Genomic DNA, 115,343 nt, shown 5'->3' on the forward strand with positions numbered 1-115,343 from the left:
CCTGGATGTGGACCATGCTTTGGGGCACATCAAGGGCTACTATCAAAAGATGATGTAGCCATATCTTCAACAAATAGAAATTTCCCAGGAAGAATGGGACATAAGGAAGCAAAGATTTATTTAGCTTCTCCTAGAACAGTTGCAGAAAGTGCTATAAGAGGATGTATTACATGTCCTGGCACAGTAATTCCATTGGAGGGGTAGTTAGAATGGACAAGATAAAAGGAAAAGCATTTATGCTTGATGAAAATGTCGATACAGATCAAATACTTCCTGGATATGCCATGAGCTATCCAGTAGAAGAATTGAAAAAGGTCACACTAAAAGGAAGTATAATTCCAGATTTCCCAGAGAGAGTTAAACCAGGGGACATAATAATAGCTGATCATAACTTTGGATGTGGTTCTAGCAGAGAACAGGCACCTGTAGCACTAAAAAGCTCTGGAGTAGGAATAATCATAGCTAAATCATTTGCAAGAATCTTTAGGAGGAATGCGATAAATATCGGACTTCCAGTAGTGACTTGTGAGTATATAAGGGAAATTAGAAAAGAAGCAAAAGAAAATGATGAGTTTGAAGTAGATTTAATTAAAGGCACAATAACTAACTTGAGAACACAAAATCAGTACAAATTAAATCAACTCTCTGAAACCACACTTGAAACACTAAAAGCAGGTGGACTGATTAATAAAGTTAGACAAAAACTTATGAAAAGGGGTGCTATCTAATGGCTAAATTGAGACCAAATACAGAAAGAATTATTAGAGAAGACATAGATAGAATAAAGGCGTACGAAAAAGCTTTCGGTGTTAAGATGCCATATATAGATGAAAACGGAGAAATACAGGGACTACCTGATGCTTATCCAAGAGAGGTTAATGGTGTAGTTCGCAGTGGTTACAGATTAACAGAACTTGGTAGACAAGCTGTTAAAACAGGCAACCCTGTATTAAACCCTATACTTGGAAGAAATAGCTCTGAGGAAACATACAAAGAATCACAACACATGTATGATATGGCTGAAAAGCTTGGCGTTACAATATTTCAGTTTGTACATTCTGAGGCAACAAGGCATATTGATCCCCTTGATGGAATAGAGCTAATAGAACAATCTAGAGGTAAAGGTGGAATCACACCAGCTGGAGAAAGAGAATTCGTTCAAATGGGCGGAGGTTCGAAACACCCAATAAGAATAAATGCTACTGGTGATACTACTCACTTAAATGTGTTAAATGCATTAATAGCTGGATTTGATGGTACAGATTTAGGTCCAGTTATACACGTTCACTTTGGTGGGAGAGGAATCCATGACTTTAGAACAAAGGTAGTAAATGGATTCAAGGCAATCCAAATATGTGCAGAAAACAACATATTTGTTCAGCTTGATACACATAAGCATATTAACAATATAATGGGTACAGATGGAATGGCTTTAGCGATGGTTCTATTATCTGAGGGACTAGCAGTAAAAGCAGGATTGGATAGAGCCTTAAGTGCTATTCAAATGAATGTAGGTGGGATTAACTTACTTGCAGATTTGGCTTTAGTAAAGGCATTTAGAGAGACTATCTGGAGTGAATTTATTATAGCAGTACCAGAAACCTTCCAAAACCCACCAGCAGATCTTATTGCAGAACAAGCTCATTTTGCTAGAATGGCAGTCTCAGCTAAATTAGCAGGAGCAAACTTCTATAGACCAAAGGCTGCAGAAAATGTAGGTATTCCAACTGGTGAATCAATGGCTAAGGCAATGTGGGCTACACAAAATGTATTTGAGGGAACATATAAAGTGGATATTCAGGATCCATTTATAGACCAAAGAAAAGAAGAAATAAAGGCTGAAGCAATGGCGGTATTAACAGCTGCATTAAAAAGAGATAAAATGCTAAGACCAGAAGAGGTAAATGCAGAATTCTGGGCTCAATATGATGAACATGAGCTTATTGACCTAATAGTAGAGGCTGGTAGAAGTGGTATATTAGATACCCCAAGAGCAGGAGGTTGGGATCTAAAGAGATTTGTTAAGACAAATAGAGACAAAGATGGTATCAGAAGGTATATAGCAGGCTATACTCCACTAGGAGTAGATGAAAAGTATATGCCTATTACTAAAGAAAATGTAGAAGTTCAAAAAGAAACTCCAATAACAAAAAAAGAAAAAGTAGTTTTAGCAACTGTAGGTGCAGATGCCCACGTAGTTGGAATCAATATGGTAAAAGAGGCAATACAAAAAGCAGGATACGAAGTAATATTCCTAAGGGGAATGAATCTACCAGAAACAGTAGCTGAAGTTGCAGCTGAAACTAAGGCAAGTGTTGTTGGAGTAAGTAACTTATTAGGACTTGGAATAACCTTATTCCCTAGAGTAGCTAAAAGACTTGAAGAACTTGGGCTAAGAGATGATGTAGTACTTCTAGCTGGCGGTAGAATTGCAGAAAAAGAAGAAGAACATGCTATGTATGAGAAAAAAATCAAAGAAGAGGGAACAGGTTTCCTTGGAGTTGATAACTTCTTTGGACCAGGAACAGACCTTGATGAATGTGTTAAATGGATAGAAGAACAGTTAAATAAAAAGAAAGGTAAATAAATTTTTAGCAGTGAGGAGGCACAAATATGGAACAGATTAAAACACCTGTTGTTATTATGAGAGCTGGTACAAGTAAGGGAATCTTTATTAAAGAAGAAAATTTACCTAAAGACCCAAAAGAAAGAGATGAACTTATATTAAAAATATTTGGAAGCCCAGACATCAGGCAAATTGATGGCTTAGGTGGGGCAGATCCATTAACTAGCAAACTAGCTATTATAGGACCATCTACAAGAGAAGATGCAGATGTTGACTACACATTTGGACAAGTATCTTATGTAGCACCAAAAATAGATTATTCAGGAAATTGTGGAAATATCTCTGCAGGCGTTGGACCATTTGCAGTAGATGAAGGGCTTGTAAAGGTTGAGGAACCTTTCACAACTGTAAGAGTACACAATACCAATACAGGTAAATTAATAATTGAAAGAGTTGAAGTTGTAAATGGTAAGGCTAAAGTAACAGGAGACTATAGCATAGCTGGAGTTCCTGGAACAGGCTCAGAGATAGTAATTGACTTTTCAGATACAGCTGGGGCAGCAACTGGAAAGCTTCTGCCTACAGGCAATGTAATAGATAAAATAGATGTAACAGGATATGGTGAGATAGAAGCTTCTTTAGTAGATGCAGCAAATCCTGTTGTATTTGTGAGAGCAAAAGATTTGGGCTTAACAGGTATTGAGACACCATCACAAATAGATGAAAATAAAGCGATGTTAGCTACCCTTGAGGAAATAAGAGGAAAGGCTGCTGTTATGATGGGATTAGTAAAGGATTGGAAAAATGCAGTTAAAGAAGCTCCTGCATTTCCAATGATAGCATTTATTTCTCCAGCCCAAGACTATGTTGATTTTACAAAAGGTAAAGAAATAAGCGAAAATGATGTGGACTTTGTTTCAAGACTTATGTTTATGCAAGTTGTTCACAAAACTTATGCTGGCACAGCAACTATCTGTACTGGAGCAGCTGCGAGAATAGAAGGTACAATAGTAAACGAAGCAATGAATGCAAAGGGCAAAGGCAAGAATGAAATTCTTAGAATAGGTCATCCAGCTGGAGTAATAACAATAGAAGTTGCTGCTAGCAAAGTGGATAATTGCTGGAAACTTGAAAAAGCTGCAATAAACAGAACTGCAAGGAGAATCATGGATGGCAACTGTTATACAGTAAAATAAGGGATGGAATGAAAATGCAAAAGTACGATTATTTAATTATAGACATAGGAAGTACTTACACAAAGCAAAGGCTGTTTAAAGACTTTGAATTAGTGGCGACTGTTCAGTCGCCTACTACAGTGGAAAATGTTTATAAAGGAATAAAAGCTGGACAGGACATTATAAAGACAACATTAAGTGAGAGTAAAATAGAATCGGAACATGTTTTAGCTTCTAGTAGTGCAGCAGGTGGACTAAGAATGGTAGCCATGGGATATATGACTAGAGTTACTGCAAAGGCAGCAAAAGAGGTAGCTATGAACTCAGGTTCTAAAATACTGGAGATAGTCTCTAATGAAAATCTACCAGAATACAGAATACAGATTTTAAAGGAAATAAATCCAGATATCATACTTTTAGCTGGTGGAACTGATTTTGGAGATGAATCTTCACTTATAGAAAATGCACATTTAATAGTAGAAAGTAAAGTCAAAGGTGTAGTAATTATAGCTGGTAATATAAGTGCCCAGGCTGAGGCTGCTCAAATATTAAAGGCTGGAAATGTGGCTCATTTAAGAGTTCCAAATATAATGCCCACTATTCATAAGCTAAGAGTAAAGGAAGCTAGAGAAGCCATTCATAAAGAATTCATTAAACAAATTACTAAAGCACAGGGGTTGAGTATATTACAAGAAGAGATTACTAATGATAAAATCATACCTACTCCTGGAGCAGTTTTAATGGCATCTGAGTTACTAGCTAAAGGAACTTATTTAGAAAAAGGAATAGGTGAAATAATCGTAGTTGATTTAGGAGGAGCAACTACTGATATTCACTCAGTAATACCTGGCTATGCTAATCTAGAGGATGAAGAAATCGGTCTTATTGTAAGCAATGAAAAACAGATATCCTATAGAACCGTTGAAGGTAATTTAGGTATGCGTATTAGTGCTATGGGGGTTATAGATGTAGTAAGTCCTAAAGCTATCTTCCACAAAAGAGGAATTAAAGATGAGAAGTTACTAGAAGAGTTTATTCAGTATTGTATGGAGGTAGAAAGGACGCCTAGGCATATAGCGCAGAACGAAAAGGAATATATGTTTGACACACTTATTGCAGAAACAGCCGTTGAAGTAGCTTTGAAAAGGCATGCAGGATTTATCTCTACAGTTGCCGACCCCATAACGGGTCTTATGCCAGGAATGCCAGTGGGTAGAGATTTGAGAAATGTGAACACTATAATCGGCGTTGGAGGGATTTTTTCCCATAGGGATGTTTCAGAAGGAAAAGAGATAATAAGAAATGCATTAAAAGATAAAGGCATTTCGCTCTTACCAAATGATCCGAAAATAATAATTGATGAAAACTATATATTATATACTGGCGGGCTTATATCTCAGATTGATGAAGATTATGCATTTAAGGTACTAAAGAATAGTTTTAAATTATAATACTTGGAGGTAACAGCATGAAAAAAACTACAATATTAAGACAATTACTAAATTCTAAGGAAATACTAGTAGCTCCAGGAGCACATGATGCATTAACAGCAAGAGTTATAGAAAAATCAGGATTCAAAGCAATATACATGACAGGATATGGACAAGCAGCTAGCGTGTTAGGTAAGCCAGACATTGGCTTATTAAGTATGACTGAAATGTTAGATAGAGCTAGAAAATTTGCAAGTGCAGTAAATATACCGGTTATAGCAGATGGAGATACTGGATTTGGTAATGCCATAACAGTAATGAGAACTGTAGAAGAATATGAAGCAGCAGGGGTTGCAGCTATTCAACTTGAAGATCAGGTTGCACCTAAAAGATGTGGACATATGCTTGGAAGAAAAGTAGTAAGCCTAGATGAAATGGTTGGTAAAATAAAAGCAGCTGTAGCAGCTAGAAAAGATCCAGATTTCGTCATAATAGCTCGTACAGATGCACGTACTATTCATGGAATTGACGAAGCAATAAGAAGAGCGAAGGCTTACGAAGAAGCTGGTGCTGATGTAATATTTGTAGAATCAGTTGAAAGTATAGAGGAAATGAAAAGAGTAAATGAAGAAATCAAGGTTCCTACATTAGCTAACATGGTTGAAGGTGGTAGAACTCCACTTTTATTAAATAAGGAGCTAGAAGATATAGGGTATAGTCTAGTTATTTACCCAACAGCATCAACATACGTAACTGCAAAAGCTATGTTTGATCTAATGGAAGCACTAAAATTAAATGGAACTACTGCAAAAAGTATTGACAAGATGATAACATTCTCAGATTTTAATGATTTAGTAGGATTGGGAAATTATGCAGAGCTTGAAGACAAATATGTAAGGGAATAGCAATAGATTCTTTAGTTATTAACCTGAGCTTAGTTCAGTAGAGCATTATGATCTTGCCCTCACTGGATTTTAGTTAAAATAAAGGGAGGTAGTTATAATGTCAAGATTAGGTATTAAAAATATTGGAATTTTAGTGACAGGAGATGTAAAAAATCCTATTTCAAATGCAACCACAATTATAGTAGAAGATGGTAAAATTCTAAAAATAGGAGATGAAAGACTCTTAGATGAATTTAGATGTGACAAAATAGTAGATGCGAAAGGAACAACTGTAGCACCTGGCTTTATTGATTCACATGTTCATCCTGTATTAGGAGACTTTACACCTAGACAAAGTACAATTGGGTTTATAAATAGCTCTTTACATGGTGGAGTAACTACAATGATTTCAGCAGGAGAAGCTCATACTCCTGGTAGACCAAAGGACCCAGCAGGAACTAAGGCGTTAGCTATATTAGGACATAAAAGCTCAAAAAATGCAAGACCAGGAGGAGTAAAGCTTCATGGTGGGGCCTTAATTCTTGAAAAAGGATTAGTTGAAAAAGACTTTGAAGAACTTGCAAAAGAAGGTGTTTGGTTAGTAGGAGAAGTAGGTCTTGGCTCAGTGAATAGTCCTGATTTAGCAGCACCAATGGTAAAGTGGGCTAAGAAAAATGGCTTTAAAGTTATGATGCACACAGGTGGAACTTCAATTCCTGGAAGTAGCACTATAACAGCAGATGATGTTATAAAAACAGACCCAGACGTGGTTTCACATATAAATGGTGGGCCTACTGCAATAGCACCAGAAGAAGTTGACAAAATAATTGAAAACACTAATATGGCTTTAGAACTTGTACAATGTGGAAACTATAAGGTAATGAAACATACTGTTAATATGGTGAAAGCAAGAGGTCAATTAGAGAGACTTATTGTTGGAAACGACTCTCCATCAGGTTCAGGTATAATACCTCTAGGCATTTTAAGAACTATGTCATATGTAGCTTCAGAAACAGATGCCACAGCTGCAGAAGCTATTTGCTTTGCAACAGGTAATACAGCTAAGGTTTATGGATTAAATGTTGGATTTATAGAAGAAGGAAGAGAAGCAGATTTTGTAATCATGGATGCACCATTAGGTTCAATAGGTGAAGATTCCTTAAAGGCTTTAGAAGCAGGAGACATTCCAGGAGTATCAATGGTAATAATAGATGGAGAAGTAATGTTTATAAAGAGCAAAAATACACCACCTGCAACTCATAGTGCAGTTATCTGTTAAGCAAGAAAGGAGAAAAATAGTCTATGATTGAAGTCATACTGGATAAATGTAAAGGATGTAGCATATGTGTTAAAAACTGTCCATTAGATGCTATAGAAGTAAAGGAGAAAAAGGCTTATACAAATGAAAACTGTGTTTCTTGTGGTATTTGTACCAGAGTATGTCCTTTTAAAGCAATTGTAAGAACAGATGAACAAAAACCAGAGACTATAAGGTGTACTCATTGTCCTGTTGGATGTACAATACCAGTAGGCAAAACAGGTGCATGTAAGAGATACACAAATGTTAGTGGAGAAATTATAAGAAATAGAAAGCTAGTTGTTGATGCAATAACAACTATTCCTAAAACAGAAAGTTTGCCTTATAAGCCTATTGTAACAGCGGTAGGTAGCGGGACAAGCTATCCATGCTGTCGTCCTGCGCCATTTATCGTTCAAGATAATGTAGAAGGTGTGGATGTTGTAACTGTTGTAACAGAAGCACCTCTTAGTTATAGTGGTGTGAAAGTTAAGATAGATACTAATATGCACATTGGAGAAGAAGGAGCAAAGGTTAAAAGAGATGGCAAGGTTGTTGGAATGGTAACAACTGAAGAGTATGGTGCAAAAATGCTTACAATAGGTGGTGCTAATCTTCTTAGCAATGGTAATGATGGATTTATTGTCGCTAGGACTATTGTAGACCTTGCAAATGGTAGAAAGGTTACATTAAAAGTAGAAAATGGAAGCACACTAGAACTACAGCAAGGTGAAGCGCCTATTATAGATGGTTTAAAGGAAAAGCTTATGAGGGTAGGCTGTGGTAGTGCAACCGTAGGGCTATTTGCAAGATACTTAAGTAAGGTAGTAGATGAAGCAATAATCTTAGACTACCATGTTATTGGGCTTCTTTCAGAACATCTTGCTGGTGAAGAAGTAGGAATGAAATATAGTGGAGTAATTCCTTATGGAGTTAAAAGTACAAGAGGAAGATACTTTGGAAATCATGGACATGGTTGGGGTGGAACTGAAATAGTAGACCCAATTAATGCAGTAGTATCTGTTAATATGGATATTGCTAAGCCAGGATACAAGATTTTAGTAACTGAAACTACTGGGCAAAAAGCTGCTTTACTAGAAGTCCAAGCAAATGGAACAGTAAAAGAAATACCAATGACAGAGGAAGTATTGAATGCAGTTAAGTTAATATCAGACACCTGTGAAGAGTCACGAGTTTCAGTAATTTACACTGGAGGAACTGGTGGAAGTGCAAGAGGAGGAGTGACTAATCTCCCAAGAAAATTAACTGATGCTATACATGGCGAAGAAGTTAGAATGACTGTAGCTGGTGCTCCTGTATTTATTCTTCCTGGAGGAGGAATAAACTTTATGGTAGATGTGGCAAAGATGATTCCAGAGGCTACAACTTGGGTTCCAACTCCTGCTACTGTAGCCCCAGTTGAGTACACTATGACTAGGGACAAATATGAAGCTCTTGGAGGTCATACAGAGCACATAATCACTAAAGATGAGCTATTAAAAATGCTAGGAAAAGGGGAATAATTATGCTCAAAAAGCTTCAAGATGAAAGGATATTTATACACCATGGGCCTATACAAATGGTAATAGACGTATCAATAAAAGGACAAAGAAATTCAGAAATAGGTGCTGAAGTAGGTAAGCATGTATTAGAACAATTTGATAAGCTAATACAATACATCCCCCAACTAAAAAAAATGCGAACCTATAGAAGAACCAGTAACGAATTTCCTGAAGTCCTAAATAAAATGATCGTTGCTGTTGAAAAGAGTGGATATGAAGAACTTAATACTCTTGGAGCTGTGGCAGGTTCCTTTTCTGATATAGCTCTTCAAAAAGCGATGGAGCTAGGTGGAACTAGAATTATTATAAATAATGGTGGAGATATAGCATTAAAGGATTTAGAAGGAAAACCAATTAAGGTTGGGATTCCATATACAAATGATAAAGAAAGGGCTCAACTAATTTTAACAATTACTGAAAAACAAGATATTCACGGTATTTGTACTAGTGGTATTGGCGGAAGAAGTTTTACGAAAGGTATAGCTACTGCTGCAGTTGCTTTAGCATCTGATGCAGCTACAGCAGATGCTTGTGCCACCTATTTAGGTAACATGACTAATATAGAAGACGATAATATCATTCGATGTCTCGCTGAAGAAATAGATTCAGAGACTGATATCAAAGGGCAAATGATTACGCTAAAAGTAGGCGAGATTAGTGAAGAAAAAAAGTATAGGGCACTATTAAATGGACTTAACGTAGCAGAGGATTTGCATAATAAAAAAGTAATAAAAGGTGCCATAATCTTGATAGGAAATACAATAGTAAAATACCCAGATAGCTTAACTGTTGAATCTATTTAAATATAATATTTGTGAGAATTAAGGAGGCTTTACAAATGGATATTAAAATCAGAAAATACTATACTTTTGTAGAAGAAATTAAAGCTGATGGCGGAAAAGAAGTAGAGGGAAGCCATAAAAGAGTATCAATAGCAGTAGTGTTTGAGAATCCATATGCTGGTAAATATGTAGAGGATCTCTCTCCCTTATCTGATTGGGCTGCTTCAGTAACACCAGATTTAGTAGATAGAGCACTAAAAGCAGCAGGTATTGAAGTAAATGAAGCTGAAAGCTACGGGAAAGCTGCTATAGTAGGTGGAAATGGAGAGCTTGAGCATGCGGCAGCACTACTCCATCCAACATTAGGAAAACCATTTAGAGATGGATTAGGTGGAGGAAAGGCAATAATCCCTTCAGCAAAAAAAATGGGTTATCCAGGCTGTGCAATAGATGTTCCACTACATTTTAAAGATGCAGCATTCGTAAGAACACACTTTGATGCAATGGAAGTAAGAGTACCTGATGCTCCAAGAGACAATGAACTAGTGTTGATATTATCAGTAACAAATTGTGGAAGACCTCATCCAAGAGTTGGTGGACTACAAAAAGAAGAAGCTAAATGTGAAGATGGTTTAAGATAACGATTTTATAGTGAAATAAAAATCATAAGATAACATAAAAAAATAATAAAAACTGTATACAACATTCCCTTAATGGTCACGGAGGTATCCGTGACCATTTTAAATAGTACAAATGCACAAAGCCCATTTACTTTTAGCTAAAAGTATGAAATAATAAAAAATTGAAATAGTATTTGCATTAAAATACTTTTATGATAATTTTAGCACTTATGATTAAAATAAATTTGATAGAAAATGTAGGGTGAGGTGTTAAATGTGAAAATAGGGTTTGATAATAAGAAGTACTTAGAGGAACAGTCGAAGTATATCTTAGAAAGGGTAAATAATTACGATAAATTGTATCTTGAATTTGGTGGAAAGTTGATGTTTGACTTACATGCCAAAAGAGTCTTACCCGGATATGATGAAAATGTCAAAATAGAACTCCTTCGAGAGTTAAAGGAAAAGGTTGAAGTAATTGTATGTGTTTATGCAGGAGCTATTGAAAGAAACAAGATAAGAGGGGATTTTGGCATTACTTACGATATGGATGCTTTAAGGCTTATAGACGACCTAAGAGCAAATGGATTAGACGTAAATAGTGTAGTGATTACTAGATATGAAGGTCAACCAGCTGCTACTGTGTTCATAAACAAGCTACAGAATAGAGGAATAAAAGTATATAGACATGGACCTACTAAAGGCTACCCTATAGATGTAGATACAATCGTAAGCGATGAAGGTTACGGAAAAAATCCTTATATAGAGACAACAAAGCCAATTGTAGTAGTCACAGGACCTGGGCCAGGAAGTGGTAAATTAGCAACATGCTTAAATCAGCTTTATCATGAGTACAAGCGTGGCAAAGTGGCAGGTTATTCTAAATTTGAAACATTTCCTGTATGGAATGTGCCTTTGAAGCACCCTCTAAATATTGCCTATGAGGCTGCAACAGTAGATTTAAAAGATGTTAACTTAATAGATTCATTCCATTTCGATGCATATAATGAGATTGCAGTAAACTATAATCGTGATATAGAGTCATTCCCATTACTAAAAAGAATAATCGAAAAAATCACCAAAGAAGAATCAATATACAAGTCACCAACAGATATGGGAGTTAATAGAGTAGGCTTTGGGATAGTAGATGATGAGGTGGTTCAAGAAGCTTCTAAACAAGAAGTAATAAGAAGATATTTTAAAACAAAGTGTGAATATAAAAAGGGATACGTAGACGAGGAGACTCTCCAACGTGCAAAACTCATTATGGAGGAATTAGAGCTAAAGGAAGAAGACAGAAGAGTAGTAACTCCTGCTAGAGAGTATTCAGCTAAACTAAAGAAAGAGTCTGGTAGAAATGAAATTTATCCAGTTGTTGCCATAGAGCTTAAAGATGGCACGGTATTAACTGGCAGAAGCTCAGAACTAATGGATTCAACAGCGGCGGTAATTCTAAATGCAATTAAATATTATGCAAATATATCAGATGAAATTCATCTCATTTCTCCAGTTATACTTGAGCCTATTTTAAACTTACAGAAAAATGTATTCCATAACAAGAGAGCAGCTTTAAGCTGTGAAGTGGTATTAATAGCCCTTAGTATATGTGCTGCCACAAATCCAATTGCACAAGTAGCACTTGACAAGCTTTCTGAACTAAAAGGATGTCAGGCTCATTCAACTACTATTTTGACTAGAAGCGATGAACAGACCTTTGGAAAGCTAGGAATAGATATAACCTGTGATCCTGAATATCCTTCAGAAAGTCTTTACTATAATATATAAATATATAAATGAAAAATTTGTGGATATAGTAGGTACTACTTATAATATAAGAACTTTTCGTTAATAAGTTTAAAGAAAAGCTTCCTTAATTGCTATATTATAATGGAAGCTTTTCTTTTTTATAACGAATAAGAAAATTTTACTTTATAATTCTTATAATCAAGAACTTACCTTATGAGTGTTAAGAAAAACTTCCTTGATTTTAATTTTCGATAGATTCTAATTGCGTAATTTCATTAGTATATAATTTACTATAAAAATAGCCATGAACTATAAAGCATTGAGAGAAAAATTTAGTGTGATTTTTTGACTAAATAATAGTATAATGGATATATTTAGTTAAGAAGGAAACCGCATTGAAAGGATGGTGAAATTATATGAGATATAGCATTACCGAGGGAGATAATAAAGTAATTATAAAAAATATTAAAGACTTCGAGCCTAAGCATATATTCGAATGTGGGCAATGTTTTAGATGGGACAAAGAAGATGATGGCAGCTATACAGGCGTAGCTTATGGAAAGATATTAAATGTCAAGAAGGAAGGCGAAGACATTATTTTTTCAAATACAAATCTGAGTGATTTTAAGTTAATATGGGAAGATTATTTTGATTTAAAAACAGACTATGATGAAATAAAAAATAAGCTGTCTAAGGAACCAATATTAAAGGAAGCAATTAATTTTGGGTATGGAATAAGAATATTAAATCAAGATGAGTGGGAAATGCTCATATCTTTTATACTATCAGCAAGAAATAGTATTCCTATGATTAAGAAATCTATAAGCATGCTAAGCGAAAGATATGGAAAGTACATAGGAGAATATAATGGGAAAAAGTATTATAGTTTTCCTGAGGCTAATGCATTAGACAAATTATCTATTGAAGAGCTAAAGGATTGCAAAACCTCTTTTAGGGCTAAATACATAATAAGTGCTGCTACCATAGTTTCTAGGGGAGAGACAGATATATATAGAATCAAGAATCTCTCAACAGAGGATGCTAGAAAAGAGCTCATGAGATTTACAGGTGTAGGACCAAAGGTATCTGATTGTATTATGCTATTTTCAATGAAAAAACACGATGCATTCCCTATAGATGTTTGGGTGAAAAGAGTTATGGAATATTTTTATTTAAAGAAAGACACTAGTTTAAAGGATATTCAAGAATATGGGCAGGGGAAGTTTGGAGAATATGCAGGATATGCCCAGCAATATTTGTTTTATTATGCAAGAGAACTAGGGATTGGGAAGGGTAAGTAAAATTTAAAATTAAAAAAGTATTCATGTTTAACGATAGTTTGACAGTAGTTTAGATGTAGTTTAACCATTGTTTAAGTATTGCCAACCATTATTTTACTATTACGCTGACATTTTTAATATATTCTATGAAAAATGAAGATATTAAGAGATATCAAGTGAAACATAAACAAATATAAGCGTAACCTCAAATATTAGCGTAATAGAGCTAAATATCGATAAAATAGACATTTGATTATGTAAAATGCTTTAGATAACATATAAGTTGTAAGAATTAGCACTCAACGATAGAGAGTGCTAATAATTAAAAAAGAAAAGACAAAATTAAAATAAACAGGGAGGGTAAAACATGAATATTAAGCCATTAGGAGACAGAGTTGTTATTAAAAAGGTAGAGGTTGAAGAAAAAACTAAAAGCGGTATAGTACTTCCAGGTTCAGCTAAAGAGCAACCACAAATCGCTGAAGTTATTGCAGTAGGTGCTGGAATAACAGGAGATGAAAAGAAAAAAGATGAAATAAAAGTTGGAGACAGAGTAATATTCTCTAAATATTCAGGAACTGAAGTTAAAGTAGATGATGTAGAGTATACTATAGTTAAATTAGCTGATATATTAGCTGTAGTTGAGTAGATTGGCCTAAGGATTCTAACATGTTTTACAAATGTTCACTAGTTTTTGAATTGATTTAATTGTTGAATGACAAAAAATTTAAGGAGTGTGAATGTAATGGCTAAAGATATTAGATTTAGTGAAGAAGCACGTCGTGCTATGGAAAAGGGTATAAACAAATTAGCAGATACAGTTAAGGTTACTTTAGGACCAAAGGGAAGAAACGTTGTTTTAGATAAAAAATTTGGATCACCACTAATTACAAACGACGGGGTTACCATAGCTCGTGAAATAGAGCTTGAAGATAAATATGAAAACATGGGAGCTCAATTAGTTAAGGAAGTAGCTACAAAAACTAATGATGTTGCTGGAGATGGTACTACTACAGCTACAATATTAGCTCAAGCAATTATTAGAGAAGGATTAAAAAACGTTGCTGCTGGTGCTAACCCAATGATAGTTAAGAGAGGTATACATAAGGCAGTTGATCTAGCAGTAGAAGAAATTAAATCATTATCTAAGACAATTGAAAGTAAAGAGTCTATAGCTCAAGTTGCATCTATATCAGCTGGCGACGATGAAATAGGAAGCTTAATTGCAGAAGCTATGGATAAGGTTGGCAAAGAAGGCGTTATTACAGTTGAAGAATCAAAATCAATGGGAACTACTCTTGATGTAGTTGAAGGTATGCAATTTGATAGAGGATATTTATCTGCATATATGGTAACAGATACAGAAAAAATGGAAGCAGTTTTAGAAAATCCATACATCTTAATTACTGATAAGAAAATAACTAATATTCAAGAAATTCTTCCAATATTAGAGCAAATAGTTCAACAAGGAAAACAATTATTAATTATTGCTGAAGATGTTGAAGGCGAAGCACTAGCTACATTAGTAGTTAATAAGCTAAGAGGAACATTTACATGTGTAGCTGTTAAGGCACCTGGATTTGGAGATAGAAGAAAAGATATGCTAAGAGATATAGCTATTCTTACAGGTGGAGAAGTTATATCAGAAGAATTAGGATATGACTTAAAAGAAGCTACATTAGATATGCTTGGAAAGGCTCAAACAGTAAAAGTTGACAAAGAAAACACTACAATAGTAAATGGTGCAGGAGAAGCCCAAGCTATTCAAGATAGAGTTAGACAATTAAAAGCTCAAATAGAAGAGACAACTTCAGAATTTGACAAAGAAAAACTACAAGAAAGACTTGCTAAGTTATCTGGTGGAGTTGCAGTTATCCAAGTTGGAGCAGCAACAGAAACTGAATTAAAAGAAAAGAAACTTAGAATTGAAGACGCTTTAGCTGCTACTAGAGCTGCAGTAGAAGAAGGTATAGTATCAGGTGGTGGAGTTGCATTAGTAAATGTAATCCCAGCAGTTGAAGCATTATTAGATACAACTTCTGGAGATGAAAAGACAGGAGTTAGCATAATCTTAAGAGCTTTAGAGGAGCCAGTTAGACAAATCGCTGCAAATGCAGGATTAGAAGGCTCAATCATAGTAGAAAAAGTAAAAGCTAGTGAAAAAGGCGTTGGATTCGACGCATTAAATGAGAGATATGTTAACATGATTGAATCAGGTATAGTTGACCCAGCAAAAGTAACAAGATCAGCTCTTCAAAATGCTGCATCAATAGCTGCTATGATTCTTACTACAGAAGCTGTAGTAACTGACTTACCAGAAGAAAATGAACCAGCTATGCCAGGAATGGGTGGCATGGGCGGCATGGGCGGAATGATGTAATATCTGTCCAGCAAAATTGAAAGGATATAGATTTAGACTAGTTGATATAAATAAATCTTAAACAATTTGTGAACAATAAGTAATTAAGGGACTTTTCATAAGTAGATTTAACTTATGGAAAGTCTCTTTTTCAATTAATAACAAATCATAGTTAAAACCCCATTGTCTGTTGAGTAATTTTATAATATGAGGTATTGAATGACTGCTAATATTTTGCTGATCAATAATAGAGCTAATGTTAATTAGAAGTCAAGAAGTCCTTAGGGGCAAAAATGATTTTAATACCTTTTCTCATATTATATAAATACTTCTGAATTATGGTATAATGTATCTAAATAATTGTAAAGGTGATATTTGTGAATAATAAAATCCTTTCATATCTAAAATTATATAAGAATAAAACAATATCCTTATTTGAGCTGGAAAGAATATTTGAAGGAAATACTAATTATGAAGATTTTGCAAAGGAAATTAAAATCCTTGAAGAAAAAGATATATTAAGGCCAGTTAAATCACATCATACAAATGGCAAAGCCATACCTTTATATAATTCTTATCGAATTAATAAATCAGTTTTCAAAGAAGAACTATCAGACAGAATACAAAAATTCAAGCTAATATCAAATCCCGATATTGACTTACAAAAATACTTTGAACTCAGTGAGAAGGAATGGGAGAAGGACTTTCCATATATAGAGATAGTAAATAATTATATAGAGAAACATGGATTTCCTATTGACGAAGCTACTTCACCAGAACGTTCATATCAGATAATGGGCGATGAGAAATGGATTGATGAAAAGGGTGGAAGGAAGCTGCTAGAGAGATTAGATGTATGGGAGAAATTTAAAATTTCATATAAAAATGACCCTTTGATGCTAGGAGTAAATCCTAAAGAGATGAATAAAGAGCTGCATTTTCATATGATAGTAGAAAATAAAGCTACCTTTCACGTTATGTTAGATATTTTACATGATACAATATTTACTTCTTTAGTATATGGAGCAGGCTGGAAAATAGTATCCAATGTTGTAATGCTAGAAAAGCAATTAGGTCTAGAGGGACATAATCATAAACTATTTTATTTTGGAGATATGGATTATGAAGGGATTTCAATTTGGAATGCTCTTAATAGCAAGAAACCTACTATTTTAGCTAGTAAGTTTTATAAAGTTTTGCTTAAAAAGCCTTACTCTAAAGGAAAAGACAATCAGAAAGCAAACCAAATAGCAATTAAGAACTTCTTAGAGAGCTTTAACGTAGAGGAGAGAAATCAAATATTAGAGATGTTCAATAATGGTGGATATTATCCTCAAGAAAGCTTAAAAAATGAAGAGATTAGCCACATATGGAGGAATATGCTTTATGGAGCCAATTATTAAAGGTATCACAGAAAATTATAAAGATAGGGTTCAAAAAATAGCCTTATTTGATGTGTTATATAACCTTGAAAATAAGAAGACTAAAGATAATAGTGGGAAATATATAGACTTTTTTAGTCTTGGTCTATTAACCCTGCTTTTTTTCTTTGAAAATATGCTCATAAGAAACAAAAAAACCGGAGTAAAAGAATTAACAGAGCTTCTAATTAAAATTAATAAAGAAGAAATAAACCTGGACTATAAAGGTTTTGAAAATATTGCAAGAACCATAATCGAAACTTTCAGACCGCCAAGTGGGAAAAGGAATTTTAGAAAGTTTTATAACTGGGAGAGTAGAAGAGAGGAAGTTATAGAGTATTCAATACTCAAAGCATCTAAGTCTGATATTAAAGCAAATACTCAGTATTATACCTTAGATGAACAGGGCTTAGAGCTTATTTTTGCAACTAAAGAGTATTTTAGTGAATTTCAGTTGTCTATCAATCAGCTCTTGTTAAGAAAACAGCTTGAAAAAGGAGAATTTGTAGGTGCACTACGTCAGATAGATGAAATGAGAATAGACGTAGAAACTATTGAAGAAAGAATGAAAAAAATTAAATATGAGGTTCAGCGAAACATACTATCTGAAAAGACATATGAAAGATATAAGACTTTACTAGAAGATATAAACCTAAGATTAACACGAGAAAATGAGGAGTTTGATGAACTGCAGAGCTTTGTAAATGAGACTAGGGAAAAGCTATCCTATGAAGTAAAAAATGAGAAGGATATTAAAGCCTATGAGTATATAATTAAAATCCATAAAGAATTAGGAGAAGTTCATAGAGAGCACAGACAGTTGTTAGAAAAAAGCATAGAACTAAAAACCGCAACACTCCAATCTGCACAAGAATCTTTATATTATATAAGCATAGATTCTTTTAATTTTAAAAATGAAATTACTTCAAGATTGTTCTCTTCTCCATTGCCATTAGTTTCATCAAGACAGTTGCTTGAGCCTTTTTTATCCCTTGAAAAAAGAAAGGCCTGGTCTCCATTAACAGTTTTTTCTCCTCAAAGAATAGAAAATAAAGATTATAAAGAAACGACAAATGATTTTTTAGAAATGACATGTAATGAGAAAATAGGAAGAGACTTAGAAGTTCAGCAAAGAAACTTTAAGTTTATAATGGAAATTATTTTAGCGGCTTTAGATAGTAACTTTGAGACTAACATACAAAATGTAGTTGATTATATGAAAAATAAGAATCTTGATTATATATTAAACGATATTTTATTTTACCACTTTTTTATTATATTGCATCAAAAGTCACCCATTAAAATTAGTATGGAAAAGGATGATAAGGAACTGCTTTTACAAGATGTGATAGAGCTTTTATATGATAAATATTCAACATTATATGTTATAGAAAGCAATGGAATAGTAAAAGGCAATGATAAGTATAGTATCAGAAATATGCTGATAAAATTGGAGGAGAAAAGCAATGTATTATGAGCGTGAGCAAGTTAAAAAAGCTTTTAAAATATATTCTAGACTATCAATTTTTGGATGTATTGAGAAAGATGAATTAAGGCTATATCTTGCAGATGATGTAGTAAGAGGATTAGTAGATGACTTTGCAAATGATGTAGATTGTGTAATATTTGTAGCAGGTGATTATGTTTACATGGTTCCAAAATCTATGAACTCAGTATTCCATATATCTAACGAAAGTATAAAAAATGTATATCTTCCATCAAGAGCTGTAAATGCAGATATATATACTATGTATATTGCAATCATAATACTTTTTGGAGAGTTTTATGATAGCTATCAAAGTACAAATCCTACAAGAGATTTTTTGTCAATGGAAGAATGGTTGGAAAATGTCAATGACAGAATACTTTCCCTCAAGGACTATAATATTGATGAATTAAAAGAGCTAGAAAAAGAATATGAATACAATTGGATAGATATTATTGAAAGATGGGAGCCTATAGATGATTTAAAGGAGAATGTCAAGAAGCAAGATGCTAGAACTGTAAGTCGCTTAAGTTTTTTAAATACAGTAAAGAAGTTTTTAGAAGACCAGGATTTAATTAATGATATTGGCAATGATGAAATAGAGCTAACAGAAAAAGCAAAAACAATTGTTCAGAGGTATTATATGGAACATGAGTTCAATAGGGGGATATTGGATTTTATGTACCAGTTAGATGAAAAGAGGGAGGGGGAAAAAGATGCCAGCCATATCTAAGATACGCTTTACAAATGTAATATATGAAAATGGTTTAAAAAGATATAACGATGACATATTTGATTTTGACGGATATAATGGAGCTATTTTGTTAGAAAATGGTGGGGGAAAAACTGTGTTTATTCAAACAGCTATTCAAGCCATACTTCCTCATTCTGATATGGGTGAAAGAAAAATAAGAGAAACTCTATCCTTAGAAGGCTCACCATGCCATATAGCTATTGAATGGATACTAAATGATAGACCGAGAAGATATGCATTGACAGCAGTTACATTGTTTCTCAACAATAACAAGCTAGATTCATATAAATATGTCTATGAATATATGTATAATGACGAACACAGGATCGAAAATCTTCCTTTTGTAAAGATAAGTGGAGATGGAAGAAAAAGGCCGTCAGATAAGGGAGAAATAAATGAATACTATCAATATATGAAACAGAATTACATGATGGCAGAAACATTCAAAACAATAGCTGAATTTCACAAATATATTGAAGAAAATTTCAAGATTATACCATCAGAATGGAAAAACATTGCATCTATAAATGCTACTGAAGGTGGAGTAGAGGGATTTTTTGAAGGATGCTCTACTACTAGGCAGTTAGTTGACAAGCTCTTGATTCCAGTAGTTGAGGAAGCTGTTTCTGAAAAGGGAACGCAGGATTTTGTAAATACTTTTGAAAAGCATAGGGAACATTTTAAAAAACATAAGCAATTACGAGAAAGAATAGATGAGAGTAAACAAATAGAAGTTCAAATAAATAAGTATGTGAGCGAATATTATAAATACTACAATGCAAAAGAAGAATTTGCTAAAAAGAAATCTTATACAAAAGCATTGTATTTGCTAGCTAAAGATGAGGAAAAAAATATTTTAGAAAAGATAAATGAAAATAAAATAGAAAGGGAAGAAATAACATCAGGATTATATGAGTTAGAAAAAAAGAAGGATTCCTATGACCTAGCTGTATTAAAGAAGAATTTAGATGAATCCAAGATAAAATATATAAATACAAAGGAAGAATATGACAGCTTTCAAAATCAGTACAAGGATAGAGAAAGGAAGCTTGTTAATCTTAATATAGCTAAAGCAAAAAGTGAAATAAATGAAGTAGAAGGTAATATTAAAGTTAATGAAAAAGCGATTAAAAGGTTAATAGAAGAGCTAAATTTAGAAGAAGTAGAAGAAGAATTACAAAAAAACTCTTCAAAAATAAGGGGATATTTTTTAAACGAAGAGAGTGCCATAGTTAAAGAGAAAGAGCTACTAGAAGGGCAAAAGGAGTCATTTGAAAAGCAACTGAAAGATAAAGAAACAGGTGAAAAAGAACTGTTTAGCAACAGAGATAAAATTAAAGCTGACATAAATACTAATAATGGGAAAATTGAAATGCTTGAAAAAGAGCTAAAGTCCATTGGAAGTAAATTACCTGATAATAGGGATAAGGGAAATATAAGAGAAAGCAGGCTTAAATGGAGTGAAAGAATAGCTCAGCTGGAAAAAAACATAGTAAATTATAGTAATGAAATAAACCTTCTAGAAAACGAAAGAATGACGATAAATGATAGTATAAAATCAAATAGAACAGAGTTAGATGAATTGAAAAATCAGCAAATAATAATATCTGAGCGATTAGCTGCTATAGATGACAAACAAAGTAACTTGCTAATGAGAGTAAAACCTATAAATGATAGTTGGGGATACATTAACTCTCTTTATATGAGACAAGATTCAATAATTAATTATATTGAAAGTACAATTGAGGGATTAGTTAGTGAAAAAGAAAAAATTCTTCTAAATGAACGTGTATCCAGAAGATTTGCAGATGATTATTATGAAAATAAGTATTTTACAGCTGAACCTTTGCTAGAAAATTGGATTGAGGAGTGGAAAAAAGATTTTTCATTTATAGAAGCAGGTACTAGATATATTCAGAGGGCAGCAGAAGTACTTGGAAAATCTGAGGATAGCTATTATAAGGACTATCCTTATTGGCCTATCTCACTAGTTGTATCTGATAGTGAAATAGAAAAATTAAAGAAAAATTTTGATAGAGTCAGTGATAAAGTTACTTATCCTATAGTTATATTAGCTGATAGTGAGGCAAGAAGCATATTAGATAATGGGAAGGCTATTGATCAATGTGTAATATTTCCGAAGTATTGGCAGGACAATCTTAAGGAAGCAAGCTTTGCTAAATGGAAAGAAGATTTGAAGGCCAAGTCTGAAGAAATAACTAAGCTTAGAAAATCAAAGGAGTCAGAGATAAATAATTTAAGTAGATTACTGTCTGATATAAGAGATTTTTTTAGCCAATATAGCTATGAATACTACCAACAATTAATATCGGGAAAAAGAGACTTAGAGGAGAAAATATATTCTAAAACCATGTTCATTAATAATATGGAGATGAGATTAAATGAAATCAATAATTCTATTTCACAACTAAACAAAAAAAGAGACGAAGCAAAAGATGAAAGCAATACTCTAAATAACTGGGTACAGTTAGCACAAGACTATTTGAATAAAGAGAAAGATAAAGAAGCTTTAGAAATTCATATATATCAGTTAAAAGAGCAATTGAACAATATGGACATAAAGATAGAAGCTTTGAGTAAAGAAATTAATAGAATTAAATCTATATGTCAAGAATTAGATAAAGATATTTTCGAGTTTGCTAATAGAGTACACTTATTAAAATCAGAAGAGCTATATACAGAGGTCATGTATTCAGAGCCTATATTTTCCCATGAGAGTAGAAGTACCTTGGAAACAGAAAGAAAAAGATTGAAGGAGTTATTAAATTCCCAACAGGGCGATATTAAAAAACTAAGAGATGATATTGATAGTTATAATGCTTCTTTAATTAAACTAAAGAATGACTTAGAGAGAAAAAGAAAGCAAAGTGATTATATTATTGATGAGGAAATGGTATTTCCATCCTACGGAGAAGAGGAAATAGAAAAACTAATTGAAGACTTAAATAGTTTAAAACCAAGTAAGAAGATTTTAGAAAAAAATCTAAAGAGGGATGAAGATAAATATAAAGAACTAGAAACGAAATATAATCTTCGGAAAAATGATTATTTTAAGAAGCATACTGACCTATTAGAGTTTAACAAGTCACTATATGAAGTAAAGATAAACATAGAACGTGAATATGAGGAACTAACTAAAAGACAAGATAAAAATAATGAAATAGAGATTTCACTGAATAAAGAGAAAGAAAGCATAGATGAGGTATTGAAGATTTTAAACACTAAGCATGAAAGATTTAGATATTTGGCTGAAGATATCAAAGCATGTGAGCTGAATGCAGACATTATAAGAGATTTTCCTTATGTTCGTAGAAATCTAGTTCTTAATTCTATAGATACACTGGAAGACTTAGAGAATAAGTCAATTGAAGCAACAAAAGATTTAGAGAATCAGAAAAATTGGTTTGAAAGATTTTGTAGTGACAATATTAAAGATATTAGATTAAAGCAAAGAACTATTGAAGGCATTAGATACAAAGATAACTATGCTGATGTTTTAGAGTGGCAAAATAAAATGCAGGATAATTTGGCTAGAATAATTAAAGTAGCTGAAGATGATATGAGAGAACATGATAAACAGTTAGAGCATTTTATTGAGCATCTAAGTAAATATTTAGCTACCTTGACACAAGAACTAAAAGTAATTCCAAAGAATACTAGAATAAAAGTAGAAGATAAATGGAAGGAAATATTTAAGTTTGATGTTCCGGAATGGAATGAACAAGAAGGAAAGCAGGAGCTAAGAAAACACGTTGACTGGATGATAAAGCAGCTTGAAAATCCTAGCTTTAAAAATGATGATGGAACTGATAAAGACACAGAAATAAGAAAAGAAATAGAGAAGTGGCTCGATTCAAAGCAGCTTTTAGGAATAGTTATGAAAAATAATGATATAAAAGTAAGCTGCAGAAAGGTTACAAATGATGGGAAGATAAGCAGTACTCCTACAACTTGGGAAAGCTCTAACAAATGGTCTGGAGGAGAAAAATGGAGTAAGAATATGACTTTGTTTTTAGGTATATCAAGATATCTAGCGGAAAAAAGACAGAGCATAGTAACAAGTCAAAAGACTAATAGAACTGTAATTGTCGATAATCCATTTGGAAAGGCTTCAAGTGATCATGTACTGGATCCTGTATTTTTTATAGCAGATAAGCTAGGATTTCAGATAATAGCTTTAACTGCCCATGTTGAAGGTAAATTTGTTAGAAACTATTTTCCAGTAGTTTATAGCTGTAAATTAAGAGAAGCTGTTAATTCAAGTAATCAAATTATTGATAAAGAAAAGGAAATAAATTATGCTTTTTTCAAAGATAATGATCCTAGAGCACTAATAAGATTAGGAGAAGAAAGGCAGTTAGATTTTTTTTAATTAATTTATTTCCAATATTCATAATCTACTTATAAATGATATAATATATTCAAGAATGTTAACGGGAGTGATGGTTTATGGAAAGCAAAGAATTGCTAGTAGCCATTAGGGAGATAGTGAGAGAAGAGCTAGGACCAGTGAAGCAAGATATCTCAATACTAAAGCAGGATGTTGCTGGATTAAAGCAAGATGTGACTGTACTAAAGCAGGATGTTGCTGTACTAAAGCAGGATGTTGCTGGATTAAAGCAAGATGTGACTGTACTAAAGCAGGATGTTGCTGGATTAAAGCAAGATGTGACTGGACTAAAGCAGGATGTTGCTGGATTAAAGCAAGATGTGACTGTACTAAAGCAGGATGTTGCTGAATTAAAGCAAGATGTGACTGGACTAAAACAAGATGTAGACGGTATAAAAGTAACATTAAAAGAGCAAGGCCAATTATTATCTGCTTTGGAACATAAGTTAGATATAGTGAAGGCTGAACAGGAAAACATGAAGTATGATATTAATAAGATAACAGGTAAAATAGAATCTATGGAAAAAAACATGAATTTAGTAGAGGCTGCAACTGCACACAATTGGGGAGAAATAGTTAAGCTGAGATCTGGCATATAAATGGCGGTTAGAAACCGTACCTTTGGCTAGGTACGGTTTTATTTTTTCAAAGGATATTATTCCTCTACCTTTGGAGTAGGTATAATGTCAACCATAAGCTTCCCCTCTTGTTCATAAGCTAGGATGGTAACTGCTTTGTTGTTTTTTTCAACTACTAAACCATTGGGCTTAAAATCTCTAGCAGTTGTCCAACCATTCTCATTTAAGTTTTTTTCGTATTCGAATAAGAATGAGTTTAGTGAGCCATTTTCTACTACATAAATAGAAACTTCAACGCTTGTATCCTCAACTGAACTTTCGTAATTTGATTCTAAAACCATATCCTCTCTTATAGGAAAATTTAAAGATTCCACAGATTGCATATTTGATGAACTACACCCAACTAATATTATTATTAGAGAAAATAAGAAAAATAGAAGATAATATTTTTTCAACAACAACACCTCATTATTATATTTTGGTAATATTATTTTCATTAGTGGGGAGATTTATGTAGAAATAGGAATGATGTAATAAAACCATAAGCCCTTCGCAATCTACGAGTTTTAAAGGATTGACGGATAAAAGTATCAGGAGAAATTCTTGTGTTAGAATTCTCCTGTCTTTAAAACTTCAACAAAATTTATCTAAACTTGGTAGCTAAATGTTCTATTTCTTTTTCACTAATTAATTTACCATTGCTCCAATTTCTGATTTCAGCTGCATCAAGGATAGTAGATTGTATTTGTCTGATATTTGACTGGCATTTTAATAGCATTTGTCTAAGTTCTAAACATGAAGATTCCATTATAGTGTTATCATAGGAATGTGATATTTGCCTTTCAGAGTAAATAAGATCAGTCAATAAATCTTTTTCAGTAAGGTGCTTATCTATGTACAAGATAATCCTCTCCTTATTTTTATAACGAATAGGAAAGTTCTGCTTTATAATACTTATAGTCTAGAACTTTCTGTTAATGAGTTTTAATAAAAGTTTCCTTAGCTGATAATGTTTCGATGGAAACTTCTATTTTTTTGCTAAATAATCTTGCATTTTAAGATGTTCTAGTCAAGAACTTAAATAAGATAGTAGCAACCTATAATTATCTTCATGCATCTTTCCTGCATTGTAGCAAATATTTTTTAATTCACTATCAAATATTGTATTGCTGTAGGAAGAGCATTTTTTGGATAAAAGCAACTCTTGATTTAAGAGCTCCTCTAAAAGATGAAGTGTTTTGCAATCAACATCCTTTCCTAATATATTTTTTTCCAATATAACACCTCCACACCTTGATAGCTTAAATTATAGTATAATTATTATGTCAGTTTATTAAAAATATATAGCTTGTAAAATATGTGACTAAAAACAAAAAAATGACTATTGCCAAATATTATATTAAGAAATGTTAATAATATTATGGTACAGATTTTTCTTGACAAGCATGTAATTTTTTGTTAAGTTAAAAGGAAAAACATATATGAAAACTCATATATACCCTAGAATATGGCTAGGGAGTCTCTACCGGATTACCGTAAATTATCCGACTATGAGTGGAATATAATAGCTAGAATAATAGCAAATTCTAGTGATTATTTGACTTTCAAAAAAATGACTGACATAAAATCATGAACTTTTGCTATTGGCTTGTGCTTTTAAGTACACATTTCCACTCTTAAGGAACTGTGTACTTTTATTTTTATTTAATTTTGGCTTTATTTCTTATTTTTTCATAACCTTGTCTCTAATTTTAAATTTTAATTACAATATTAAGTAGGAGGAAATATAATGGAAAAGTTTTTAGGAGAAGGATTAACATTTGATGATGTGCTATTGGTTCCGGCAAAATCAGAAGTGCTTCCTAAGGATGTGCGCACAAGGACAAACCTTACAAAAAGGATTAAACTAAACATACCAATTATGAGTGCAGGGATGGATACAGTAACTGATTCAAGGATGGCAATAGCAATGGCTAGAGAAGGCGGCATAGGAATCATTCATAAAAATATGTCCATAGAAAAGCAGGCATTGGAAGTCGATAGAGTAAAGAGATCAGAGCATGGAGTAATAACAGACCCGTTTTATTTATCACCAGATCATATATTAGCAGATGCACTTGAGCTAATGGAAAGGTATAGAATATCTGGAGTACCAATTGTAGATACAAATATGAAGCTAGTAGGCATAATAACCAATAGGGATATAAGATTTGAAACTGATGCCTCAAAAAAAATATATGATGTAATGACAAAAGATAATCTGATTGTTGCAGAGCCTGACATAACTTTAGAAGAAGCACAAGAAAGGTTGAAGGCACACAAAATAGAAAAGCTTCCTTTAGTAGATGCCAATAATATCCTAGTAGGGCTTATTACTATAAAGGATATCGAAAAGAAAATAGAATTTCCTAATTCTGCGACAGATAAAACTGGTAGACTTTTAGCGGGCGCAGCAGTAGGGGTTACAGGAGATGTACTAGATAGGGTAGCAGCATTAGTAAAGGCTAAGGTTGACGTAGTAGTCGTAGATACAGCTCATGGACATTCAAAGGGAGTTATAGAAACAGTTACCAAGATAAAAAGAGAGTATCCAGATTTACAGATAATTGCAGGAAATGTGGCTACAGGAGAAGCAACAGAAGACCTCATAAAAGCAGGAGCAGATGCAATAAAGGTAGGAATAGGTCCTGGTTCTATATGTACTACAAGAGTAGTTGCAGGGGTTGGAGTACCACAAATTACAGCTATATATAACTGTGCACAGGTTGCAAAAAAATATGGTATACCTATAATAGGAGATGGAGGAATAAAGTATTCAGGAGATATAGTAAAAGCAATAGCAGCAGGTGCTGACGTAGTCATGATTGGTTCAATGATTGCAGGTACGGATGAAAGCCCAGGAGAAATGGAACTTTATGAAGGCAGAAGATTTAAAGTCTATAGAGGTATGGGTTCTCTTGGAGCAATGGCTGCTGGCAGTAAAGATAGATACTTTCAAGAGAATAGTAAAAAGCTTGTACCAGAAGGAATTGAAGGAAGAGTTCCTTATAGAGGGCCACTTAGTGATGTGACTTATCAATTAATAGGGGGACTAAAGGCTGGCATGGGATATTGTGGTGCTGCAACTATTGAAGATTTAAAAGAGAAGGGGCAATTTATTAAAATAACTAATGCCGGATTACTTGAAAGCCACCCGCATGATGTTCAAATCACTAAAGAAGCTCCAAACTATAGTAAGGTTTACTAATAAATATAATTGGAGGAATAAAAATGAATAATAGGATACCAGAAAATTTTGTAGAAGAGTCTATTCAAGAAATAAAGAAGCAAATAGGAGAAAAAAAAGCAATATGTGCATTATCAGGTGGAGTTGATTCATCAGTATGTGCTGTGCTAGTGCATAGGGCTATTGGGAAAAATCTTACCTGTATATTTGTAGATCATGGGCTATTAAGAAAAAATGAAGCAGATCAAGTAGAAGAATTATTTAGAAATAAATTCGATATGAATCTTATAAGAGTAAATGCTCAGGAACGATTTCTAAATAAGCTAAAGGGTGTAACAGATCCTGAGACAAAGAGGAAAATCATAGGAGAAGAATTTATAAGAGTGTTTGAAGAGGAGAAGCAAAAGCTAGGTCAAATTGATTTTCTTGTACAAGGCACTATATATCCGGATATAGTAGAAAGCGGTACTGAAGGAACAGCTGTAGTGAAAAGTCATCATAATGTTGGGGGGCTTCCAGAGGATGTTGACTTTGAGCTAGTAGAGCCTTTAAAAATGCTTTATAAAGAGGGAGTAAGAGAGGTAGGAAGACGCTTAGGCATCCCTGAGGAAGTAGTAAATAGACAACCATTCCCCGGACCTGGATTAGGAGTAAGAGTACTTGGAGAAATAACAGAGGAAAAGCTAAGAATTGTAAGAGAGGCGGACTGGATATTTAGAGAGGAAATCAAAAATGCAGGACTTGAAAATAAAATATGGCAGTATTTTGCAGCCCTACCTAATATAAAAAGTGTAGGCGTAGTAAACGGAGGGAGAACATATTTCCATACAATTGCTTTAAGAGCTGTACATTCAACTGATGGAATGACTTCTGACTGGGCAAGAATACCTTATGAAGTACTTGAAAAGGTATCTAGAAGAATAACTAGCGAAGTGGAAGGAGTAAATAGAGTAGTATATGATATCACTAGCAAACCACCTGCTACGATTGAGTGGGAATAGACGTCAAAATGCCTCTGAACCCAGTAAAATAAAGGGTTTCAGAGGCTTGATTTTATGGCAGTTTAGAAAGTGGGATATGCAGTAGGCGCATGATCTCCTTCTCCGACTCAAGAACTCGTTCTGCAATAAAGTCCATAAAAGGTTGATCATCTTCATGAGCCCGCTCCAGCAAGCTAATATACTCATGTCGCAAGACTGGTGGAATTATGGCCAGCATATAACCGTCCTGAATAAGCGCTGTATTCATAAGCAACCTGGCAACTCTCCCGTTCCCATCTATGAAAGGATGAATAAATACAAACCGCTTATGCAGCTGGGCGGCAAATTCAACCGGATGGTACTTATTACGCTCAGAGCATGCCCACTGGAATAACTTTGTCATTTCCTCTTCTATCTGCTCTACTGAGCATACTTCATATTTTGAGCCGGTTATAAAGACCGGGCGATCGCGGTATTTTCCCGCTGCCCCGACATCAATACCTGTATAAAACATTCGGTGCATTGTAAGGGCGTCTTCTTCGGTTATTTGGTAGCTATTAAGCAATGAAAACATGAAATCATAAGCCTTTGCATGCCCCAGGGCTTCGAATGTATCTCGAAGAGGCTTTCCTCCGACAGTCAGTCCGTCTTCCAGGAGGATCTTTGTTTCACTTAATGTGAGGGTGTTCCCTTCAAGAGCATTGCTGGACCATGTAAGGCCTATCCGGTAGTAGTTTTTAATTTCATGAAGTAAATGGCCTTCAAAGGGACGCTTTTCATCAATGGCCAGCTTGTAGAGGTCGATTTTTTCATATAAAGTCATTGATTAACACCGTCCTCCGTAATTACTTTCCGTGTAGTAATAATGCCGCTTGTTACCTTGCTGCCATTTTCAGCACCACACCAGGGACAATTTATGCTTTCTCGATCTTTTACGCCGGGATATCCTGCGTTTGATATGGTTACAGAGAAGCTTTTTCCACAGGCTGTGCACTTGAATATATCATTATTTGACAATTTGAGAACCTCCTTTTTTAGTATGTGACCTTCTCGCCAGATGGCAGTATAAAAGAGCCTTCGTATTTACAACTGGCAGCTTCGGCAATTTTCTTTAATTCGTCTACAGTGAAAGTTTCCCGCTTCATCTTTTGATTAAATGCCTGTGGACTCCTACCGGACATCCTTCCGAGTTCGGAGACACTTATTCCAAGCTTCACACATAGAATTTTCAGCTGTTCAGACACTGACATATAACCACTCCTTTCAATATTCTCATTATAAACGAATTTATTTAATAAATCAACGATAATATTTCTCTTTTATCGAGAAACGTTAAATAAATTATTGACGCCATAAACAATATCATTTATATTATAAACATAAACGATTAACTCAAAGCCTGCAGCCAGGAGAAAGAGAACTGGCTCAGTAAGGCGATCCAACCACAAACGGCACCTTAACAGGGTGCCATGCCCGCAGAGCCTGCACAATAGACGCTTTATCGTGCGATACAGCGTAAACGGTAGCAATTACATTCAGGTAAACAACTTTAAGAAATACGGGAACCTGCAGCTTTACAGAAGATGCAGTCAAATCCCAGCGCCAGAGTTTCAATAGGTATTTTAATCAGATGTCTGATGTAGTATAATAGCAGAATACAGGGCACTAAGAGAGCACCAGAAATGCACCGGAAAAGCACAGTAATAGCATAGTGCCGGCACGGTGCAAAGTGCTTATTTTCAGGAAAGATTAAAGAGGAGACCGAGAAGGGATTTGCCTTCATATCTGAAGGATACATGCCGGGAGAATGGAAGTTCAAGGTGCTAACAATCGAAGAGTTCAAGCGCAAATATTACAAGCTGGTCGAAGGTGGTCAGGCGCTGGCGAACAAGATAAAAACCACAGAGGACCTCTACCAATGGTATCGGAGGGAGTTCATTATTTAAACTGTAACTAGGCATAAATCGTGGTAGCAAAATGGCAGCAAAAAAATTATAAACTATAAAAATGGCAATAATTTTGATAATATGAATAATAGGAATAACAGAAAACAATAGGAATAACGACGAATAAAACTTTAACAATCGAATGGGAGTAGAGATATAAATTTAAAAGTATTCATATAGCTCATAGAAGCATTATCTCACTTTGACCCCTTAAGAGATTTGCTTCTGTGATGCTAGGGTTAGGCTGTTGATATTAGCTTTGTCAGCAGCCTAACTTTGTATTAAGAATGTATCCTATGTTCAGAATTTAAATAGATTATATTGACATAACACAAAAGTTAATATATTATTAAAATAGGTGGTACGTACCAGTTATAAAATATCTTCGAAGGTGATGGTCATGAAAGTCATAAATAAAGAAAGTAGAATACCATTATATTATCAGCTAATGGATATAATTATCGAAATGATAGAAGAAGGATATTTATCTGAAAATGATCAGTTGCCTTCAGAAAGAGAGCTATGTGAAACTTATAGTGTTAGTAGATCTACAGTGAGACAAGCTATACAAGAACTAGAAAAAGAAGGATATATATACAGGGAGCATGGGAAGGGAACCTTTGTTTCTCCTGAAAAATTTAAGCAAGACTTACTAAGCTTTTATAGCTTTACTGATGAGATGAAAAAGATTGGAAAAACACCTTCTTCTCAGGTTCTTGACTTCAAGGTAATAAAGTGTAGTGACGAACTAGCAAAAAAAATGAACCTAGCTTCAGGTGACGAAGTATACATGTTTACAAGGCTAAGGCTTGCTGATAATGAACCAATGATGCTTGAAACAAGTTATGTGCCTTGTGACAGATTTCCAGGCTTGACAAAGGAACAATTAGAACAAAATGCCATGTATGAAATATTTACTAAAAAATACAATGCAGTCTTTACCTGTGCAGAAGAAATATTTCAATCAGTATTGACTAGAGAAGATGAAGCTGTACTACTTTTATATCGTACTGGATTACCTGCAATGATGATAGAAAGAATAACACATGAAAATGACATGATAATCGAATATACAAAGGGAATTGCAAGAGGAGATAGGTTCAAATATCATGTATTACTAAAGAAATAATTTTTTAACATAACTGGTAATGACAACATGACAACTGTATATCATAATGAGTTGAAGAAGGGTGATTATATGTTTGGACTAAGTGAAGAAAAATGGAAAGCTTTAAATGGGCTAAATACTGCTAGTGAAATATACCAGCAGCCTAAGCTTTGGTTAGAAACCTTGAAAATAATTGAAAGTAATAAGGACAATATAAGCAGATTTATTAATGAAAGATTAGAAAAAGAAAAGATTAGGGTTATATTTACAGGTGCTGGTACATCGGCATATGTAGGAGAAATAGTGGTTCCTTACTTAAATAAAAAAGAAGGTAATACATATGAGTCTATTCCTACGACAGATATAGTTACTAATCCTAAGTCATATTTTAAAAAAGATATTCCCACATTACTAATATCATTTGCTCGCTCTGGAAACAGTCCTGAAAGCGTTGCAGCATATGAATTAGCAAACAAGCTAGTTGACGATATAAGTCATATATTTATTACATGCAATGCAGATGGTAAATTAGCTCAAATATCTAGAGAAAAAGAAAACGTATTCTTACTGCTAATGCCAGATAAATCTAATGATTTAGGATTTGCAATGACTAGTAGTTTTTCTTGTATGACTTTAGCCGCTTCATTAATTTTTGACATGGAGAACTTTGAAGCGAATAAAAAGCAAGTATTAGAAATAGGGTCAATAGCTGAATACATACTAGATAATAAGTATGAAGATTTGAATAAGATACTAGACTATGACAATAAAAGGGTTGTATATCTAGGTTCAGGTAGCTTTTATGGAATAGCAAAAGAAAGTGCATTGAAGTTATTAGAACTAACAAGGGGACAGATTGTTTCACATAATGAAAGTGTTCTAGGTTTTAGACATGGTCCTAAGTCAATAGTAGATGATAATACCTTAATACTGTTATATTGCTCCTTAGATGAATACGCAAAAAAATATGATATAGACTTACTAAATGAAATCTATAATGATGTGGGAGACCACAAGATAATATCAATTTCAAGGGATTATGACGAAAAGATTAAAGAAATATCAGATTACCAGCTATATCTAAGCAAAGATTCTATAGAAATAAACAATGAAGTTTTTATATCATTACTTTATGTATTATATGCGCAGGTTTTTGCTTTACTATACTCAGTAAAAACAGGAGTAGAGCCTGATAATCCTAATCCAAGTGGATTGGTTAATAGGGTTGTAAAGGGCGTAACAATCTATGATTATATAATGTAAAATCAAACAAAAAAACTAAAATTATCTATTAAGGAGGATGTTTTATGAAAAGTAAAAAAATGCTAAGTATTTTCCTATGTGCGATTATGTTAAGCATAACACTTGTTGGATGCGGTAGTGGAACAAGTGACAAAACATCAGCTAATAGTGACAATGTGACTTTAACTTTTGGATTGTGGGACAAGAATCAAGAACCGGTATTAAGACAAATAGCTGACACATTTGAAGCACAAAGCCCAAATATTAAAATTGACATTCAATTAACACCATATGGGCAATATTGGACAAAGTTAGAAGCAGCTGCTACTGGTGAGGTTCTCCCAGATATTTTCTGGATAAATGGACCAAACATAGTTAAGTATGCATCTAATGGCATATTGATGCCTATTGATGACAAGGTAAAAGAAGATAATATAGACTTAAGTCTATATCCTCAAGGATTGATTGATCTCTATACAGTAGATGGAAAACTATATGGGATACCAAAAGACTGGGATTTAACAGCACTTTGGTATAATAAAAAGATATTTGATGAAAAAGGTGTAGAATATCCAAATGAGAGTTGGACATTTGATGATATGGTAGAAGCTGCAAGAAAACTAACTGATAAAGAAAAAGGAATATACGGTATCGCTGCAAGACCTGATACACAGGAAGGACTGTACAATACTATACCACAAGCAGGTGGATTTATAATTTCAGATGATAGGACAAAATCAGGATATGATTCTCCTGAAGCAGTAGCGGGAACACAAATCTGGGTAGACCTTATTAAAGAAGGTGTATCACCTACTCTAGAAGAAATGGCAGATACATATGAAATTGACATGTTTTGTGCTGAAAGATTAGCTATGGTTTATGCAGCTTCATGGAATGTACCTACATTTATGAGTAATGAAACAATAAAAGACCACGTTGATTTAACAGTTATGCCTTTGATTAAAGAACGAGCTGCAATAATACACGGATTAACTAATGCCATCTCTGCCAATACAAAACATCCTAAAGAAGCTTGGGAATTTGTAAAGTATCTTGCTGGTAAAGAAGCAAATGAAATATGGGCTAAGTCAGGAGTTGTTATACCAGCACGTACGGATGTTTTAGATACATGGAAAGAAGCTTATCCTAACCTAAATCTACAAGCTTATATTGATGAATTAGATTATTCAATAATGTATCCGGTATCAAAGAATACACCAAAATGGAATGATGTTGAGATTAAATATATTAAGCAAATATTGTTTTTTTTGCCAGCTATAACTATGCCAGCTGCAATTGCTACTATGTGGAAATGGCTCTATAACGGACAATACGGTCTAATTAATCAGCTTTTAAACAAACTTGGTCTAGAAGGACATGCTTGGATAGCAGATCCCAAATATGCAATGGCAGCATTGATAATAGTTGGTATATGGAGTTCTCTTGGTATGAAAATTATCTACTTTTTAGCGGGTCTTCAAGGTATTTCAAAGTCCTATTATGAAGCTTCTACTATTGATGGTGCTGGCCCTATTAGGCAGTTTTTTACAATAACTTTACCACTATTATCACCAACAATATTTTTTGTTTCAATTACTTCACTAATTAGTGCTTTTCAAATGTTTGATATTATATTCATGATGATTAGTAAGACAGGGCTTGCAATAAATAGTACTATGTCCATTGTATATCTATTTTATAAGAATGCATTTGAATACCTAGATAAAGGCTATGCATCAGCCATATCCATATTGTTATTTGTAATAATACTCATTATTACAATAATTCAACTTAAATTACAGAAGAAGTTTACTGATTATTAATGGACAGGTTAGGAGAGTTGAAAATGAATGAATTAGGTTTAAAAAAAGACAAAAAAATACTAATCCATTTAGTTTTAATAATAGGAGTAATTACAACTGTGATTCCATTTATTTGGATGATACTCACATCACTTAAAACATTAGGAGAATCAACACAGATTCCTCCTGAAATTTTTCCATCTGTACCTCAGTGGGGTAATTACAAAGAAGCAATAGATACGTTACCCTATGCTAAATTCTATTATAACACTATAGTATATACTCTAGTCACTACTATAGGACAACTAGTATTTTGCTCTATGGCAGGATATGCCTTTGCCAGAATAGATTTTCCAGGGAAAAACTTTATATTTGTTCTTATTCTATCTGTACTTATGGTACCAGGTCAAATATTTATTATTCCTCAATTTATGATAATTAAAAAACTTGGATTACTAAATACAATATCTGCCCTGATACTTCCTAGTTTATTTAGTGCTTTTGGTACTTATTTAATGAGGCAGTTTTTCATAAGTATTCCAAAAGAACTAGAAGAAGCAGCAGTATTAGATGGATATAATCGTTTTCAAATATTGTGGAAGGTAATGATTCCCCTAGTTAAACCTGCTTTAACTGCATTGGCAATAAGCACAATTTTATACTGTTGGAATTCATTAATGTGGCCTTTAATTGTAAACACATCTATAGATAAGATGACCCTATCAGCAGGTCTTGCTTCATTACAGGGGCAGCACTCTACAAATTATCCTGTAATGATGGCTGGAACAGTACTAGCTATATGGCCAATGATAGTTGTATTCTTAATATTCCAAAAACAGTTCGTAGAAGGAATGGCCTTTACTGGAACAAAGGGTTAATATATTTTTATTGATTTAGGAGGATGAAAAATGTCAAAAATAAAAGTTGGATTAATCGGAGCTGGACAGCGTGGTAAAGATGTATATGGTAACTATGCACTTATTCACCCTGAACATATAGAATTTGTAGCAGTAGCAGAACCAAATGAAATAAAGAGAAAAGAGTTTTCAGAAAAACATAATATAAAACCAGAATATCAATTTGAATCATGGGAAGAATTTTTTGAAAAAGAAAAGTTCTGTGATGCAGTAATCATAGCTACTCCAGATAGAGTTCACTTCGAACCTGCCAAGCTTGCATTAGAAAAAAATTATCACATTCTTTTAGAAAAACCTATGTCAAATGATCCAAAAGAGGTAATGGAACTAGGAAAGCTAGCAGAAAAGAATGATAAAGTCTTTATGATATGCCATGTACTTAGATATACGCCTTTCTTTAGTACTATTAAGTCTATAATTGATAGTGGAGAAATTGGAGATATAATGTCTATACAACATAATGAAAACATAGGATACTTCCACTTTGGTCATAGTTTTGTAAGAGGGAATTGGAGAAATTCAGATTTATCAAGTCCCCTAATGCTACAAAAATCCTGTCATGATATGGATATACTATTATGGTTAGTAGGTGCTGACTGCACCAAAATTGCTTCATTTGGCGAACTAAGCTATTTCAAAAAAGAAAGTAAGCCTGAAAATGCTGGAGATAGGTGTGTAAACTGTCAAATAGAAAACCAATGTCCTTACTCAGCAGTTCAATTATATTATAACAATGTTGGGAGATGGCCAACTACTGCAATATGTGAGATACAAACTATTGAAGAAGTGAAAAAAGCAGTAGCAGAAGGACCTTACGGTAGATGTGTCTATGAATGTGATAATAATGTAGTAGACCATCAAAGCACTATTTTAGAATTTGCTAACAATGTAACAGCTACTTTTAACTTATCTGCATTTACAAATAAGGTTATGGGAAAACTTCTTGGACATGCTGTAAAGCCTACCTGCCATTACAAACAAACATCTTTAGACAAATTTGAACAAGTAATAAGTGAAGGAATAGAAGAAGTCTGTAGGCAGTCAAGGATATCAATATCTGAAATAGACTTTTCTGTTATAGGAATTCCAGGATATGGAGAGATAGAAAAGGATGTTCATATTATCGATGAGACGGTTAAAAGGATTTTAGGAAAGAACACATTTAGATGTGTAAATGATGCTGTAGTAGCCTGGGCTGGGTCTCTAGGATGTAAAGCTGGAATAAATATTGTGGCTGGTACAGGTGCTATAGGATATGGGATTGATCCTAAGGGAAATATGGCTAGGTCAAGTGGATGGGGTCCCTTCTGTGGTGATGAGGGTTCTGCATACTGGTTAGGAAAAAAAGTAATAGAGACATTTTCTAAACAATCCGATGGAAGGTTAAAGAAAACACCCTTATATGACATTGTCTCATCAGAATTCAATATAAAAAGTGATTTTGACCTATTAGATATTGTTGTCAATAAAATGGAAATGAAAAGAGATAAGGTTGCACAGCTTGCCAAGTTATTATATAGGGCAGCCAAAGTTAATGATGAATTTGCATTAGAGGCTTATATACAAGCAGCTTATGAACATTATTCGACTATACACTCCTTAATTGAAAAGCTAGATTTTAAAAATGAAGAAAGGATACTAGTGTCCTACTCTGGAGGAGTGTTCAATGCGGGAAAATATATATTAGATTCATTAAAAATTTTACTGAAAAAAGAAAGCAAACCCATTGAGTTAATCACTCCTATATTGAAGCCAGTGTTTGGAGCTGCATTATATGCCTTAACTATAAAATTAGGAAAACAAAATGCTGATATCATTGAAAATCTCATAACAGAACAAGCAAAATAAGGAATCAACTAATCATTGAATGAGTTAAAATAAACTCATATATGAAGGGAGAATCTTGATGGCTGGTTTAGTATTTAAGAATATATATAAGATATATCAAGGTGACGTTATTGCTGTAAAGGATTTTAATTTAGAAATTAAGGATAAGGAATTTATAGTTCTAGTAGGCCCCTCTGGCTGTGGGAAATCAACTACACTAAGGATGGTAGCAGGTTTAGAGGATATTTCAAAAGGTGAGCTATATATAGATGATGAGCTAGTAAATGATGTACATCCTAAGGATAGGGATATAGCTATGGTTTTTCAGAACTATGCCCTTTACCCTCATATGACTGTATATGACAATATGGCTTTTGGACTTAAAGTTAGAAAGTACAAAAAGGAAGAAATAGATGTAAAGGTTAAGGAAGCAGCAAAAATATTAGGACTAGAAGAATTTCTTCATAGAAAACCAAAAGCTCTTTCTGGAGGTCAAAAACAAAGAGTTGCTCTAGGTAGAGCTATAGTAAGAAATCCAAAGGTATTCCTAATGGATGAGCCATTATCAAATCTAGATGCCAAGCTAAGAGTGCAGACTAGAGCAGAAATAACTAAACTACATAAGAAGCTACAAACTACCTTTATTTATGTTACCCATGACCAGACTGAAGCCATGACTATGGGCGATAGAATTGTAATTATGAAGGACGGTGTAGTTCAGCAGGTAGATACGCCACAAAATGTCTACTCAAAACCTGCAAATGTCTTTGTAGCTGGATTTATAGGAAGCCCAAAGATGAACTTTTTAGATGCTTTAGTCATTAAGGGAGGAGAAGAAGTTTTACTAAAGCTATCAAATGGGACAATTAAATTATCAAAGGAGAAAGCTGATAGGTTGCTAGAGGGCGGATATTTAGGTAAAGAAATCTTGTTGGGAATTAGACCAGAACATATGTATTATAAGGAAAATATAACTGATATTCACCTAGATGGTGTAGTAGACTTTTTAGAAATGCTTGGTTCAGAAAAATATTTATACCTTGCTACAGAAGGTGAGCCTATAATAGCTAGAATAAATTCAGACCACCATGTGGAAAAAGGGGACAAGGTGAGACTATATCTAAGTGATGAAAAATTGTACCTATTTGATAAAGATAGTGAATTAGCTATATAATGTTTCAAAGGAGAAATAAATGATTAATATAAAAGATTTAGGCAAAATTGCTGTTCTAGTGGATTTTGACGGAACTATTACAAGACAGGATACTAACGATTTATTAATTGAGAGATATGGCAATGAAAAAACCAGAAGCATAGAAAAAAAGTACGAAAATAGAAAACTGAACTCTCTAGACTTTTTTAAAAAGATTTTCTTTGAAATAAACATGACTGAAAAAGAATATCTTGATTTCATACTAAATAACTTCGAAATAACAGAAGGATTTATAGAGTTTTACAATAGCTTAAGGTCTAATAATATACCTATTTCAATAATAAGTGGAGGAATAGAAAATGGAATACTTCCATTTCTAAGAAATCATGGAATCAATGAAATAGAAGTATATGCAAACCGAATTGTGTTTAGTGAAAATCAAATGAACGTCGAATTTTATGACGGAGATAACCCATATATAGATTGTTCTAAATCTGATCCTTGCGGGAATTGTAAGGCTAGACATTATAGAAGATACAAAGAAATGTACGATACAGTAGTATTTATAGGAGATGGGACTACAGATAGGTGTGTAGCTGAGGTAGCAGATATTGTATTTGCCAAAAACTCTCTACTAGAGTATTGTAAAGTAAATAATATAGAGCATATACCATGGACGGATTTTAATGATATTAGTAATTTAATATTAGTGAGGTAGATAAAATGGATATTGTTTCAACAAAAGAAATGCTATCAGATGCAAAAAAAAGAAGATATGCTGTTCCTGCCTTTAATATTCATAATTTAGAGACTATGCAGGGAGTATTGGAAGTAGCCAATGAATTAAAATCACCAGTCATAATAGCTACTACACCAGGAACTGTTAGCTATGCTGGGGCGGATTATCTAGTTGCTATGGCTAAAGTAGGAGCTAAAAGATACAATATACCAATTTCACTCCATTTAGATCATTGTTCAGATGTTGATATATTAAAAAAATGCATAGAAGCAGGATATAAGTCAGTGATGATAGATGCTTCATTAAAGGACTATGAGGAAAATCTTCTGATAACAAGGGAGGTCGTAGGATTTGCTCATAATTACAGTGTAAGTGTAGAAGCTGAACTTGGTCTAGTGTCTGGACAAGAAGATGAAAGAGATATCAAAGAAAGCGATAGTGTGCTTACAGACCCTTATACTGCTTTAGACTTTGTGGAAAAAACCAAAATTGATTCATTAGCAGTTGCCATAGGAACTTCTCATGGAGTCTATAAAGCTGAGCCAAAACTAGATTTTGAAAGGTTAAAAAAAATAAATAGCCTAGTTAATGTACCCCTAGTATTACATGGAGCTTCAGGAGTTCCAGCAGAGAGTGTAATTAAGGCAATCGAATGCGGAATTTGTAAGGTTAACATTGCAACAGAACTAAAAATGCCTTTTGCTGATGCCATTAAGGAGTTTTTTGAAAAAAATCCTAATGCAAGTGACCCTAGGCATTACTTAATACCTGCAAAAGAAGCACTAAAAAAGGTTGTAATAGAAAAAATACGAGTTTGTAATAGCATGAACAGGGGGTAGGAGGTTATGCTTCTTACTATCACTTTAAACCCTTCTATTGACAGAAGATATAGTACTAAGGGGTTTGAAAAGGGAAAGATTTTTAGAACCGATGATTTTCAATATACTCCTGGAGGTAAGGGAATAAATGTATCAAAGGTAATAAAGGCTCTTGATGAACCAGTAGTTGCTACAGGTTTTTTAGGAGGGAGAGCAGGTAGCTTCATAAAAGAAAAGCTAGATGAAATGAACATAACTAGTGATTTTATTTCTATTAAGGGAGAAACAAGAAGCTGTATAGCCATACTATCAGATGATGGTAGTCAAACAGAAATATTGGAACCAGGACCATTGATATTGCAGGAAGATATGGAAAGATTTGTATGTTTATATGAAAAGCTCATTGTAGATACTGACCTTGTATGTGCTTCAGGAAGCTTACCAAGAGGACTAAGTTTAGATACCTATAAAGTTCTAATCCAGTTAGCTAATAAACAGGGAAAAAAGTTTATATTAGATACCAGTGGAGAAGCCTTGAAACAAGGTATAGAAGCTAAGCCCTACTTAATAAAGCCTAATAGGGAAGAATTAGAGAGCCTTATAGGGAAATCTATTTGCTCAGAAAATGATATAATCAAAGCTGCAAAGTCTATAATAAATAAAGGTATCAGTATAGTCGCTGTATCCCTAGGCGAAGAAGGTTCTCTAGTATTTAATGACAACTATATGTATAGAGTCAAAACTCCTAAGATTAATGCAATAAATCCAGTAGGTTCAGGAGATTCAATGATAGGAGGATTTGCAGTATCTATTAAGAGAAATTATGATTTTGAAGACATGCTAAGACTAGCAGCAGCCTGTGGTACAGCTAATGCCATGGAAGAAGAAACAGGAAAAGTAGATATAAATAAAGTTAATAAACTTATGAACGAGATAATTATTGAAAAGGTTATCCTATAACTTTGGAGGAAGGCTTCACATTAGAAACAAGATTGAACATATGAGGATGGTTTAAAACCATCCTTTCATATGTCAATAACCTGTTTTCTTGTCACAGTAATCTTTTGATTTAAGTTCTCAAATCTCTCACATATATTTAAATAATCCTCATAAGTATCAATATCTAAAAGTATTCCTTCATCATCTACATCGACATAATAAGCCTGCTCCTCATATTTTCTCAACAAAGCTTTAAGTCCTCCTGTGCCATCATAATTAATGATTTCTGGGATTAAGGAAGAAGCTATAAGGGGAGGATGGCCGCGTCTTTTTGAGAAAGACGGATAGACAATTCTCTTTCTGCTATGGTTATAGCCTTCTATAAGTATGTCAATAGTTTCTTTCCTTATTAATGGCATATCAGCAGGTAATAAAAAAAAGCCCTTTACATGTGGAGGAATTGAACTTACACCTTCCACGACTGATGAATACATACCTTCAGAAAACTTCTCATTAAATACCCATTTTACACCTTTATTTTCTAATGCAGGAATTAGTTTATTTGCCTGAAATCCAACTACCACAATAACATTTTCAATGCCAGCATTTAAAAAGCTATCTATAGAATTTTCTATAACTGTAGAATTTCCTAAAGGCAATAATGGCTTGAAGTTCTTTATTCTTGATGAATAACCAGCTGCTAATAGTATGGCTGCTAAGTCCTTTTTTAAGGCTTTACTTTCCAATAGAGTTTCATTCATTTAAATTACCTCCAACTTAAACTTAGCTGAGGAATTATACAAGACCTCAGGCAGAATTATATCTACCTGAGGTACTTGAAGCTCTTTTAATTTAATTATCTATTTATTTGCTATAGCTAATGCCACATTTTCAGGAGATAATGGTAGTCTACGGAAGTCAATTCCAAGAGCATCATAAAGAGCATTTCCTATTGCTGACGGTATAGAAATCATAGGATGTTCACCAATACCACGTGCACCATAAGGTCCATCTGCCTGAGCTGACTTAGGGTCTTCTATATAGATCGGAACAATTTCATCTGGAATATCTTTAGCTGTAGGTATTTTATTATCTGTGAATGAAGGATTTAATAGTCTCCCATCTGGGCTGAATTTATATCCTTCAATTATTGCAGAACCTATTCCTTGAACAACTCCTCCTAACACTTGACCATCAACTAATTTTTTATTGATACATTTTCCAATGTCAAATGCAGAAGCAACTTTTAATATGTGAATTTCTCCTGTTTCAATATCTACTTCTAGCTCAACCCCATGTGCTCCGAATGTCCATACAAGACCTGGTCTACCTTGACCTGTTTCAGGATGTGGATTTGTTAATCCGCTTGCCATGTAAACTCCATGTGATATTAATGGTCCGCCTATACCATTACCATTTTCATAAACATACCCCATTGATAAATCTGTATAAGCAACACGTCTGTGAGTATGATGTACATGATATATATATCCATCCCCATGTTCAAGTTCATCTGGGTGACATCTCAATGCTTGAGCGGCTATTTCTTTCATTTGAGTAACCATATTTCTTGCAGCTTTTCTAACAGCATTGCCACCCATTACTGTGTATTTAGAAGCAACTGTATTCCAGTCATAAGGATGTTTATCAGTATCAACATTCCACACAACCTCAACGTTTTCTATAGGTATACGTAGTTCTTCAGCAGCTACTTGAGCCATAATAGTATTAGCTCCTTGACCCATATCCACAGCACCTATCATAACCTTAACATGGGCATCCTCGTCCATTTGCATAATAGCAGCAGTAGATGTATAGCTAGGCATAGCTGGTGCTTTAGCAAGCATTGCAAATCCTTTGCCACGAACCTTACCAGTTTTCATTTGGGCTTGACGTTCTTCTTCTGTTTTACGTCCTGTCCAGCCTATTTCCTTAATAACCGCATCTAAGCAAGCTTGTGGACTTCCAGTAGTGTCATACATTAATTCTCCACTTATAGTAGTTTCACCAGTGCGGAGTAAATTCTTTGCTCTAAATTCATATGGATCCATCCCTATTTCTTCTGCTATCATGTCCATATGTCTTTCTATTGCCCAATGGGTTTCTAAGTGACCAAAACCACGATATGCTGTACTAAATACCTTGTTTGTATATAATGTACGAGAATGTAGCTCTACGTTAGGAATTGCGTAAGGACCTGCACCAGAGTAAACAGCTGTTTTCCCGACATTTACTGCGTAGTCTGCATAAGCGCCACTATCCCAATCATGATAAACTTCAATAGCAGTGATTTTACCATCTTTCTTAACACCAGTTTTAACTCTAGTTCTCATGCCTGCACGAGTAGGCAATAGGTTAAACTCTTCTTCACGAGTAGCTTTTAGTTTAACTGGACGACCATTAGCTGCCCTAGATAATACAGTAACTAGTGGTTCAAGATGGATACCAGCTTTCCCACCAAAGCCTCCACCTATATATGGAACAATTACTTGAACATCACTCTTTTTAATTCCTAGAGATTTAGCTAATAATTGACGGCAGGCAAAAGGAGATTGTGCTGAGGACCAAATCTTAACCTTATCTGAATACGGGTCTGCTTGAGCTATAACCACGTGTGTTTCCATTGGAACGTGAGCCACTGCGGGTACAGAAAGCTCATTTTCTATTATATGATCTGCTTCTTCGAAGCCTTTTTTTACATCACCTTTTAGGGTCCTATTCCAGCTTGCTATATTAGTATGAGCTTGTGGGAAGAAAACACCCTTCATATGTTCGTAGGTGTGAAGGTCTTCGTGAACTAACACCTTACCTTCCAAGGCATCGTCTATAGTGTGTACAGCTGGTAATTCCTTATATTCAACCTTAATAAGTCCAACTGCTTCTTCTGCTGTTCTTTCATCAACAGCTACTACAGCTGCAACAATTTCACCTTGATATCTTACTTTTTTTCTAGCAATTATGTCTTTGTCTACCATATAAATACCTACTGAATATGGAGCTTCTTCCCCTGTAACAACTGCTTTAACTCCTGGAAGAGCCTTTGCAGCAGATGTATCTATGGAAAGGATTTCCGCATGAGCATAAGGAGAATGTAAACATTTTGCATAGAGCATTCCTGGTAGTTCCATATCATGTACATATGTAGCTTGACCCGTTACTTTTTCCTTAGCTTCTTTTCTATCATAACGTTCACCGATATGTGTAAATTGCTTATTACTCATCATTTCAACTCCTCTCTTTCCCTTTTAGCAGCTGCTTTAACTGCTTCAATAATTGGAAAATATCCAGTACAACGACAGAAGTTACCTGCAAGAGCTTCCTTGATTTCTTCTTCACTTGGATCTGGGTTTCTATCAAGTAGCTCACGAGCTGACATTAACATACCAGGTGTACAGAAGCCACATTGTAGTGCGTCATGACGAATAAATTCTTGTTGGAGAATAGAAAGTTCATTGCCTTTGCCAAGACCTTCTACTGTAAGTATATCAGCACCTTCTGCTTCTACTGCCAAAACTATGCAGGAGTTTACTGTTTTACCATTCATTATAATGGTACATGCTCCACACTCACCTTCTCCGCAACCTTCTTTAGTACCGAAGAGTTTAAGTCCAGTAGTTAAAAACTGCAATAAGGTCATTGTAGGGTCTACAGTAGTGTTGATTTTTTCACCATTTACTATACAACTTAATGGTACACGTGGCATACCTGAATCCACATATTCAAAGCAATTTCCATTATGCTTATCACACATATTAATTAACCCCCTTTTCAATAAGTTGTAAAAGTCCTTTTTTAGCAAGGATACCAGATATGTGTAGGCGGTATTCTGCTGAAGAACGAACATCTGAAATTGGGCGTATATGATTTCTTACTTCTTTACTTAGCCAATTAGCTGTTTCAGGAGTTAAATCTTTTGTTGCAAGAGCTTCTTCAAGTTTAGTAAGTCTTATAGGAGTAGGTGCTACTGCTGACATAGCAATATAAACTTCCTTATTAGAAGTGATGCGAACTGATACTCCGGCTATTCCTAAATCATGACCTTTGATTCGAGCTTGTTTATTGTAGACACTCTTATCTTCAGGTTCAACATCTGGAAGAGATACTCCTGTTACTATTTCATTACTTTGAAGAATCGTTTTCTTTACACCTGTAAAGAACTTGTCAATATCTACAATACGCTCTCCATCAGGTCCTGCAATATGTACTTTGGCGTTATATACTAGAAGTGGAGAGGATAAATCTGCACCAGGAGAAGCATTACAGATATTGCCTACAAGTGTGGCACGGTTTCTTAACTGATAAGAAGCAACGGTATCAGCTGCTTGTCCTAGGGCTGGATACTTTTCACGGATTATATCTGAGAAGCAAACCTCGTTAACAGTAACAGCTGCACCGATGAAAAGACCCTTACCTGCTTCATAGCTAATATGTTTTAGTTCAGGTATACCCTTAATATCTAGGATGTGTTCAATCATTTCCATATTACGACGTAGAACTATCATTAAATCTGTGCCACCTGCAAAAATCCTAGTACCTGGATTACTTTCTAAGTAAGCCAAAGCTTCATCTAGAGTTTGTGGTTTAAAGTAATCAAATTTACTTAGCATAGCTAACCTCCTTATTTTATATATTCATTGCAAATGAATGAATTTGTATACAAAATTGATTGAAACAAAATAAGGCTTTACTTATTATGATGGTTGATAATGAGATAAAGAAAATAAGTAAGATAAGAAAATGATAGATTGATAGCTCTGATTATTTTGATATAAATTGACTTCAATTAAATTTTGAAACACCTGTAGAACTCTTGATATAAAAATTATCTATTATGAAAAGTTTAAATATAGAATTTACCTATACAAATTTTGGCATTAACCTTTATTAAATTATATTAAATTAACTGAAAATCTAACATGTGAATACTTGACAAAATAAAGCTAATACTTGTGTAGTATTTTACTAAAAGGATATGAAATAAGCAAAAATAGAGTATATATCCACCTATTTTAAAAAGTCAAGAAATTAGAAACAATTACTCCTAACCATTTAAGAGATAATGAAAATTGATTTGAATAAAAGCTGAAAGGCAAATCTTCGTATCTAAAAGATTCGTCTTTTTTTCATTTTATTTGTAACTTTTTCTTCTTTTATTCGAATAACTATGGGAGGAGATAAAATGGAAATAAAAATTCAAAACCTAAGTAAGAATTATAAAAATATAAAGGCTTTAGATAATATTAACTTAACCATTAGTACACCAGCCATGATAGGACTTGTAGGCCCAAATGGGGCTGGTAAAAGTACGCTTATGAAAATTTTAGTGGGCCAGCTTATGGCTACAGAAGGAGATGTAATCGTAGATGGAGTTTCACTGAGTAAAAGAGAAAAGTATTTAAAAGAAAGGCTAGGATATTTACCTCAGGATTTTGGTTTATATGAAGAATTAAAAGTAGAAGAGTATTTAGAGTATATAGCTGCCCTGAAAGGAATAAAGCAAAATAAGAAGGATGAAATAGAAAGAGTATTAGGAATGGCTAATTTAAAAGGAATGAGAAAGCTTAAGATAAAAACACTTTCAGGAGGACAAAAGCAAAGAGTTGGAATTGCTCAAGCAATGCTTAATAATCCTGAATTGCTTATAGTTGATGAACCAACTGTAGGGCTTGACCCTGAGGAGAGAATTAAATTTAGAAACCTTTTTTCTGAAGACTCAATTAATAAAATAGTTATATTATCTACTCATATTATCGAAGATGTAGAGTCTATATGCAACTTAATTATTGTTATAAATAAAGGAAGAATACTCTTCACAGGAGAGCCTAGTGAATTAGTTAGAAAAGCTATAGGTCATGTGGGAGCTATAGAGATAGGGAATGCTGATAAGGAAAAGTTTCTTGAAAAAGAACTACAGGGAGAGTTTAAGATTACATCTACAGTTATAACTCCTAATGGTACTAAATATAGAGTTGTATCAGAAAACCTGTCTCCATACTTTGAAGAAGTAGTTCCAACACTGGAGGATGCATATATTTACTGTATGTTGGAGGCTGATGAATATGTCCTTGCTTAAAAATGAAATTAAATTTATGCTTAAATCTAAATCGACCATGCTTTTGATTATTGTAGCTTGCATTGCTATGACTATAGGCATCAACTCAGTAAATATGTCTAATGACTTTGATTTGTTCTATATAAGAAGAGCATCTTCAACTGTTTCTTTTGGTTCTGCTAAGTTTGGAGCTTCAATATGCTCTATGCTTTTTGGCTTGTTTACTGTAATGACCTTAGACAAAGATAAAAGAAAAAGAAGTAAAGCTATCGTAGAGTCCAGTCAAAGCTATTATAAATTAGTAATAATTCGTATTTTATCTATAGTCTCTTGTGAGCTGTTAGTTACATTACTTGGAATGGTAGTTGTTATGACTATACAAATATTTTTGTTTGAATTATCTATTGATATTTCATGTTATTTATTTAATTATTTTGCATTATTTTTTCCATCACTTTTGATTTCTACACTACTAATAACTGGTCTATATCTTTTGACAGATAGCTTAGACATTAGTTTTATAACCTTAGGAATAATTTTCATTAAGAGCCTAACCTCAAATAACTATCTATTTACTTGGGTGCAGTCCAATATTGATATTATTTCTGACTTTGTAGGCATCCAGCCTGTAGGAAATACAATTCTTTATAATAGGCTACTATGGCTCTTAATTTGCATATCAATATTCTGTCTAGGGTTACTATTTAAAAGAAGGTATGAGCTTAATTTACTAGACTCATTTTCAATAAATATGAAAAACAAAGGCCTAATACTAGTATTAGTTGTTGCATTGTTAGGAAGTGGTTTTGCTTATGTGAAAGAGCCTTATACTATGGATTTATCTAGAAGTTTTGAGGTTGTCATTGATGAAGATATTTTTCTAGCTAGTCTTAGCCCTAGGGTTATTTTCAATAATGAAAAAGGGGAAATGAAGGGTGAAGTTACATATGGTTTCGCAAATAAAGGGGCTACTCACATTAAGTTCAATACTAATGAAGGACTGAAAATTAATTCCATAAATGTAAACGGAAATGAAATAGAGTATACAGTTAAGAAAGGAAATATCATTGAGATACCTATACCAAATGAAAAAATAATAGAAATAACAATTTCTTATGAAGGAAAAATTAAAACCCATAAAAATAGTGTAGGCAGAGGTATGCCAGGATATATTTCTAAAGACAGCATTTATTTGCTTGAAAACTCTAATTGGATTTTTAGACCTTTAGTCAAAAATGAGGATTCTATAAGAATTTCAGGATACTATATTGCACCAGAATATTTGACAATGGTGGTGCCAGGTGTACTCACTGGTACTGAAACAAAAGAGAAAATGAAAAAGTGGATGTTCGAGTATGAATCTCACACAGCAGATATTGGAGCATTTGCAGGAAAATATAATAAAGCCCAGATAGACTTTGGAAACATGGATGTAGAATTTTACTATTCCCCTAGACATGAAAAGTATGTGAAAGCTATGAGGATAGAGGAGTATATAAAGGATATCATGAAATATTATACTGAAAACATTGGGGAGTATTATTCTGAGGTATACCCCCTAAAGATTGTAGAGGTTGCCTTATATAAACGAGGAGGGCATTCTTCAGAGAATGTTATAACTATTTCTGAAAACATGCTAAATCGTGATGAAAGCATGTATTCAATAATAGATGATGATGGCACTCAATATATTAAGAAAGATACTTTTATACAAGATATAAGTGTTATAGCCCATGAGATGGCACATCAATGGTGGGGTACAGGGGTCAATGTAGTAGAGAGTAGTCCATGGTCTAGCGAGGGGCTAGCCCAATATACTTCATACAAGTATATACAGGATGAATTTGGAGATATGGAATCTCAGCTGTTCTTAAGCAGGTGGGAGAGTCGTGTAAGAGAGTTGAAAAATTACTACTATATAAATAACACTGAAATGCTAGATAAGGTGAATGAGAAATATCGAGAATCATTAGAGATGGAAAAGCTCCAGAGTGAGCTATACTATTTAATGCCTATAAAGCTATTAAGGGGAGAAGAAGCTATAGGGGAAGAAGAATTTTTAAAGAGATTAAGAAGTGTATATAGAAATCATTTGTTGAAGGATTTAACATATGATGAATTCTTAAAAGAGATGAGTCTTTCAGAGGAGGTTTTGAAAGTTGACTAATATTACCTTGCTTAGATATGAAATTAGGAGGATTATTTTATCGAAAAAGTACTTTTACATGATTCTTCTAACTATAGGCTTAACCTATGATTCACTAACTAGATTAGTGACAGGAGGATACTATGGCACTGCTCCATTTTCAGAATGGACCTATACATTTTTTATTCAATTAGTTTCACCCTTAGTAATAAGTGTTATTATATTTATGATGACTAATATATTTAACGAAAAGGAGCTAAGAGCTAGAAAGATAATATTCTCTACACCAATTTCTCAAGCTAGATATTACATGCTGAAAATTTTTACTATAGTCATTGCCTTTGTATTGATAGGACTAGTACCTATAATTATGAGTTTTATATACTATAAAGTCTTATTTAATTATGTTGGCTTTACTAGTTATGTAAAGCTTATATTATGGTTTCTTATTCCTAGTTTTGTATTTATCTTGGGACTTAGTATGGCTTTAGGAAAAATCAATATAAAATTCTTATATGGCTTGATTCCTATTACATTTTTATTAGGTACTATAGATACACTAGATATTCTTCCAAGGTGGCTAGATATTTTTGGTGCACATTATTTCAAAATACGTACCTATGCAGAGCTCCTAGGAAGAGAAAGTCAGGTTGTACCATTTGAGTTATCAAGTGTCTTTATATGTTCTAGACTTATATTCATGCTTATAGGGCTTATTCTATTAGGATTTACATGTATGAAGACTGTAAAAGAATAGGCAGTTTGATTTCTATACTATTAGAACATATAAAGGTACAGGGGGTGAAAGAGTGGATGAACAGCTACAACTATTAAGAGATGGGGATGAAAGTACATTTGAAGAGTTTGTGGTAAAGTACAGAAAAGAAGCTGTTAATTTTGCATGGAATATACTTAAGGATTATTATATAGCAGAAGATATTGTGCAGGATAGCTTCGCTACATTTTATGTATACAGAGATAGGTTGAAAAGCTATAGTACTTTAAAGTCTTATCTGTTTTCAATTATACATAATAAATCTGTTGATTATATTAGAAAGAACAATAAAAGAGCTTTTAAGGATTATGAAGCTGCTTCCACTATTTCTCCGGAAGAAATTATTATAGACAGAGAAAAGAAACAGAAATTCATAAGAAGCTTTAACAAATTAGATGAAAATCAAAAAAATGTACTTTATTTGTATGCATTTCAGCAAATGACATATAAAGAGATTGCAGAGGTACTGGATATGAGTTTAGCAAAGGTGAAGATTACTATTTTTAGAGCAAGAAAAGAATTAAAAGCCTCATATGCTGAAAAATAAATTGATTGGAGGTTAATCTATGGAATCTGGTGAGAATACTCGTCAATATCTAGATGAAATATGGAAAAAGGTTAGGGTACAGGAATATGACAGATACCAGCTAGAAAAGGCAGAGGAAAACAAGAAGATTTTAAGAAAAATGGAGATAAAGTTATCCTGCTTGGTGTTTGGATGCTTGGGCTTTATGAGTTTAATACTATATTTTATACTTGGATTCAGTATGGAATGGCTAGTTATGTGTATACCAGCATTTTTAATTGGAGTTCAGTTTTTTGAGTATCTGAGCTTTATTTTAGCTAAAAGGAGGATTTATTTTGAAAATTGAGGTTAGAGAATTGACAAAAGACTATGGTTCTTTTAGAGCTTTAGATAAAATAAATCTTACATTTGAAGAAGGAATGCATGGTCTTTTGGGACCTAATGGGGCGGGTAAGACAACCTTTATTAGGATACTATCTACACTGTTACCTAAAACATCTGGGGAAGTTTGCTACGATGGAATAAGTGTAGAAGACAAAAGAGAAATAAGAAAAATAATAGGATATCTTCCTCAAGAATTTTCATTTTACCCAGGTTTTACAGTTTATGAAACTTTAGATTACTTTGCTTCTCTTTCAAATATAAAATTAAGCAAGAAAGAAATATTAGATAGGTTAGAAATGGTAAATCTGCAGGAGTTATGGAAGGTAAAGACAAAGACCCTTTCTGGAGGAATGAAAAGAAGGCTTGGAATTGCAGTAGCTATGGTAGGAGAACCAGAGGTATTAATAGTAGATGAGCCTACGGCAGGTCTTGACCCAGAGGAAAGAATTAGAGTAAGAAATATGCTGTCTCAGCTTGGAAAGACAAAAACTGTGCTACTGTCTACCCATATTGTTGAAGATATTGCTTTAAGTTGTAAAAGTCTATCTGTTCTTAACAAAGGAAAGCTTGTATATAACGGTACAGTAAAAGATGTAGTAAAGAATGCAGAAGGATATGTATGGAGCTTAACTGTAGGTTTTGGAGAGCATGAAGAATATATGGATAAATATAACGTTATCTCAACCGTAGTAGATGGAGATAAAGTTTATTTGAGATTGTTGTCAAAGGAAAAGCCTTCTATAAATGCATCAGGCGTTTATCCTACTCTAGAAGATGCTTATATGATCCTTATAAAGGAGGCGCAGACAGGATGTTTACCAGAATTCTAAGAAATGAAATAAAAGAAAAGTTCAAAAGCTTAAGTATATTGATTTTGTTAATATCTTTATTTCTATTCTACTACACTCAGTTTATAGGAGACATCAATAGAGATGGTATCAAGCCTATTCCTCCTAGAGCTGATTTCAGTACCGATGATTCTGGTGAAGGATACGAATACACTCCAGGAGTTACCTTAGAAGATTTTATAAAATTTACGTATGAGACTATGAAATCTGATTATGCCTCAGGAGAGACCTTGAAGATTAAAGGAATAAATAGGTCTTATGAAAAGTTAAATGAAGAGCAAAGGCAGTTTTTAGCTTCAGCAATAATAGAGATGGAAAATACAATATTTGAATATAGTTACCAATACGAAGCTTTTGTAGAAAAAATAGATAAAGCTCTAGGTGGAAACACAGTGTATAACGAAGAAAGTGGCTTTTACCATATTATCCGTAATAGAACCTATAATGATGATATGAAAAAATATAATTCAATACTAGAGGAAGATAAGATAACTAATGCTTATGCAAGGCTTTTTGCAGACTATATAGGAATTAGTATAGGATTTTTTACTGTATTTGTGACTGCTTTTACTCTCGTTAAGGATAAAAGATACAGTGTAAGTGAACTCATATATACAACTGAGATCTCATCATATAAGTACATATTGGGCAAATATTTGGGAGATATACTAGTAACAGCCTTTATAGTCCTTTTAACAGCAGGCCATGCAACATGGGTATTTCATCACTTTTCAAAGATAACAGGAGATTCTATTTCCTATTTAGCATTTTTTAAATATTCAATATTATGGATTTTTCCTACTATTATGTTTGTAACATCTCTAAGCTATGTGCTTCAGCTTATATTTAATAATGGAATAGTACCTATTATAGTTCAGTTTTTCTATTGGAGGTATAGCATGACTCCATTAGTTTCTACAGAGGTTCAGCCTTTAAAATATTATATAAGGTTTAATAGAATCGTCCCTTACTCAGAGCTTAAGCCCTTCATTGCCAATATAAACTTAAATAGAATATTGATTACTGTGTTTTCCGTAGGGTTATTGCTTTTAGCTATTAAACTATGGGATAGAAAGAGAGGGGACATAAATAATGGATTTAGCTTTAGAAAAAAAGGTGTTTTACAATAATATAAAAATAGTGTCGTTTAAGGTTATGGTTTTAGCTTTAGTGTATATAGGAGCTATCTATTTGATGATTAATAAAAGCAGGTTATCGGAAGATACATTGACTTTTATTGGAGACCAACTTTTTTCTCCTCTTGGAATAATTATGTTTGTTAGGGCATCATTGTATGAACGAGAATATAGGGTCAGTGAAATGGTTTATTCAAGAGTATATCCATATTGGAGGAATATTTTATATAGGATAATAATTATTTCAGTTCAGTTATTTGTGATATTATCCATAGCATTTGTTCCATTGAAGATTTTTCGAGTGGATTTTAACTTAGTCAATATTCTGTTAGGAAGCTTTGTCACCTCTTTCTTTCTAGGCATGATTGGAATGGTTTCAGGATATATAACTAATGAAGTATCTGTTGGAACCTTGACACCGTTTTTATACTATTTTTTCGAAATGTTTTCAAAAGGTAAATATACAAAAGACTACTATCTATTTGGAATGACTATAGGAAACTATGTGAGTAAAATAAGGCTATTTTTTATAGCCATAGTCCTTGTGCTATTGGTCTTGATAGTGATAAAAAGACGGGTATAGATGGATTTAAGTCAGGCTTGAATCATTTACCACGTTTTATGATAATATTTTATAAGTTTTTTTGATGTAACAGTGGTTGAATGTATAATAGAATAGTGTGAGGATTAAGAGCCGAGCCAGTTTGGGTAAAAAGTTATTAGCCTGACTGGCCTTTTTCGATTTGACAAACAAATAAGTTATGCAAATCTTATGTCGAATTCTGTTGCAAAGTTGGATAATTACAAAAGTTGACAAGGTTTCTCAGGTGAAGTATAATAACAAATAGTTAGCTAAATGGAAAAGTTAACCATAATTTTTATTAAGTCTTCTATTTACGTTGGTATGAAATCTACATGAACATATAAAGGAAAGGACATACCTTTTATATCAGATTTTAAAAATTATTAAAAGAACACAAGGAGCGACAGGTTTAAACTTAAGTAATGAAAGGCAGCAGATAAAGGTGTTCACCACAAATCAGCTAATATTTATAAATACCATAGTAGTAATGCTATTTGTCATAAGCTTCTTAAATATAATCAATACTGTAGATTACAGTAAACGCTGACTTTTTCAGTCTATATGATAACGGTGAAACCTATAGTCATGATGAACATAGTCATAGTGATAATTATTTTGCAGAAGACGATAAAGTTCTAGAAGTTTTTGAAAACTTGAAAAAAGAACTAAATTTTAACGAATATAAATTTGTCAAAGTAGATAATGGGGTGATTTTTGTTTATAACAATGAGAAAGAATTCAATGATTATGCTAATTTTAAAGAAGTCTTACCTGAATTAAATGCTGTTCCAGAAGAGATCCAGGGCTACAAGTTTAACCATGCTTTAGTAGTGTTACAGCCCACAATATCCCACGATGATAGTGAAGTAAATATAGATAAAGTATATTATTATGATAATTTGTCTATTTTAAGAATATTTGTGTGGAGGTGGATGTATGCTTGGACTTGTCTTAGAAGGTGGCGGAGCCAAGGGTTCTTATGAAATAGGAGCCTGTATGGCTTTAAGGGAATTAGGCATAGAGATAGATGGAGTAGTAGGCACTTCTATTGGAGCCATAAATGGAGCTATGATTGTGCAGGGAGATCTAGAAAAAGCTTATGAGATGTGGCATAACATTTCTCCCTCAGATGTTCTTGATGTAAACGATAGCGACTTTAAAAAATTAATGAACATGGATATTAGAACAAGGGATATACCTAGATATGTAAGAGAATTAATAAATATTATAAAAAATAAAGGATTTGACACACAAAATATAAGAAATCTCTTAGAAGCCAATATAGACGAAAAAAAAATTAGAGAATCTAAAATGGACTATGGAATAGTGACTGTATCTCTAACAGATAAAAAACCAATGGAACTTTTTAAGGAAGATATTCCTGAGGGGAAGTTAACAGACTATATAATGGCTAGTGCATACCATCCTACCTTTAAACGTGAAAAGGTAGATGGAAAGCTTTTTTTAGACGGAGCTTTTCATGATAATTTACCTATTAGACTTTTATACGAAAAGGGCTATAGAAATATTATTGCAATCAGGCTTTATGCCATAGGCAGAGTAAGAAAGGTAAAGGAAAAGGATTTAGAAATAACCTACATAGAGCCTTCAGAAAAGCTTTGCCATACATTAGACTTTACTAATAGGGGTGCAAGAAGAAATTTAAAGCTTGGATACTACGACACCTTAAAGATATTTAAAAATTTAAAAGGAAAAAAATATTACATAGAGCCAAAAAATAATGAAGAGTTTTTCTTAAATTATCTCTTGAATATAGATGAAAAAAAGGTATTAAAGATAGGGAATATACTAGGGATAGAAAATATTCCATACAGAAGGATGCTATTGGAGTTTATCATTCCTAGGCTAATAGAGCTTTTAAAGCTAGACAAAGACGTAGGATATGAAGAGCTGGTAATTGCATTAGTTGAGGAAATAGCTAAAAAATGCGAGCTTGAGAAGTTTGAAATTTACAGCTATGACGAATTTTATGCTAAGGTAATGGAGAACTATGAAAAATATAAGAGAAGACCTAAGAATAGGATTCCAAGGTTTATAAAACAAAATGAGATTTTGTCAAAGGTCGCCAAAGAACCTATAATTGATGAAATAGTTTTTGAAATATTTAGATGATTATTTTTAAAACTCAGTCATTATGACTGAGTTTTTGTATAAGAGGATTGAAAAAGAATAATGAACCATAGAAGGAAATTTTAGGATTTTGTTGAATATAAGAATTAGAAGTGGAAGGAGTGATTATATGTGTATATATGGTGTTATAAATATAGATATGATTAATTCAAGAAAATTATCCAATAGGTCAAATATTCAATCTGATCTTAAAAATTATATTCGATTAGTTAATTCTAATTATCAAAAATATCTTTTGGCTCCAATAACAATTACTTTAGGTGATGAATGGCAAATTGTAGTAAAGGATCTTTCTAAGAGCTATAAATTTGTTGAATTATTTCAAAAATTTCTTGAAAAATATGAAGTTGATATTTATGCAGGAATTGGAGTAGGAACTTTGAGTACTGAAATTTATGAAGACACAAGACTTATGGATGGAGAGTGCTTTATTAAAGCTAGAGAGGCCTTGGACATTGTCAAAGATAATAATAGATTTTATCAAAAGTTATTACATAGTAATGTGAATAATGTGTTTTTTAAAGGTAGTGAGATTTTTATTCATAAGTTAGATACAGTTACAGATGACTCAAGGAAAGAGTACGCTTTTGATGAAGTAGCAGCTTCAATGGTCATAGCTGATTCACTTGATTGTTTTGGAGACTCAAATAATTATAGTGACGATGTATCTTTAAATATGATTATTAATGCCCTAATTGAAAATACAGAAGTACTAAAAAGGAGAATCACTAAAAAGCAATTTGAAATAATAGAACTTTACAAAAAAGAGGGGTCATACAACAATATTATTAAAAAGAATCCAAATATTTCAAAAGCTAGTATAAGTCAAAAGTTACATGCATCAAACTATTTTCTTATAGAAAATAATAGGTTAATAATAGATAAGCTTTTTAAGGTATATCATGAAATAAGGAAAGGTAATAAAAATGAGATTTAGAATTTTATTATTATTGATCCTTGGACATCTATTAGGGGACTTTATATTTCAATCTAAATATATTCTTCAGAGAAGATTTAGCAAAATCAATAGCTAGATTTAAGAAATTAGATAATGATGAATTTGTAGAATATTTCATAATAGGGACTTTTCTTAGCTTTATCTCTGCTATAATTGGAGGAATGATTATATATTCTTTAGATGTCATCCCAGTCATCAAATAAGATAATCATAGGGGAATTTATTGATTTAGCTAGTTTTATTGCTTCTCGTGCTCTATAGAATGATGGACCGTCTAGTTGATTAACTGTTAACTCAAAGTTATGAATACTAACATCTCCTATTCCAATACCTACATAGAATTTTATATCTGGAATATATTTTTTAAAGAAGTTGATTATGTTCAAATAATCACATGGATATCTCAGCAAACCTTGCCACTCGTCCCCCAAAGTAACGATAAATGGAGATAGTATTATATCATTGTATTTCTTGTTTACTTCTTTTAGCATGTCTATAATTTTGTATTGTATTTCTTCTCTATTTTTGATTTTTCTAGATGAACAAATGTCACATATCATAGTGCAATAAGTCATAGTATCCTCCTAATATACATGGTTAAGCATATCAACTTAACCAGCAACAGGTTAAGGTTTTAGACTTAACCTGTTGCTGGTTAAAGTTTTAAGCTTAACCTTTACATACATAACAAAATCCAATAATATTATTTCCAAATAAAACCCTTTTAGACAAAATTATAGGAAATCAAAGTAGATAATTATTGTAGATAAGCAAAATAAATGCTGAATAACATTAAATGTTCTGAACCTATCCATTATTATTGGGGTTTAATTTTTGAACTTTTTATCCATAATATGAAAACAATAGATATGTTGTGAATACAAGGTGGTCAATAAAGGAGAAAGGTTTTATGTGAGATGAGGAATATTTGCTGGAAGATTTATAAAATTACTAATATGTATTGACTTATAGTAATTTTGTTGTTACTATTTAGTTGTGGTATTTAAAAATAATATTGTGCCCATATAAATCTCAGGATATGGCTGAGAAGTTTCTACCAAGTGACCGTAAATCACTTGACTATGGATGAAAGTGTACCTAGGGTTCCGAGGTGCTTATTAGCATTTGTCTGGTCCGAGCGGTACAGATATTACTATGCTTATTTTAAAGTAATATTACACCTTGGGGATAAAAGCCCGGACGGGTAGGTTTCACATATAGTGAAACTTACTCTGTCCGGGCTTTTTTGCATTGTAACTTAAATCAAATATAGGCATAAAGGAATTGAAATAAGTAAGAATAGTTAACAGGTATGATATTAAAGGAATATCTAGTATAGTCTATGAAAAAACTTTAAGAAGTATATTTTAGAGCCTAATAAGGATTTGTATGTGAGGAGTGATGTTTTTGGATAAGCAAGTAAGAAGAATTTTTGTTGAGAAGAAAAAAGGATTTGATGTAGGAGCAGAACAGCTATTTAATGACTTAAACCAAAATCTTGGCATAAGAGAATTGGAGGAAGTGAGAGTTTTAAGTAGGTATGATATTCAGGGAATATCTGATGCAGTATATGAAAAAGCTATAAAAAACATATTTTCAGAGCCTAATATTGATTTAGTACATGAGGAAGAATTGCCTATAGGCCAAGACTACAGGGTTTTTGGAGTTGAGTACCTTCCTGGACAATACGACCAGAGGGCAGATTCTGCTGCTCAATGTATAGAAATACTCGGTACAGGAGAGAGACCTACTGTTAGAACTGCTAAAATAATCATGCTTAAAGGAAATATAACAGATGAAGAGTTAATAAAGATAAAAGACCATTGTATAAACTCTGTAGACAGCAGAGAATCAATCCTTACAAAGCCAGAAACATTAGAAGATAATAGTATACCTCCAAATGATGTAGATATAATCAAAGATTTTATCCAAAAATCTACAGAAGAACTAATGAGTTTTAAGGAAAAAACAGGGCTTGCTATGAGTCTTGATGACATAAAGTTTTGTCAAGATTATTTTAAAAACACAGAAAAGAGAAACCCTACAATAACTGAAATAAAAGTCATAGACACATACTGGTCAGACCATTGTAGACATACTACCTTTATGACTGAAATAGATGACATAAAATTTGAAGAAGGTGTCTTTAGTAGACCCATAAAAAAGGCATATGAAGAATACCTAGCTTCTAGAAACTATGTCTATGAAGAAAATAGAGCTATTTGCTTAATGGATATTGCAACTATAGGAATGAAGGAGCTTAGAAAAAGAGGATTATTAGATGACTTAGATGTTTCTGATGAAATAAATGCATGTAGTATTAATATAGATGTGGAAGTTGATGGAGAAATCGAAAAATGGCTTCTTATGTTTAAAAATGAAACACATAATCATCCTACTGAAATAGAACCTTTTGGAGGAGCATCTACATGCTTAGGAGGAGCCATAAGAGACCCCTTATCAGGAAGAGCCTATGTCTATCAAGCAATGCGTATTACAGGTAGTGGAGATCCAAGAAGGAAAATAGAGGATACTATTCCAGGTAAGCTATCTCAAAGGAAAATCACTACAGAGGCGGCAAGAGGCTATAGCTCTTATGGAAATCAGATAGGTATAGCTACAGGACATGTATCTGAAATATATCATGAAGGCTATGTAGCGAAGAGAATGGAGCTGGGAGCTGTTATAGGAGCTACACCAAAGGAAAATGTAGTTAGAAAAGCACCAAAAGAAGGAGACTTAATTGTCTTAATAGGAGGAAGAACAGGAAGAGATGGCTGTGGGGGAGCCACAGGTTCATCAAAGTCTCATACTGATGAGTCAATCCGAACAAGCGGTGCGGAGGTCCAGAAAGGAAACCCCTTAATCGAAAGAAATCTTTTAAGATTATTTAGAAAACCTGAATTTAGCAAGATAATAAAAAAATGCAACGATTTTGGAGCTGGTGGAGTATCAGTTGCCATTGGGGAGTTGGCTGATAGCATAGAAATTAACCTAGATAATGTACTAAAAAAATATGAGGGCTTAGATGGAACAGAACTAGCTATATCAGAATCACAGGAAAGAATGGCTGTAGTTATAGACAAAGAACATCTTCACATACTGGAAGAACATGTTGCAGATGAAAATTTAGAGGCTGCAGTAATAGCTAAGGTAACTTCAAATAATAGGTTAATTATGAAATGGAGAAATAAAACAATATTAGACTTAGATAGGGATTTTTTAAATACTAACGGAATTAGACAAAAAACTAAAGTCTATGTGAAGGAGCCTACTTCTAGAAGTTATTTCAACACAACATATTGTGGTGGATCTAATGAAAGTAAACTTAATCTTAAGACTGCTTGGTTAAATAATCTAAAGGCTTTAAATGTAGCTAGTCAAAGGGGATTAGTAGAGGAATTTGATAGTACGGTAGGGGCAGGTACAGTGTTAATGCCTTTTGGGGGCAAATACAATCTAACACCATCACTAGGAATGGCAGCGAAGATTCCAGTATTAAATGGAGAGACGAATACTTGTAGCCTTATGACTTATGGATTCAATCCAGAGCTTTCTACTTGGAGCCCATTCCACGGTGGATTATATGCAGTAGTTGATTCAGTTGTAAAGATAGTGGCGATGGGGGGAGACCCTAAAAAAATAAGACTTACATTCCAAGAATACTTTGAAAAGCTAGGGGACCATGAGGAAAAATGGGGCAAACCCTTTGCAGCCTTACTTGGTGCATTTAAGGCTCAAAAAGGATTTATGGTACCTTCCATTGGTGGTAAGGACAGTATGTCAGGAAGCTTTAATGAGCTTAATGTTCCACCTACATTAGTAAGCTTTGCAGTATGTATAGGAGATGCAAGCCATATTATTTCACCAGAATTTAAGAAAACAGACAGCCAAGTAATATTACTTAGTTCACCTAGAATGGAAGACGAGACTCCTGATTTTGAGACTCTTAATAAAAACTTACTTTGTATCCATGACCTCATCAAAAAAGGAAAAGTATTATCAGCTCATAATATAGGAATAGGTGGTATTGCAGCAGCCATAAGCAAAATGAGCTTCGGAAACAAAATAGGAATGAAGTTTTTAGAAGGATATAAAACCGAAAAGCTATTTTCTCCTGATTATGGTGCATTAGTGCTAGAAATTAATAATACTGAAAATCTAAATGACTTATTCAAGGGACTAGAATATGAAATAATAGGACACACCACAAAAAATCCAACTATAACTATTGGAGATGTGCATATTGACATAGAGCTAGCTATAAACGAATGGGAAGAGCCCTTAAAAGACGTATTTCCTATAAAAAAAGATACAGAAGGAACACCTAAGAAGATTAGCTATAGTAAAGGAAATATTATTAAACCTAAATACGCTATTGCAAAACCAAAGGTGTTTATGCCAATTTTCCCAGGTACTAATTGCGAATATGATATGGAAAAAGCCTTTGTAAAAGCAGGAGGACAAGTTGAGACATTAGTATTTAAGAATTTGACTAGAGAGGCAATAGAGGAGTCCATTCACGAAATGGCTAGAAGAATAAGTGAGAGTCAAATAATAGCTTTACCAGGTGGTTTTAGTGCAGGTGATGAGCCAGATGGTTCAGGAAAATTCATAGCAACAGTATTCAGAAATCCATATATTCAGGAACAGGTCATGAATTTAATTAAAAATAGGGATGGTTTAATCCTTGGAATATGTAACGGATTTCAAGCTCTCATAAAGCTTGGACTTGTGCCATATGGGGAAATAAGAGAGATAGATGAAAATTCACCAACTCTTGTATTTAACAAACTAGGAAGACATGTTGCCCGTATGGTCCAGACAAAGGTAGTGTCTAATCTATCACCATGGTTAAACAATGTGAATGTAGGAGATGTGTTTACGATACCTGTATCACATGGAGAAGGCAGACTAGTATCTGATGAAAAGATTCTTAATGAAATGATAGAAAAAGGACAAATAGCTGCTCAGTACGTTGACTTTAATGGAAATCCTAGCTACGACGGGGACTTTAACCCAAATGGTTCACTCCACAGCATAGAAGCAATCACAAGTCCAGATGGAAGAGTGCTAGGAAAGATGGGACATTCAGAGAGAATAGGGAAGAATCTTTATAAAAATGTCTATGGAGAAATGGATCAGAAGATATTTGAAGCGGGAGTTAGGTATTTTAGATAATTTTAGACTAAGAAAGGGAAATACAATAAAAATACACGCTCACGGTTTCGGTCGCGAATAATTCTATAGCTCATTCCGGCAAAAAATCCTACAGCTTGCAAACTCGCTTCGCTCAGACAGTGCAAGCTGCTTAACGGATTTTTCACCTCCATTCGCTAAGAATTATAGTCGCGTCCTGCAAATGTTCGCTAAATATTTTTATTGATTTCCCATACTGAATGGTGAAAAGCAACTTCTTGACTAAAATTTGCAAAACATTCTAAGTGGGGAGGTAGTAACATGAAAGTTGCAATTGTAATGGGAAGTGAATCTGATTTTCCAGTGGTGGAGAGAGGAATAAGGATTTTACGAGAGTTTGGAGTAGATACGGAAATTAGGGTTATATCAGCCCATAGAACTCCAGACAAAGCAGTAGAATTCGGAAAAAGTGCAGAAGAAGAAGGCATAGAGGTTATAATCGCAGCAGCAGGAAAGGCAGCACATCTTGGAGGAGTATTAGCAGCAGTCAGTATAGTTCCAGTTATAGGACTACCTATAAAATCATCGACACTAGACGGATTAGACTCTCTATTATCTATAGTCCAAATGCCAAAGGGAATACCAGTAGCCACAGTGGCAATAGATGGAGCAGAAAATGCAGCATTATTAGCTATTCAAATTTTGTCAGTAAAATATGAAAGCTTAAGAGAAAAATTAAAAGAGTATAGAAAGAAAATGGCTAAGGAAGTTGAGGAGAAGGATAAAGAAATTAATAAAAGGTTGTAAAAAATAATAAAATAAACACCATTTTATTATTTTTATAACAATAAGGAATAGAGGTGATGAAATGGATGACAAATTAAAAGAAGAATGTGGAGTTATTGGGGTTTATTCAAAGGAACAAGATGTTGCACGTATGATTTATTTTGGTCTCTATGCCCTTCAACATAGAGGTCAGGAAAGCGCAGGTATAGCAGTGAATAAAGAAGGAACTATAAATTACTATAAAGAACCCGGACTAGTCTCAGAAGTTTTCAATAATACTAAGCTAGATAAGTTAGAGGGCAATCTAGGTATTGGTCATGTTAGATATTCATCAGAGAATGAAAATTTATCAGTAAATGCTCAGCCCTTAGTTGTTAAGTATAAAAAAGGTTCCATTGCCATCGCACATAATGGCAGTATAGTGAATGCAGATAGTCTAAGAGAAATACTTGAAGATGATGGAGTAGTATTTCAAACCTCTAATGATAGCGAAGTAATGGCAAATATCCTGGCTAGATACCATAAGGACGATATTGAGAAGGCAGTAAATAGATTGATGGAACTAATAAAGGGTTCATATGCCCTTGTATTGTTGAGCAAAGACAAGCTTATAGGAGTTAGAGATAACTTAGGAATAAGACCTCTTTGTCTAGGAAAAATAGAAGATGGGTATATTTTAGCTTCAGAAAGCTGTGCTTTAGATACTATAGGAGCTGAATATATAAGGGATATTGAACCTGGAGAAATGGTCATCATAGACGAAAACGGTGTAAAAAGCATATTCAATGACAAATGGCGCAAGAAAAAGCTTTGTATATTTGAATATATTTATCTTGCAAGACCAGACAGTAAAGTTGATGGAGTTAGTGTTTATTTAGCGAGAAAAGAGGCAGGTAAATTGCTGGCAAAAGAACATCCAGTTGATGCAGATATAGTTGTTCCAGTACCAGACTCAGGCACATCTGCTGCTATTGGTTATGCAGAGGAGTCAGGAATACCTTATAGCATAGGCTTAATAAAAAACAGATACGTGGGAAGAACTTTTATTAACCCTAATCAGAGCGATAGAGAACAGGGAGTAAAAATTAAATTAAATGTTCTAAAGGAAAACATAGAAGGGAAAAGAGTTATTCTAGTAGATGATTCAATAGTAAGAGGGACCACAAGTAAAAAGATAGTGGGCATGTTAAAAAAGGCTGGTGCAAAAGAAGTCCATCTAAGAATAAGCTCACCGCCTGTAATATACCCTTGTTACTTTGGTATAGATACGCCATATAGAGAGGAATTGGTTGGAGCAAACAAAACAGTAGAAGAAATTCGTGAAATGATTGGAGCAGATAGCTTAGGTTTTTTATCAAAGGATGGACTCATAAACTCAACAGGTCAAACAGGAGGATTTTGTTTAGCCTGCTTAGATGGAGACTATCCAATGGAGATTCCTAGAGGGGAGATAGATTAAATGAATAATGAAGGATTAACATACAAAAACTCAGGAGTAAATGTGACATCAGGATATGAAGCAGTCAAGCTTATGAAATCACATGTGCAGAATACTTTCACAAAAGGTGTTTTATCAGATATAGGTGGCTTTAGCGGAATGTTTGCATTAGATAAAAATCAATATGATGAACCAGTATTAGTATCTGGAACTGATGGTGTAGGCACTAAGCTTATGATTGCATTTATTATGGATAAGCATGACACCATCGGAGAAGACTGTGTTGCCATGTGTGTAAATGACATACTCTGCCAAGGAGCAAAGCCTCTTTTCTTCTTAGACTATATAGCTACAGGGAAGCTGAATCCTACAAAAATAGCAAGTATTGTAGAAGGAGTATCTAGGGGCTGTATAAAATCTGGATGCGCCCTTATTGGAGGAGAAACTGCAGAGATGCCAGGATTATACAAAGAGAACGAGTACGACTTAGCTGGATTTGCAGTAGGAATAGTAGATAAAAAGAAGATTATATCAGGAGATAGTATAAAAGAAGGAGATGTACTAATTGGTTTACCTTCCAGTGGATTACACAGCAATGGTTTCTCATTAGTTAGAAAGCTATTCTTTAACGTTTATAAGTACGATATAGATCATTATTTTGATGAATTAGGCAGTACCCTAGGAGAAGAACTAATAAAACCCACCAAGATATATTCCAACGCATTAATAGAATTAAATCAAAAATTCAATATAAAAGGTATTAGCCACATAACTGGCGGAGGATTTTATGAAAACATCCCAAGGATGCTTCCAGATGGACTTAGGGCTATTGTGGATAGAAAACATGTGGAGGTACCGCCTATTTTCAATGTCATTCAAAAGCTTGGACATATTGAAACACATGAGATGTATTCAACCTTTAACATGGGAATAGGCATTGTCATGGCAGTAGACTCTAAGGATGCTGATAGTATAGTTGAATTCTTAAAAACTAAGGATGAAAGAGCGTATATAATAGGTGAAATAATTAAGGGAGAAAAGGAAGTATATCTATGTCATCAGTAAGGATTGGAGTGCTCATATCTGGAAATGGCACTAATCTTCAAGCTTTAATTGACAGTATTGAATCAGGGGAGATAAATGGAAGGATATGTGTAGTTATATCAGATAGAGAGGATGCCTATGGGCTTATACGAGCAAGGAAGCATGGTATTGAGGCTTTATTTATCAATAAAAAGGACTTTATAAACAACTCAGATTTCAATAAAAAAATCCTAGAGGAGCTGAAAAAAAGAGGTATTCAATTACTAGTATTAGCAGGATATTTAAGAATTTTAAGTCCTGAAATCATAAAAGAATATAGAAATAGAATAATCAACATCCATCCGGCCTTAATCCCAAGCTTCTGTGGAAAAGGCTATTATGGAGAAAGAGTCCATAAAGCAGTTTTAGAGTATGGAGTAAAGGTCACTGGAGCAACGGTACATTTTGTAGATGAAGGAACTGATACAGGGCCTATAATATTTCAAAAATCAATAGAAGTTCATAATAACGATACAGTAGAGTCTCTTCAGAAAAAGGTTTTAGAAGTAGAGCATACATTGTTAGTTAAAGCTGTTAAAATGTTCTGTCAAGGAAGATTGAAGGTTATAGACCGAAAGGTTTTGGAGGTGTAATAATGAAAAGAGCATTGATTAGCGTATACGACAAGACTGGTATAGTAGAGTTTTCAAGAAAGCTTGTTGAGATGGGGTGGGAGATTATCTCAACAGGAGGTACAAAACAGGTACTTATTGAAGCTGGAATTAAAGCTATTGATATCTCTAACTTAACTAGTTTTCCGGAATGCTTTGATGGAAGGGTAAAGACACTGCATCCAAGAATACATGGTGGATTATTAGCTTTAAGAGATAATGAAGAGCACTTGAAAACTATGGAAGAATTGGAAATACAGCCAATAGATATGGTAGTGAACAATTTGTATCCATTTAAGCAGACTATTCTAAAAGAAGGAGTCAGTCATGAAGAAATAATTGAAAATATTGACATTGGTGGTCCTTCTATGCTAAGGGCAGCTGCAAAAAACTATAGATTTGTAACTGTACTAGTAGATCCGAAAGACTATGATTTAGTCATAGAAGAGCTCAAGAATAAGGGACAGACTTCAGATAGCACTAGGGAATACCTAGCTGCAAAGGTGTTTCAGCATACCAGTGGCTATGATGCACTTATTTCAGGCTATTTCAATAGAAAAGCAAATATTAAATTTCCTGACATAATAACTCTAACCTTTGATAAAAAGCAGGACTTAAGATATGGAGAAAATCCTCATCAAAATGCAGGGTTTTATACTGAAGTATTAGAAACTAAAGGAACGCTGTCAGATGCAATCCAGCTTCATGGAAAAGAATTATCATATAACAATATCAGTGATGGCAATGGAGCTTTAGAGATACTAAAAGAGTTTGATGAACCAACAGTAGTAGCAGTGAAGCACGGAAATCCTTGTGGTGTAGGCAGTGGAAAAACCATAGAGGAAGCCTTTATAAAGGCATATGAAGCAGATAAGCAATCTATATTTGGAGGAATAATTGCAGCTAATAGAGAGATAGACGAAAAGACAGCTAGAATGATAAATGAAATTTTCATAGAGATTGTCATAACACCTTCTTATTCTGAATCAGCATTAGAGATATTAAAATCTAAGAAAAATATAAGACTATTATCATTAGCTGGTATAACTAAGAATGAATACTCAACTTATGATATGAAAAAGGTTCTTGGAGGGATATTGATTCAAGATAGAGACCAAAACTGTCTATATGAAAAGCTAGAAGTAGTAACTGACAGAAAACCATCTGACAAGGAATTAGAAGATATGCTATTTGCATGGAAGGTAGTGAAAAATACTAAATCAAATGCCATAGTTCTGGCAAAAGATAATGGCACTGTAGCAGTAGGCCCCGGACAAGTTAGTAGAATATGGGCATTAGAAAATGCTATAAGACAATGTGGGGAAAACTCTAAGGGTAGTGTAATGGCATCTGATGCGTTTTTTCCATTTCCTGATTGCGTAGAGACAGCAGCTAAGGCAGGAATAACTGCTATTATACAACCTGGTGGCTCAATAAATGACAGTGATTCAATAGAAACTGCAAATAGGCATGGGATAACTATGATATTTACTGGAGCAAGACATTTTAAACATTAGTTTCGACATATTTCCCGGGTAATGACATGAGATTACAAAAACTAAATTTAAGGGGTGGAATTATGAGAGTACTCGTAGTTGGTAGTGGTGCAAGGGAGCACGCTATTGTTTGGAAACTAGCACAAAGTCCAAAAGTAACCAAAATATATTCAGCACCTGGCAATGGAGGGATATCAGAGCTTGCACAATGTGTAGATATTCATGCTGAGGATATTGATTCTCTACTTACTTTTGCATTAAAAGAGAATATTGATTTGACTGTTGTAGGACCGGATGCAGCTGTAGTAGATGGAATAGTGGATAAATTTGAAGAAAAAGATCTAAAGATTTTTGGTCCTTGCAAAAGAGGGGCAATGCTTGAAGGAAGCAAAGAATATGCAAAGAATTTTATGATGAAATATGAAATACCTACTGCAAGATATGCTGTATATAGGAAATCACAGGAAGCAATTGAAGGGCTGAAAAACTTTACTTATCCATTAGTTATTAAAGCTGATGGACTTGCTGCAGGTAAGGGAGTACTTATTTGTGCCAACAAAGATGAGGCTATCAGTGCTATTATAAGCATAATGGAAGACAAAAAGTTTGGAGAGGCAGGCAATAAAATAATCATTGAAGAGTTTCTTGAAGGTACAGAAGCTTCCTTATTGTGCATAGTAGATGGTAATAAAATAATCCCACTAGAAAGTGCAAGAGATTATAAAAGAATTTTTGACAATGATGAAGGTCTTAATACAGGTGGCATGGGCTGTATTTCTCCAAATAGTGCCCTTAATAAACATATGATGAAAGAAGTTGAAGAGCGAATATTAAATAATGTTATAAAAGGAATAAAGGAAGAGAATTTAGGTTATAAAGGAATTTTGTTTATAGGTCTTATGATCACTTCAAATGGACCAAAGGTGTTAGAGTTTAATGCCAGATTTGGCGACCCAGAGGCAGAAGTAGTGATTCCTAGGCTAGAGAACGATATTATGGATATTTTTTTAAAGACTTTAGATGGAACTATAAGAAAAGAGGATTTAAAGTGGAGCACTAAAACATGTATTACCGTTTTCTTAGCATCAGCTGGATACCCAGAATCATATGAAAAGGACAAAGTAATATCTGGACTAGATGAAATTGATAAGGATATAATAGTGTTTCATGCTGGAACAAAAATGAAGAACAAATTAGTCACAAACGGAGGCAGGGTTCTTGCCATAACTACATTAGCAGATAGTATACACGAAGGACGAAAAAAGGTATATGAGAATATAAGTAAGATACATTTTGATGGAATGCAGTATCGAAAGGATATCGGTAACTAATCATAAAGGCTAGCATAGCAAAATTATCTTTTAGTAAACTTCTATACAAAAATTAGTGTCAAATGGGTAGACGGAAGCATTGTGAAAAGAATTATTAAAAGTGAAAGGGTTGATGCTATGAATATAGTTTATAGAGGAAAAACAAAGGATGTATATTTATTAGATAATGGAGACTACTTACTAAAGTTTAAGGATGATGTAACTGGAGAAAACGGAGTCTTTGATCCAGGCGCTAACACTGTAGGCTTATCTATAGAAGGTTCAGGAAAATCTAACCTTAGAATGACGAGGCTTTTCTTTGAGATTTTAAAGGAAAAAGGAATCCCTACTCATTATGTAGATTCAAACCTAGAAGAAGGTACTATGACAGTAAGGCCTGCAAAGCTATTTGGTAATGGACTTGAAGTAATCTGCCGTTATAGGGCAGTTGGAAGCTTCATACGAAGATATGGAATGTATGCTGAGGAAGGCCAACAATTAGACGCTTTTGTTGAATTTACACTTAAAGATGATAAACGTCAAGATCCTCCTATCACTGAGGATGCTCTTGTTATGTTAGGAATTTTGTCATCAGATGAATATAGAACTTTAAAAGATTTGACAAAAAAGATTTCACATATAGTAAAAGAGGAGCTTGCAAAAAAAGATATAGAGTTATATGATATAAAGCTTGAATTTGGCAGAATAGGAGAGAACAAAGAAATAGCATTAATTGATGAAATCTCCGGAGGAAACATGAGAGCATATAAAGAAGGAAAATATATTGAACCATTAGAATTGGAAAAGTTAATATTAAGATAGAATAAGGGAGCTAGGCTCCCTTTAATTCTATTTAGAATCACCATAATTTACTGCATCTGTACCTTCATAGAACTTTGCTGTGTCAATAGCATCTACATCCCTTAACATACTCCAAGGGAAAAAAGTTGCATTAGTTTGATTTTCAATAATGGGATGTTTCCGTGAATTATATGTTTGAAGGAGATATTCATATCCATTTATACCTATAGGACTATTTCTTTCACTCCTATTTTCCATAAATCCACTCCTTTACTATGAAATATTATTTTTACCTCTATGAAGGTATATTTTGTAGATTCATTAAAGATTTGTAGTAAAGCTATACTAGCAAAGGTATATTATAGTTAAGCCTTGTAGAACTAACAAATCTTATAATTATTATTTCTTTATTTTTAAATAAAATAGATAAATCTCTTTGGTACTATATGCTATTATTATGTTATAGATTTTTGTTGACGAAAAATAAAAATTTTTAAAAGCCTAACCCAAAAAAAGGTGATTTAAAAATACATCAGAAATACTATTAGTACTTTACTAATCTATCAAAGGATGATATATTATTAACATAGGCATATAATGCCTATATTAGAATATTTCTTTATAAAATTAATGATAAGGAGTTATGATAAAGTGACTAAGAAAATTGATTCTGATGAAATTTACAAATTGCTTAAAAGAAGAATTATCGAATTAGAGTATAGACCGGGTGAGGTCTTAAATGAAGTTGACGTTGCTGATGAGTTTGAAATAAGTAGAACACCAATACGTAAAGTGTTCCAACAATTAAGTGATGATAAGCTACTTAATATTATCCCTAGATTTGGTGCACAAGTAACACCTATAGATTTTAGATATATGAAATCTGTTTTTGAAGTAACTAGAGAGATAGATCCTTTTGCAACAAGGCTAGCTGTTGAGAGAATCAGTAATGAAAACTTGAAAAGACTTGAGGCCATAGTAGATAGGCTAAATCAATACGACATAGAAAGTGATTATCAAAAGGCAATAGATGATGATGAAGAGTTCCATAGGATAATATCAGAAAGCTGTGGAAATCCTTGTTTATCTGAAATATTAGAAAGACTTCATATACATACTGAGAGACTATGGCATTATTCAGAGCAATTTTTTAATTCAATGGATCTTTTTACAAACACATTAAGCAAGGTAGTGAAGGCAATAAAGGAAAAAGACACAGCTAATGCGGAAAAGTATGCAAGAGAGCATATTGATGAATTTGTAGAGAAAATAAAGCAAGAGCTGTTGTAGAAAACATACTTGTTTAGGATAGAACCTTAATATTGGCTTAATTTCAATGATTATTAAGCCAATATTAAGGTTTTTTTAAAACTAGAACTTAGGAGAATTCATATTAAGGACATTCAATTTGGAAATGAAACAGCTGTAAAAGATGGTGTTTTAACAGTAAGAAAAGAAGATATAATTGAAAAGTTAATGGAAGATACAAGAATTAAAGAGATTAAACTGGACATTGCAAGACCTGGAGAAAAGGTTAGAATAATTCCAGTAAAGGACGTTATCGAGCCAAGAGTTAAGATAGAAGGCGATGGAAATGGCTTTCCTGGTGTAACAACTAAAATGGCACAATTAGGAGAAGGAAAAGTAAATATCTTATACGGAGCAGCTATTGTTACTATTGGAGATATTGTAGGCTTCCAAGAAGGTGTAATAGATATGTGGGATGAAGGAGCTAAGTGGACTCCATTTTCCAAAACTTATAACTTAGTTGTAGATATTACACCAATTGAAGGGCTTGACCCACATACACATGAAACTGTAGTTAGATCAGCTGGACTAAGAGCTGCTGAGCTTGTAGGAGAAGCAGGAAGAGAAGTAGAGCCAGATGAAGTACTAACATATGAAATTGGAAGTATGGCAGAAGAAATTGCTAAGTATCCAAATCTACCAAAGGTGCTATATGTTGAAATGCTAATTTCTCAAGGATTACTTCATGATGGATATATATATGGAGTAAACAGCCAAAAGATACTACCAACATTGTTACATCCAAATGAGGAATTAGATGGTGCAGTAATAAGTGGTAACTGTGTTGCAGCATGTGACAAGATAACTACTTACCAACACCAAAATAATTCAGTTATTTTAGACTTATATGCACAACATGGGAAAACGTTAAATTTCTTAGGAGTTATATTAACTCCAGAGCTTACTACATTAGAAGGTAAGTTTAGAACTTGTGACTATACAGCTAAGCTATGTAAGATGCTAGGTGCAGACGGAGTTATAGTATCAGAAGAAGGCTACGGAAATCCGGACTCAGACCTATTGATGATTTGTAAGAGATTAGAAAATGCAGGTATAAAAACTGTTCTAATTACTGATGAATGTTCTGGCTGGGATGGAATGTCTCAACCATTAGCAGATACAGCTAAAGAAGCAGTAGCAGTAGTATCTGGAGGAAATGTTAGCCATGTGGTTACTCTTCCACCTGCTGATAGAGTTATCGGAAATGCTGAGGCAATAGCAACTTTAGCAGGAGGCTGGGATGGCGCTTTATTAGAAGATGGAACATTAATGTGTGAATTAAATGCAGTTATTGGTTCTACCTCAGAAATAGGCTATCACAACTGTACAGCAAAATTATACTAATCGTATTCGAAAGGAGGATGAAACATGACAGATAAATATAGAGTTTTATACTATGTAAATCAGTTCTTTGGACAGGTGGGCGGAGAAGATAAGGCAGGTATGGCACCTGAATATGTAGAGAAAACAGTAGGACCAGCAATGGGTCTTAATGGATTGTTAAATGGTGTAGGAGAAGTAGTAGGTACTATCATATGCGGTGATAACTATTTCAATGAAAATAAGGAAGAAGCACTAGAGTATATATTTAATGTAGTTAAAAAGGTTAATCCAGATATACTGGTTGCAGGACCAGCTTTTAATGCAGGTAGATATGGTATGGCTTGTGGAGAAATAGCAAAAGAAGTTGTAGAAAAGCTAAATATACCTGTAGTAACTGGTATGTATATTGAAAACCCAGGAGTAGATGTTTGTAAAGACAAGGCAATAGTAGTAAGTGTATCTGATTCTGCAGCAGGTATGCGTAAAGCATTAGATACTATAGCTAAGATAGTTAAGAAAATACTTAATAAAGAAGAACTAGGTCTTCCACAGGAAGAAGGCTATATCCCTCAAGGAAAGCGATTAACAGTATTTGCAGAGAAGAGAGGTTCTCAAAGAGCTGTAGAAATGCTATTAGCAAGATTGAATAATGAAGAATTTGAAACAGAGCTTCCTATGCCTGTATTTGATATGGTTGACCCAGCACCAGCTATAAAAGATTTAAGCAAAGCAACTATAGCTTTAGTCACTAGTGGTGGTATGGTTCCACTAGGTAACCCTGATAGAATTCAATCTGCAAGTGCCCAAAAATGGGGAAAGTATGATGTTGAAAACCTAGATGAGCTTAAGGGTGAATACTGTACTATCCATGGCGGATTTGACCCAGTATATGCAAACGAAGTACCTGATAGAGTAGCACCTCTTGATTTATTAAAGCAATATGAGAAAGCGGGAGTTATAGGTAAAGTATTTAAATACTTCTACACAACTACTGGAACAGGTACATCTGTAGGTAACTCAGTTAAGTTTGGAACTGAAATAGGAAAAGAGTTAAAAGAAGCCGGAGTAGATGGTGTTATATTAACTTCCACCTGAGGCACTTGTACTCGTTGCGGTGCAACGATGGTAAAAGAAATAGAAAGATATGGTATACCAATAGTTCATATGGCTACTATTACAACAATATCTGAATCAGTAGGAGCAAATAGAATAGTACCTACTGTAGCTATTCCACACCCGGTTGGAGACCCAAGCCTTACACCAGATAATGAGTTAGAGTTGAGACGCAATCTAGTTAAGAAAGCATTAGGTGCTTTAGCAACAGAGGTTACAGAAGCAACTCAATTTGAATAAAACTTTAGTGTATCTTTGCATTTGGACCTCAGTATTGGGGTTCAAATGCAATAACTAAAAATTTTGAGTAGAACCAGGCTTGACTTATACTAAATAGGGGGTGGGTTCTTATGAATAATCAGACTGTGAGCATGAAAAAAGTATTTGCTTTTGCAGGTGCATTTATAGCATTTCTAATAGGTTCAGGATTTGCTACTGGACAAGAAATAATGCAATATTTTGCCTCTTATGGACATATGGGTATTGCAGGTGCAATAGTTATGTTTGTATTGTTTCTGTATGTTGGAGTTAGTTTTATAACAGTAGGACAGAAACATAAGTTTCCAAAAGGAAGTGACATTTACACATATTACTGTGGTAAAACCATAGGAAAGTTTTATGATTACTTTTCAGTAATTTTTATTTATATGTCATTTGTAGTAATGATTGCAGGAGCTGGTGCTACATTAAATCAACAATATGGACTACCTGTTGCTGTTGGCGGTATCATTATGGGCATACTTGCAGGGGGAACAGTTATTTTCGGACTAGGCAAGATAGTTGATGTAATAGGGAAAATTGGTCCGGTAATAGTTGTATTATCAATATTATTAGGTCTCTCTGCTATCATTATAAACCCTGGAGGATTAAGTAATGCAAATGAGGTTATACCTACTTTAGAATTAATGAAGGCATCTACTAACTGGTTGTTTGCAGCAGGTTCCTATGTTGGCTTCTGTATGCTTTGGTTAGCATCCTTTATGTCTTCTATGGGAGCAACAGCAAATAGCAAAAAAGAAGCTGCTCTTGGTGCAGTTTTTGGAGCAATAGCTTTTTCTATAGCTGTTATAATTGTTGCATTAGGACTTATGGCGAACATTGAACAAGTTGCAGGGTCTATGATTCCATCATTGATTTTAGCAGCCAATATACATCCAGCTATAGCTGTATTGTTTTCATTAACAGTTGTAGCAGGTATTTATACTACAGCAGTACCACTGCTTTGGACAGCTTCGTCCAGAATTGCAGATGAAAAGAGTAGTAAATTTAAAATTATTACTATTGTTTTGGCAGTCATAGGAGTTTTTATTGGATTAAAAGTACCATTTGATAGATTAGTTAATATTATTTATGTAATCAATGGATATGTAGGTATTCTATTATTAGTGCTGATGGTAATTAAGAGTATTAGAAATAAAACTTTTTAATCATTAGATATCCAGAAATATGAAAAAGATATGATTCATAACTACTGATATTAAAGGACAAACAGTATTTAAGGTTATAATTTAATCTTAAAATAAATTGTAAATTTTAACTTGTCAATTAATGAGTATTGAAAATTTTAATTTACTAGTTAATGAGTATTGAAAAATTTAATTTGTTAATTTAGGATTTCTTGAATAATATTATTAATAACAGAAGTAACTAATGGAATTTTAGCTATGATTAGTCTTTTCATGCTGGGTTAAGATTAATCTACACACTATTAATAGTAAAGGGTGATAAGAATATCATCCTTCTGCTGTACAAGAGGACGATTCTTCTGTGTCTTAAATACTGACACAGAAGAATCGTCCTTTTTCATTTGCCATCTATTTTTCAGATAAAATAGATTAAATTCCTTATGACTATATGTTATTATTATATTATAGGTTATTTTGTCGAAGAATGTATGAATATGGAATATGATCCAGAGGTGAAATAAATGATACATAAAAAACATATGGGAGTTTTTATGTTAATCTTCATAATAATTTTATTACCTACTATAACTTATGCCATAAATGAAGAAAGCTTAGAAGGTAGAGTAATTAGAATTGGCGGTGATAACAATTATCCACCCTATGAGTTTATAGACCAAAGCGGTAGCTATAGAGGCTTTAATGTAGACATTATGAGAGCAGTAGCAATTGAACTAGGTATAGACATAGAGTTAATTCCAATGAGCTGGGGAACTGCACTTTACTCTCTCAAACATGGAGAAATAGATGCTATTCAAGGAATTACACGAACTAGCTCAAGGGAAGAGATATATGATTTTACTGAAGCATTAGTCACAAATTCTCAAAATATTTTTGTTATGAAGAACACAACCCATATAGCTGGATTAGAAGATTTATCGGGAGTTAAGGTTGCAATTCAGACAGGAGATGTGACAGATGAGATACTTGCTAAGGTACCTGATATAATCTTGATAGAAAAGGAAAATCAAGCAGAGGCATTAGATGCTTTATTAAATGGCGAAGTAGAAGCTTATATGGGTAATAGATTAACAGGGATTTATTACATTCAAAAAAGAGGTTTGACAGAAGATGTAAAAATAGTTGGAGTGCCTATGTATGTTACCCAGTATTCTTCAGCTGTCCAAAAGGGAAACAAAGAAATATTGGATTTATTAGATAAGGGAATAGAAGCTATAAAGAAAAATGGGACTTATGACAAAATTTACAAGAAGTGGTTTGGAGAGGAGATATTAGAACCTGGTATAAGATGGCAAAGGTTATTATATATATCCCTAGCAATCATACTAATAGCCTTGATAGCTATTGTAATCATAATTATCTTGAATAGAAGCTTAAAAAGAGAAGTTGAAAATAGAACAAATGAAATAAAAAGATTATATGATATGGCAATGCATGACGATAAAATGAAAGCACTAGGTGAACTGTCTGCAGGAGTTGCTCATGAACTAAGAAATCCTCTGACATCTATAAAAGCATTTATAGACATGCTACCTTCTAAAATAAACAACCCAGAATTTGTGGAGGAACTTGTTAAGATAGTACCCAAGGAAATAAACAGACTTAATAGTCTAGTAAGCACTCTTTTAGATTATGCTAAGCCAAAAGCTTCTGTTCCTCAGAAAAACATTCTAAAGTATGTACTTTCTGATATAATTATATTATTAAAACAGAAAATGAACGAAAAAAATATTAGAATAATAGAAAGTGGAACAGACATAGAGGTATGGGCAGATACATCACAGCTTAAGCAGATAATGATAAATATACTTCTAAACAGTATAGAGGCAATAGAAAAAAATGGGGTAATATCAATAACTGGTAGCACAGATGATAAAAGTGCTATAATTACTATAACGGACAATGGATGTGGGATTTCACAAGGTGTATTAAATAAGGTATTTGATCCTTTTTTCACATCAAAAAAATATGGATATGGAATAGGGCTATCTATAACACATCAACTTATAAAGGAGAACAAGGGACAAATTGTAATAGACAGTATAGAAGGAGTAGGAACAAGCATTACTATTAGCTTGCCTATTGCTACACTGGCTATAGAATAATACATGTAAAATAGAAAGGTGATAAAATGTACAATATATTAGTAATTGATGATGAACTTGCTATATTAACAGCGCTAAAGTTTGCTCTTGAAGATAGCTTTAATGTCTATTGTACACCTAGTGTTCCAGAAGGCTTAGAGCTGTTAAGTAATAAGGATATAGATTTAGTGCTGTTAGATCAATATTTAGGAGAATATTCTGGTCTTGAAGTGTTACAAACTATAAAAAACCAAAAACCTGGCACTTTAGTTATAGCTATGACAGCCTATGGAAGCATAGAAAATTCTATAGAAGCTATTCAAAGAGGTGCCTATTATTATATCACAAAACCTTTGGACATAAATGGCTTAAAGATTCTAATAAACAAGGCTTTAGATTATAAAAATCTTTCTAATAGGGTAGAAGATTTAACGAAGCAAATAAATCATAAGCTAGGATTAGATAATATTGTAGCTTCTAGCAAGGCCATGGATGAGGTCTTTAAAATAATTGAGAGAGTCAAAGATTTAGACATAAATGTATTAGTAACAGGTGAAAGTGGAACTGGAAAAGAGCTTATAGCTAGAGCTATACATAATTCAAGTAAGAGAGCCAGCGAAGCTCTAGAGATAATTAACTGTGCAGCGATTCCCTACAATCTTTTAGAAAGTGAGCTTTTTGGATATGAAAAAGGAGCTTTTACAGGCGCAAATCAACGCTATAAGGGTAAATTTGAACTGGCACATAAGGGAACTATTTTTCTGGATGAAATAGGAGAAATGGATATTCAGCTACAGGCAAAGCTACTTAGAGTAATACAAGAAAAGACAATTACACCTTTAGGTAGTGAAAAGTCAATTCCTGTTGACTTTAGATTAATTGCTGCTACTAACAAGAATTTAGCTGAAGAAGTAAAAAAAGGGAGATTTAGAGAGGATTTATTTTTTAGGTTAAATGTAATAAGCATAAATACTCCTCCATTGAGAGAGAGAAAAGAAGATATACCAGCCTTAGCAAAATATTTTATGAAAAAATATAGCGATGCCTTTAACAAGGAAGTATCAGGGATTTCAAAAAGTGCTATAGTAGTTTTAGAAAAGCACACTTATCCTGGAAATGTAAGGGAATTAGAAAATATAATTGAAAGAGCTGTAGCATTAACAAATAACGATATAATAGATATTAGCGATTTACCAAAGGAAGTAGTAGGAAGTGTTGACTTAGGCCAGTCAAATGAGCTGGTACCAATATATGTAGGAGATAGCTTGATAGAGGCAGAAAGAAAACTAATCCTAGCTACTCTAAAATACCATAATGGTAATAAAAGAAAAACAGCTAAGACTTTAGGTATGAGCGAGAGACACCTATATACGAAGATAAAGGATTATAACTTAGAGGAAGAATCGTAGTATGAAGTTATTTCATACTATGAAATAACTTCATACAAAATAAGGATAAAATATTCTAATCTTTTATTTAGACCCAAATGGGTCTTTTTTATTTTCTTTTTATTTTCTTTTTACAAGCCCACATTGTTAAAGCGTGTAAACCACTAGAATTAGACTATTGAGTGATAAAAATATCAATAATTATATTGTCCTTCTAAAGACTTGGCACGGAAATTGTATATATAAGAGTTAGCAAGAGAAGCTTTTATGGAAACAAGGAAAACGATTCCAAAGCAAAAAATACTAATAAAAAATTAAAGGGAGGATATTGACATGAAAAAGAAAGGTATATTAGCAGCAGTATTAGTATTAACTATGGTATTTTTAACAGCATGTGGAGGCTCAGATTCAGCAAATTCATCTAAAATATATATAGCTTCTGCAAACCCTATGACTGGAGATTCAGCTCAATTTGGTGACATGAAGGTTAAAGCAATTCAGTTAGCAATTGACGAAGTCAATGCAGCAGGTGGAATTAATGGTAAACAAGTAGAACTAATAGTTGGTGATGATACAGGTAATCCAAAAGAGGCTCCAAACGTAGCACAAAAATTTGCTGCAGATGATAAAATACTTGCAGTAATAGGTCACTGGAACAGTTCATGTACACTAGCAGCAAGAGGTATTTATGAAGCAGTACAAATGCCAGTTATAACAGATTCAGTTAACAAAGCTATAACAGATGGAACGACTCCTCATATGTTCCGTATCTCATTAACAGATACAACTCAAGCTAAAAACCTTGCACAATATGCATATAATAAACTAGGTAAAAGAAATGCAGCTATACTGTTTACAGCAAACGATTTTGGTACAGGCTTGAAAAACGATTTCACAGAAGAATTTACAAGATTAGGTGGAAAAATAGTAGCATCCGAAACATATTTTGAAGGACAATCTAAAGACTTTAGTCCACAGCTTACAAAGATAAAAGGACAAAATCCTGATGTGTTATTCGTGCCAGGATATTATGTTGAAACAGCATTAATAGCACAACAAGCTAAGTCACTTGGTCTTAATATAGAAATGATAGGTACAGAAGGAATAAGTTCTGATGAACTTGTAAAGTTAGGAGGAGAAGCAGTAGAAGGCATTAAATTTGCAGCATTCTTCCATCCAGACATAGAATTCCCAGGAACAAAGGAATTCGTAGAAGCATTTAGATCTAAGTACAACAAAGAACCTGACAACTACTCAGCCTTAGCATACGACTCAGCAAAACTTATCTTAGAAGGAATGAAGCAAAACGGTGCAACTAGAGAAGGAATAACAAAATATCTAAATGAAGTAAAGGACTTCCCAGGAGTTGCAGGTCCTATATCCTTTGAAAATAATGATGTAACTAGAGGTATAATCATATTAACTGTTAAAGATGGTAAGATAGTACCAGCAGATGTTCAGTTATAAAATCAAACTATAATAGGTGGGGCACAGGCCTCACCTATATTATCAAAAGAGGAAGGTGATAGATATGTTTTTGGAACAGCTTAGCAATGGATTAGCCCTTGGGAGTATTTATGCATTGACTGCTATAGGCTATACAATGGTATACGGAATAATAAGGCTTATCAACTTTGCTCATGGTGATATATATATGGTAGGGGCTTTTTTATCTTTGACAGCCTTAACTTTATTTAATATGCCGCTTGTACCAGCATTTATATTTGGGATGGTTGGAGCAGCTCTATTTGGAATTGCAATAGCTAAATTTGCTTATAGTCCAGTATTTAAGGCGCCAAGAATAAATCTTTTCCTATCAGCAGTAGGTGTTGCTATATTTTTAGAGAACTTTGCGATGCTAGTATGGGGCCCAGAGACACAGTCGTTCCCAGATGTAATTACTAATAAAGTATATAATATCTTAGGTTTGAGAATAACAACACTTCAACTTATTATTTTAGGAACTACAATAGTCCTAGTTGCTATTCTAACGTATGTTGTCCAATACACTAAATTTGGTAGGGCCATGAGATGTACATCTCAAGATATGGATACAGCTAAGCTTATGGGAATAAACACTAATAGAGTCGTATTCTTTACATTTGCCATAGGCTCAAGCTTAGGTGCAGCAGCAGGTATTCTAGTAGGCATGTATTATAAGGCAGTTTTTCCGATGATGGGATTTGTACCAGGACTTAAAGCTTTCATAGCAGCAGTTATTGGAGGAGTAGGAAGTATTCCAGGAGCTATGATAGGTGGTCTAATAATGGGAATTTCAGAAAGTTTAGGGGCAGCTTATATATCTTCAGGATATCGTGATGCAATAGCATTCATAATTTTAATATTAATTTTATTAGTTAAGCCTGATGGATTATTTGGCAAGTCAATAAAAGAAAAGATATAAGGGGGGAAACAGAATGGGCAATTTATCAAGAGTTTTACTAAATCTAGTAATTTACACAGCCGTACTATTTGTAGGCATTAAGCTTTTATCAAAAGTCTTTGATATAGGAATTAAGAAATTTACTGGCTTAAGCAAAAAAGCAAAAACAATAACTGGCATAATACTAGTAATAGCTGTAATTGCATGGCCTCTTCTTGTTTCTGGTCAGCCTTACTTACTAAGAACAAGCGTTATAGTGTTACTGTATATAGTACTAGCATTAAGCTTAAACTTCGTAATTGGCTTTGCAGGGCAATTATCTATGGGACACTCAGCATTTTATGCAATAGGTGCTTATACAACTGCATTACTTACAGTTAATTTTGGGGTGTCATTTTGGATAGTATTGTTAGCTAGTGCTTTAGTGGCAGGAATATTTGGGCTACTATTAGGGATACCTACCCTTAGACTAAAAGGTGACTATCTGGCAATCACTACAATAGGCTTTGGAGAAATACTTCGTTTAGTTCTTATAAATTGGACATCCTTGACAAGAGGACCTGCTGGAATTCCGGGTATTCCTTCTCCATCTATCTTTGGTTTTGTAATAAATAATAATATTGGTTATTTCTATATAATTCTACTACTGGCTTTCTTAACTATATTCATATCATCCAGACTGTTAAATTCTAGATTAGGAAGAGGGCTTATAGCAGTTAGAGATGATGAAGTGGCGGCAGAGGCAATGGGTATTAACCCTACCTATTTAAAGATATTAGCATTCGTTTTAGGAGCAGTTTTAGCAGGAATTGCAGGAGGCTTCTTTGCATCATTCGTACACTATGTAAATCCAGATAACTTCACATATAATGAGTCAGTTACTATATTGATAATGGTAGTTTTAGGAGGAGTAGGTAGTGTACCTGGAGTTATTGCAGGAGCTACAGTACTTGCAGTACTACCGGAGGCACTAAGAAGCATATCAACTTATCGTTATGCTATATATGGAATACTACTAATTCTAATGATGATTATAAGACCACAAGGTATGATTAGTATGGCTAGTCTAAAAGGAGGTGCAGGCAAAAATGAGGATACTAGAAGCAAAGGGAATAACAAAGTGCTTTGGAGGGCTAACGGCAGTAAATAATGTAGATTTTCATATAGATGAAGGTGAGATAGTTAGCTTAATCGGACCAAATGGAGCAGGAAAAACAACTTTCTTCAACCTATTGACTGCAATATATGAACCAACGAAAGGGGAGGTTTATTTTCTAGGTGAGAAACTAAAAAAATCTAGACCAAGTGATATAACTAAGTTGGGAATAGGACGAACTTTTCAAAATATAAGATTATTTAGCAGTATGACTGTGCTAGAAAATGTCATGACAGGTCAATACTGTAGAACATCATCAAACTTATTTGGGGCTATAGTAAAGCATCCAAAGGCAGCTAAAGAAGAAAATGCTGTTAGAGAAAAAGCACTTAAAATACTAGACTTTCTTGAATTAACGGACCTAAAGGATGAAATAGCAGTAAGCCTTCCCTATGGGCATCAAAGAAGAGTGGAAATAGCTAGGGCTTTAGCTACTGAACCAAAGCTTCTATTACTTGATGAGCCTGCAGCAGGTATGAATACAGGTGAAAAAGTTGAGATGACAGAACTTATTAAGAAAATACGAAATAAGGGATACACTATATTAGTAATTGAACACGACATGAAGTTAGTTATGGGCATTTCAGATAGAATAGCAGTTCTGGACTATGGAAATAAAATAGCAGAAGGACTTCCTCAGGAAATACAGAAAAATGAAAAGGTAATTACTGCATACTTAGGCAAGGGAGGTGCAAGCTAATATGTTAAAAATAAAAGATCTAGAGGTATATTATGGAGGGATTCATGCACTTAAAGGAATTTCCTTTGATGTAAAAAATGGACAGATAGTTACCCTTGTAGGCAGTAATGGTGCAGGAAAGACTACAACCTTAAAAGCAATATCAAATTTAGTAAAATCTAAAGGCAGTATTGAATATAACGGACAGGAAATAAGTAATATGCATTCTGAGAAAATAGTTGCCCAGGGATTGATACATGTACCTGAGGGAAGAAAAATATTTACCGCCTTAACTGTAGAAGAAAACTTAATGATGGGAGCATACTTGAGAAAAGATAAAGAAAAGATGGAAAAAGACTTACAATATGTATATGAACTTTTTCCTAGACTTAAAGAGAGAGCTAAACAATATGGTGGAACATTAAGTGGTGGAGAGCAGCAGATGTTAGCAATTGGAAGAGCTATCATGTCTGCACCGAAGCTACTAATGCTAGATGAGCCTTCAATGGGGCTTGCACCTATAGTAGTTGAAGAAATATTTGAATCAATAAAGGAGTTAAATAAAAGAACAGGACTTACAGTATTGCTAGTAGAGCAAAACGCCAATATAGCTCTACAAACAGCTCATATTGGATATGTTATAGAAACAGGACAAATCGCATTTTCTGGAAACGCAAATGAGCTATTACATGATGATAGAGTTCGTAAAGCTTATCTTGGAGAAGAGTAGAATTCCCCCCCTTTAATAATACAAACAGCGAGTAAGAAGATTATCTGCTCGCTGTTTGCTTTTAAAGCATTTCTACAACCCTATTGTAAAAAAACTTAGATAATAATACAATAATAATATGAAAACGTTTTGATTAATATGCTGAGGAGTGATTTTATGGAGTATAGGTCAAAAATTAAGGACAAGCAATTAGATGAACTATTTGAAGCAGTATTAATGCTTGAAAATATTGAAGAATGCTATAGATTTTTTGAAGACATATGTACCATAAATGAGCTTAAATCAATTAGTCAGAGACTAGAGGTGGCCAAGCTACTAAGACAAGAAAAAACATATAATGAAATAGAAGAAAGGACTGGAGCAAGTACTGCAACTATCAGCAGGATAAATAGGGCTCTAAACTATGGAGCAGAAGGATATAATTTGATACTAGATAAGTTAGGATATAATAAAAAATAGGAGATAAGGTATGAAAACCAAAAATATTAAGGTAAAAAGTGTGTCTTATATGGACATGGAAGAAAAAAAAGAAATGATAAGAAAGTTGAGGACTAAAAAGATAATCGAAATGTGTATATCTTTTTTAGTTATAGGATTAGCAGTATTTTTGTACATGAAAGGCTATGATCCAACAGTTGTTTTAACTTATCTTGCAGGAAAGAACCTTTATTCAATAGCAAAAAGAAGCAACAATAGGAAAAACCAGAGATTTTTAATTGGTCTCAATGTTGCTGGTTTGTTTCTAGGTCTTTTGGGAGGGTATAATTTAATACAACAGTTAATAAAGTAATCAGTAAATAAAATATCGTTGTAGAATGTATTGACTATAAGAAAATGAGGTTGTAAATATGAGATATTTGATAAAATCAGAAGAAATCTTTTTAAAGGATAGAATAATTAAAAATGGAGTTATTGTAGTTAACAATGGAATAATAGAAGAAGTGAATACTGAGGATACAGCTGAAGATATAGAAATTATTGACTTAAGCAATTATAAAGTATTACCAGGACTGATAGATACCCACATTCATGGTGCAAATGGCTATGATACTATGGACGCAAGCTATAACTCATTAAATGAAATATCTAAGTACCTTGGAACTGTTGGAGTTACAGGTTTTTTAGCCACTACAGTAACAGCTCCTTGGAATAAAATACATGTTGCAGTGAAAAATATTCATGAGTCTATGAACAGAGAAGTAGAAGGAGCAGAAGTACTAGGAGCTTATATAGAGGGTCCATTTATTACAGGGAAGCATAAAGGTGCCCATCCTTCTGAGCATATCAGAGAAATAAATACTGAGGATATGAGAGCCTTAATAGATAATTACCCTTCATGTATAAAAACTGTAACTGTTGCACCTGATAAGGAAGGTGCTATAGAGCTTATAAAATACTTAAAATCCCAGGGAATAAATTCATCCATAGGTCACACTAACGCAACTTATGATGAAACAATAGATGCCATCAAAGCTGGCGCAAATATTGCAGTACATGTATTTAATGGAATGAGGGGGCTACATCATAGAGAACCTGGTACAGTAGGAGCGGTATTATCTGATGACAGAGTAATGTGTGAGTTAATAGCCGATACCATACATGTTCATCCAGCAGTGATGAAGTTAGTGTTGAGAGCAAAGAGCACAGAAAAAGTGTGCTTGATTACTGACTGTATGATGGCTGGAGGACTTAAAGATGGAAAATACATGCTTGGAGAATTAAAAGTATCTGTAAGGGATGGAATAGCTAGGATAGCAAATGGTTCCCTTGCCGGAAGTACATTAAAGCTGATAGATGCTATAAGAAACATGAAAGAACACTTAGATGTAAGCCTTATAGATGCAGTAAATATGGCATCCTTAGTATCAGCTAAGATAGCAGGAGTAGACCATATACAAGGCAGTATTGAGTCCGGGAAGAAGGCAAACTTCACTGTCATAGATGAAGACTTTAATGTAGTCATGACTATAGTGAAGGGGAAAATTATATATTCAAGTATCACTATTTAGTTATAGGAGAATGATCTAACTCGATTTCCTGAATGATTTTATCAGGAGTTTAAGGAAGCCTAGAAATCAAGCTTCTGATTACTACAACTACACCAGATCAAAGATTTGGCAGCTGCAGCATATCTCGAGCTGGGCATGTACTAACCTCAATGTAGGTTTATGACAAGAGTGTCCGATAGGACTAAATTTATGGATGATAGTAGAGTAAATAAATTTGTGTAGCGAAACTACGATAATATAACAAATTAATTACATTTTGTCGTTCAATCTTTCTTTCATGTCGGTTTATGCTATAATTAGTAATATATAGCCACAAAAGCGTACATGAAAGGATGAGAAATGTGAGTGAAGGTAGCAGAGCAAAAAGGAAAAGAAGAAGATTTTTTAGTAATATTTTTGTTATTTTTCTTTTGATAATAGCATTTATACAGGTTAAGGACAAGCTATTTCCTGCTATTAAGAACATAGTTATTAAGAATTCATCACCTTTTAATGACTATGTATTAGCAGATAAGGATACATTAATTAATGAAAATCAACCTACAGAAGGGAGCAATAATGGTCCTATTAATGTGGATAATAACAAAGCAGGGGTTGATAATGAACAAATAGACCAAGAAATTATAAAGAAAAAAGAAATGCTAAAAAATAGTGTGTACATAAATGAAGAAGGTCTAAAAGTTGTCAATAATCCTGATGACATATTGGTTTTAGTTAACAAAGAACGAAATTTGCCATCTGACTATAAACCAGATGATTTAATAATCCCAAATGTAAGGTTTTCTTTCGAGGGACATGACCAAAAAAGATATCTAAGAAAAGAAGCAGCAACAGCACTTGAAGAGCTTTTTGAAGAAGCTGAAAAAGAGGGCGTTATATTTTATGCAGCTTCAGGTTATAGATCATATGAAAGACAAGAGTTCCTTTTTAATTATAGGGCAGAAAGAGATGGAGTTGAAAAAGCAAATAAGTTAACAGCTAGACCAGGACAAAGCGAGCACCAGACAGGCTTAGCAATGGATGTGACTAGCCAAAGCGTTAATCTATCCTTAGAATCAAGCTTTGGAGAAACTACTGAAGGAATTTGGCTAAAAGAAAATGCACACAGGTTTGGTTTTATAATCAGATATTTAAAGGACAAGACCGATATTACTGGCTATAGCTATGAACCATGGCATATTAGATATGTGGGGACAGATGTGGCTAAGGAAATCTATGAAAATAATATTACACTTGAAGAATATCTAGGATTTGAATATAGTTTAGAATAGTAGACCTAATTTGAATATAGGGCTAAAGGATATATTGTTTCCTTTAGCTTTTTTAGTTGTCCATGTATAATGAACTTTCACGAAAATTGTAATTTCGGCAATGTGCTTGTCACATCCTTTGTACTATTCATAATTACTCTATTTTGATATAATTAATCTCAATAATAAAAGTACTAGAAATTCATGGGGTGTGAGGTTAATGAAGGAGATATTAGAAAAACTTAAGCAAAATGAAATAATTAGTACTAGAAATATTTCAGACTTAAGAAGGTACATATCTACTAAGTATCCAAACCTATCATCACATGAAGCTTCTATTTTACTTGTTAATACATTACATAAAATAATAGATAATAATTTACTACAATTTGATTCAGAGTATAGAAATAGAATAAAGCAAAGTATTGTAAATAAATCAATTCATAAAAACCCTTTTATGATTACTGCTGATGAGGTTGTATACGCTTTTGTTGACAACTATGAGGACGAGGAAAGGTATATTGATGGTCTGGTTGCTTGGTTAAATGAAAGACAAAGTATAGAAGTCGCAAGGAATCAACTACTAGATATTATTGATGAAATTAAAAAAATTGATACTAAATATTTGGCTAAAGATATACAGCTAGAGCCTGAAGAGATAATACTACATAATGAAGTCATTGAAGAACCTGCTAATATGCAAATACCTAAAAGAGCTGCAAATAAGTATCTAGGAATTGCTATATGTGGATTCTTGATAGGTCTATTTAGTTTAACAATGTTAATAAAAAACAATAAAGCGGAGGAAGCAGACATAGGAGTAGCAGATGAAGTTATAGAAGTAGAAGAAACTAGAGATATTAATGAATTGCCCAGAGAATTTAAGTATAAAAACATCGAAGTTGGAAAACTAAGAGAGTGGTTAAACCGTAGAGATTCAAGGCTGGCAGATGAACCATACTTAACAGCAATAATAAATGCAGCGGAGGAATTTGATATAAACCCTATGTTATTGATAGCTATTACAGGGCAAGAACAGGGATTTGTTCCAAGGACACACCAATATGCAGATAAAATGGCCAATAATCCTTTTAATGTATATGGAAGCTGGATTGATTATAATACAGACATATCTGACTCTGCTAGGATAGCTGCTATAACTATAGTTAATTTAAGTAAAAATAGACCCGATGATGTAGACCCTATTCAGTGGATTAATAGAAAATATGCAGAGGATGAAAATTGGTATAAAGGTGTTTCCAAGATATTTCATATGTTAAATGAAGAAATGTTATTGGTTGAGGGATATAACGAATGAAAAGTCCTACCTAATTTTTTGATTTAGGGATTTGTTCTCAATTAGTTTTAAAAAGTTTCTTCAATTTTTATAAAAATGCTCCTAAAAAGACAGTGGAAATAATAAAGAACTTTGTGTACTAATTATTGTGCTGTAATATTATTAAAAAATACATTTGAAGAGCTAAAACTAGTCCTAAAGGTGAGTTTATACATGGCTACTTATTTCGTAGCTTTTCCTATGGCTAGAATGATGAAATAATTGTTAGATTTTTTAGATTGAATGGTATCATATGACATATATAAATATCAGCTAAAATGACTAAAATAATATATACACCAATATACGAGAGGATGAACCATATGGATAGAAATATGATTTTGATTTTTGCAGTAGATAACAACTGGAATATTGGATATGATGGGGATTTACTATATAAAATATCAGAAGACCTAAAGCGATTTAGGATGATTACAGAAGGAAACATAATAATTATGGGGAGGAGGACTTTTGAAGCATTGCCAGGGCAGACAGCTTTACCTAATAGAATAAATATAGTTCTCACAAGAGATAAAGACTACAGGGCTGAAGGCTCTATAGTCATTAATTCACTAGACGAACTTCCTCCACTATTAAGAAAGTTAAAATCCTCCGCAGATAAAGAAATGGAAGTATTTGTAATTGGTGGAGGAAATATTGCGAGACAGCTTATAGATTATTGTAATAGGGCTTACATAACTAAAGTGTTTAAAACCTTTCCTGCAGATACCCTAATCCCTAATCTAGATTTAGATAAAAATTGGCAAATTATAAATGAATCTGAGATTTTTAGTGAAGGCGATATGTTGTACCAGTATGTAGACTATGTTAGAGTAAAATAGCAGAATTGTACATAAAGTGAATTTGTATATAATCTGGCATCTTCTTGACTTAAAAGGAATGACTTTTATTTAATAAAGTATGAGTCATTTCTTTATTATGGTATAATATGTATGTACTACATCATTTATTGAGGGGGAATGGAATTGAAAAAAGGAGATATTTTATGGGCTTTAGCACTAATATTATTTATTTTTATTATGCTGTCTCCGCTGACAGGAGACGAGTTTATTAGGTTTACTACAGAGCATGCCTATATTGGGGGATTTATTAAATTTTTTGTATTAGCAACTATGGGAGAGCTATTAGCCATAAGAATAACCACAAGCGATTGGAAAATGCCTTGTGGAATAGTGTATAGGGCAGTTATTTGGGGTTTTTTAGGTATGGGAATTACATTATTTTTTGCTATATTCCAAAATGGAGTTCAAGCTATAATGGCTAGTGGACTGCTTCCAAAAAGTAATTCTAGACTTATATCGGCTTTTTTTACAAGTGCAGCAACTAACATGACTTTTGGACCTGTAATGATGGCTTTTCATAGGGTTACAGATACATATATAGATATGAAATACGAGAGTAAAGGCAGTAATATTTCCCTAAATAATGTTATTGAAAGAATAGATTGGAGAGGCTTTATTTCATTTGTTGTACTAAAAACAATACCTCTATTCTGGATACCAGCACATACCTTAACATTTTGGCTGCCATCAGAATATAGAATAATGGCAGCTGCAATGCTATCTATAGCACTAGGGGCCATACTTGCTTTTGCAAAGAAGAGAAAGCAAACTGCATAAAAAGTGTTTACTCATCTTCTATAAAATAAAAATCTAACAGTGCATAACAGTGTACTGTTAGATTTTTATTTTATACAATAATCTAGAATATTCTTTTATAAAGCAGGTTTATTTGTAAGAGATATCTGATGAAGTCACAACTATATACATGTTATGTAACACAGGAGAAACTGTGAAGATTATATGAAAATATAACAGAATAATCTTCTATGGCATAAAATGATTGAAAAGTAATGAAGGGAGTTTTATTATGTGGAATAAACTCTTGTTTTTTGGAAGAAGAATGAAATCATTATTAAGAGAGAGCCTAACTAAAGAGGAGCTTTATAAAGAAGTTAGTCGCATGGTACAAGGTAAGATTATAGGTTCATTTGCTTTAGAAGAGCTTTATAAAAATATCCTCAGTAAAAAGTTTATCAATAACACAGTGATAGAATCTCAGGTAGATAATAGAGATACAGTAAATCTAGAATTTATTGAAGGTTATAGGAATATGGCAGATGAAGAGGAATATATTTTAAAACTTATTACTGAAAAATATAATAGAGAAACTTCTATTGCAAATTGGAAAATGAATCTACATCTGTTAAAAGGAAACTATAAAGATTTAGAGAAGGACAAAAGTGTATATATTGATAGGATAAATTCTTATATTACTGGATATTCATTTATTGATAATATTAAAAACAATTCTTCAAAAAAAACTAGAAAGAATGTAAGTTTACTTTCTAACTATTCTCCAGAAAAAGCTGTTGAATATGCGATAACCTATGCTTTTAATTATAATACAGCTAAATACCCCAACTATGCAGGAAAGGGGGGAGATTGTGCTAACTTTATTTCCCAGGTATTACATGCCGGAGGGAAGCCAATGAATGGAACTAATGCCTCTAATTTTAACAACTGGTTTTGCAGATCAAATCGTGTATGGGATGTAGATAAAATATCTTCAACCTGGAGAGGGGCAGATGCTTTTGGACATTACTGGATGAGGAAGGCAGTTTCTTATAAAAGCTTTGATAGGTCATACTTTAGTGACAACTCTAAATTGAAGAAGGTTCTCGAGTATGGAAATAGAGGAGATGCAGTATCCATACTTAATAGTAATGGTAGGCCCTTTCATACACTCATAATCATAGACTATGCCAAGGATGATTTAATATGTGCAGCTCATTCAGGAGATACAGTAAGCGCATCCTTAAGAAATTATGGTTTGTTTAGCGGTGGAATAAGAATTTATAAAATGGGTCAATAAAATAATAAAATCCGTAGGCACTTATAAAATCCTACGGATTATTAAGTTTATTAATTTGGCAATAATGCAAATCTTACAATAAATAATATTGCTAGTATATACATTATTGGGTTAACTTCTTTATGTCTACCAGTAACAAGTTTCATAATTGGATAGAATATAATTCCTGCTGCAACTCCATTAGCAATACTAAATGTGAATGGCATTATTGCTAATGTGAAGAAAGCTGGAACCGCTTCTGTAAAGTCTGAAAAATCTATGTCAACTACAGATTGAATCATAAGTACACCTACTATTACAAGTGCTGGTGCTGTAGCTTGAGTAGGAACAACTCCGATTACTCCTGAAAGGAATAATGAAGCGGCAAATAATATACCTGTAACTACTGATGCTAGACCGGTTCTACCGCCAGCTGCTATTCCTGCTGTTGATTCAACATAAGTTGATGTTGTAGTAGTTCCTAAGAATGAGCTTAATGTTGTAGCTATAGAGTCAGATAATAAGGCTCTATTCATATTTCTTACTTTTCCATCTGGCTCAATCATATTTCCCCTTTGGGCAGTTCCTAAGAGAGTTCCTATGTTATCAAACAGGTCAACGAAGCTTATTGTCATAACAACCATACCTATATTGATTAGAGCACCTATAAATCCACCCTCACCATTTCCTAGTAATCCTGCAAAGTCCCATTTTAAGAAAGTTGGTGCTATTGATGGTGGAGCACTAAATAATTTGATACCTTCAATATTAGTTATACCCATTGGGATACCTATAATAGTAGTTAGAATTATTGATATAAGCATTGCACCTGTAACATTTTTAGCCATAAGTATAGCTGTTATTACTATACCTATTAATGTTAACAGTACAGCTGGGCTTGTAAAGTCACCAAATCCAACTAAATTAGCAGGATTTGAAACGATAACGCCACCACTTTTTAATCCGACTAATGTAATAAATAGTCCTACACCTGCTCCTATTGCAGTTCTTAAATTCATTGGTAGGGCATCAATTATCTTCTCTCTTATTGAGGTTACAGTTATTATGATGAATAAAATACCAGAAATAGCAACAGCAGCAAGACCTTGTTGCCAAGTATAACCTAAGTCTACTACTACAGTATAAGCAAAAAATGCAGTTAATCCTAGTCCAGGAGCTGTAGCAAATGGTAATTTAGCAAATATACCCATTTGTAAAGTTCCGTAAGTTGATATTAAACAAGTAGCAGTAAAAAGAGCACCAACAATTGGATCATTGAATATTGTAAGTGCATTAGCTTCGTCTCCTAATAAACCAGGTACATTCATACCTGCTGCTTTAAGTAGATTCGGAATAACTAACAGAACATATGCCATAGTAACAAAAGTAGTTATACCTGCGATTATTTCGGTTTTTACATTTGTACCGTATTTAGTTAGTTCGAAATACCTTTCGACAAATGAGCCAGATTTTCCTTTTTGATTTCCCATCTTCATTCCTCCCATTATTATTTTGAGTAATTTTTTAAATTTTATGTTACTTTAGACGAAGTTAACTTTTATCACATGAAAAACGTTAACACACGATTTACATTTTAACAGTTATAATTAAGATTGTAAACAATAAAAAAATCCAATAGAAATAAATTTTAAACAGCAGACTGTTAAAAAGGAATTATTCTGTTAATATGAAGAAAGTTAATAACTTGTATTTTAAGCTATTTGAGGATGCTTATTTCTAATAAAACAGCAGCTGTCAAAAGGTCATTTTTTTCAAATGATTTTTAATGGCTATTATAAAAATTATGATGGAACATTTTCTTATAGATTATAGTCTATTTTAGAGAAGCAGATATACTAATTTTATTAAGGGGGAGATAAGATGAAAAGGAGGATACTCTTACTATCTTTACTTGTTTTATTGGGAATATTTTTATTGACAGGGTGTATACCTGGAGATGGAAGTTATACTATAAGCAAACCAGCAGGATTTTTATCTGGAATATGGCATGGTTGGATTGCTCCAATTTCATTAATAGTAGGTATATTCAAGTCTGGTGTCAGAGTTTATGAAACAGTAAATTCTGGCTGGTGGTATGATTTTGGCTTCTATATAGCAATAATAAGCGGATTTGGAGGCATTTCACTTAGTAGAAAGAAGAAAAAAGGTGAATAGCAGTATTTTACTGACTAAGTGAGAATACAAAAATATACCATAACAAACTTTGAAGGAGCTGAAAAAGATGCGACCAGTTGATATGCATTGTGACACAATTTTAGGACTTATGAAGGATAAAGAAAAACTAGAGCTATTTAAAAACGACTTCAGTATAGACATTAGAAAAATGAAAAAAGGGAACTCATTAGCTCAGTTTTTCGCTATGTTTGTATATTTAAAATCAGGAAAAGATCCAATGGAAACTTGCCTTGAGATGATAGATAAGTTTTATGTTGAGCTTGAAAAGAATTCTACTCATATTTCTCTGGCAACTAACTATGGTGAAATTATGAAAAATGACAGAGAAGGCAAAGTGTCCGCTGTGCTTACTATAGAAGAAGGCGGAGCTATAAAGGGAAAGCTTCATAATCTGAGAAACTTCTATAGATTAGGAGTTAGGGCTATAACTCTTACATGGAACTATCCAAATGAAATAGGGTTCCCTAATACTAATTATGAGCATAAGGATAAGGGACTAACTAGCTTTGGAGAAGAAGTAGTTCATGAGATGAATAGGCTTGGAATGTTAATAGATGTCTCACATATTTCTGATCAAGGATTTTATGATGTAGCCAGACTAAGTTCAAAACCATTTATAGCTTCTCATTCTAATGCAAGAGCTATTAAGGAGCATTCTAGAAATCTTGACGATAACATGATAAGAGCTCTCTCGGAAAAGGGAGGGGTTATGGGAATCTGCTTTGAAAGAGATTTTCTTGGAGAAAGTGAAAAAGCTAGAATAAAAGACATGATTAGGCACATTAAGCATATCAGAAATGTTGGAGGAATAGATGTCATAGGATTAGGCTCAGACTTTGATGGTTGTCATCCAGATGGAGAGATTAGTAATATCGGAGAAATTGAAAAGCTAGCTTATGCCTTAAAGGATAATAATTTCACAGAGGATGAAATAGATAAGATATTTTATAGGAATGCTTTAAGAGTTATTAAGGATGTGTTGTAGACTAATGTAGGTAGAATTTGGATACTAATATAAAAAACCTTCTATAAATCAATTTAACTTATAGAGGGTTTTTTTATATTCCTCCTTCAATTATTTTACACTTTCCTATATAATAGGGTATAGTATAATAGGAATATCGTACAAATGTTCGCCAAATATTTCTATTAAAATTTATTGTTCGCTATAGGATAAGAAATGAAAGGAGTAACCTATTGATGAATTTTCTTGATGGACTTAATGATAAACAAAGAGAGGCGGTATTGACTACAGAAGGGCCACTGTTAGTTCTTGCTGGTGCAGGAAGTGGAAAGACCCGAGTACTTACTCATAGAATAGCATACATAATTGAAGAAAAGGGAGTAAAAGCAAGCAATATACTTGCACTTACCTTTACTAATAAAGCAGCTAATGAAATGAAAGAGCGAATTAGTAGACTAATAGGAGACGAGGCTGAGTATATATGGGCTGGGACATTCCACTCAATATGTGTAAGAATACTTAGAAGAGATATTGAAAAGTTAGGATATGGGAAAAGCTTTGTCATATTTGATACAACAGATCAAAAGACCTTAATTAAGGATTGTATAAAGCAACTAAATTTAAGTGAAAAGCACTATGAACCTGCTTCGATTATGGGATTTATAGGTTCTCAGAAAGACAATTTAATAGAGCCAGATACCTACATAAACCAACATTATGGGGATTATAGAGAAAGACAAAAAGGAGAAATATACAGACTCTATCAGCAAAGATTAAAAGAAAACAATGCATTAGATTTTGATGACCTAATCAATAAAACTATAGAGTTATTCAGACAGTTTCCAGACATACTGGAGTTTTATCAAAATAAGTTCAGATATATTCTAGTTGATGAGTATCAGGATACAAATAGGGCTCAATATACACTTATTAACCTATTGTCAAAGAAATATAACAATATCTGTGTGGTTGGAGATGACGATCAATGTATTCTTCAAGGTATGATGGTTAATACACCAGAAGGTAACATACCTATCGAAGAACTGACAGAGGGGCAAAAGATCTACTCTCCTTCTGGTTGGGGTAGAGTTTCGGAAGGGACAGTGGAGAAAAAGATTAAGAAAGAATACTCAGGTCCAATAATAAAAATTAGAACTCAAAATGGAAACGTTATTAAGACAACTCCTAATCACATTATGTTTGGGAAACTAAACGTAAAACCAGGAGTATATTACGTTTACCTTATGTATAAAAAAGGGAAAGGGTATAGAATAGGACAAACACAAGGGGTTAGAAGCAGAGAAGGAGAGATCGTCAATGGTTTAATGGTGAGATTAAACCAAGAGCATGGTGACAAGATATGGATTCTCAAAATATGTAGCAGTAAAGAAGAGTCAACTTTTTATGAACAGTTATATTCGTTTAAGTATGGAATCCCTACTACTGTATTTCATGATGTCGGTAGGGGAATAACATTGACTCAGAAATATATTGATGAGTTATTTAATGAGATAGATACAGAAAGCAACGCAATTAAATTAATGGATGATCTCTTAATTTTTGAAGATTTCCCACATCACAGAGCTAATGGAGTAATTAGAGGAGGGGCGATTAGAAGACTTATAAATTTAACCTTTTTTGGAGGAAGAGTTACAGGTATAGATAAAGGATGGAATAGTCATAGGATCGCATTTAACACTTCTAGTGATGAATTAGAAAGCAAGGCAATTAGGGCAGGATTTCCTGTAAGAAAGGGACAGCGAAACACTTGGAGAATTGAAACAGAAAGAGTATTTTATGATGAAGCTAATGAATATGGAAAAAGCATTCAAGAACTAGATAGTGATATAGAAATAGTTAGAAGAGCAAAATTAACTGAGCAAGAAAGTTTTTATTATATGCCAGCTTCACACATTAGACCATCTATGAGTATAGCCAGTTACGAGGGTGGTAAAATTGTTGAAGACATTGTTGAAGAGGTTTCGATTGAAGAATATGATGGATATGTATTTGACATCTCTGTGCCTAACTTTAGACAATATTTATGCGAAGGGATAGTCGTTCATAACTCTATATATGGATGGCGCGGGGCTGATATTCGAAACATTCTTGACTTCGAGAAGGATTATAAGAATACAAAGGTCATAAAACTTGAGCAAAATTACCGTTCTACGAAGACAATACTAAATGCTGCCAATCAAGTAATAGAAAATAACGAGGGCAGAAAAAGTAAAAGACTGTGGACTGCAAATGATGAAGGATGTCCAATAAAGGTTTTCAGCGGTGCTAATGAACATGAAGAAGCAAATTTTATAGTAGATAAAATAAAAGAATTATCTGCAAAAGAAGATAGAAAACTATCAGATTTTGCTATTTTATATAGAACTAATGCCCAATCACGTGTAATAGAGGAAGCATTTTTAAAAGCTAATCTTCCTTATAAAATAGTAGGAGGACATAAATTCTACGACAGAAAAGAAATAAAAGACATAATAGCATATTTAAGGCTAATTCAGAACCCAGTAGACAACTATGCATTTAAGAGAATAATAAATGTACCAAAAAGAGGTATAGGAAAGACAACATTAGATAGACTAGAGCAATACAGCATAGAAAAAGAAGATAGTATGTTCGGAGCAATGCTTGAATGTGATGAAATTCCAGGGCTTACTCAAAGGGCAAAAGACAGTCTAAATTCCTTTTCTACATTAATAAGAAAGTTTATGGCAATGAAGGAAATTTTCACAGTAACAGAATTAATAGAAAATGTAATAGATTCTATTGGCTATATAGAGGAAATACAACAGGAGGAAACTGTTCAAGCAGAATCTAGAATAGAGAATATTAAAGAGTTTTTATCTGTAGCTGTTAGCTTTGAGGAAACCAGTGAAGATAAAACCTTAGAAGGATTCTTAGCAAATATATCACTGCTTTCTGATTTAGACAAAACAGATGATACAGATAGAGACACTGTTACTATGATGACTCTTCACAGTGCAAAAGGATTAGAGTTTCCAGTAGTTTTCATGACAGGAATGGAAGAAAACCTTTTTCCAACATCTAGAGCCTATTTCAATGAAGACGACTTAGAAGAAGAAAGAAGACTATGCTATGTAGGTATTACAAGAGCAGAGGAAATGCTATTTATGACAAGAGCATTCAGCCGTATGATTTACGGTAAAACGGGAGTTAATTCCATGTCTAGATTCTTAAGAGAAATACCTGATGAACTAATTGAGGACCTTAATGAAAGTCGGACGAATAAATCATCTAGTGTTTTTTCTGTATCATCTACTAAAACATATAATAGCATGTCCCCAAAATATTTTACTGGATACACCATAGAAAACACTAGAAAAACTCCTAAGGATACTAATCTAGATATAAAGCCGGGTTCAAAAGTCAACCATAAGGTTTGGGGTATAGGGACAGTAGTACAGGTCAAAGAATTAGACAACGACAAAGAAATTACAATAGCTTTTAATAGCCAAGGTGTTAGAAAGCTTATGCTTTCATTTGCCCCTATAGAGGTAATTAGTTAAGGAAGGTGAACTTTTTTGGATAAACAGAACAGAATAAAAGAGCTAGTGGATATTTTAAACGAGCTTAATTACTATTATTATACACTAGACAGCCCAAAGGTCAGTGATAAGGAATACGATTTGCTTTATGACGAACTATTAAGTCTTGAAAGTGAAACTGGTATAATACTCCCAGATTCACCTACTCAAAGAGTAGGTGGAGAGCCACTTGAAAAATTTGAAAAACATAGACATTTAGGCAGCTTATGGAGCTTAGATAAGGGGCAAAGCTTTGGAGAACTTAGAAGCTGGGATCAAAGAGTCAGGAAGCTAATAGAGCAGTATAACCTGGTTCATGATGAAAAGCTGCCACAGCCAACTTATGTAATGGAATTAAAATTTGATGGATTAACTATTAATCTAACCTACATGGACGGCAAGCTGGCCCAAGGAGCTACTAGAGGAAATGGAATCACAGGCGAGGCAATACTACCTCAGCTTAAAACAATAAAATCCATACCACTTAGTATAGACCATAAGGGGACTATAGAAGTACAAGGGGAAGGATTAATGCCGCTTTCTGCCCTTGAAAAGTATAACGAGAATGCAGCAGAGCCTCTTAAGAATGCAAGGAATGCTGCTGCTGGTGCTTTAAGGAATCTTGATCCAAAGATTACAGCTGAAAGAAATCTAATAGCTTATTTCTATAATATAGGCTACACTGAAAGCCTTAACTTCAATACCCATGTAGAAATGATAGAATTTTTGAAGGAAAACCGCTTTCCTGTAAATGAGTATTTTAGACTATTTAATAGTATAGAAGAAGTTATAGAAGAGATTGAAAAAGTTAAAGAAGATAGAAAGGGACTAGATATACTTACTGATGGTTTAGTAATCAAAATAAATGACATGAGGACTAGGGATGCTCTAGGGTATACTCAGAAGTTTCCAAGGTGGGCTATAGCATATAAATTTGAAGCAGAGGAAGTGACTACAAAGCTGTTAGGTATAGAGTGGAATGTTGGAAGAACTGGAAAAGTGACACCAACAGCACTTTTGGAGCCAATTGATATTGGAGGAGTTACAGTAAAGAGAGCGACACTTAATAACTGGGATGATATTCAAAGAAAAAAAGTAGCTATAGGCTGTAGAGTATGGATAAGAAGGTCTAATGATGTAATACCAGAGATAATGGGAATTGTAGAAGAAGCCCAAGAAGATATAACTGAAATAGCAAAGCCTGAAAAATGCCCATCATGCAATAGTGAGTTGGTTCAGAATGGAGTACATATGTTTTGCCCTAATTCTCTATCCTGTAAGCCACAGCTTGTGTCAAGATTAGTTCATTATGCAAGTAGAGATGCTATGAATATAGAAGGCTTTAGTGAAAAGACTGCCTCTCAACTTTTCGAGGAGATTGACTTAAAGGATATACCTGGCCTATATGAGCTAAAGTTTGAGGATTTGATAAACCTAGAAAGATTTGGACCTAAAAAGGCTCAAAATCTTTTAGATGCTATTGAAAAAAGTAAGGATTGTAGCCTAGATTCATTCGTATATGCCTTGGGAATACCTAATGTAGGTAGAAAAACAGCAACTGATCTGGCAGATGAATTCAAATCCTTAGACAAAATAATGGTTGCTACTTATGAAGAACTCATTAAAGTACCTGACATTGGGGATATAATAGCTAACAGTATAATCGAATTTTTCCATGATGAAAAAATACTAGATAGTATTAATAAATTGCTATCAGAAGGAATCAATATTAAATATGAGCATGAGGAAATAGAGCAAGAATCCATTTTTACTGGTAAAACAGTGGTCATAACAGGTACTATTGAAGGGTTTAGCAGAAGTCAGGCAGAAGCTTTAATCAAAAAAATGGGTGGTAAGACTTCTGGAAGCGTAAGTAAAAGGACTGATTATGTAATTGTAGGAGAAGATGCTGGCTCCAAGGCTGATAAGGCTAGGGAGCTAGGTATAAAGATAATAACAGGAGAAGAATTTTTAGATATAGTAAAATAATTGATATAATAAGACAAAATATTCATAGTATTAACAAGAAAATGCAAGATGTGGCAATACATCCTGCATTTTCTTGTTTTATTTTAGAAAACGCTGTTGAATTATTTTTTTATTACTAGTATAATATTTTGTTATAAGCGGTTCTTTTAAATTGACATATTCAGTCATTTAGACGGACTTATACTAAGTATTGATTTTTTTCAATTCTATTTATTCTAAAACTCTAGAATGGGAAATATAGCTAATTTGCTTAAATGTTAATTTTATTTAATAATTAGCAAAAGTTTTTTTAACAGTCATAGTCAAAAAATAACAAAAAAGATATTTAATACCTACCGCTCTTCCTTTGAAAAACTGCTGTTTATAAAAAAACATGGCAATGAAACGGCATAACCATGAGATTGTTACATTTTGTTAACAATTTATTTAACTAGATTTAATTGAAAAGTGGATAAATATGATGTATCATTAATAAAAGTTTTAAAAGTTCTGACAATTGGTGGATGCATTTCATATCATACTTATCTTAGTCTTAGCGTAGTCTTACCTAAGAGTTCACTTTTTACTTCAGGTTTCAAAGAAAGTTTCCAATGTCATGTTATTTTTAATTAACTCATTAGAAAGGGGAGAGAGTTTTTTATGCTTTTTAATGTTCAAAAAAGAATTTTGGAGGTGTATTCATGTTAAGGTATACTTTAAAACGAGGACTCATAGCCCTTATAACTATCTGGGTAATTATAACAGTTACTTTTTTCTTAATGCGTGCAATACCTGGAGATCCATTCACTAACGAAAAGAAAATTCAGCCACAAATCATGGAAAACTTAAAAAGAAAATATGGCTTAGATAAGCCTCTAATTGTTCAATATGGAACATATCTTAAGAATCTGCTTAAAGGTGATTTGGGAGATTCTATGAAGTACAAAACAAGAACTGTTAATGATATGCTAAGAACTTCATTCCCTGTTTCAGCTAAACTTGGACTCATGGCTGTAGCTTTAGGAGCAGGTTTGGGAATTAGTTTTGGTATTATAGCAGCACTAAATAGAGGAAAGATATTTGACTATTTTGTCATTCTACTTGCAGTTGTAGGAGTTTCAGTCCCTGGATTTGTGTTTGCAGCACTATTCCAGTATTGGTTTGGGGCAAAGCTTCAATGGTTTCCTGTAGCTAGATGGGGCACTTGGAAACATATGGTATTGCCGGTTGCAGCCTTAGGATTTACTATGATTGCATATATTGCTAGAATGATGAGAACTAGTATGTTAGATGTTTTAAGTCAGGACTATATTAGAACTGCTAAAGCAAAAGGACTTTCTAGAGGTGCTGTTACTTGGAAGCATACAATTAGAAATGCCATACTTCCAGTGGTTACAATAATAGGTGTTAGTATTGCTGGGGTTGTAGTTGGCTCTTTCGTAGTTGAGTCAATATTTGCTGTACCTGGTATGGGTAAATATTATGTTCAAAGTATTCAGCAAAATGATTATACATTGATAATGGGAACAACAATATTCTATGCTGTTATCCTTGTTGTTATGATGTATTTAATAGATATCGTATATGGACTAGTAGACCCAAGAATAAGATTAGATGATTAAAAGGGGGGAAAGAAATGGCACAAATTAGTATTGAAAAAGACATGTTTGAAATAGTGGGAAAGGACTTGGAAAGTGCAGATGCTGTAATTAGACCAAGCTTAACTTATTGGGCAGATGCTTGGAGAAGATTAAAAGAAAATAAGCTAGCAATAGTTGCATTAATAGTACTTTCTTTAGTAGTTATTATGGCATTTGTAGGACCTATGATAAGTCCACACACTTATGATGGCCAAGATTATACTGTAATTAATAAAGAACCAAGTGCAGAACATTGGTTTGGAACTGATGCTTTAGGAAGAGATATATTTGTTAGATGCTGGGCTGGTGCAAAGATTTCACTATTTATAGGTCTAGTATCAGCAATTATTAACGTAACTATAGGTATTATCTATGGTGGTATTGCTGGTTATCTAGGTGGATATGTAGATATTATAATGATGCGTTTTGTTGAGATTATATATTCCATTCCAGAACTATTATGGGTAATTCTGCTAATGGTGGTAATGGGCACAGGATTAAAAACAATAATTATTGCCATATCTATCTCTGGCTGGGGGGGAATGGCACGACTAGTTAGAGGTCAGGTGTTACAATTAAAGCAAATGGAATATGTATTAGCTGCTAAGACGCTAGGAGCTGATACATCAAGAATCATTGCTAAGCACTTAATTCCAAATGCAATGGGACCAATCATCATTAACCTTACATTCCAAGTTCCTAGTGCTATATTTACTGAGGCTTTCTTAAGCTATATAGGACTTGGTATTCAGCCACCTTTAGCAAGCTGGGGTAGTTTAGCTAATGAAGGAACATTAATGCTTTTGATAAAGCCATATCAAATGTTCTTCCCAGCACTTCTTATTTGTATAACTATGCTTGCATTTAATATTTTAGGTGACGGTCTGAGAGATTCATTAGACCCAAGACTTAGAAAGTAGGGGGGGAAAAACTTGGCTAATAAAAATAATGTTTTATTAGAAGTTAAGGATTTGACTGTATCCTTTGACACTTATGCTGGTGAAGTACAGGCAGTGAGAGGAGCATCCTTTCACGTCAATAAGGGTGAAACTTTAGCTATAGTAGGAGAATCAGGTTGTGGTAAATCAGTTACGGCGCAGACTATAATGCAGCTTATTCCTATGCCCCCTGGAAGAATTAAAAAAGGTAATATCTTCTTTGAGGGAAAAGATCTGGCTAAACTTACAGACAAGCAAATGGAAGCAGTACGTGGTAAGGATATAAGTATGATTTTCCAAGACCCTATGACTTCTTTAAACCCAACTATGAGAGTTGGTAAGCAAATAATGGAAGGACTTATGAAGCATCAAAAATTCACTAAATCAGAAGCAAAAGAAAGAGCAATAGAGATGCTAAGGCTAGTTGGTATGCCAACACCTGAAAAACGTGTTGAACAGTATCCCCACGAATTCAGTGGTGGTATGAGACAAAGAGCTATGATTGCCATAGCTTTAGCATGTAATCCAAAGTTATTAATAGCTGATGAGCCTACAACAGCACTAGATGTTACTATTCAGGCTCAAATCATGGAATTAATGCAGGACTTACAAAGAAAGCTTAATACATCGATTATTTTGATAACTCATGACCTTGGGGTTGTTGCTAAGGTAGCAGATAGAATTGCAGTTATGTATGCAGGTGTTATAATCGAAAGTGGTACAGCACATGAAATATTCCACAATCCTCAGCATCCATATACATGGGGGCTTTTAAAATCAGTACCAAGGTTAGACACAGGTGAGAAAGAGAGGCTAGTACCTATAGAGGGGACTCCTCCAGACTTATTTGCACCACCTAAGGGGTGTCCTTTTGCTGCAAGATGCGAACATGCTATGAAAATATGTAAGCATCAACATCCAGAAAAGACTAACTTAACTGACACTCATTATGTGAATTGTTGGTTACAACACCAAGATGCACCTAAGGTTATAAATCCTATTACTGGAGAAGGGAGGTAGCTAATATGGATGAAAGAAAAAATTTAATAGAAGTTAGAAACCTGAAAAAATATTTTAACGTTGGTAGAGGACTAACTCTTAAAGCTGTAGATGGAATAAGCTTCAGTATAAAAGAAGGAGAAACCTTAGGCTTAGTTGGAGAATCTGGGTGTGGAAAATCTACTGCTGGTAGAACTATAGTTGGCCTTTACGATATTACAGACGGAGAAATTATTTTTGATGGAATGGATGTGGGTAGACTTAGTAAATCAGAAAAGAAGCAGTTCACTAGATCTGCTCAGATGATATTTCAGGATCCATATGCTTCCCTTAATCCTAGAATGACAGTTACGGACATTATAGGAGAAGGTATAGATATTCATGGTCTTCATAAGGGACAGGATAGGCAAAAAAGAATATATAATTTGCTAGAGCTAGTTGGACTTCGAAGAGAACATGCAAGTAGATATCCTCATGAATTTAGCGGTGGACAAAGACAGCGTATAGGTATTGCGAGGGCACTTGCTGTAGAACCAAAGTTTATCGTTTGTGATGAGCCTATTTCTGCTCTTGATGTGTCTATTCAAGCACAAGTAGTTAACCTATTAGAAGACTTACAAACTGAGTTTGGACTTACCTATTTATTTATTGCTCATGATTTGAGTATGGTTAAACATATTTCAAATAGAATAGCAGTTATGTATTTGGGAACAATTGTAGAGCTTGCAGATAGCAATGAGCTTTATGAAAGACCTCTTCACCCCTATACTCAGGCATTACTATCAGCAGTACCAATTCCTGACCCTGAGATTGAGAAGGATAGAAAGAGAATTATGCTTGAGGGAGACGTACCAAGTCCTATAAACCCATCACCAGGATGTAAATTTCAAGGTAGATGTAGAATGGCTCAAGATATTTGTAGAAAAGAGACTCCTGAGTTAAAAGAGATATATCCAGGACACTTTGTTGCATGTCATATGATAAAATAGATTTTTCATGACATAGGGTGAACATTGATTTTCTTCATATTCAAGGAAGTTAAAGTAACTAGTATATTCCTGAAGATTTGAAGGAATCAATTTCATTATATACAGAATAACTTTGAGATAAAGGGAGGAGAAAAACATGAGAAGAATCAAATGGGTAGCTTTGGTATTAGCTATTTTTATGGTGCTAACTATAGGCTTAACTGCTTGTGGCAATAGCACAGACAAAGATACAAATGATAACAATGCTGGTAATCCTTCTCAAGGGGAAGAAAAACTGGCAGCAGAACAAGTGTTGAGAGTTAACTGGGGTTCAGAGCCACCAGATCTAGACCCACAAACATCAACAGACCAAGTTTCTTTCTGGATTATTAATGCTATTTATGAAGGATTAGTGAGACAACAGCCAGATGGAAGCATCACAAAAGGTTCAGGATTAGCAGAGGACTGGAGAATTAGTGAAGATGGATTGACTTATACATTTGAACTAAGAGATGCTCAGTGGTCAGATGGGACACCAATAACTGCATATGATTTCGAATATGCATGGTTTAGGGCAATAGAACCAGAAACAGCAGCAGAATATGCATACCAATTCTACCACATAAAAGGTGCAGAAGCATATAATAAGGGAGAAATAACAGACAGAAATCAAGTAGGTATCAAAGCATTAGATGAAAAAACATTAGAAGTTGAGTTAGTAAGACCAACTCCATTTTTCTTAAGCCTAACATCATTTATAAGCTATATGCCTGCTCAAAAAGCAGCAGTTGAAAATTTAGGTGAAGAATTTGCTTCCTCACCAGATAAAATGGTTTATAGTGGACCATTTATGATTGAAACATGGGACAAAGAGCAAAAATTAAACCTAGCTAAAAATCCAAATTACTGGGATGCAGACATAGTTAAGCTTGAAAGAATAGAAGGAGATATGATTACTGATAATAATACTAGAATTAACCTTTACGATACTGGTGAGCTTGATGTAACTGCAGTTCCATCAGAGTTTATTGAGAAATACAAAGATACACCTGAATTTGGTACAGCAGCTGATGCAACAACTTGGTATTTACAATTTAACATGGAAGATGAATATTTCAGTAACATAAATATTAGAAAAGCATTTGCTTATGCATCTAATAGAAAAGCATATGTTGACAATGTATTAGCAGATGGTTCTATAGTAGCAGGAGGATTAACACCACCACTATTAGCAGGAAAAGATGGCAAAGATTTTGCTGAGAACCGTGGGAATCTATATGATGAATATGATGCAGCAAAAGCTAAAGAGTATTTTGAAACAGGACTAAAAGAATTAGGAATTACAAAAGAAGAATTTGTAAAGAATGTATCCTTCATTGGTGGAGAATCTACATGGTGGAGCAGAACAATGCAAGCAATGCAACAAATGTGGAAGGATACTTTAGGAGTAGAACTAAAGATTGAACAAATGTCATTTGCAATGCGTCTAGAAAGATACGATAGCAAGGACTATGGAATAACTCTAGCTGGTTGGGGTGGAGATTATAACGACCCAATGACATTTATGGATTTATTCGTAACAGGTGGCGGAAATAATGATGCATATTATTCAAACCCTGAGTATGATGCAAATATTAAGAAAGCTATGGAAGGTGAAGGTGACGAAAGAATAGATGCTATGATAGAGGCTGAAAAGCATTTAGCTGAAGACCTTCCAATATTCCCATTATTCCATCCTGCAAGAGTATATGTACAAAGAGAATATGTAAAAGATATTGCTAGATTTGCAGTTGGTTGTGATACCGAATATAAATGGGCATATATATTAGAGCACTAGAATAAAATAAATCAGAGGAGAGGGTTCAAGATTTAGAAATTTTCTTAATCGAGGGACCTAGGCCTCTGATTTTCTGTTTTTGGAATTATGTAGAATGTACATACATAAAAATAATAGTAGAGAAAATTACTTGAATAATATAATTTACATAAACTATTATATGTAGTAAATATATAATAATTTTAAAATATATATAAAAGTAAACGCTCTGCAATATTACATTTTTGTAATAAATTAATTACAAGAAGGAGATTGTTCTGAATTTATTGAATATTACATAAATATAGTTTTGATAAAATTATAGAATAAGCAGGAGGTGATATTATAGAAAATTAATCTGAAAAGTTACTTTTTAAGTAAATAATAATCTGAGGGGGAGAATTTATGAAAAAAATTCTAGCATTAACATTGGTTTTAGTGATGATTTTATCACTAGGTCTTGTTGGATGCAGCAGTAGTTCGAAGACAACACCTGGACCAAAGGCTGGAGAAAAGTTGGCTGCAGAGCAAGTTTTAAGATATAACTGGGGAGCAGAGCCACCAGACCTAGATCCTCAAACATCTACAGACCAAGTTTCATTCTGGATTATCAATGCTGTATATGAAGGTTTAGTAAGAACTCAGCCAGATGGAACTACACCAAAAGGTTCCGGACTAGCAGAAGATTGGACAATTAGTGATGATGAACTAACCTATACATTTAAACTTAGAGATGCCCAGTGGTCAGATGGTACTCCAATAACTGCATATGATTTCGAATATGCATGGTTTAGAGCAATTGAGCCAGAAACAGCGGCTGAGTATGCATATCAGTTCTATCACATCAAAGGGGCGGAAGAATATAATACAGGTGCAATAACAGATAGAAGCCAAGTAGGTATAAAAGCTTTAGACGACAAAACTCTAGAAGTTGAGTTAGTAAGACCAACACCATTCTTTATTGGTTTAACATCATTTATAACTTATATCCCTGCTCAAAAAGCAGCAGTTGAGGCATTTGGTGAAGAATTTGCTTCCTCACCAGATAAAATGGTTTATAGTGGACCATTCGTGATTGAGCTATGGGAGCATGAACAAAAATTGAACCTAGCAAAGAATCCAAATTACTGGGATGCAGATACAGTTAAGCTTGAAAGAATCGAAGGAGATATGATTACTGATAACAACACTAGAATAAACCTTTATGACACTGGTGGACTTGATGTAACAGGAGTTCCAACAGAGTTCTTAGAAAAGTATAAAGATACACCTGAATTTGGTACAGCAGCAGATGCAACAACTTGGTATGTACAATTTAACTGTGAAGATGAGTATTTCAGCAACCTAAATATTAGAAAAGCATTTGCTTATGCAAGTAATAACCAAGAATATGTAGACAAAGTAATGGCTGATGGTTCTATAGTAGCAGGAGGATTAACTCCACCATTACTAGCAGGAAAAGACGGTAAAGATTTTGCTGAAAACCGTGGTCATGTTTCATTACCATATGATCCTAAAAAAGCAAAAGAGCATTTTGAAGAAGGACTTAAGGAGCTAGGAATAACAAGAGAAGAGTTTCAGAAAAATGCATCATTCATAGCAGGAGATTCTACATGGCATCAAAGAACAAGTCAAGCATACCAGCAAATGTGGAAGGATGCATTAGGAGTGGAACTTGCAATAGAGAATATGACCTTTGCTATGCGTCTAGAGAGATATAATCAAAAAGACTATTCAATATCCTTAGCTGGTTGGGGTGGAGACTACAATGATGCTATGACATTTATGGACCTATTTGTAACAGGTGGAGGAAACAATGATGCATATTATTCAAATCCAGATTACGACGCAGCTATTAAGAGAGCTATGGAAGGCGAAGGAGACGAGAGAATAGATGCTATGCTAGAAGCTGAAAAATTACTAGCAAAAGATGTTCCTATCCACCCATTCTATCATCCAGCAAGAATATATGTACAAAGAGAGTATGTAAAAGGTATTGCTAGATTTGCAGTAGGTGCAGATACTGAGTTTAAATGGGCTTATATACTAGAACATTAAAATAAATAAAAAAGCAGTGGTAAAACCTTGATATGATACCTCCAAAGTAGACAGTCTAATTAATTAAAGTTAGATTATCTACTTGGAGGTGTTTTTTATGACCTAACCCAATTTTCTAAGTGCTTTTCTCAGAAAATTGTAGGTAGGTCAAACTAAGTGTGCTCCAAAATTAAAATCAACCCTATCAAAATTCTGCATAGTTTAAAGAAGAAAACAGAATAATATAATAATATAAATTTTATTTAAAATTATTATTTGTATTTTTCTGTGATTCTTGTTTATTCTTATAATAAGGGCAACCAGAAGATATATTACCAGAAGAAATAATTATGCGATTTAGTGTGCATATTCCATCTCTTTCATATAGACATTTCTCAGAGCAGTTTATGTTCATTACTGGCACCTCCTTTTTAAAACTCACGATACAGATAAACTTAATATATTTTGCCCAAATATATTAGTCATTATTTTGATTTAGTTTTATTTCAAAATGTGCTATTCTAAGTAATGAAGAGATATGAAAGAAGGTGATCATATTACATTTTTTCCTGACTATAATACTACAGAAACTGTTTATCATGTAGCTTGTATTACTGACTTGGACAATATACTGAATAATGGTATAAAATATAATGATAAGTCTACTTATAGTACTATGTATTTAGAGTTTCACAAATATATAAGTTCCTTTAAGCCAGAGAATATTCCTGATTGGGTTATAAGGGAAAAGGCTATATTTGCTAGCTTAAACTATAAAAAGGATCACTCTTGGCATTCTCATTCAGTCGTATTGGCCCTAAAAATAGATAAAGAAAGATGTTGGATAGCAAACGAAAATTTAGCCAATAGAATATATGAGCCATTTATATTAAAGGATGTAAAATATTTTGAAGTAGCAAATAGCTATTTAAATAGAGAAGGTAAAAAAGCAATAGAAGAGTATTGGAATACATCGCTTAGCTTTAATGAAAATCTACTACTTAGACGTGATAAAGAAAAAGGATATGATGCAGAGGTCATGATTTTCCACGACATAAAGCCTGAGGATATAACTATACTCAGAATAATTTCAGATCACAAAATAATGACATTTGAAGAATGTTTGGAGCTCTATAAGGGGGAATAAAAAATGAAAATAGGCAAGTTGCCAAATGAACTATTAGAAAAGATTGTATTCTCAAACATAAGCCGCAATAGAAATGAGGTATTAACTAGGGCAGGTATAGGAAAAGACTGTGCAGTACTAGACTTTGGTGAAAATGTATGTGTAGTATCCACTGATCCAATTACAGGCACTGTTAAAGATATTGGGAAATTAGCTGTTCATATTTCATGCAATGATGTAGCTTCTAATGGAGCTGAGCCAGTAGGACTACTTATGACCATACTAGCCCCTCCTAGTTCTACAGAAGAAGATATAAAAAAAATAATGGAGGATGCTAATGAAGCAGCATCAGAGCTTAATGTAGAAATCATAGGAGGACATACAGAGGTAACAGATACAGTAAATAGAATAATAGTTTCAACCACAGTTTTAGGAATGCAAGCAAAGAAAAACATGTTAGATCCTGAACGTGTAAAGGTAGGAGATAAAATATTGATTACTAAAAGTGCGGGCATAGAAGGAACAGCTATAATAGCTAAAGAACTTGAAGAAAAGCTAATAAACTCAATTCCACAATACCTTATAGATGAAGGGAAGTCTCTAATGGAAAATATAAGTATTGTGACAGAAGGCATAATCTGTGGTCATATAGGAGTGCCTTACATGCATGACATCACTGAAGGAGGAGTATTTGGGGCTGTCTGGGAGACTGGCGTAGCTACAAAAAAAGGAGTTAAGATTAATATTGATGCTATACCATTAAAGGAATCTACAAGAGAAATATGTAATGTACTTAGTATCAATCCATACAAACTAATATCTAGTGGTAGTTTAATAGTAGTTTCACCTGTAGAGAAGGTGGATAAAATTCAGAAAGAACTTTATGAAAAAGGAATAGAGGCGTCAGTAATAGGTGAGATAACAGAAGGGAATATTTTAGTTGAGATAGATGGAGAACTAAAGGAAATTGAACCGCCTGATAGTGATGAGTTGTATAAAGTGATTTAGATTTTCCTGTTTTTTTCGCTATATTAAAAGAATATTACAAAACCCCAAATCGATTGACATAATATTTTGTGAAATGATATAAATATACTATACACAGCTGTGAAAATTGTAGACATTTGCAGAATTAGCTAAAGAAGCAGTAGACATAATCACAAAATATTGCAGAATTTAGGGGGTAAGATATGAAGAAAATAGTTGCAGCTTTTATGGTGTTTATTATGTTAATGGGATTGGGAGCTAGTGTAATGGCAGCTTCAAAGCAATCCACAAAAGTTAGTATTAATGGGAGGCAGCTAGATGTTGCTACGGCTAATGTAATATTTGATGGAAAACCTATTGAAACTGATATACCTCCAATTATTCTCAAAGACAGAACTCTAGTCCCAATAAGATCTATTGGAAATCACTTGGGAGCAGAGGTAGGTTGGAATCAACAAACTAAAGAAGCCACTGTTAAGACAGCAAATCAAGAAATAGTTTTAACCCTAAATAGTTCCATGGTTTCAGTAAATGGAACTAAAAAAGAAATACCTTATGGAGTACCGGCTATTATAGTAAATGATGCTAGAATTATGGTTCCTCTAAGATTTGTGTCAGAGGTGTTAGGATGTATAGTTGACTGGGATCAAGACACTATGACAGGTATTATAACAAGCCAAGTATCTGAGAATATTGAGATTACTAATATTACAGTAGAAGAATCATCAGAATCTAGTCCAAAGATTAAACTTACTACGACTGGAAAAATCGAATATAGCGAAGAGTATCTTAGTGAGCCAGACAGGTTAATCATTGATGTACATAATAGCAGGTTGAATATTAGTGACAAATCTATAGTGGATTCTAATGGGGTAGTTAATATAGAAGTCAATAAATCTCCTATAAAGAGCATAAGAATGGCGGAGTTTTCTAAAGAACCTGAAATTGTTAGAATAGTTATAGATTTAGATAAGCACATAGGATACAATATTAGCACATCTATGGAGGACAAGCTTACGACAATATCTTTTTTAAATAATGTTCAAGATATTAGCTTGGAAAGCATAAATGGTAAAGAAGCAATAGTAATAAATAACTCTGAGGAGTTCAAATATAGTATGTTTACCTTGACTAATCCTAATAGGGTGGTTATTGACATACTTGATTCTAAGTTATGGACAGATAGCCTACAGTTTGATGTAGATGCTGAATACGTTAAATCAGTACGTTCTTCACAATATATTCCTGACTCTTCAGTTGAAGGGCAAGATAATATAGTAAGGGTAGTTCTTGATATAAAGGAGAATAGAGCAATTCCTAACATCAAGGTAGACATGAAAAAAAATAGTTTGATAATATTTGTAGACGATGAAGGTTTTGAGAATATATCCTATTCAAACAAAAATGAAGACGGTGGTCTAATAACAGTCCATGCTGAAAAAAGAACCGACTATTCAATTGAATATAATGAAAAAAGTAGACAAATGCAGATTAGAGTGGACAAAGATGATATAGATTTAGCAAAGGGCATAGTTGCAATAAACGATGACTATATAAGCAATATTACGGTAGATGAAGATGATGAGTATAAGAAAATAACTTTTAGCTTTAAGCAAAAGATAGCATACGAAGTACTTTCAAGTTCAACAGATGATTTAATTGAGGTGGCTTTTGAGAAAATAGAAGAAAATAATGGGGCAAGGCTTATTGTTATTGATGCAGGTCATGGAGGAAAGGATCCAGGAGCCGTTTCACCTTATTCTAAGACAAAAGAAAAAGATTTGAATTTAAGTGTAGCACTTAAACTAGATAAAAAGCTTAGAGAGCTTGGATTTAGAACTATACTTACAAGAAGTACAGATGAATTTATAGTACTTCAAGAAAGGGCAGACATCGCAAACAGAAATGGAGCTGATGCATTTATTAGTGTTCATTTTAATGCTAATGATAAAAGCAGTATAGCAGGAGTACAGACTCTATATTGTCCTGCTTTTAATAGTGAAGTAAAAGAAGAGGACCAATATCCATTTGCAAAAGCTATACAAGATGCACTATTATCAGGACTTAATAGAGAAGATAGAAAAATAGTAAAGAGACCTGACTTAGTTGTTGTAAGAGAAACAAAGATGGTAGCTGCCCTTGCAGAGCTTGGATTCCTTACTAATCCTGAGGAGGAAAAGTTGATTATAACAGAGGCATATCACGAAAAAGCAGCTCAAGCACTAGCAAATGGGATAGTGAATTATTTTAATAGTTTAGGAAAATAAGAGCAATTGAGAGTTGAGAATGGAAAATTGAGAATTAAATAAGGCTAAGAAACGTCATCCTATTATAGAGGATAGTCTTAGATTTAAGACTTCCTCCTGACGCATAGGATGACTTTTTGATTAGTTATTAATAATATTTTAGATAGGGTAATATATAATAGAAAGATTATTAAGGAGGAAGTTTTATGGAGGCTTTGTTTGGGTATCTTTTTATTTTTGGAGCAAGGATAATGGATGTTTCTTTGGCTACTATAAGAATGCTTATGGTAGTCCAAGGTAGGAGAAAATATGCTGCAATAATAGGTTTTTTTGAGGTCATTATATATATTGTAGCTTTAGGTAAGGTTGTAAATGGGCTAAGTAATCTAGGAAACGTTTTAGCGTATGCACTAGGCTTTGCCAGCGGTAACTATATTGGTAGCTATATTGAAGAGAAAATTGCTTTAGGAAATTTAACTGCTCAAGTGATATTAAATGATAATGATCAAGGTATCGTTAATGAATTGAGGGAAAATGGATTTGGAGTTACGGTAATAGAAGGACAGGGAAAGGAAGGTCCAAAGAACTTATTAACTATCATGTTAAAAAGAAAAGATTTGAGTAAACTTCACAAATTATTGGCTTCACATGATAAAGGAGTTTTCATAACAGTAAGTACTACGAAGCTTATAAGTGGTGGATATTTTGCAAAAATTAAAAAGAAATAGAAATAAACAAAATATTCATAGTATTCCCTTAGGGCTAATATACTTTATTAAGTAGTTTTAGCAAAGGGAGGGTAATGAATGTATATCAAAAAGTTGTTAATACTTGCTATAGTACTAGTTTTAGCACTTGGTCTATTTGGATGTAAGGCAATAGACACTATGAAGGATTTAATAACTAGTGAAGAGCCAGAAATTGAAATCATAAGAAGTGATGAAGATGAGAACATTATGGATGATGCTAGTCTAAGAAACACAGTTCTTTATTATCAAAATGAAAACGGATATCTTGTACCTGTTAAAAGAAAAGTTCCTTGGGAAGAGGGGATAGCCAAAGCAGCACTTAAGAACATCATGGATACTCCCACTATTAGGGAGGATATTAGCAGCATAGGGCTTAAGCCAATAATACCTGCAGGAACAGAAATAATTGGAATGTCAATTAATGAAGAAACTGGTTTGTGTAAGGTTGACTTTAATAGTCAAATTATGAATTGCCAATCAAAAAAAGATGAAGAAAACATGGTAAAGGGTGTAGTATACACATTAACCGAGTTTTCAAATATTAAGGAAGTACAGTTTATGGTAGACGGGAAGATAGTACCAGAACTTAAATATGGTACAAAAGTGCAACAACCATTAGCTAGAGAAGACATAAATGTAGTAGAAGACTTAGGGACTGGAGAATCAAAGGTTGTTGTATACTATAAAGGAACTAGCAATGGGGATTATGAATATTATGTTCCTGTAACAGTACCTACATCAGCGCCTAGTGCAAATATACTTACATCTCTTGAAGCATTATTTGATGGAGCACCTGCTTTATCAGGACTTTATACAGATATTCCAGAAGGAATAGATTTTCAAGGAGTAGAAGTATATAATGGAGTAGCTTATGTAGATATTATATCTCATGATTTTGAGATATTAGAAGATCAGACTGTATTTAATAAAATGACTAAAAATATAGGACTTACATTAAAAGAGTTCCCTGAAATAGAATATGTGGAGATATTATTTGATGGCAAGACTATAGAAGAAGCAGGGCTAGATATAGAAGCTCAAGAAACAGTACCAGTTTTCGCAAATGAGTATTAAAAGATTATATACAAAACTCATGGATAATGCTTAGTTACCATGAGTTTTTATATTGACTATGGTTTTATTTAAAATTAATAGAAAAAAATCATATTCTCTGTTATTATATTGGATAGTAGGAAACAATATTATGTGTAAAATTAATTGAAAGGTGAATACATATGACTAGAATAGATGAAAGAAATAATGACGAATTAAGAAAAGTTAGAATAACTAGAAACTACATAAAACATCCACAAGGATCAGTTTTAATAGAAATGGGAGACACAAAGGTTATTTGTACTGCCATGATAGAGGATAGAGTACCACTTTTTCTAAAGGGTGCTGGTACAGGTTGGATAACAGCAGAATATTCAATGCTGCCTGGATCAACTATTACTAGAAAAATTAGAGAATCCAGTAGAGGAAAGGTAGAAGGTAGAAGCCAAGAAATTCAAAGATTGATAGGTAGAGCATTAAGATCTGTTGTTATATTAGAGGACATAGGAGAAAGGACTATTTGGATAGATTGTGATGTAATACAAGCAGATGGAGGAACTAGGACGGCCTCTATAACAGGGGCTTTTATAGCCCTAGCAGACGCTTTGTATAATCTATATAAAGAAGGAAGCATATCATACATTCCTCTAAGGAATTTTTTATCAGCCGTAAGTGTGGGAATTGTCAATGATGAGGCTGTATTGGATTTATGTTATGAAGAAGATTCGAATGCAAAAGTAGACATGAATGTTGTAATGACAGGTAATGGAGATTTTGTAGAGATTCAAGGTACTGGAGAAGAATCACCATTTTCTTTAAATGACTTGAATGAATTAATTGCATTAGCACAAAAAGGCAATGCAGAGCTCATAAGATTTCAAAAAGAGTCTCTAGGAGAAGAAATAAGTAGTCTTATAGGAGTAAGTAAACCTGAAACTAAAGGGGAGCCAAAATATGAATAAAAAATTACTTATTGTTTCAAGTGATAACAGTCATAAGATAGCTGAAATAAAAAGTATATTAAAAGACCTACCCATCACTGTACTTTCAAAAACTGAAGCAGGGTGTGGTGATATTGAAGTAATAGAAGATGGAGATACCTTGGAGGAGAACGCAACAAAAAAAGCAGTAGAAATAGCAAAAAGAGCAAATGGTATAGTTATAGCTGATGATACAGGACTTTTTGTTGATAGGCTAAATGGAGAGCCTGGTGTCTATTCAGCTAGATATAGTGGTGAGAATGCAACATATATAAGCAATAATCAGAAATTGCTAAAAAAGTTAGAAGGAGTACCATTAGAAGATAGAACAGCTAAGTTTAAGACTATAATTGCAATAGTTTTAGAAGATAAGAGTGTAAAGCTGGTATCAGGAGAATGTACTGGCCAAATAGGCTTCGAACCAAAGGGAGAAAATGGCTTTGGCTATGACCCTCTATTTATAGTTGATGGATATGGGAAGACTTTTGCAGAGCTAGGTGAAGAGATTAAAAACACCATAAGTCATAGGGCTAATGCTTTAAAAGAACTTAAGAAAGAGCTTAAAATATTATTAGAGGACGAGTACAATGAAAATAGCAATAATAAGTGATACTCATGGATATGTTCAGGGGTGTATAGATGCACTGAATAAAATAGAAGGGATTGACATTATAATACACCTTGGAGATTATACGAAGGATGTTAAAGCCATTAGAGAAGCTTTTAATATTACAGTGTTAAATGTAAAAGGCAATTGTGATTCTTATGACTTTGAAACTCCAGATGAT

100 protein-coding genes, 1 pseudogene and 2 riboswitches (2 of these 103 running past the window's edge) are annotated in these 115,343 nt (G+C 33.6%); of the genes and pseudogenes, 87 read left to right on the forward strand and 14 right to left on the reverse strand.

The features are described 5' to 3' along the window. The 19 genes from DW1_RS01870 to DW1_RS01960 all read left to right on the forward strand — a co-directional run. On the forward strand, positions 1-204 hold the 3' end of the coding sequence (locus DW1_RS01870; RefSeq protein WP_074348937.1) for a 3-isopropylmalate dehydratase large subunit. It extends 1,002 nt beyond the left edge of the window; the window shows 204 of its 1,206 coding nt (coding positions 1,003-1,206); its start codon lies off the left edge, out of view; it ends in the stop codon at positions 202-204. 5 nt (positions 205-209) lie between these two features. Next, entirely contained in the window at positions 210-728 is a 519-nt protein-coding gene (locus tag DW1_RS01875) for a LeuD/DmdB family oxidoreductase small subunit (RefSeq protein ID WP_074348938.1), read from the forward strand. Continuing rightward, positions 728-2,587 carry a cobalamin-dependent protein gene (locus DW1_RS01880; protein ID WP_074348939.1) on the forward strand — a complete coding sequence of 620 codons (1,860 nt, stop codon included), beginning with the start codon at positions 728-730 and terminating at the stop codon, positions 2,585-2,587. Before DW1_RS01875 ends, DW1_RS01880 begins: the two co-directional genes overlap by 1 nt. A 26-nt stretch (positions 2,588-2,613) precedes the next feature. Next, positions 2,614-3,762, forward strand: a complete 1,149-nt coding sequence (locus DW1_RS01885) for a 2-methylaconitate cis-trans isomerase PrpF family protein (RefSeq protein ID WP_074348940.1) — start codon at positions 2,614-2,616, stop codon at positions 3,760-3,762. Between the two features lie 14 nt (positions 3,763-3,776). Next, a complete protein-coding gene (locus DW1_RS01890; RefSeq protein WP_074348941.1) occupies positions 3,777-5,192 on the forward strand; it encodes a glutamate mutase L in 1,416 nt (471 codons plus the stop codon). A 17-nt stretch (positions 5,193-5,209) separates the two neighbouring features. Continuing rightward, positions 5,210-6,076 carry an isocitrate lyase/PEP mutase family protein gene (locus tag DW1_RS01895; RefSeq protein WP_074348942.1) on the forward strand — a complete coding sequence of 289 codons (867 nt, stop codon included), beginning with the start codon at positions 5,210-5,212 and terminating at the stop codon, positions 6,074-6,076. Positions 6,077-6,173: 97 nt separating this feature from the next. After that, positions 6,174-7,334, forward strand: a complete 1,161-nt coding sequence (locus tag DW1_RS01900; RefSeq protein ID WP_074348943.1) for an amidohydrolase family protein — start codon at positions 6,174-6,176, stop codon at positions 7,332-7,334. Between the two features lie 23 nt (positions 7,335-7,357). Then, positions 7,358-8,875, forward strand: a complete 1,518-nt coding sequence (locus tag DW1_RS01905; protein WP_074348944.1) for a DUF362 domain-containing protein — start codon at positions 7,358-7,360, stop codon at positions 8,873-8,875. A 2-nt stretch (positions 8,876-8,877) separates the two neighbouring features. Further along, complete coding sequence (locus DW1_RS01910) at positions 8,878-9,717, forward strand: hypothetical protein (protein ID WP_074348945.1); 840 nt, start codon at positions 8,878-8,880, stop codon at positions 9,715-9,717. A gap of 35 nt (positions 9,718-9,752) precedes the next feature. Next, a complete protein-coding gene (locus DW1_RS01915; RefSeq protein ID WP_074348946.1) occupies positions 9,753-10,337 on the forward strand; it encodes an amino acid synthesis family protein in 585 nt (194 codons plus the stop codon). 255 nt (positions 10,338-10,592) lie between these two features. After that, positions 10,593-12,101: a DUF1846 domain-containing protein gene (locus tag DW1_RS01920; RefSeq protein WP_074348947.1), complete on the forward strand. Its 1,509-nt coding sequence runs from the start codon at positions 10,593-10,595 to the stop codon at positions 12,099-12,101. A gap of 377 nt (positions 12,102-12,478) precedes the next feature. Further along, positions 12,479-13,363, forward strand: a complete 885-nt coding sequence (locus tag DW1_RS01925; RefSeq protein WP_074348948.1) for a DNA-3-methyladenine glycosylase family protein — start codon at positions 12,479-12,481, stop codon at positions 13,361-13,363. A gap of 346 nt (positions 13,364-13,709) precedes the next feature. Continuing rightward, positions 13,710-13,991, forward strand: a complete 282-nt coding sequence (locus tag DW1_RS01930; RefSeq protein ID WP_074348949.1) for a co-chaperone GroES — start codon at positions 13,710-13,712, stop codon at positions 13,989-13,991. A gap of 96 nt (positions 13,992-14,087) precedes the next feature. Continuing rightward, complete coding sequence (groL, locus tag DW1_RS01935; RefSeq protein ID WP_074348950.1) at positions 14,088-15,722, forward strand: chaperonin GroEL; 1,635 nt, start codon at positions 14,088-14,090, stop codon at positions 15,720-15,722. A gap of 356 nt (positions 15,723-16,078) precedes the next feature. Then, positions 16,079-17,104, forward strand: coding sequence for a Wadjet anti-phage system protein JetD domain-containing protein (locus DW1_RS01940; protein WP_074348951.1), 1,026 nt, complete (start codon positions 16,079-16,081; stop codon positions 17,102-17,104). Next, positions 17,088-18,599 (forward strand): replicative DNA helicase, encoded by a 1,512-nt coding sequence (locus tag DW1_RS01945; RefSeq protein ID WP_074348952.1) that lies wholly within the window; start codon positions 17,088-17,090, stop codon positions 18,597-18,599. Before DW1_RS01940 ends, DW1_RS01945 begins: the two co-directional genes overlap by 17 nt. Beyond that, positions 18,589-19,341 carry a DUF6063 family protein gene (locus DW1_RS01950; RefSeq protein ID WP_074348953.1) on the forward strand — a complete coding sequence of 251 codons (753 nt, stop codon included), beginning with the start codon at positions 18,589-18,591 and terminating at the stop codon, positions 19,339-19,341. The genes DW1_RS01945 and DW1_RS01950 overlap by 11 nt, the downstream gene beginning before the upstream one ends. Continuing rightward, positions 19,325-23,755: a coiled-coil domain-containing protein gene (locus tag DW1_RS01955; RefSeq protein WP_074348954.1), complete on the forward strand. Its 4,431-nt coding sequence runs from the start codon at positions 19,325-19,327 to the stop codon at positions 23,753-23,755. The genes DW1_RS01950 and DW1_RS01955 overlap by 17 nt, the downstream gene beginning before the upstream one ends. Positions 23,756-23,832: 77 nt before the next feature. Continuing rightward, positions 23,833-24,372 (forward strand): coiled-coil domain-containing protein, encoded by a 540-nt coding sequence (locus DW1_RS01960; RefSeq protein ID WP_083605471.1) that lies wholly within the window; start codon positions 23,833-23,835, stop codon positions 24,370-24,372. 56 nt (positions 24,373-24,428) lie between these two features. Here DW1_RS01960 and DW1_RS01965 read toward each other — a convergent pair whose 3' ends face one another. The 3 genes from DW1_RS01965 to DW1_RS01975 all read right to left on the reverse strand — a co-directional run bounded on the left by DW1_RS01965 (position 24,429) and on the right by DW1_RS01975 (position 25,627). Next, positions 24,429-24,725: a hypothetical protein gene (locus DW1_RS01965; RefSeq protein ID WP_143474337.1), complete on the reverse strand. Its 297-nt coding sequence runs from the start codon at positions 24,723-24,725 to the stop codon at positions 24,429-24,431. 269 nt (positions 24,726-24,994) lie between these two features. After that, positions 24,995-25,252: a spore coat protein gene (locus tag DW1_RS01970; protein WP_074348956.1), complete on the reverse strand. Its 258-nt coding sequence runs from the start codon at positions 25,250-25,252 to the stop codon at positions 24,995-24,997. 168 nt (positions 25,253-25,420) lie between these two features. Beyond that, entirely contained in the window at positions 25,421-25,627 is a 207-nt protein-coding gene (locus DW1_RS01975; RefSeq protein ID WP_074348957.1) for a hypothetical protein, read from the reverse strand. 193 nt (positions 25,628-25,820) lie between these two features. Then, positions 25,821-25,922: riboswitch (purine riboswitch) on the forward strand. Between the two features lie 218 nt (positions 25,923-26,140). On the opposite strand from DW1_RS01975, the gene guaB reads away from it, so the two are divergent. Both guaB and guaA read left to right on the forward strand, forming a co-directional pair. Then, positions 26,141-27,598, forward strand: a complete 1,458-nt coding sequence (guaB, locus tag DW1_RS01980) for an IMP dehydrogenase (protein WP_278335714.1) — start codon at positions 26,141-26,143, stop codon at positions 27,596-27,598. A gap of 14 nt (positions 27,599-27,612) precedes the next feature. Further along, positions 27,613-28,578: pseudogene (gene guaA, locus DW1_RS01985) on the forward strand (glutamine-hydrolyzing GMP synthase); the annotation flags it as partial. Between the two features lie 52 nt (positions 28,579-28,630). On the opposite strand, the gene DW1_RS01990 reads toward guaA, so the two are convergent. From DW1_RS01990 to DW1_RS02000, 3 genes are read right to left on the reverse strand one after another with little or no spacing between them, the layout of a single operon-like run. Further along, positions 28,631-29,380 carry a Fic family protein gene (locus tag DW1_RS01990; protein ID WP_074348960.1) on the reverse strand — a complete coding sequence of 250 codons (750 nt, stop codon included), beginning with the start codon at positions 29,378-29,380 and terminating at the stop codon, positions 28,631-28,633. Further along, positions 29,377-29,574 (reverse strand): FmdB family zinc ribbon protein, encoded by a 198-nt coding sequence (locus DW1_RS01995; RefSeq protein WP_074348961.1) that lies wholly within the window; start codon positions 29,572-29,574, stop codon positions 29,377-29,379. The genes DW1_RS01990 and DW1_RS01995 overlap by 4 nt, the downstream gene beginning before the upstream one ends. A 17-nt stretch (positions 29,575-29,591) precedes the next feature. Continuing rightward, positions 29,592-29,807, reverse strand: a complete 216-nt coding sequence (locus tag DW1_RS02000) for a helix-turn-helix domain-containing protein (protein ID WP_074348962.1) — start codon at positions 29,805-29,807, stop codon at positions 29,592-29,594. A 546-nt stretch (positions 29,808-30,353) separates the two neighbouring features. Between DW1_RS02000 and DW1_RS15400 the strand changes: the two genes are divergently transcribed. The 10 genes from DW1_RS15400 (at position 30,354) to pfkB (ending at position 41,069) form a co-directional block, all read left to right on the forward strand. Then, positions 30,354-30,503, forward strand: a complete 150-nt coding sequence (locus DW1_RS15400) for a hypothetical protein (protein ID WP_159433534.1) — start codon at positions 30,354-30,356, stop codon at positions 30,501-30,503. 400 nt (positions 30,504-30,903) lie between these two features. Beyond that, positions 30,904-31,632, forward strand: coding sequence for a GntR family transcriptional regulator (locus DW1_RS02005; RefSeq protein WP_074348963.1), 729 nt, complete (start codon positions 30,904-30,906; stop codon positions 31,630-31,632). A gap of 69 nt (positions 31,633-31,701) precedes the next feature. After that, positions 31,702-32,874, forward strand: a complete 1,173-nt coding sequence (locus DW1_RS02010; RefSeq protein WP_074348964.1) for an SIS domain-containing protein — start codon at positions 31,702-31,704, stop codon at positions 32,872-32,874. Positions 32,875-32,918: 44 nt separating this feature from the next. Continuing rightward, entirely contained in the window at positions 32,919-34,676 is a 1,758-nt protein-coding gene (locus DW1_RS02015; protein WP_074348965.1) for an extracellular solute-binding protein, read from the forward strand. A 23-nt stretch (positions 34,677-34,699) separates the two neighbouring features. Then, entirely contained in the window at positions 34,700-35,533 is an 834-nt protein-coding gene (locus DW1_RS02020) for a carbohydrate ABC transporter permease (RefSeq protein WP_074348966.1), read from the forward strand. A gap of 30 nt (positions 35,534-35,563) precedes the next feature. After that, the gene (locus DW1_RS02025) at positions 35,564-37,420 is read left to right on the forward strand and encodes a BadF/BadG/BcrA/BcrD ATPase family protein (protein ID WP_074348967.1); all 1,857 of its coding nucleotides are present in this window, start codon (positions 35,564-35,566) and stop codon (positions 37,418-37,420) included. A gap of 58 nt (positions 37,421-37,478) precedes the next feature. Next, a complete protein-coding gene (gene ugpC, locus DW1_RS02030; RefSeq protein WP_074348968.1) occupies positions 37,479-38,573 on the forward strand; it encodes an ABC transporter ATP-binding protein in 1,095 nt (364 codons plus the stop codon). Between the two features lie 19 nt (positions 38,574-38,592). Further along, complete coding sequence (locus DW1_RS02035) at positions 38,593-39,270, forward strand: MtnX-like HAD-IB family phosphatase (RefSeq protein WP_074348969.1); 678 nt, start codon at positions 38,593-38,595, stop codon at positions 39,268-39,270. A 5-nt stretch (positions 39,271-39,275) separates the two neighbouring features. After that, a complete protein-coding gene (gene gatY, locus DW1_RS02040) occupies positions 39,276-40,130 on the forward strand; it encodes a tagatose-bisphosphate aldolase subunit GatY (protein ID WP_074348970.1) in 855 nt (284 codons plus the stop codon). A 6-nt stretch (positions 40,131-40,136) separates the two neighbouring features. Next, positions 40,137-41,069, forward strand: a complete 933-nt coding sequence (gene pfkB, locus DW1_RS02045; RefSeq protein WP_074348971.1) for a 1-phosphofructokinase — start codon at positions 40,137-40,139, stop codon at positions 41,067-41,069. 65 nt (positions 41,070-41,134) lie between these two features. Here the strand turns inward: pfkB and DW1_RS02050 are convergent, their stop codons facing one another. The 4 genes from DW1_RS02050 to DW1_RS02065 all read right to left on the reverse strand — a co-directional run bounded on the left by DW1_RS02050 (position 41,135) and on the right by DW1_RS02065 (position 45,655). Then, positions 41,135-41,809: a nucleotidyltransferase family protein gene (locus DW1_RS02050; protein ID WP_074348972.1), complete on the reverse strand. Its 675-nt coding sequence runs from the start codon at positions 41,807-41,809 to the stop codon at positions 41,135-41,137. 99 nt (positions 41,810-41,908) lie between these two features. Beyond that, positions 41,909-44,269: a xanthine dehydrogenase family protein molybdopterin-binding subunit gene (locus DW1_RS02055; RefSeq protein ID WP_074348973.1), complete on the reverse strand. Its 2,361-nt coding sequence runs from the start codon at positions 44,267-44,269 to the stop codon at positions 41,909-41,911. Continuing rightward, positions 44,269-44,799, reverse strand: a complete 531-nt coding sequence (locus DW1_RS02060; RefSeq protein WP_083605473.1) for a (2Fe-2S)-binding protein — start codon at positions 44,797-44,799, stop codon at positions 44,269-44,271. Before DW1_RS02060 ends, DW1_RS02055 begins: the two co-directional genes overlap by 1 nt. 1 nt (position 44,800) lies before the next feature. Further along, positions 44,801-45,655, reverse strand: coding sequence for an FAD binding domain-containing protein (locus DW1_RS02065; protein WP_074348974.1), 855 nt, complete (start codon positions 45,653-45,655; stop codon positions 44,801-44,803). A gap of 572 nt (positions 45,656-46,227) precedes the next feature. Between DW1_RS02065 and DW1_RS02070 the strand changes: the two genes are divergently transcribed. The 11 genes from DW1_RS02070 to DW1_RS02120 all read left to right on the forward strand — a co-directional run bounded on the left by DW1_RS02070 (position 46,228) and on the right by DW1_RS02120 (position 56,586). After that, positions 46,228-47,121: an ABC transporter ATP-binding protein gene (locus DW1_RS02070; RefSeq protein ID WP_074348975.1), complete on the forward strand. Its 894-nt coding sequence runs from the start codon at positions 46,228-46,230 to the stop codon at positions 47,119-47,121. Beyond that, positions 47,108-49,267, forward strand: a complete 2,160-nt coding sequence (locus DW1_RS02075) for a M1 family aminopeptidase (RefSeq protein ID WP_074348976.1) — start codon at positions 47,108-47,110, stop codon at positions 49,265-49,267. Before DW1_RS02070 ends, DW1_RS02075 begins: the two co-directional genes overlap by 14 nt. Then, positions 49,260-50,003, forward strand: a complete 744-nt coding sequence (locus DW1_RS02080; RefSeq protein WP_074348977.1) for a hypothetical protein — start codon at positions 49,260-49,262, stop codon at positions 50,001-50,003. The genes DW1_RS02075 and DW1_RS02080 overlap by 8 nt, the downstream gene beginning before the upstream one ends. A gap of 52 nt (positions 50,004-50,055) precedes the next feature. Beyond that, on the forward strand, positions 50,056-50,568 hold the full coding sequence (locus tag DW1_RS02085) for an RNA polymerase sigma factor (RefSeq protein ID WP_074348978.1): 513 nt from the start codon (positions 50,056-50,058) through the stop codon (positions 50,566-50,568). A gap of 19 nt (positions 50,569-50,587) precedes the next feature. After that, entirely contained in the window at positions 50,588-50,893 is a 306-nt protein-coding gene (locus tag DW1_RS02090; RefSeq protein WP_074348979.1) for a hypothetical protein, read from the forward strand. Continuing rightward, positions 50,883-51,761: an ABC transporter ATP-binding protein gene (locus tag DW1_RS02095; RefSeq protein WP_074348980.1), complete on the forward strand. Its 879-nt coding sequence runs from the start codon at positions 50,883-50,885 to the stop codon at positions 51,759-51,761. The genes DW1_RS02090 and DW1_RS02095 overlap by 11 nt, the downstream gene beginning before the upstream one ends. Beyond that, positions 51,743-52,909 (forward strand): ABC transporter permease, encoded by a 1,167-nt coding sequence (locus tag DW1_RS02100; protein WP_074348981.1) that lies wholly within the window; start codon positions 51,743-51,745, stop codon positions 52,907-52,909. Before DW1_RS02095 ends, DW1_RS02100 begins: the two co-directional genes overlap by 19 nt. Beyond that, entirely contained in the window at positions 52,872-53,498 is a 627-nt protein-coding gene (locus tag DW1_RS02105) for a hypothetical protein (protein ID WP_074348982.1), read from the forward strand. Before DW1_RS02100 ends, DW1_RS02105 begins: the two co-directional genes overlap by 38 nt. A gap of 653 nt (positions 53,499-54,151) precedes the next feature. Further along, positions 54,152-54,481, forward strand: coding sequence for a hypothetical protein (locus tag DW1_RS02110; RefSeq protein ID WP_074348983.1), 330 nt, complete (start codon positions 54,152-54,154; stop codon positions 54,479-54,481). Beyond that, entirely contained in the window at positions 54,435-55,631 is a 1,197-nt protein-coding gene (locus DW1_RS02115) for a patatin-like phospholipase family protein (RefSeq protein WP_074348984.1), read from the forward strand. The genes DW1_RS02110 and DW1_RS02115 overlap by 47 nt, the downstream gene beginning before the upstream one ends. 127 nt (positions 55,632-55,758) lie before the next feature. Then, a complete protein-coding gene (locus DW1_RS02120; protein ID WP_074348985.1) occupies positions 55,759-56,586 on the forward strand; it encodes a SatD family protein in 828 nt (275 codons plus the stop codon). A gap of 197 nt (positions 56,587-56,783) precedes the next feature. Here the strand turns inward: DW1_RS02120 and DW1_RS02130 are convergent, their stop codons facing one another. Continuing rightward, positions 56,784-57,182 carry a SatD family protein gene (locus tag DW1_RS02130; RefSeq protein WP_074348987.1) on the reverse strand — a complete coding sequence of 133 codons (399 nt, stop codon included), beginning with the start codon at positions 57,180-57,182 and terminating at the stop codon, positions 56,784-56,786. Positions 57,183-57,608: 426 nt separating this feature from the next. Beyond that, a riboswitch (purine riboswitch) is annotated at positions 57,609-57,710 on the forward strand. A 298-nt stretch (positions 57,711-58,008) separates the two neighbouring features. On the opposite strand from DW1_RS02130, the gene DW1_RS02135 reads away from it, so the two are divergent. The 8 genes from DW1_RS02135 to DW1_RS02170 all read left to right on the forward strand — a co-directional run bounded on the left by DW1_RS02135 (position 58,009) and on the right by DW1_RS02170 (position 69,292). Next, on the forward strand, positions 58,009-61,788 hold the full coding sequence (locus tag DW1_RS02135) for a phosphoribosylformylglycinamidine synthase (RefSeq protein ID WP_074348988.1): 3,780 nt from the start codon (positions 58,009-58,011) through the stop codon (positions 61,786-61,788). Positions 61,789-62,067: 279 nt separating this feature from the next. Next, on the forward strand, positions 62,068-62,553 hold the full coding sequence (gene purE / locus DW1_RS02140) for a 5-(carboxyamino)imidazole ribonucleotide mutase (RefSeq protein WP_074348989.1): 486 nt from the start codon (positions 62,068-62,070) through the stop codon (positions 62,551-62,553). A gap of 61 nt (positions 62,554-62,614) precedes the next feature. Next, positions 62,615-63,991, forward strand: coding sequence for an amidophosphoribosyltransferase (gene purF, locus DW1_RS02145; protein ID WP_074348990.1), 1,377 nt, complete (start codon positions 62,615-62,617; stop codon positions 63,989-63,991). Next, entirely contained in the window at positions 63,992-65,035 is a 1,044-nt protein-coding gene (purM, locus tag DW1_RS02150; protein ID WP_074348991.1) for a phosphoribosylformylglycinamidine cyclo-ligase, read from the forward strand. Continuing rightward, entirely contained in the window at positions 65,023-65,646 is a 624-nt protein-coding gene (gene purN, locus DW1_RS02155) for a phosphoribosylglycinamide formyltransferase (RefSeq protein ID WP_074348992.1), read from the forward strand. The genes purM and purN overlap by 13 nt, the downstream gene beginning before the upstream one ends. After that, positions 65,646-67,181: a bifunctional phosphoribosylaminoimidazolecarboxamide formyltransferase/IMP cyclohydrolase gene (gene purH / locus DW1_RS02160; protein ID WP_074348993.1), complete on the forward strand. Its 1,536-nt coding sequence runs from the start codon at positions 65,646-65,648 to the stop codon at positions 67,179-67,181. The genes purN and purH overlap by 1 nt, the downstream gene beginning before the upstream one ends. A gap of 62 nt (positions 67,182-67,243) precedes the next feature. Continuing rightward, positions 67,244-68,491, forward strand: coding sequence for a phosphoribosylamine--glycine ligase (purD, locus tag DW1_RS02165; protein ID WP_074348994.1), 1,248 nt, complete (start codon positions 67,244-67,246; stop codon positions 68,489-68,491). Between the two features lie 117 nt (positions 68,492-68,608). Continuing rightward, positions 68,609-69,292 (forward strand): phosphoribosylaminoimidazolesuccinocarboxamide synthase, encoded by a 684-nt coding sequence (locus DW1_RS02170; protein WP_074349117.1) that lies wholly within the window; start codon positions 68,609-68,611, stop codon positions 69,290-69,292. A gap of 27 nt (positions 69,293-69,319) precedes the next feature. Here the strand turns inward: DW1_RS02170 and DW1_RS02175 are convergent, their stop codons facing one another. Continuing rightward, on the reverse strand, positions 69,320-69,529 hold the full coding sequence (locus DW1_RS02175) for a hypothetical protein (RefSeq protein ID WP_074348995.1): 210 nt from the start codon (positions 69,527-69,529) through the stop codon (positions 69,320-69,322). Between the two features lie 393 nt (positions 69,530-69,922). Between DW1_RS02175 and DW1_RS02180 the strand changes: the two genes are divergently transcribed. The 19 genes from DW1_RS02180 (at position 69,923) to DW1_RS02275 (ending at position 90,349) form a co-directional block, all read left to right on the forward strand. After that, positions 69,923-70,561, forward strand: coding sequence for a GntR family transcriptional regulator (locus DW1_RS02180; RefSeq protein ID WP_242942419.1), 639 nt, complete (start codon positions 69,923-69,925; stop codon positions 70,559-70,561). 63 nt (positions 70,562-70,624) lie between these two features. Further along, the gene (locus DW1_RS02185; protein WP_074348996.1) at positions 70,625-71,923 is read left to right on the forward strand and encodes a glycine/sarcosine/betaine reductase component B subunit; all 1,299 of its coding nucleotides are present in this window, start codon (positions 70,625-70,627) and stop codon (positions 71,921-71,923) included. Positions 71,924-71,947: 24 nt separating this feature from the next. Further along, a complete protein-coding gene (gene grdB, locus DW1_RS02190) occupies positions 71,948-73,255 on the forward strand; it encodes a glycine reductase complex selenoprotein B (RefSeq protein ID WP_083605475.1) in 1,308 nt (435 codons plus the stop codon). A 110-nt stretch (positions 73,256-73,365) separates the two neighbouring features. Further along, positions 73,366-74,442, forward strand: coding sequence for a YkvI family membrane protein (locus DW1_RS02200; RefSeq protein WP_074348999.1), 1,077 nt, complete (start codon positions 73,366-73,368; stop codon positions 74,440-74,442). Between the two features lie 500 nt (positions 74,443-74,942). After that, positions 74,943-76,544, forward strand: a complete 1,602-nt coding sequence (locus DW1_RS02205) for a transporter substrate-binding domain-containing protein (RefSeq protein ID WP_074349000.1) — start codon at positions 74,943-74,945, stop codon at positions 76,542-76,544. A 26-nt stretch (positions 76,545-76,570) separates the two neighbouring features. Further along, on the forward strand, positions 76,571-77,932 hold the full coding sequence (locus DW1_RS02210) for a sigma-54-dependent transcriptional regulator (protein WP_074349001.1): 1,362 nt from the start codon (positions 76,571-76,573) through the stop codon (positions 77,930-77,932). 312 nt (positions 77,933-78,244) lie between these two features. Then, entirely contained in the window at positions 78,245-79,378 is a 1,134-nt protein-coding gene (locus tag DW1_RS02215; RefSeq protein WP_074349002.1) for an ABC transporter substrate-binding protein, read from the forward strand. A 58-nt stretch (positions 79,379-79,436) separates the two neighbouring features. Then, positions 79,437-80,315: a branched-chain amino acid ABC transporter permease gene (locus DW1_RS02220; protein WP_074349119.1), complete on the forward strand. Its 879-nt coding sequence runs from the start codon at positions 79,437-79,439 to the stop codon at positions 80,313-80,315. A gap of 13 nt (positions 80,316-80,328) precedes the next feature. Then, positions 80,329-81,444 carry a branched-chain amino acid ABC transporter permease gene (locus DW1_RS02225; protein WP_083605476.1) on the forward strand — a complete coding sequence of 372 codons (1,116 nt, stop codon included), beginning with the start codon at positions 80,329-80,331 and terminating at the stop codon, positions 81,442-81,444. Continuing rightward, a complete protein-coding gene (locus DW1_RS02230; protein WP_074349003.1) occupies positions 81,383-82,150 on the forward strand; it encodes an ABC transporter ATP-binding protein in 768 nt (255 codons plus the stop codon). Before DW1_RS02225 ends, DW1_RS02230 begins: the two co-directional genes overlap by 62 nt. A gap of 1 nt (position 82,151) precedes the next feature. Continuing rightward, positions 82,152-82,859 carry an ABC transporter ATP-binding protein gene (locus tag DW1_RS02235; protein ID WP_074349004.1) on the forward strand — a complete coding sequence of 236 codons (708 nt, stop codon included), beginning with the start codon at positions 82,152-82,154 and terminating at the stop codon, positions 82,857-82,859. Between the two features lie 156 nt (positions 82,860-83,015). Beyond that, complete coding sequence (locus DW1_RS02240; RefSeq protein WP_074349005.1) at positions 83,016-83,318, forward strand: YerC/YecD family TrpR-related protein; 303 nt, start codon at positions 83,016-83,018, stop codon at positions 83,316-83,318. A gap of 10 nt (positions 83,319-83,328) precedes the next feature. Next, complete coding sequence (locus DW1_RS02245; protein ID WP_074349006.1) at positions 83,329-83,649, forward strand: hypothetical protein; 321 nt, start codon at positions 83,329-83,331, stop codon at positions 83,647-83,649. A gap of 58 nt (positions 83,650-83,707) precedes the next feature. Beyond that, a complete protein-coding gene (nagA, locus tag DW1_RS02250; RefSeq protein WP_074349007.1) occupies positions 83,708-84,868 on the forward strand; it encodes an N-acetylglucosamine-6-phosphate deacetylase in 1,161 nt (386 codons plus the stop codon). A 341-nt stretch (positions 84,869-85,209) separates the two neighbouring features. Beyond that, a complete protein-coding gene (locus DW1_RS02255) occupies positions 85,210-86,139 on the forward strand; it encodes a M15 family metallopeptidase (protein WP_074349008.1) in 930 nt (309 codons plus the stop codon). 199 nt (positions 86,140-86,338) lie between these two features. Then, entirely contained in the window at positions 86,339-87,436 is a 1,098-nt protein-coding gene (locus DW1_RS02260; protein WP_074349009.1) for a glucosaminidase domain-containing protein, read from the forward strand. Between the two features lie 341 nt (positions 87,437-87,777). Then, a complete protein-coding gene (locus DW1_RS02265) occupies positions 87,778-88,296 on the forward strand; it encodes a dihydrofolate reductase (RefSeq protein WP_159433535.1) in 519 nt (172 codons plus the stop codon). A 138-nt stretch (positions 88,297-88,434) separates the two neighbouring features. After that, a complete protein-coding gene (locus DW1_RS02270) occupies positions 88,435-89,094 on the forward strand; it encodes a hypothetical protein (RefSeq protein WP_074349010.1) in 660 nt (219 codons plus the stop codon). A gap of 250 nt (positions 89,095-89,344) precedes the next feature. Beyond that, complete coding sequence (locus tag DW1_RS02275) at positions 89,345-90,349, forward strand: amidase domain-containing protein (RefSeq protein ID WP_074349011.1); 1,005 nt, start codon at positions 89,345-89,347, stop codon at positions 90,347-90,349. A gap of 50 nt (positions 90,350-90,399) precedes the next feature. On the opposite strand, the gene DW1_RS02280 is transcribed toward DW1_RS02275, so the two are convergent. Then, on the reverse strand, positions 90,400-91,824 hold the full coding sequence (locus tag DW1_RS02280) for a solute carrier family 23 protein (protein WP_074349012.1): 1,425 nt from the start codon (positions 91,822-91,824) through the stop codon (positions 90,400-90,402). 385 nt (positions 91,825-92,209) lie between these two features. Between DW1_RS02280 and DW1_RS02285 the strand changes: the two genes are divergently transcribed. The 10 genes from DW1_RS02285 to DW1_RS02330 all read left to right on the forward strand — a co-directional run bounded on the left by DW1_RS02285 (position 92,210) and on the right by DW1_RS02330 (position 107,435). Then, positions 92,210-92,503, forward strand: coding sequence for a hypothetical protein (locus DW1_RS02285; RefSeq protein WP_074349013.1), 294 nt, complete (start codon positions 92,210-92,212; stop codon positions 92,501-92,503). A gap of 67 nt (positions 92,504-92,570) precedes the next feature. Further along, the gene (locus DW1_RS02290) at positions 92,571-93,509 is read left to right on the forward strand and encodes a dipeptidase (protein ID WP_074349014.1); all 939 of its coding nucleotides are present in this window, start codon (positions 92,571-92,573) and stop codon (positions 93,507-93,509) included. Between the two features lie 215 nt (positions 93,510-93,724). Next, positions 93,725-97,030, forward strand: coding sequence for a UvrD-helicase domain-containing protein (locus tag DW1_RS02295; RefSeq protein WP_074349015.1), 3,306 nt, complete (start codon positions 93,725-93,727; stop codon positions 97,028-97,030). A 15-nt stretch (positions 97,031-97,045) separates the two neighbouring features. Further along, the gene (gene ligA, locus DW1_RS02300) at positions 97,046-99,037 is read left to right on the forward strand and encodes an NAD-dependent DNA ligase LigA (RefSeq protein ID WP_074349016.1); all 1,992 of its coding nucleotides are present in this window, start codon (positions 97,046-97,048) and stop codon (positions 99,035-99,037) included. A gap of 680 nt (positions 99,038-99,717) precedes the next feature. Next, positions 99,718-100,638, forward strand: a complete 921-nt coding sequence (locus tag DW1_RS02305) for an ABC transporter permease (protein ID WP_074349017.1) — start codon at positions 99,718-99,720, stop codon at positions 100,636-100,638. Between the two features lie 14 nt (positions 100,639-100,652). Continuing rightward, a complete protein-coding gene (locus DW1_RS02310) occupies positions 100,653-101,576 on the forward strand; it encodes an ABC transporter permease (protein WP_074349018.1) in 924 nt (307 codons plus the stop codon). 12 nt (positions 101,577-101,588) lie between these two features. Continuing rightward, entirely contained in the window at positions 101,589-102,614 is a 1,026-nt protein-coding gene (locus tag DW1_RS02315) for an ABC transporter ATP-binding protein (protein WP_074349019.1), read from the forward strand. Positions 102,615-102,619: 5 nt separating this feature from the next. Continuing rightward, positions 102,620-103,582 carry an ABC transporter ATP-binding protein gene (locus DW1_RS02320; RefSeq protein WP_074349020.1) on the forward strand — a complete coding sequence of 321 codons (963 nt, stop codon included), beginning with the start codon at positions 102,620-102,622 and terminating at the stop codon, positions 103,580-103,582. Positions 103,583-103,718: 136 nt separating this feature from the next. Next, the gene (locus DW1_RS02325) at positions 103,719-105,398 is read left to right on the forward strand and encodes a peptide ABC transporter substrate-binding protein (RefSeq protein ID WP_074349021.1); all 1,680 of its coding nucleotides are present in this window, start codon (positions 103,719-103,721) and stop codon (positions 105,396-105,398) included. Positions 105,399-105,782: 384 nt separating this feature from the next. Then, complete coding sequence (locus tag DW1_RS02330) at positions 105,783-107,435, forward strand: peptide ABC transporter substrate-binding protein (protein ID WP_074349022.1); 1,653 nt, start codon at positions 105,783-105,785, stop codon at positions 107,433-107,435. A 238-nt stretch (positions 107,436-107,673) separates the two neighbouring features. Here the strand turns inward: DW1_RS02330 and DW1_RS15405 are convergent, their stop codons facing one another. Then, positions 107,674-107,829, reverse strand: coding sequence for a hypothetical protein (locus tag DW1_RS15405; RefSeq protein WP_159433536.1), 156 nt, complete (start codon positions 107,827-107,829; stop codon positions 107,674-107,676). A gap of 123 nt (positions 107,830-107,952) precedes the next feature. On the opposite strand from DW1_RS15405, the gene DW1_RS02335 reads away from it, so the two are divergent. From DW1_RS02335 to DW1_RS02370, 8 genes are all read left to right on the forward strand, one after another. After that, positions 107,953-108,561, forward strand: a complete 609-nt coding sequence (locus DW1_RS02335) for a hypothetical protein (RefSeq protein ID WP_074349023.1) — start codon at positions 107,953-107,955, stop codon at positions 108,559-108,561. 3 nt (positions 108,562-108,564) lie between these two features. Then, a complete protein-coding gene (locus DW1_RS02340; protein WP_074349024.1) occupies positions 108,565-109,548 on the forward strand; it encodes an AIR synthase family protein in 984 nt (327 codons plus the stop codon). Between the two features lie 182 nt (positions 109,549-109,730). Then, positions 109,731-111,794 (forward strand): N-acetylmuramoyl-L-alanine amidase family protein, encoded by a 2,064-nt coding sequence (locus tag DW1_RS02345; RefSeq protein WP_074349025.1) that lies wholly within the window; start codon positions 109,731-109,733, stop codon positions 111,792-111,794. A 185-nt stretch (positions 111,795-111,979) separates the two neighbouring features. Further along, a complete protein-coding gene (locus tag DW1_RS02350) occupies positions 111,980-112,501 on the forward strand; it encodes a DUF2179 domain-containing protein (RefSeq protein WP_074349026.1) in 522 nt (173 codons plus the stop codon). A gap of 78 nt (positions 112,502-112,579) precedes the next feature. Beyond that, positions 112,580-113,596 carry a GerMN domain-containing protein gene (locus DW1_RS02355; RefSeq protein WP_074349027.1) on the forward strand — a complete coding sequence of 339 codons (1,017 nt, stop codon included), beginning with the start codon at positions 112,580-112,582 and terminating at the stop codon, positions 113,594-113,596. A 161-nt stretch (positions 113,597-113,757) separates the two neighbouring features. After that, a complete protein-coding gene (gene rph, locus DW1_RS02360; RefSeq protein WP_074349028.1) occupies positions 113,758-114,537 on the forward strand; it encodes a ribonuclease PH in 780 nt (259 codons plus the stop codon). After that, positions 114,530-115,165 carry an XTP/dITP diphosphatase gene (locus tag DW1_RS02365; RefSeq protein ID WP_074349029.1) on the forward strand — a complete coding sequence of 212 codons (636 nt, stop codon included), beginning with the start codon at positions 114,530-114,532 and terminating at the stop codon, positions 115,163-115,165. Before rph ends, DW1_RS02365 begins: the two co-directional genes overlap by 8 nt. Then, positions 115,143-115,343, forward strand: the start of a protein-coding gene (locus DW1_RS02370; RefSeq protein WP_074349030.1) for a metallophosphoesterase family protein. It continues 276 nt past the right edge of the window; only the first 201 of its 477 coding nucleotides appear in the window; it begins with the start codon at positions 115,143-115,145; its stop codon lies beyond the right edge, outside the window. Before DW1_RS02365 ends, DW1_RS02370 begins: the two co-directional genes overlap by 23 nt.

The sequence above is a fragment of the Proteiniborus sp. DW1 genome, from assembly GCF_900095305.1.
Classification (GTDB): domain Bacteria; phylum Bacillota; class Clostridia; order Tissierellales; family Proteiniboraceae; genus Proteiniborus.

Excerpts from the sequence above, each read along its gene's own strand:
- DW1_RS01875 (WP_074348938.1), top strand. The coding sequence starts at position 210 with ATGGACAAGATAAAAGGAAAAGCATTTATGCTTGATGAAAATGTCGAT.
- DW1_RS01880 (WP_074348939.1), top strand. The coding sequence starts at position 728 with ATGGCTAAATTGAGACCAAATACAGAAAGAATTATTAGAGAAGACATA.
- DW1_RS01885 (WP_074348940.1), top strand. The coding sequence starts at position 2,614 with ATGGAACAGATTAAAACACCTGTTGTTATTATGAGAGCTGGTACAAGT.
- DW1_RS01890 (WP_074348941.1), top strand. The coding sequence starts at position 3,777 with ATGCAAAAGTACGATTATTTAATTATAGACATAGGAAGTACTTACACA.
- DW1_RS01895 (WP_074348942.1), top strand. The coding sequence starts at position 5,210 with ATGAAAAAAACTACAATATTAAGACAATTACTAAATTCTAAGGAAATA.
- DW1_RS01900 (WP_074348943.1), top strand. The coding sequence starts at position 6,174 with ATGTCAAGATTAGGTATTAAAAATATTGGAATTTTAGTGACAGGAGAT.
- DW1_RS01905 (WP_074348944.1), top strand. The coding sequence starts at position 7,358 with ATGATTGAAGTCATACTGGATAAATGTAAAGGATGTAGCATATGTGTT.
- DW1_RS01910 (WP_074348945.1), top strand. The coding sequence starts at position 8,878 with ATGCTCAAAAAGCTTCAAGATGAAAGGATATTTATACACCATGGGCCT.
- DW1_RS01915 (WP_074348946.1), top strand. The coding sequence starts at position 9,753 with ATGGATATTAAAATCAGAAAATACTATACTTTTGTAGAAGAAATTAAA.
- DW1_RS01925 (WP_074348948.1), top strand. The coding sequence starts at position 12,479 with ATGAGATATAGCATTACCGAGGGAGATAATAAAGTAATTATAAAAAAT.
- DW1_RS01930 (WP_074348949.1), top strand. The coding sequence starts at position 13,710 with ATGAATATTAAGCCATTAGGAGACAGAGTTGTTATTAAAAAGGTAGAG.
- groL (WP_074348950.1), top strand. The coding sequence starts at position 14,088 with ATGGCTAAAGATATTAGATTTAGTGAAGAAGCACGTCGTGCTATGGAA.
- DW1_RS01945 (WP_074348952.1), top strand. The coding sequence starts at position 17,088 with ATGGAGCCAATTATTAAAGGTATCACAGAAAATTATAAAGATAGGGTT.
- DW1_RS01950 (WP_074348953.1), top strand. The coding sequence starts at position 18,589 with ATGTATTATGAGCGTGAGCAAGTTAAAAAAGCTTTTAAAATATATTCT.
- DW1_RS01955 (WP_074348954.1), top strand. The coding sequence starts at position 19,325 with ATGCCAGCCATATCTAAGATACGCTTTACAAATGTAATATATGAAAAT.
- DW1_RS01960 (WP_083605471.1), top strand. The coding sequence starts at position 23,833 with ATGGAAAGCAAAGAATTGCTAGTAGCCATTAGGGAGATAGTGAGAGAA.
- guaB (WP_278335714.1), top strand. The coding sequence starts at position 26,141 with ATGGAAAAGTTTTTAGGAGAAGGATTAACATTTGATGATGTGCTATTG.
- DW1_RS01990 (WP_074348960.1), bottom strand. The coding sequence starts at position 29,380 with ATGACTTTATATGAAAAAATCGACCTCTACAAGCTGGCCATTGATGAA.
- DW1_RS02000 (WP_074348962.1), bottom strand. The coding sequence starts at position 29,807 with ATGTCAGTGTCTGAACAGCTGAAAATTCTATGTGTGAAGCTTGGAATA.
- DW1_RS15400 (WP_159433534.1), top strand. The coding sequence starts at position 30,354 with ATGCCGGGAGAATGGAAGTTCAAGGTGCTAACAATCGAAGAGTTCAAG.
- DW1_RS02005 (WP_074348963.1), top strand. The coding sequence starts at position 30,904 with ATGAAAGTCATAAATAAAGAAAGTAGAATACCATTATATTATCAGCTA.
- DW1_RS02010 (WP_074348964.1), top strand. The coding sequence starts at position 31,702 with ATGTTTGGACTAAGTGAAGAAAAATGGAAAGCTTTAAATGGGCTAAAT.
- DW1_RS02015 (WP_074348965.1), top strand. The coding sequence starts at position 32,919 with ATGAAAAGTAAAAAAATGCTAAGTATTTTCCTATGTGCGATTATGTTA.
- DW1_RS02020 (WP_074348966.1), top strand. The coding sequence starts at position 34,700 with ATGAATGAATTAGGTTTAAAAAAAGACAAAAAAATACTAATCCATTTA.
- DW1_RS02025 (WP_074348967.1), top strand. The coding sequence starts at position 35,564 with ATGTCAAAAATAAAAGTTGGATTAATCGGAGCTGGACAGCGTGGTAAA.
- ugpC (WP_074348968.1), top strand. The coding sequence starts at position 37,479 with ATGGCTGGTTTAGTATTTAAGAATATATATAAGATATATCAAGGTGAC.
- DW1_RS02035 (WP_074348969.1), top strand. The coding sequence starts at position 38,593 with ATGATTAATATAAAAGATTTAGGCAAAATTGCTGTTCTAGTGGATTTT.
- gatY (WP_074348970.1), top strand. The coding sequence starts at position 39,276 with ATGGATATTGTTTCAACAAAAGAAATGCTATCAGATGCAAAAAAAAGA.
- pfkB (WP_074348971.1), top strand. The coding sequence starts at position 40,137 with ATGCTTCTTACTATCACTTTAAACCCTTCTATTGACAGAAGATATAGT.
- DW1_RS02050 (WP_074348972.1), bottom strand. The coding sequence starts at position 41,809 with ATGAATGAAACTCTATTGGAAAGTAAAGCCTTAAAAAAGGACTTAGCA.
- DW1_RS02055 (WP_074348973.1), bottom strand. The coding sequence starts at position 44,269 with ATGAGTAATAAGCAATTTACACATATCGGTGAACGTTATGATAGAAAA.
- DW1_RS02060 (WP_083605473.1), bottom strand. The coding sequence starts at position 44,799 with ATGTGTGATAAGCATAATGGAAATTGCTTTGAATATGTGGATTCAGGT.
- DW1_RS02065 (WP_074348974.1), bottom strand. The coding sequence starts at position 45,655 with ATGCTAAGTAAATTTGATTACTTTAAACCACAAACTCTAGATGAAGCT.
- DW1_RS02070 (WP_074348975.1), top strand. The coding sequence starts at position 46,228 with ATGGAAATAAAAATTCAAAACCTAAGTAAGAATTATAAAAATATAAAG.
- DW1_RS02075 (WP_074348976.1), top strand. The coding sequence starts at position 47,108 with ATGTCCTTGCTTAAAAATGAAATTAAATTTATGCTTAAATCTAAATCG.
- DW1_RS02090 (WP_074348979.1), top strand. The coding sequence starts at position 50,588 with ATGGAATCTGGTGAGAATACTCGTCAATATCTAGATGAAATATGGAAA.
- DW1_RS02100 (WP_074348981.1), top strand. The coding sequence starts at position 51,743 with ATGTTTACCAGAATTCTAAGAAATGAAATAAAAGAAAAGTTCAAAAGC.
- DW1_RS02105 (WP_074348982.1), top strand. The coding sequence starts at position 52,872 with ATGGATTTAGCTTTAGAAAAAAAGGTGTTTTACAATAATATAAAAATA.
- DW1_RS02115 (WP_074348984.1), top strand. The coding sequence starts at position 54,435 with ATGCTTGGACTTGTCTTAGAAGGTGGCGGAGCCAAGGGTTCTTATGAA.
- DW1_RS02120 (WP_074348985.1), top strand. The coding sequence starts at position 55,759 with ATGTGTATATATGGTGTTATAAATATAGATATGATTAATTCAAGAAAA.
- DW1_RS02130 (WP_074348987.1), bottom strand. The coding sequence starts at position 57,182 with ATGACTTATTGCACTATGATATGTGACATTTGTTCATCTAGAAAAATC.
- DW1_RS02135 (WP_074348988.1), top strand. The coding sequence starts at position 58,009 with ATGTTTTTGGATAAGCAAGTAAGAAGAATTTTTGTTGAGAAGAAAAAA.
- purE (WP_074348989.1), top strand. The coding sequence starts at position 62,068 with ATGAAAGTTGCAATTGTAATGGGAAGTGAATCTGATTTTCCAGTGGTG.
- purF (WP_074348990.1), top strand. The coding sequence starts at position 62,615 with ATGGATGACAAATTAAAAGAAGAATGTGGAGTTATTGGGGTTTATTCA.
- purM (WP_074348991.1), top strand. The coding sequence starts at position 63,992 with ATGAATAATGAAGGATTAACATACAAAAACTCAGGAGTAAATGTGACA.
- purN (WP_074348992.1), top strand. The coding sequence starts at position 65,023 with ATGTCATCAGTAAGGATTGGAGTGCTCATATCTGGAAATGGCACTAAT.
- purD (WP_074348994.1), top strand. The coding sequence starts at position 67,244 with ATGAGAGTACTCGTAGTTGGTAGTGGTGCAAGGGAGCACGCTATTGTT.
- DW1_RS02170 (WP_074349117.1), top strand. The coding sequence starts at position 68,609 with ATGAATATAGTTTATAGAGGAAAAACAAAGGATGTATATTTATTAGAT.
- DW1_RS02175 (WP_074348995.1), bottom strand. The coding sequence starts at position 69,529 with ATGGAAAATAGGAGTGAAAGAAATAGTCCTATAGGTATAAATGGATAT.
- DW1_RS02200 (WP_074348999.1), top strand. The coding sequence starts at position 73,366 with ATGAATAATCAGACTGTGAGCATGAAAAAAGTATTTGCTTTTGCAGGT.
- DW1_RS02205 (WP_074349000.1), top strand. The coding sequence starts at position 74,943 with ATGATACATAAAAAACATATGGGAGTTTTTATGTTAATCTTCATAATA.
- DW1_RS02210 (WP_074349001.1), top strand. The coding sequence starts at position 76,571 with ATGTACAATATATTAGTAATTGATGATGAACTTGCTATATTAACAGCG.
- DW1_RS02215 (WP_074349002.1), top strand. The coding sequence starts at position 78,245 with ATGAAAAAGAAAGGTATATTAGCAGCAGTATTAGTATTAACTATGGTA.
- DW1_RS02225 (WP_083605476.1), top strand. The coding sequence starts at position 80,329 with ATGGGCAATTTATCAAGAGTTTTACTAAATCTAGTAATTTACACAGCC.
- DW1_RS02230 (WP_074349003.1), top strand. The coding sequence starts at position 81,383 with ATGAGGATACTAGAAGCAAAGGGAATAACAAAGTGCTTTGGAGGGCTA.
- DW1_RS02235 (WP_074349004.1), top strand. The coding sequence starts at position 82,152 with ATGTTAAAAATAAAAGATCTAGAGGTATATTATGGAGGGATTCATGCA.
- DW1_RS02240 (WP_074349005.1), top strand. The coding sequence starts at position 83,016 with ATGGAGTATAGGTCAAAAATTAAGGACAAGCAATTAGATGAACTATTT.
- DW1_RS02245 (WP_074349006.1), top strand. The coding sequence starts at position 83,329 with ATGAAAACCAAAAATATTAAGGTAAAAAGTGTGTCTTATATGGACATG.
- nagA (WP_074349007.1), top strand. The coding sequence starts at position 83,708 with ATGAGATATTTGATAAAATCAGAAGAAATCTTTTTAAAGGATAGAATA.
- DW1_RS02260 (WP_074349009.1), top strand. The coding sequence starts at position 86,339 with ATGAAGGAGATATTAGAAAAACTTAAGCAAAATGAAATAATTAGTACT.
- DW1_RS02265 (WP_159433535.1), top strand. The coding sequence starts at position 87,778 with ATGGATAGAAATATGATTTTGATTTTTGCAGTAGATAACAACTGGAAT.
- DW1_RS02270 (WP_074349010.1), top strand. The coding sequence starts at position 88,435 with ATGGAATTGAAAAAAGGAGATATTTTATGGGCTTTAGCACTAATATTA.
- DW1_RS02275 (WP_074349011.1), top strand. The coding sequence starts at position 89,345 with ATGTGGAATAAACTCTTGTTTTTTGGAAGAAGAATGAAATCATTATTA.
- DW1_RS02280 (WP_074349012.1), bottom strand. The coding sequence starts at position 91,824 with ATGAAGATGGGAAATCAAAAAGGAAAATCTGGCTCATTTGTCGAAAGG.
- DW1_RS02285 (WP_074349013.1), top strand. The coding sequence starts at position 92,210 with ATGAAAAGGAGGATACTCTTACTATCTTTACTTGTTTTATTGGGAATA.
- DW1_RS02290 (WP_074349014.1), top strand. The coding sequence starts at position 92,571 with ATGCGACCAGTTGATATGCATTGTGACACAATTTTAGGACTTATGAAG.
- DW1_RS02295 (WP_074349015.1), top strand. The coding sequence starts at position 93,725 with ATGAATTTTCTTGATGGACTTAATGATAAACAAAGAGAGGCGGTATTG.
- DW1_RS02305 (WP_074349017.1), top strand. The coding sequence starts at position 99,718 with ATGTTAAGGTATACTTTAAAACGAGGACTCATAGCCCTTATAACTATC.
- DW1_RS02310 (WP_074349018.1), top strand. The coding sequence starts at position 100,653 with ATGGCACAAATTAGTATTGAAAAAGACATGTTTGAAATAGTGGGAAAG.
- DW1_RS02320 (WP_074349020.1), top strand. The coding sequence starts at position 102,620 with ATGGATGAAAGAAAAAATTTAATAGAAGTTAGAAACCTGAAAAAATAT.
- DW1_RS02325 (WP_074349021.1), top strand. The coding sequence starts at position 103,719 with ATGAGAAGAATCAAATGGGTAGCTTTGGTATTAGCTATTTTTATGGTG.
- DW1_RS02330 (WP_074349022.1), top strand. The coding sequence starts at position 105,783 with ATGAAAAAAATTCTAGCATTAACATTGGTTTTAGTGATGATTTTATCA.
- DW1_RS15405 (WP_159433536.1), bottom strand. The coding sequence starts at position 107,829 with ATGAACATAAACTGCTCTGAGAAATGTCTATATGAAAGAGATGGAATA.
- DW1_RS02335 (WP_074349023.1), top strand. The coding sequence starts at position 107,953 with ATGAAAGAAGGTGATCATATTACATTTTTTCCTGACTATAATACTACA.
- DW1_RS02340 (WP_074349024.1), top strand. The coding sequence starts at position 108,565 with ATGAAAATAGGCAAGTTGCCAAATGAACTATTAGAAAAGATTGTATTC.
- DW1_RS02345 (WP_074349025.1), top strand. The coding sequence starts at position 109,731 with ATGAAGAAAATAGTTGCAGCTTTTATGGTGTTTATTATGTTAATGGGA.
- DW1_RS02350 (WP_074349026.1), top strand. The coding sequence starts at position 111,980 with ATGGAGGCTTTGTTTGGGTATCTTTTTATTTTTGGAGCAAGGATAATG.
- DW1_RS02355 (WP_074349027.1), top strand. The coding sequence starts at position 112,580 with ATGTATATCAAAAAGTTGTTAATACTTGCTATAGTACTAGTTTTAGCA.
- rph (WP_074349028.1), top strand. The coding sequence starts at position 113,758 with ATGACTAGAATAGATGAAAGAAATAATGACGAATTAAGAAAAGTTAGA.
- DW1_RS02365 (WP_074349029.1), top strand. The coding sequence starts at position 114,530 with ATGAATAAAAAATTACTTATTGTTTCAAGTGATAACAGTCATAAGATA.